The organism is Planococcus notacanthi (genome assembly GCF_030407825.1).
Lineage (GTDB): Bacteria > Bacillota > Bacilli > Bacillales_A > Planococcaceae > Planococcus > Planococcus notacanthi.
Genome location: NZ_JASDCQ010000002.1, coordinates 285,897 through 400,639, shown reverse-complemented (window position 1 = coordinate 400,639; position 114,743 = coordinate 285,897). Strand labels below are relative to the sequence as shown.

117 protein-coding genes and 3 riboswitches (2 of these 120 cut by a window edge) are annotated in these 114,743 nt (G+C 45.3%); of the genes, 40 read left to right on the top strand and 77 right to left on the bottom strand.

Translation table 11 applies throughout. The features are described 5' to 3' along the window. The 3 genes from QMA01_RS09475 to QMA01_RS09465 all read right to left on the bottom strand — a co-directional run. On the bottom strand, positions 1–1,506 hold the 5' portion of the coding sequence (locus QMA01_RS09475) for an acetyl-CoA hydrolase/transferase family protein (RefSeq protein WP_290214855.1). Its footprint begins 9 nt before the window's first position; 1,506 of the gene's 1,515 nt are visible here — the first part of the coding sequence; its start codon is at positions 1,504–1,506; its stop codon lies beyond the left edge, outside the window. Between the two features lie 373 nt (positions 1,507–1,879). After that, entirely contained in the window at positions 1,880–2,524 is a 645-nt protein-coding gene (locus QMA01_RS09470) for a LytTR family DNA-binding domain-containing protein (protein ID WP_191714862.1), read from the bottom strand. 98 nt (positions 2,525–2,622) lie between these two features. Then, complete coding sequence (locus QMA01_RS09465; protein WP_290214854.1) at positions 2,623–4,125, bottom strand: acetyl-CoA hydrolase/transferase family protein; 1,503 nt, start codon at positions 4,123–4,125, stop codon at positions 2,623–2,625. Between the two features lie 341 nt (positions 4,126–4,466). On the opposite strand from QMA01_RS09465, the gene QMA01_RS09460 reads away from it, so the two are divergent. Then, positions 4,467–5,666, top strand: coding sequence for an MFS transporter (locus QMA01_RS09460; protein ID WP_191714860.1), 1,200 nt, complete (start codon positions 4,467–4,469; stop codon positions 5,664–5,666). Positions 5,667–5,806: 140 nt separating this feature from the next. Then, on the top strand, positions 5,807–6,694 hold the full coding sequence (locus QMA01_RS09455) for a MerR family transcriptional regulator (protein ID WP_290183831.1): 888 nt from the start codon (positions 5,807–5,809) through the stop codon (positions 6,692–6,694). A gap of 62 nt (positions 6,695–6,756) precedes the next feature. Here the strand turns inward: QMA01_RS09455 and QMA01_RS09450 are convergent, their stop codons facing one another. Next, complete coding sequence (locus QMA01_RS09450) at positions 6,757–6,942, bottom strand: hypothetical protein (protein WP_142826756.1); 186 nt, start codon at positions 6,940–6,942, stop codon at positions 6,757–6,759. A 95-nt stretch (positions 6,943–7,037) separates the two neighbouring features. Continuing rightward, positions 7,038–8,336: an NCS2 family permease gene (locus QMA01_RS09445; protein WP_203340109.1), complete on the bottom strand. Its 1,299-nt coding sequence runs from the start codon at positions 8,334–8,336 to the stop codon at positions 7,038–7,040. 459 nt (positions 8,337–8,795) lie between these two features. On the opposite strand from QMA01_RS09445, the gene QMA01_RS09440 reads away from it, so the two are divergent. Further along, positions 8,796–9,701: a nuclease-related domain-containing protein gene (locus tag QMA01_RS09440; protein ID WP_290214993.1), complete on the top strand. Its 906-nt coding sequence runs from the start codon at positions 8,796–8,798 to the stop codon at positions 9,699–9,701. A gap of 314 nt (positions 9,702–10,015) precedes the next feature. On the opposite strand, the gene QMA01_RS09435 is transcribed toward QMA01_RS09440, so the two are convergent. From QMA01_RS09435 to QMA01_RS09405, 7 genes are all read right to left on the bottom strand, one after another. Further along, on the bottom strand, positions 10,016–11,227 hold the full coding sequence (locus QMA01_RS09435; protein WP_191714857.1) for a NupC/NupG family nucleoside CNT transporter: 1,212 nt from the start codon (positions 11,225–11,227) through the stop codon (positions 10,016–10,018). Between the two features lie 165 nt (positions 11,228–11,392). After that, entirely contained in the window at positions 11,393–12,820 is a 1,428-nt protein-coding gene (locus tag QMA01_RS09430) for an MDR family MFS transporter (RefSeq protein ID WP_290214853.1), read from the bottom strand. A 98-nt stretch (positions 12,821–12,918) separates the two neighbouring features. Beyond that, entirely contained in the window at positions 12,919–15,966 is a 3,048-nt protein-coding gene (locus QMA01_RS09425) for an efflux RND transporter permease subunit (RefSeq protein WP_290214852.1), read from the bottom strand. Between the two features lie 99 nt (positions 15,967–16,065). Next, positions 16,066–16,314 (bottom strand): hypothetical protein, encoded by a 249-nt coding sequence (locus tag QMA01_RS09420; RefSeq protein WP_290214851.1) that lies wholly within the window; start codon positions 16,312–16,314, stop codon positions 16,066–16,068. A gap of 114 nt (positions 16,315–16,428) precedes the next feature. Beyond that, positions 16,429–17,595, bottom strand: coding sequence for a TraB/GumN family protein (locus QMA01_RS09415; RefSeq protein WP_290214849.1), 1,167 nt, complete (start codon positions 17,593–17,595; stop codon positions 16,429–16,431). 131 nt (positions 17,596–17,726) lie between these two features. Then, positions 17,727–18,572 carry a KPN_02809 family neutral zinc metallopeptidase gene (gene ypfJ / locus QMA01_RS09410; protein WP_191714853.1) on the bottom strand — a complete coding sequence of 282 codons (846 nt, stop codon included), beginning with the start codon at positions 18,570–18,572 and terminating at the stop codon, positions 17,727–17,729. 57 nt (positions 18,573–18,629) lie between these two features. After that, positions 18,630–19,241 (bottom strand): SAM-dependent methyltransferase, encoded by a 612-nt coding sequence (locus tag QMA01_RS09405; RefSeq protein WP_290214848.1) that lies wholly within the window; start codon positions 19,239–19,241, stop codon positions 18,630–18,632. A gap of 106 nt (positions 19,242–19,347) precedes the next feature. After that, positions 19,348–19,526, top strand: a riboswitch (Lysine riboswitch). A gap of 127 nt (positions 19,527–19,653) precedes the next feature. Between QMA01_RS09405 and dapA the strand changes: the two genes are divergently transcribed. Beyond that, positions 19,654–20,544, top strand: coding sequence for a 4-hydroxy-tetrahydrodipicolinate synthase (dapA, locus tag QMA01_RS09400; protein WP_191714851.1), 891 nt, complete (start codon positions 19,654–19,656; stop codon positions 20,542–20,544). Positions 20,545–20,589: 45 nt separating this feature from the next. Here dapA and QMA01_RS09395 read toward each other — a convergent pair whose 3' ends face one another. The 3 genes from QMA01_RS09395 to QMA01_RS09385 all read right to left on the bottom strand — a co-directional run bounded on the left by QMA01_RS09395 (position 20,590) and on the right by QMA01_RS09385 (position 23,301). Beyond that, positions 20,590–21,429, bottom strand: coding sequence for an STAS domain-containing protein (locus QMA01_RS09395; RefSeq protein WP_290214847.1), 840 nt, complete (start codon positions 21,427–21,429; stop codon positions 20,590–20,592). A gap of 120 nt (positions 21,430–21,549) precedes the next feature. Next, entirely contained in the window at positions 21,550–22,488 is a 939-nt protein-coding gene (locus tag QMA01_RS09390; protein WP_290214846.1) for a GGDEF domain-containing protein, read from the bottom strand. Between the two features lie 12 nt (positions 22,489–22,500). Beyond that, complete coding sequence (locus tag QMA01_RS09385; RefSeq protein WP_290183821.1) at positions 22,501–23,301, bottom strand: alpha/beta fold hydrolase; 801 nt, start codon at positions 23,299–23,301, stop codon at positions 22,501–22,503. Between the two features lie 445 nt (positions 23,302–23,746). On the opposite strand from QMA01_RS09385, the gene QMA01_RS09380 reads away from it, so the two are divergent. Together QMA01_RS09380 and QMA01_RS09375 are read left to right on the top strand one after the other, a co-directional pair. Continuing rightward, positions 23,747–24,559, top strand: a complete 813-nt coding sequence (locus QMA01_RS09380; protein WP_191714847.1) for a YsnF/AvaK domain-containing protein — start codon at positions 23,747–23,749, stop codon at positions 24,557–24,559. Positions 24,560–24,704: 145 nt separating this feature from the next. Next, positions 24,705–25,502: a YsnF/AvaK domain-containing protein gene (locus QMA01_RS09375; RefSeq protein WP_290214845.1), complete on the top strand. Its 798-nt coding sequence runs from the start codon at positions 24,705–24,707 to the stop codon at positions 25,500–25,502. Positions 25,503–25,553: 51 nt separating this feature from the next. On the opposite strand, the gene QMA01_RS09370 is transcribed toward QMA01_RS09375, so the two are convergent. From QMA01_RS09370 to QMA01_RS09355, 4 genes are all read right to left on the bottom strand, one after another. Beyond that, on the bottom strand, positions 25,554–26,201 hold the full coding sequence (locus tag QMA01_RS09370; RefSeq protein ID WP_290214844.1) for a Yip1 family protein: 648 nt from the start codon (positions 26,199–26,201) through the stop codon (positions 25,554–25,556). A gap of 168 nt (positions 26,202–26,369) precedes the next feature. Beyond that, positions 26,370–27,269, bottom strand: coding sequence for an SDR family NAD(P)-dependent oxidoreductase (locus QMA01_RS09365; protein WP_290214843.1), 900 nt, complete (start codon positions 27,267–27,269; stop codon positions 26,370–26,372). Between the two features lie 28 nt (positions 27,270–27,297). Continuing rightward, complete coding sequence (locus tag QMA01_RS09360) at positions 27,298–28,200, bottom strand: SDR family NAD(P)-dependent oxidoreductase (RefSeq protein ID WP_290214842.1); 903 nt, start codon at positions 28,198–28,200, stop codon at positions 27,298–27,300. 29 nt (positions 28,201–28,229) lie between these two features. Further along, positions 28,230–29,150, bottom strand: a complete 921-nt coding sequence (locus QMA01_RS09355; protein ID WP_290214841.1) for an SDR family NAD(P)-dependent oxidoreductase — start codon at positions 29,148–29,150, stop codon at positions 28,230–28,232. A gap of 142 nt (positions 29,151–29,292) precedes the next feature. On the opposite strand from QMA01_RS09355, the gene QMA01_RS09350 reads away from it, so the two are divergent. Next, on the top strand, positions 29,293–30,153 hold the full coding sequence (locus QMA01_RS09350) for an alpha/beta fold hydrolase (protein ID WP_290214840.1): 861 nt from the start codon (positions 29,293–29,295) through the stop codon (positions 30,151–30,153). A gap of 149 nt (positions 30,154–30,302) precedes the next feature. Further along, positions 30,303–30,791 (top strand): cyclic pyranopterin monophosphate synthase MoaC, encoded by a 489-nt coding sequence (gene moaC, locus QMA01_RS09345; RefSeq protein ID WP_290214839.1) that lies wholly within the window; start codon positions 30,303–30,305, stop codon positions 30,789–30,791. Positions 30,792–30,942: 151 nt separating this feature from the next. Here moaC and QMA01_RS09340 read toward each other — a convergent pair whose 3' ends face one another. The 5 genes from QMA01_RS09340 to modA form a co-directional block, all read right to left on the bottom strand. After that, a complete protein-coding gene (locus QMA01_RS09340) occupies positions 30,943–31,458 on the bottom strand; it encodes a MogA/MoaB family molybdenum cofactor biosynthesis protein (protein ID WP_290214838.1) in 516 nt (171 codons plus the stop codon). A 17-nt stretch (positions 31,459–31,475) separates the two neighbouring features. Further along, complete coding sequence (locus QMA01_RS09335) at positions 31,476–32,495, bottom strand: ThiF family adenylyltransferase (protein WP_290214837.1); 1,020 nt, start codon at positions 32,493–32,495, stop codon at positions 31,476–31,478. 91 nt (positions 32,496–32,586) lie between these two features. Then, entirely contained in the window at positions 32,587–33,225 is a 639-nt protein-coding gene (locus tag QMA01_RS09330; RefSeq protein WP_290214836.1) for an ATP-binding cassette domain-containing protein, read from the bottom strand. A 4-nt stretch (positions 33,226–33,229) separates the two neighbouring features. Continuing rightward, positions 33,230–33,913, bottom strand: coding sequence for a molybdate ABC transporter permease subunit (gene modB, locus QMA01_RS09325; RefSeq protein WP_290214835.1), 684 nt, complete (start codon positions 33,911–33,913; stop codon positions 33,230–33,232). Further along, positions 33,910–34,683, bottom strand: coding sequence for a molybdate ABC transporter substrate-binding protein (modA, locus tag QMA01_RS09320; RefSeq protein ID WP_290214834.1), 774 nt, complete (start codon positions 34,681–34,683; stop codon positions 33,910–33,912). The genes modB and modA overlap by 4 nt, the downstream gene beginning before the upstream one ends. Before the next feature lie 168 nt (positions 34,684–34,851). Beyond that, positions 34,852–34,962: riboswitch (SAM riboswitch) on the top strand. Between the two features lie 80 nt (positions 34,963–35,042). On the opposite strand from modA, the gene QMA01_RS09315 reads away from it, so the two are divergent. Next, a complete protein-coding gene (locus tag QMA01_RS09315; protein WP_290214992.1) occupies positions 35,043–35,705 on the top strand; it encodes a sulfite oxidase-like oxidoreductase in 663 nt (220 codons plus the stop codon). A gap of 226 nt (positions 35,706–35,931) precedes the next feature. Here the strand turns inward: QMA01_RS09315 and QMA01_RS09310 are convergent, their stop codons facing one another. Next, a complete protein-coding gene (locus tag QMA01_RS09310; protein WP_154749357.1) occupies positions 35,932–36,450 on the bottom strand; it encodes a helix-turn-helix domain-containing protein in 519 nt (172 codons plus the stop codon). Between the two features lie 212 nt (positions 36,451–36,662). Here QMA01_RS09310 and QMA01_RS09305 point away from each other — a divergent pair, with 212 nt between their 5' ends. The 5 genes from QMA01_RS09305 to QMA01_RS09285 are packed head-to-tail and all read left to right on the top strand — an operon-like array spanning position 36,663 to position 40,822. Next, positions 36,663–36,914: a PLDc N-terminal domain-containing protein gene (locus tag QMA01_RS09305; protein WP_154749358.1), complete on the top strand. Its 252-nt coding sequence runs from the start codon at positions 36,663–36,665 to the stop codon at positions 36,912–36,914. Then, the gene (locus tag QMA01_RS09300) at positions 36,889–37,779 is read left to right on the top strand and encodes an ABC transporter ATP-binding protein (RefSeq protein WP_191714814.1); all 891 of its coding nucleotides are present in this window, start codon (positions 36,889–36,891) and stop codon (positions 37,777–37,779) included. The genes QMA01_RS09305 and QMA01_RS09300 overlap by 26 nt, the downstream gene beginning before the upstream one ends. Beyond that, positions 37,776–38,543: an ABC transporter permease gene (locus QMA01_RS09295; RefSeq protein ID WP_290214833.1), complete on the top strand. Its 768-nt coding sequence runs from the start codon at positions 37,776–37,778 to the stop codon at positions 38,541–38,543. Before QMA01_RS09300 ends, QMA01_RS09295 begins: the two co-directional genes overlap by 4 nt. 19 nt (positions 38,544–38,562) lie before the next feature. After that, positions 38,563–39,276, top strand: coding sequence for an ABC transporter ATP-binding protein (locus QMA01_RS09290; protein ID WP_290214832.1), 714 nt, complete (start codon positions 38,563–38,565; stop codon positions 39,274–39,276). After that, positions 39,269–40,822: a hypothetical protein gene (locus QMA01_RS09285; protein WP_290214831.1), complete on the top strand. Its 1,554-nt coding sequence runs from the start codon at positions 39,269–39,271 to the stop codon at positions 40,820–40,822. Before QMA01_RS09290 ends, QMA01_RS09285 begins: the two co-directional genes overlap by 8 nt. A gap of 351 nt (positions 40,823–41,173) precedes the next feature. On the opposite strand, the gene QMA01_RS09280 is transcribed toward QMA01_RS09285, so the two are convergent. From QMA01_RS09280 to QMA01_RS09260, 5 genes are all read right to left on the bottom strand, one after another. Continuing rightward, entirely contained in the window at positions 41,174–41,572 is a 399-nt protein-coding gene (locus tag QMA01_RS09280) for a hypothetical protein (RefSeq protein ID WP_290214830.1), read from the bottom strand. 85 nt (positions 41,573–41,657) lie between these two features. Beyond that, entirely contained in the window at positions 41,658–42,122 is a 465-nt protein-coding gene (locus tag QMA01_RS09275) for a hypothetical protein (RefSeq protein WP_290214829.1), read from the bottom strand. A 76-nt stretch (positions 42,123–42,198) separates the two neighbouring features. Continuing rightward, entirely contained in the window at positions 42,199–42,645 is a 447-nt protein-coding gene (locus tag QMA01_RS09270) for a DUF7878 domain-containing protein (protein ID WP_191714809.1), read from the bottom strand. 517 nt (positions 42,646–43,162) lie between these two features. After that, positions 43,163–43,831, bottom strand: a complete 669-nt coding sequence (locus QMA01_RS09265; protein ID WP_290214991.1) for a DUF3885 domain-containing protein — start codon at positions 43,829–43,831, stop codon at positions 43,163–43,165. 95 nt (positions 43,832–43,926) lie between these two features. Continuing rightward, a complete protein-coding gene (locus QMA01_RS09260; RefSeq protein ID WP_191714808.1) occupies positions 43,927–44,412 on the bottom strand; it encodes a hypothetical protein in 486 nt (161 codons plus the stop codon). A gap of 495 nt (positions 44,413–44,907) precedes the next feature. On the opposite strand from QMA01_RS09260, the gene QMA01_RS09255 reads away from it, so the two are divergent. The 3 genes from QMA01_RS09255 (at position 44,908) to QMA01_RS09245 (ending at position 47,057) form a co-directional block, all read left to right on the top strand. Continuing rightward, positions 44,908–45,768, top strand: a complete 861-nt coding sequence (locus tag QMA01_RS09255) for an Hsp33 family molecular chaperone HslO (RefSeq protein WP_235197648.1) — start codon at positions 44,908–44,910, stop codon at positions 45,766–45,768. Between the two features lie 59 nt (positions 45,769–45,827). Then, on the top strand, positions 45,828–46,556 hold the full coding sequence (locus QMA01_RS09250) for a MerR family transcriptional regulator (RefSeq protein WP_290214828.1): 729 nt from the start codon (positions 45,828–45,830) through the stop codon (positions 46,554–46,556). A gap of 300 nt (positions 46,557–46,856) precedes the next feature. Next, positions 46,857–47,057: a cold-shock protein gene (locus tag QMA01_RS09245; protein WP_290183795.1), complete on the top strand. Its 201-nt coding sequence runs from the start codon at positions 46,857–46,859 to the stop codon at positions 47,055–47,057. 378 nt (positions 47,058–47,435) lie between these two features. Here the strand turns inward: QMA01_RS09245 and QMA01_RS09240 are convergent, their stop codons facing one another. The 13 genes from QMA01_RS09240 to QMA01_RS09180 form a co-directional block, all read right to left on the bottom strand. After that, complete coding sequence (locus tag QMA01_RS09240) at positions 47,436–48,437, bottom strand: alpha/beta hydrolase (RefSeq protein WP_290183793.1); 1,002 nt, start codon at positions 48,435–48,437, stop codon at positions 47,436–47,438. 116 nt (positions 48,438–48,553) lie between these two features. Further along, positions 48,554–49,789, bottom strand: coding sequence for a sensor histidine kinase (locus tag QMA01_RS09235; RefSeq protein WP_290183792.1), 1,236 nt, complete (start codon positions 49,787–49,789; stop codon positions 48,554–48,556). Then, a complete protein-coding gene (locus QMA01_RS09230; RefSeq protein ID WP_290183791.1) occupies positions 49,786–50,475 on the bottom strand; it encodes a response regulator transcription factor in 690 nt (229 codons plus the stop codon). The genes QMA01_RS09235 and QMA01_RS09230 overlap by 4 nt, the downstream gene beginning before the upstream one ends. An 838-nt stretch (positions 50,476–51,313) precedes the next feature. Continuing rightward, positions 51,314–52,744, bottom strand: coding sequence for a MocR-like pyridoxine biosynthesis transcription factor PdxR (pdxR, locus tag QMA01_RS09225; RefSeq protein ID WP_290183790.1), 1,431 nt, complete (start codon positions 52,742–52,744; stop codon positions 51,314–51,316). Positions 52,745–53,439: 695 nt separating this feature from the next. Then, the gene (locus QMA01_RS09220; RefSeq protein ID WP_191714801.1) at positions 53,440–53,706 is read right to left on the bottom strand and encodes a phosphocarrier protein HPr; all 267 of its coding nucleotides are present in this window, start codon (positions 53,704–53,706) and stop codon (positions 53,440–53,442) included. 112 nt (positions 53,707–53,818) lie between these two features. After that, positions 53,819–54,772, bottom strand: a complete 954-nt coding sequence (gene manA, locus QMA01_RS09215; protein ID WP_290214827.1) for a mannose-6-phosphate isomerase, class I — start codon at positions 54,770–54,772, stop codon at positions 53,819–53,821. A 22-nt stretch (positions 54,773–54,794) separates the two neighbouring features. Continuing rightward, on the bottom strand, positions 54,795–55,718 hold the full coding sequence (locus QMA01_RS09210; protein ID WP_290214826.1) for an ROK family protein: 924 nt from the start codon (positions 55,716–55,718) through the stop codon (positions 54,795–54,797). 70 nt (positions 55,719–55,788) lie between these two features. Beyond that, a complete protein-coding gene (locus QMA01_RS09205) occupies positions 55,789–57,720 on the bottom strand; it encodes a BglG family transcription antiterminator (RefSeq protein ID WP_290214825.1) in 1,932 nt (643 codons plus the stop codon). A 176-nt stretch (positions 57,721–57,896) separates the two neighbouring features. Further along, on the bottom strand, positions 57,897–59,219 hold the full coding sequence (locus tag QMA01_RS09200; RefSeq protein WP_290214824.1) for a 6-phospho-beta-glucosidase: 1,323 nt from the start codon (positions 59,217–59,219) through the stop codon (positions 57,897–57,899). Positions 59,220–59,237: 18 nt separating this feature from the next. Further along, positions 59,238–60,635: a glycoside hydrolase family 1 protein gene (locus QMA01_RS09195; protein WP_290214823.1), complete on the bottom strand. Its 1,398-nt coding sequence runs from the start codon at positions 60,633–60,635 to the stop codon at positions 59,238–59,240. Positions 60,636–60,777: 142 nt separating this feature from the next. Continuing rightward, entirely contained in the window at positions 60,778–61,083 is a 306-nt protein-coding gene (locus tag QMA01_RS09190) for a PTS sugar transporter subunit IIA (protein WP_191715083.1), read from the bottom strand. Positions 61,084–61,126: 43 nt separating this feature from the next. Next, on the bottom strand, positions 61,127–62,413 hold the full coding sequence (gene celB, locus QMA01_RS09185; RefSeq protein ID WP_290214822.1) for a PTS cellobiose transporter subunit IIC: 1,287 nt from the start codon (positions 62,411–62,413) through the stop codon (positions 61,127–61,129). Positions 62,414–62,432: 19 nt separating this feature from the next. Further along, positions 62,433–62,744, bottom strand: a complete 312-nt coding sequence (locus QMA01_RS09180) for a PTS sugar transporter subunit IIB (RefSeq protein ID WP_290183783.1) — start codon at positions 62,742–62,744, stop codon at positions 62,433–62,435. Positions 62,745–62,928: 184 nt separating this feature from the next. Between QMA01_RS09180 and QMA01_RS09175 the strand changes: the two genes are divergently transcribed. Then, positions 62,929–63,867, top strand: coding sequence for a Gfo/Idh/MocA family protein (locus tag QMA01_RS09175; protein ID WP_290214821.1), 939 nt, complete (start codon positions 62,929–62,931; stop codon positions 63,865–63,867). 103 nt (positions 63,868–63,970) lie between these two features. After that, complete coding sequence (locus tag QMA01_RS09170) at positions 63,971–64,642, top strand: HAD family hydrolase (protein ID WP_290214820.1); 672 nt, start codon at positions 63,971–63,973, stop codon at positions 64,640–64,642. Between the two features lie 98 nt (positions 64,643–64,740). On the opposite strand, the gene QMA01_RS09165 is transcribed toward QMA01_RS09170, so the two are convergent. Then, complete coding sequence (locus tag QMA01_RS09165) at positions 64,741–65,466, bottom strand: class I SAM-dependent methyltransferase (RefSeq protein WP_290214819.1); 726 nt, start codon at positions 65,464–65,466, stop codon at positions 64,741–64,743. Positions 65,467–65,636: 170 nt separating this feature from the next. Between QMA01_RS09165 and QMA01_RS09160 the strand changes: the two genes are divergently transcribed. From QMA01_RS09160 to QMA01_RS09145, 4 genes are all read left to right on the top strand, one after another. After that, on the top strand, positions 65,637–66,248 hold the full coding sequence (locus QMA01_RS09160) for a hypothetical protein (protein WP_290214818.1): 612 nt from the start codon (positions 65,637–65,639) through the stop codon (positions 66,246–66,248). 5 nt (positions 66,249–66,253) lie between these two features. Further along, positions 66,254–66,739 carry a hypothetical protein gene (locus QMA01_RS09155; protein WP_290214817.1) on the top strand — a complete coding sequence of 162 codons (486 nt, stop codon included), beginning with the start codon at positions 66,254–66,256 and terminating at the stop codon, positions 66,737–66,739. Then, the gene (locus QMA01_RS09150) at positions 66,739–67,302 is read left to right on the top strand and encodes a hypothetical protein (protein WP_290214816.1); all 564 of its coding nucleotides are present in this window, start codon (positions 66,739–66,741) and stop codon (positions 67,300–67,302) included. The genes QMA01_RS09155 and QMA01_RS09150 overlap by 1 nt, the downstream gene beginning before the upstream one ends. Before the next feature lie 79 nt (positions 67,303–67,381). Then, positions 67,382–67,609: a hypothetical protein gene (locus QMA01_RS09145; protein WP_290214815.1), complete on the top strand. Its 228-nt coding sequence runs from the start codon at positions 67,382–67,384 to the stop codon at positions 67,607–67,609. 54 nt (positions 67,610–67,663) lie between these two features. On the opposite strand, the gene QMA01_RS09140 is transcribed toward QMA01_RS09145, so the two are convergent. Then, positions 67,664–68,056 carry an RDD family protein gene (locus QMA01_RS09140; protein ID WP_191714787.1) on the bottom strand — a complete coding sequence of 131 codons (393 nt, stop codon included), beginning with the start codon at positions 68,054–68,056 and terminating at the stop codon, positions 67,664–67,666. A 5-nt stretch (positions 68,057–68,061) separates the two neighbouring features. Further along, the gene (locus QMA01_RS09135) at positions 68,062–68,451 is read right to left on the bottom strand and encodes a DUF4181 domain-containing protein (RefSeq protein WP_290183778.1); all 390 of its coding nucleotides are present in this window, start codon (positions 68,449–68,451) and stop codon (positions 68,062–68,064) included. A 235-nt stretch (positions 68,452–68,686) separates the two neighbouring features. Between QMA01_RS09135 and QMA01_RS09130 the strand changes: the two genes are divergently transcribed. Continuing rightward, a complete protein-coding gene (locus QMA01_RS09130; RefSeq protein WP_290214814.1) occupies positions 68,687–69,295 on the top strand; it encodes a hypothetical protein in 609 nt (202 codons plus the stop codon). A gap of 55 nt (positions 69,296–69,350) precedes the next feature. On the opposite strand, the gene QMA01_RS09125 is transcribed toward QMA01_RS09130, so the two are convergent. Next, positions 69,351–70,085: a glucose 1-dehydrogenase gene (locus QMA01_RS09125; protein WP_290214813.1), complete on the bottom strand. Its 735-nt coding sequence runs from the start codon at positions 70,083–70,085 to the stop codon at positions 69,351–69,353. Between the two features lie 145 nt (positions 70,086–70,230). On the opposite strand from QMA01_RS09125, the gene QMA01_RS09120 reads away from it, so the two are divergent. Further along, the gene (locus QMA01_RS09120; RefSeq protein WP_290214812.1) at positions 70,231–70,815 is read left to right on the top strand and encodes a TetR/AcrR family transcriptional regulator; all 585 of its coding nucleotides are present in this window, start codon (positions 70,231–70,233) and stop codon (positions 70,813–70,815) included. An 86-nt stretch (positions 70,816–70,901) separates the two neighbouring features. On the opposite strand, the gene QMA01_RS09115 is transcribed toward QMA01_RS09120, so the two are convergent. After that, positions 70,902–71,267, bottom strand: a complete 366-nt coding sequence (locus QMA01_RS09115) for a DUF4181 domain-containing protein (RefSeq protein ID WP_290214811.1) — start codon at positions 71,265–71,267, stop codon at positions 70,902–70,904. A 404-nt stretch (positions 71,268–71,671) separates the two neighbouring features. Here QMA01_RS09115 and QMA01_RS09110 point away from each other — a divergent pair, with 404 nt between their 5' ends. After that, a complete protein-coding gene (locus tag QMA01_RS09110; RefSeq protein WP_290214810.1) occupies positions 71,672–72,898 on the top strand; it encodes an AI-2E family transporter in 1,227 nt (408 codons plus the stop codon). A gap of 76 nt (positions 72,899–72,974) precedes the next feature. On the opposite strand, the gene QMA01_RS09105 is transcribed toward QMA01_RS09110, so the two are convergent. Both QMA01_RS09105 and QMA01_RS09100 read right to left on the bottom strand, forming a co-directional pair. Then, the gene (locus QMA01_RS09105; RefSeq protein ID WP_290214809.1) at positions 72,975–73,691 is read right to left on the bottom strand and encodes a dihydropteridine reductase; all 717 of its coding nucleotides are present in this window, start codon (positions 73,689–73,691) and stop codon (positions 72,975–72,977) included. 103 nt (positions 73,692–73,794) lie between these two features. After that, complete coding sequence (locus QMA01_RS09100) at positions 73,795–74,265, bottom strand: peptide-methionine (S)-S-oxide reductase (RefSeq protein ID WP_290214808.1); 471 nt, start codon at positions 74,263–74,265, stop codon at positions 73,795–73,797. Positions 74,266–74,466: 201 nt separating this feature from the next. Here QMA01_RS09100 and QMA01_RS09095 point away from each other — a divergent pair, with 201 nt between their 5' ends. Beyond that, a complete protein-coding gene (locus QMA01_RS09095) occupies positions 74,467–75,453 on the top strand; it encodes a YhdH/YhfP family quinone oxidoreductase (RefSeq protein ID WP_290214989.1) in 987 nt (328 codons plus the stop codon). Positions 75,454–75,537: 84 nt separating this feature from the next. On the opposite strand, the gene QMA01_RS09090 is transcribed toward QMA01_RS09095, so the two are convergent. The 7 genes from QMA01_RS09090 to QMA01_RS09060 form a co-directional block, all read right to left on the bottom strand. After that, a complete protein-coding gene (locus QMA01_RS09090) occupies positions 75,538–75,984 on the bottom strand; it encodes a DUF4357 domain-containing protein (RefSeq protein WP_290214807.1) in 447 nt (148 codons plus the stop codon). Positions 75,985–76,105: 121 nt separating this feature from the next. Continuing rightward, positions 76,106–76,327 (bottom strand): hypothetical protein, encoded by a 222-nt coding sequence (locus tag QMA01_RS09085; RefSeq protein WP_290214806.1) that lies wholly within the window; start codon positions 76,325–76,327, stop codon positions 76,106–76,108. A gap of 148 nt (positions 76,328–76,475) precedes the next feature. Then, a complete protein-coding gene (locus QMA01_RS09080) occupies positions 76,476–77,351 on the bottom strand; it encodes a protein NO VEIN domain-containing protein (RefSeq protein WP_290214805.1) in 876 nt (291 codons plus the stop codon). Next, entirely contained in the window at positions 77,335–79,275 is a 1,941-nt protein-coding gene (locus QMA01_RS09075) for a DEAD/DEAH box helicase (RefSeq protein WP_290214804.1), read from the bottom strand. Before QMA01_RS09075 ends, QMA01_RS09080 begins: the two co-directional genes overlap by 17 nt. Next, positions 79,268–80,593, bottom strand: coding sequence for a hypothetical protein (locus tag QMA01_RS09070; RefSeq protein WP_290214803.1), 1,326 nt, complete (start codon positions 80,591–80,593; stop codon positions 79,268–79,270). The genes QMA01_RS09075 and QMA01_RS09070 overlap by 8 nt, the downstream gene beginning before the upstream one ends. Continuing rightward, the gene (locus QMA01_RS09065; protein ID WP_290214802.1) at positions 80,556–82,223 is read right to left on the bottom strand and encodes a DNA cytosine methyltransferase; all 1,668 of its coding nucleotides are present in this window, start codon (positions 82,221–82,223) and stop codon (positions 80,556–80,558) included. The genes QMA01_RS09070 and QMA01_RS09065 overlap by 38 nt, the downstream gene beginning before the upstream one ends. Before the next feature lie 548 nt (positions 82,224–82,771). Beyond that, complete coding sequence (locus QMA01_RS09060; protein ID WP_290214801.1) at positions 82,772–83,767, bottom strand: 2-hydroxyacid dehydrogenase; 996 nt, start codon at positions 83,765–83,767, stop codon at positions 82,772–82,774. Positions 83,768–83,867: 100 nt separating this feature from the next. Between QMA01_RS09060 and QMA01_RS09055 the strand changes: the two genes are divergently transcribed. Then, positions 83,868–84,821 (top strand): carbon-nitrogen hydrolase family protein, encoded by a 954-nt coding sequence (locus tag QMA01_RS09055; RefSeq protein ID WP_290214800.1) that lies wholly within the window; start codon positions 83,868–83,870, stop codon positions 84,819–84,821. 24 nt (positions 84,822–84,845) lie between these two features. After that, a complete protein-coding gene (locus QMA01_RS09050; RefSeq protein ID WP_290214799.1) occupies positions 84,846–85,244 on the top strand; it encodes a RidA family protein in 399 nt (132 codons plus the stop codon). Between the two features lie 184 nt (positions 85,245–85,428). On the opposite strand, the gene QMA01_RS09045 is transcribed toward QMA01_RS09050, so the two are convergent. The 7 genes from QMA01_RS09045 to QMA01_RS09015 all read right to left on the bottom strand — a co-directional run bounded on the left by QMA01_RS09045 (position 85,429) and on the right by QMA01_RS09015 (position 92,431). After that, positions 85,429–86,031, bottom strand: a complete 603-nt coding sequence (locus QMA01_RS09045; RefSeq protein WP_290183766.1) for a flavin reductase family protein — start codon at positions 86,029–86,031, stop codon at positions 85,429–85,431. Positions 86,032–86,067: 36 nt separating this feature from the next. Beyond that, a complete protein-coding gene (locus QMA01_RS09040; RefSeq protein WP_290214798.1) occupies positions 86,068–87,315 on the bottom strand; it encodes an MFS transporter in 1,248 nt (415 codons plus the stop codon). 46 nt (positions 87,316–87,361) lie between these two features. Next, entirely contained in the window at positions 87,362–88,864 is a 1,503-nt protein-coding gene (locus QMA01_RS09035; RefSeq protein WP_290183764.1) for a sodium:solute symporter family protein, read from the bottom strand. Further along, positions 88,857–89,117 carry a hypothetical protein gene (locus QMA01_RS09030; protein ID WP_290214797.1) on the bottom strand — a complete coding sequence of 87 codons (261 nt, stop codon included), beginning with the start codon at positions 89,115–89,117 and terminating at the stop codon, positions 88,857–88,859. The genes QMA01_RS09035 and QMA01_RS09030 overlap by 8 nt, the downstream gene beginning before the upstream one ends. A 62-nt stretch (positions 89,118–89,179) precedes the next feature. Next, a complete protein-coding gene (gene leuD / locus QMA01_RS09025) occupies positions 89,180–89,782 on the bottom strand; it encodes a 3-isopropylmalate dehydratase small subunit (RefSeq protein WP_290214796.1) in 603 nt (200 codons plus the stop codon). 2 nt (positions 89,783–89,784) lie between these two features. Continuing rightward, positions 89,785–91,203 (bottom strand): 3-isopropylmalate dehydratase large subunit, encoded by a 1,419-nt coding sequence (leuC, locus tag QMA01_RS09020; protein ID WP_290214795.1) that lies wholly within the window; start codon positions 91,201–91,203, stop codon positions 89,785–89,787. Positions 91,204–91,222: 19 nt separating this feature from the next. Continuing rightward, positions 91,223–92,431, bottom strand: coding sequence for a CaiB/BaiF CoA transferase family protein (locus tag QMA01_RS09015; protein WP_290214987.1), 1,209 nt, complete (start codon positions 92,429–92,431; stop codon positions 91,223–91,225). Positions 92,432–92,750: 319 nt separating this feature from the next. On the opposite strand from QMA01_RS09015, the gene QMA01_RS09010 reads away from it, so the two are divergent. The 3 genes from QMA01_RS09010 (at position 92,751) to QMA01_RS09000 (ending at position 95,856) form a co-directional block, all read left to right on the top strand. After that, on the top strand, positions 92,751–93,422 hold the full coding sequence (locus QMA01_RS09010; RefSeq protein ID WP_290214794.1) for a GntR family transcriptional regulator: 672 nt from the start codon (positions 92,751–92,753) through the stop codon (positions 93,420–93,422). Further along, entirely contained in the window at positions 93,419–94,294 is an 876-nt protein-coding gene (locus QMA01_RS09005) for a hydroxymethylglutaryl-CoA lyase (RefSeq protein ID WP_290214793.1), read from the top strand. Before QMA01_RS09010 ends, QMA01_RS09005 begins: the two co-directional genes overlap by 4 nt. Before the next feature lie 206 nt (positions 94,295–94,500). Next, positions 94,501–95,856: a hypothetical protein gene (locus tag QMA01_RS09000; protein WP_290214792.1), complete on the top strand. Its 1,356-nt coding sequence runs from the start codon at positions 94,501–94,503 to the stop codon at positions 95,854–95,856. Positions 95,857–95,944: 88 nt separating this feature from the next. On the opposite strand, the gene QMA01_RS08995 is transcribed toward QMA01_RS09000, so the two are convergent. Further along, positions 95,945–96,481, bottom strand: coding sequence for a glutathione peroxidase (locus tag QMA01_RS08995; RefSeq protein WP_290183753.1), 537 nt, complete (start codon positions 96,479–96,481; stop codon positions 95,945–95,947). A 422-nt stretch (positions 96,482–96,903) separates the two neighbouring features. Between QMA01_RS08995 and QMA01_RS08990 the strand changes: the two genes are divergently transcribed. Then, positions 96,904–99,183 (top strand): putative bifunctional diguanylate cyclase/phosphodiesterase, encoded by a 2,280-nt coding sequence (locus QMA01_RS08990; protein WP_290214791.1) that lies wholly within the window; start codon positions 96,904–96,906, stop codon positions 99,181–99,183. A gap of 110 nt (positions 99,184–99,293) precedes the next feature. Here QMA01_RS08990 and QMA01_RS08985 read toward each other — a convergent pair whose 3' ends face one another. From QMA01_RS08985 to QMA01_RS08950, 8 genes are all read right to left on the bottom strand, one after another. Beyond that, positions 99,294–99,701 (bottom strand): hypothetical protein, encoded by a 408-nt coding sequence (locus tag QMA01_RS08985; RefSeq protein ID WP_290214790.1) that lies wholly within the window; start codon positions 99,699–99,701, stop codon positions 99,294–99,296. A 17-nt stretch (positions 99,702–99,718) separates the two neighbouring features. Continuing rightward, positions 99,719–100,324, bottom strand: a complete 606-nt coding sequence (locus QMA01_RS08980; RefSeq protein ID WP_290214789.1) for a flavin reductase family protein — start codon at positions 100,322–100,324, stop codon at positions 99,719–99,721. A gap of 428 nt (positions 100,325–100,752) precedes the next feature. Next, positions 100,753–101,295: an NADPH-dependent FMN reductase gene (locus QMA01_RS08975; protein WP_290183749.1), complete on the bottom strand. Its 543-nt coding sequence runs from the start codon at positions 101,293–101,295 to the stop codon at positions 100,753–100,755. Positions 101,296–101,373: 78 nt separating this feature from the next. Then, on the bottom strand, positions 101,374–102,357 hold the full coding sequence (locus tag QMA01_RS08970; protein WP_290214788.1) for a ring-cleaving dioxygenase: 984 nt from the start codon (positions 102,355–102,357) through the stop codon (positions 101,374–101,376). A 63-nt stretch (positions 102,358–102,420) separates the two neighbouring features. Then, complete coding sequence (locus QMA01_RS08965) at positions 102,421–102,855, bottom strand: MarR family winged helix-turn-helix transcriptional regulator (protein ID WP_290183747.1); 435 nt, start codon at positions 102,853–102,855, stop codon at positions 102,421–102,423. A gap of 223 nt (positions 102,856–103,078) precedes the next feature. Further along, the gene (locus QMA01_RS08960; protein ID WP_290183746.1) at positions 103,079–103,417 is read right to left on the bottom strand and encodes an ArsR/SmtB family transcription factor; all 339 of its coding nucleotides are present in this window, start codon (positions 103,415–103,417) and stop codon (positions 103,079–103,081) included. A 23-nt stretch (positions 103,418–103,440) separates the two neighbouring features. Further along, positions 103,441–105,207, bottom strand: coding sequence for a SulP family inorganic anion transporter (locus QMA01_RS08955; protein ID WP_290214787.1), 1,767 nt, complete (start codon positions 105,205–105,207; stop codon positions 103,441–103,443). A gap of 253 nt (positions 105,208–105,460) precedes the next feature. After that, on the bottom strand, positions 105,461–106,024 hold the full coding sequence (locus tag QMA01_RS08950) for an NADPH-dependent FMN reductase (protein ID WP_290183744.1): 564 nt from the start codon (positions 106,022–106,024) through the stop codon (positions 105,461–105,463). Between the two features lie 281 nt (positions 106,025–106,305). On the opposite strand from QMA01_RS08950, the gene hxlA reads away from it, so the two are divergent. The 5 genes from hxlA (at position 106,306) to QMA01_RS08925 (ending at position 109,519) form a co-directional block, all read left to right on the top strand. After that, the gene (hxlA, locus tag QMA01_RS08945; RefSeq protein ID WP_290183743.1) at positions 106,306–106,947 is read left to right on the top strand and encodes a 3-hexulose-6-phosphate synthase; all 642 of its coding nucleotides are present in this window, start codon (positions 106,306–106,308) and stop codon (positions 106,945–106,947) included. Between the two features lies 1 nt (position 106,948). Then, positions 106,949–107,503 (top strand): 6-phospho-3-hexuloisomerase, encoded by a 555-nt coding sequence (hxlB, locus tag QMA01_RS08940; protein WP_290183742.1) that lies wholly within the window; start codon positions 106,949–106,951, stop codon positions 107,501–107,503. A 165-nt stretch (positions 107,504–107,668) separates the two neighbouring features. After that, positions 107,669–108,289: a cyclase family protein gene (locus QMA01_RS08935; protein WP_290183741.1), complete on the top strand. Its 621-nt coding sequence runs from the start codon at positions 107,669–107,671 to the stop codon at positions 108,287–108,289. A 35-nt stretch (positions 108,290–108,324) separates the two neighbouring features. After that, positions 108,325–109,185 (top strand): Cof-type HAD-IIB family hydrolase, encoded by an 861-nt coding sequence (locus tag QMA01_RS08930; protein WP_290214786.1) that lies wholly within the window; start codon positions 108,325–108,327, stop codon positions 109,183–109,185. Further along, positions 109,157–109,519: a winged helix-turn-helix transcriptional regulator gene (locus QMA01_RS08925; protein ID WP_290214785.1), complete on the top strand. Its 363-nt coding sequence runs from the start codon at positions 109,157–109,159 to the stop codon at positions 109,517–109,519. Before QMA01_RS08930 ends, QMA01_RS08925 begins: the two co-directional genes overlap by 29 nt. Before the next feature lie 281 nt (positions 109,520–109,800). On the opposite strand, the gene QMA01_RS08920 is transcribed toward QMA01_RS08925, so the two are convergent. Next, on the bottom strand, positions 109,801–110,760 hold the full coding sequence (locus QMA01_RS08920) for a LacI family DNA-binding transcriptional regulator (protein WP_290214784.1): 960 nt from the start codon (positions 110,758–110,760) through the stop codon (positions 109,801–109,803). Positions 110,761–110,786: 26 nt separating this feature from the next. Further along, positions 110,787–111,347 carry a TetR/AcrR family transcriptional regulator gene (locus QMA01_RS08915; RefSeq protein ID WP_290183737.1) on the bottom strand — a complete coding sequence of 187 codons (561 nt, stop codon included), beginning with the start codon at positions 111,345–111,347 and terminating at the stop codon, positions 110,787–110,789. Between the two features lie 167 nt (positions 111,348–111,514). On the opposite strand from QMA01_RS08915, the gene QMA01_RS08910 reads away from it, so the two are divergent. Beyond that, the gene (locus QMA01_RS08910) at positions 111,515–112,444 is read left to right on the top strand and encodes a DsbA family protein (RefSeq protein WP_290214783.1); all 930 of its coding nucleotides are present in this window, start codon (positions 111,515–111,517) and stop codon (positions 112,442–112,444) included. Between the two features lie 13 nt (positions 112,445–112,457). After that, positions 112,458–112,766: a monooxygenase gene (locus tag QMA01_RS08905; protein ID WP_290214782.1), complete on the top strand. Its 309-nt coding sequence runs from the start codon at positions 112,458–112,460 to the stop codon at positions 112,764–112,766. Between the two features lie 68 nt (positions 112,767–112,834). Here QMA01_RS08905 and bluB read toward each other — a convergent pair whose 3' ends face one another. Continuing rightward, positions 112,835–113,485, bottom strand: coding sequence for a 5,6-dimethylbenzimidazole synthase (gene bluB / locus QMA01_RS08900; protein WP_191714753.1), 651 nt, complete (start codon positions 113,483–113,485; stop codon positions 112,835–112,837). A gap of 18 nt (positions 113,486–113,503) precedes the next feature. Beyond that, a complete protein-coding gene (cobT, locus tag QMA01_RS08895; protein ID WP_290183732.1) occupies positions 113,504–114,553 on the bottom strand; it encodes a nicotinate-nucleotide--dimethylbenzimidazole phosphoribosyltransferase in 1,050 nt (349 codons plus the stop codon). An 86-nt stretch (positions 114,554–114,639) separates the two neighbouring features. Beyond that, a riboswitch (cobalamin riboswitch) is annotated at positions 114,640–114,743 on the bottom strand; it runs 71 nt beyond the window's last position.

Sequence of the window (114,743 nt, the reverse complement as noted above, 5' to 3'; positions counted from 1 at the left end):
TTGCTCTTTTTTCTGGAGCATTGTGCCGTTTTTCGCCAAGTCAGCGTGCCATGAGAAAGCTTTTTCCAACACATGCGGTGTTTGTCCGCCACGTGTTAATGCTTCGTCATAGTACTCGCGAAGTTGAGCGCGGTATGATGGATGTACACAATTTGCCAGGATGACTTCCACACGTTCACGTGGTGCCAAGCCGCGAAGATCTGCATAGCCCTGCTCTGTTACGACTACATCTACGTCATGTTCTGTGTGGTCTACGTGAGAAACAAACGGTACTACGCTTGAGATATTTCCGCCTTTAGCAACTGATTTGGTTACAAAAATCGCCAGACGTGCATTCCGTGCGAAATCACCTGAACCGCCGATGCCGTTCATCATTTTCGTACCGGATACATGTGTCGAGTTGACGTTTCCGTACATATCAAACTCCAAAGCCGTGTTGATTGAAATCAAGCCGAGTCGGCGAATCAATTCAGGGTGGTTTGAGATCTCTTGAGGACGCATCACAATTTTGTCACGGTAATTTTCAAAATCAGCAAAAACCTGGTTCATTTTCGGTTCCGACAAAGTCATGGAACAGCAAGAGGCAAATCTGACTTTCCCTGCATCGATCAAATCAAAGACAGCGTCCTGAAGGACTTCCGAGTATACTTCCAAGTCTTCAAATTCAGAATCGATCATACCGTGCAAGACAGCATTCGCTACAGATCCAACTCCGGATTGCAGAGGAGCTAATTTCTCTGTTAAACGGCCTGCACGGATTTCTGAGCGCAGGAATTCAAGCAAATGATCGGCCATGATTTTCGTTTCTTCGTCTGGAGGCAAGATGTTTGATGGTGAATCCAACTGGTCAGTGAAAACAATGCCTCTCACTTTTTCCAAATCAATCGGAATTCCGATAGTGCCGATGCGCTGATCTGCTTCTGTCAATGGAATCGGCGAGCGTTCGCCTTGTTTGCCAGTATCGTAAATGTCATGAAGGCCTTCAAACCGTTCAGGCTGTGCCATGTTGATTTCAACGATGATGTTTTTAGCATGCTTTGCAAAGATTGCGTTGTTTCCTACAGAAGTCGTCGGAATGATCATGCCGTCTGCTGTAATGGACAATGCTTCGATGATTGCAAAATCGATTGCCTCAGTAACGCCCGTACGGATCCATTCCGCTGTATGGGAAAGATGGTGATCCACAAATAGCATTTCGCCTTCGTTTATTTTTTTGCGCATTGCAGGCTCTGCCTGGAATGGCAAACGCTTATTGACAATTCCTGCTTCTGCAAAGATATGGTCAGTGTCTGAACCTAAAGAAGCGCCTGTAAAGACATTTACTTTAAAACTTTCAGTTTCTGAACGCTTAACCAATGCCTGAGGAACCGCTTTCACGTCTCCAGCACGCGTAAATCCGCTAAGTCCAAGCGTCATGCCGTCCTGTATCCATGAAGCTGCCTCATCTGCTGTAACTACTCGATCCTGTAATTGTTCCGCTTTAATGCGTGAAAGTTTCTTTTCCATGCTAATCACTCTCTTTCAATTTTTAGTTTTCAATAATATTTAATTGATAAAGCGTTTTCATGAGCGGTCGCTCAGTTAAAAATCGCGATTCGTGCAAAAAGGGTATAGTTTTTCATTATCTATTAACAACTTAATTATTAGATAATTTTAACTTGTTTTGACAGGTTATTGAGCTTTGAAGATTGGAAAAGAGTTTAATGACGCGAAGCAGAGAAAGGAATGTCTGAAGCAGCATTTTATTAAAAGGGTTCAAATCGAACCTTTAAAAAATGATATTTTCTTAATTATCCGTAATTTAAACATTGGTGTTCTCAAGCCTTTTACTGCACGCATAAAAAAAAGCGCCGCTAAGGGACGCCATTGCTTTTATTCATTAAAATCCAAGAAGCTTCCGGAAATAGCTGGAGTAGGATTGGCTGACGGGAATCCGCTCTCCGTTATTCATCGCAAGTACGAATGTCGAATGGGTATCCGGATAAATTTCTTCTATATGATGGACATTGACGATAAATGACCGGTGGCATCGAATAAATGATTCGCGGGGCAGCAAAAATTCAAATTCCTGAAGAGAATTTTTATTGGTTCCTGAATAACCTTCAGCATGGACATGGGTTTTGCGGTCTTTCACTTCCAGGTATTTGACTTCTGTAAAAGGAATCGGCTTCCAGCCATCTGGACTTTTCACGGTAACCACTGATTTCCCCTCGGTAAATGCTGGGTAAATCGCCATGACGCATCCCTGCAGGACATCTTCATGCTCAAAGGGCACTGCCATGCCGTGGTACGGGACGCCGAAAAGCTCACGGTTGATAAATTCCGAGGTTTTTTGGTTTGCCTGCAATGCTTTATGGGCAATCGTCCCTGGCTTTACAGGATCGCCTGGTTTTATTTTCAAATCGACCCGTTTGCTTGGCCTGTAATAAATGTATTCCTTTGTGTTCGTGACGGCTATTGAAATTTCATCAGAGAACAATTCCCCAATGACATCCAACAGCGCGTCCAACTTAATGCTTTCCATAGTAACCCTCCTGTTTCAACTCAATATTTTGATTATACATCAAAAGTCTATCCAATATTTTAAAAACCAGTCCTGCAGGAGGACTGGTTTCGTATTATTTATTCCGATAAATGCATTGTGCCGTTGGCGGCTAAGTGATTATGCCAGGAAAAAGCTTTTTCCAATACATGAGGCGTCTGCCCACCGCGAAGAAGTGCTTCTTCGTAATATGAACGCATCTGCTCCCGGTACGTTGGATGGACGCAGCGCTCAATAATCAAAGGAACCCGCTCACGCGGAGCTAGCCCACGCAAATCGGCGTACCCTTGTTCAGTCACAACGATATCGACGTCATGCTCCGTGTGGTCCACATGCGATACGAAAGGCACAACACTCGAGATGCTGCCGCCTTTGGCAGTCGACTTAGTGACAAAGATCGATAAGCGGGCATTGCGGGCAAAATCGCCCGAACCGCCGATGCCGTTCATCATTTTCGTACCGGATACGTGTGTTGAGTTAACATTGCCGTAAATATCGAATTCCAGTGCCGTGTTGATGGAAATCAACCCAAGCCTGCGAATGAGGCCTGGGTGATTGGTAATTTCCTGCGGCCTCAAAATAAGCTTGTCACGGTATGTGCCGAAATCCCCAAACACCTTCTTCATCTTTTCTTCGGACAACGTGATGGACGATGCAGAAGCAAACTTCACTTTCCCAGCATCGATCAAATCGAACACTGCATCCTGGAGCACTTCCGAATAGACTTCCAGGTTATCAAATTCGGAATCTATGAGGCCGTGAAGAACCGCGTTCGCTACTGAACCAATTCCCGATTGCAAAGGTGCAAGCCGGTTGCTCAACCGCCCCGAAGCCACTTCCTTCCGGAGAAAATCCAAAAGATGCTCGGCCATCACTTTAGATTCAGCATCCGGCTGCAGAATGGTCGAAGGCGAATCTTCCTGCGCCGTAAAGACGATGCCGCGGACCTTTTCAGGGTCGACTGGAATTCCGATTGTGCCAATTCGGTCATCGACTTTTGTCAACGGAATCGGCGATCGCTGCCCTTGCATGCCCGGCTCATAAATATCATGTATTCCTTCAAATAATTGCGGTTGTGAAAGGTTGATTTCAATTATGACGTTTTTGGCGTGCTCGACAAAAACTGATGAGTTTCCGACCGATGTCGTGGGAATGATCATACCGTCTTCTGTTATAGACAAAGCTTCAATTACTGCAAAATCAATCGGTCCAATGACGCCGGCACGGATCCATTCGGCAGTCTGGGACAAATGGTGATCGACAAACAGCATTTCACCTTCATTGATTTTTTTCCGCATGGCCGGTTCAGCCTGAAACGGTGCCCGCTTATTGACGATGCCTGCTTCCGCCAATAATTTATCGACACCCGAACCAAGTGAAGCTCCGCTGAGGACATCTACTTTAAACTGCTCCGTTTCTGCGCGGCGGACTAATGCATACGGTATGGCCTTGGCGTCGCCTGCTCGTGTAAATCCGCTCAGTCCAAGCGTCATCCCGTCCTTTATCCAAGATGCCGCCTCTTCAGCTGTGACCAAGCGATTCTGTAATTCGATCGCTTTGATGCGTTGAAGTTTTTCATCCATAGCTATCACCTTCAGCAGTCTCAAATTTTGATCAATCTTTTAGTATCCCTTATTCCCTATTATCTGAAAATAAACCAATCCCCTGCTTTCACTTTCTTCAATAACTATTCTTCAGAAGATACAGCCATCATACATCGGGATAGAAAACGCTCTATTTAATGACAATGAATCATGCTGTTGAAGCTGAAGCTCCAGTCTAGAGATTCTGTTTACTTACAAGGTTATAAAGCGGTAAAAAATTCAAGTCTGTTCCTTTGACAAGAAGTGGAAGCTCAAATAATATAAAAAAGCTGAAGAAAAAAACTTCGTAACAATATATAGAAGAAAAGAGGGTACTTGTCATGTCTCCAGACCAAAAAAAGAAAATTTTTATCTTGATGATCAATATGTTCATCGCCATCGCGAGCTTTGGGATTGTCATTCCAATCCTGCCTTCTTATCTGGAATCGATTAATCAAGGCGGCATGGCTGCAGGCTTGATGATCGCCATTTTTGCGGCTGCCCAATTCGTCTTCTCGCCAATTGCCGGAAAATGGGCCGACCAATACGGACGCCGGAAAATGATCATTTATGGGCTTCTTGGTTTAACCATCTCCATGTTCGTTTTTTATGCTTCTGATGCCATTTGGGTATTGTATTTGTCACGCGTCATCGGCGGCGTGGGAGCAGCTATGCTGATTCCTGCAATTTTTGCTTATATCGCTGATATTACGACTTTTGACCAGCGTGCTAAAGGCACAAGCCTCGTTTCTGCTGCAATGTCACTGGGAATTGTGGTAGGTCCCGGAATCGGCGGTTTCCTTGCGGATTATGGCCTGAAATTGCCTTTCCTTGTTTCAGCATTGGTCTCTTTAGGCGCGGTTCTCTTTTCTGTCATCTGGCTGAAAGAACAGGATGCGACAGACGCTAATCCTGTACTGGCCGCTACTTTAACGGATGAAGAATCCATGTTCACAAAAATCGGCCGCTCTACCAAGATGCCGTACTTTATCCCATTGATCATTACGCTCGTCATGAGCTTTGGCTTGCTGGCTTACGAGTCAGTAGTTGGCCTGTACTTGGATAACCAATTCAATTCAACTGCTAAAGACATCGCCTTTATGATTACTGCAACGGGAGTCGTCAGCGTTATTGTGCAATTGTTTATCGTTGACCGCATTGTCCGCCGTTACGGTGAAGTTGCCATTCTGGTTTCTTTTCTCGGTGTCGCAGCCTTCGGTTTCCTGATGTCCTTGTTTGCGGGAAGTTACGTTATGTTCTTCGCCGTTTCATTGATCATCTTTATGGCTACGTCCATCCTGCGCCCTGTCCTCAACACCTTGATTTCGAAAATGGCTGACGGTGAAGTCGGCTTTGCCATGGGCATGAACAATGCGTATATGAGCATCGGGAATGTGATCGGGCCGTTGTTGGCCGGCGTCCTTTATGACATCAACATCATCTATCCTTTCATTCTAGGATTAATTATGCTGATCATCACCATGTTCATCACTGTGGCGTGGCAACGTTCACGTGCCGTTAAAGCTTCTGAAGCTCTTTAATGAATAATGCTGCGGGTTCTCTTAGGAGAGCCCGTTTTTTCTTTTTGTAGGATAACGGCTAGAACTTTACGCATCTGTTTATACGTTGTATAATATTTGTACAACACCAACCACAAAATCTATAGAATGAAGGTAATGCTATGTATAACATTAAAGCAGCTGCCAAAATCTTAGATATGCCGAAAGTGACGATTCGTTCCTGGGAAACGCGCTACGAAGCGATCACTCCTGCACGAACAGAATCCGGTCATCGCTTGTACTCGGATCAAAATCTGGAAGATTTGAAATGGCTCAAAATACAAGTGCAGGAAAACGGCATGAAAATCAGCGAAGCCGTCAAACAGCTTCATGCTTCACGCAAAAAATTCATCGTCCCCAATAAAGAACTTCCGAAACGGGAAGCTTTGGAATACGACGAACAAATAGAACAACTTTTCCAGGCTGCGGCCGAGATGGATACCGAACGCTTCAATTATTTATTGGATTTGCATTTTTCCTTATTCCATCACCAAACAGTCTTTTTTTATATTATTGCCCCGTTGATGGTGCGCATCGGAGAGGCTTGGGAAGATGGTGTCATCAGCGTCGCCCACGAGCACATGATCACCCATATTGTCCAACAGCGTTTTAACCAGTTTTTCCGGATTTTCCCGATTTCACCGAATTTGCCGAAGGTGATGGCACTCAGCCCAAGCGGCGAGCAGCATCAGCTCGGACTGTTGTTATTCACGTTATTCCTGCGGGAAAATGGCTATCCTGTCATCTATATCGGACCGGATACACCGCTTGACGGTTTGGAAGAAATGGTCGCTAAACAAAACTTTAAAATGGTTTGTATGTCCATCGCTTCGCCTAAGTTGTTGAAAACAGCCAATGAATACATTGATGCGTTGGCCATCGCCAAACCTGAACTCCATTTCATTCTTGGAGGGCAAGGGGTCGATTGCGAACAAGTTGAAGGCAACCGCTGGTATTTGGGCAGCGATTTGAAAGTATGGCAGCAATGGCTGGATGAACAAAATTTTTAAGGCAGTCAAAAACGCCCTCAATTATTGAATTGAGGGCGTTTTTGTATAGTTTTTTTATAACTTTATTCCCAGTCCAGGTCCTGATAATCCTTCTGGTAAGGTCCGTTGTCCGTCACTTCTGAATGGTAAAGAGCCTTTAACGCAAAGCCTTTTTCCAATTCCATTTCCTTCATCAACACTTTCAACCGCTTTTTTAATTCCGGATGATCGCTGACCAACTGCTCCATTTTGGATTTGGTGTATTTCATTTTATCCGCTCCTTTTGGATCTTCTTCTCTTTATTGTACACCGCCGCAAGAAAAAACGCACTTGCCTCTGCAAGTGCGTTACTTGTTTAATAGCCTCAGCTTACATAATGAAACACGAAATTCGCCAGGAATAAGCCGGCAATGACAAACAGGGTCGGTGAAACTTCACGCCATCTGCCGGTTGCAATTTTCAAAATCGGATACAAGATGAATCCGAAAGCGATGCCGTCTGCAATGCTGTACGTAAACGGAATCAATGCCACAATCAGCAACGCCGGGAAACTCTCGGTCATATCCGCCAGATCCAGGTTCTTGATGTTTTGCAGCATCAGTCCGCCAATAATGATCAGAATCGGTGCAATGGCGCTGTCCGGGATCAATTTGATGACCGGAATGAAGAACGACGCGACCAGAAACAACAAACCGGCTGTAATCGTCGTCAAGCCTGTCCGGCCACCTGCAGTCATACCGGCTGCACTTTCAACCGTTGCCACGGTCGGGCTTGTGCCAAAAATACCGGAAGTCATTGCAGACACCGAAGTCGCTTGAAACGCACGGCCGAATTTCTCCGGACGCTCGATGAACGCCACTTGCCCGTGGACAAGCCCGATGTTTTCAAACACCAGCACCATCGTCAGCGAGAACACCGCCACCCAAAACGTCATCGACAGGATATTGCCGAAAGACAATGCACCAAACACCTCGAAAGCTTCTGCTGCAGTGATTGAGGACTCGTTCAGGCCGCTGAAGTCGATGAGGCCGAAAAACGATGCAATCGCCGTCCCTGCCACAATTGTAATCAGGAAATTTCCCGGTACATTGCGGATGAACAGCACAATCGCAATGAGGAACGTCAGCACTGTCGCCAGCACCTGTGCTTCTGCAAGCGAACCGAGTGCCAGAATTGAACTCGTCCCGCGCTCCACGATTCCTCCTTTTTCAAGGCCAATCAGCATAAGGAATAAACCCAGTCCGACCGTAATCGCTTCTTTCAGCGAATGAGGCACTGCTGCACTCAACATTTTGGCAAAACGAGTGAATGCCACTGCCACAAAGATTACACCAGAAACAAATACGACAGCCAGCGCTTCCTGCCATGACAAGCCCATCGACTGAACCATCGTATAGGAGAATAACGCGTTGATTCCCATACCAGGCACCAGCAAAATCGGCGCGTTTCCCCAAAAGCCCATGATCAAACAGCCGAAGACTGACGCCGCAATCGTCGCGACAATTGCTGCTTCAATCGGCATGCCCGCTTCAGACAAGATCAGCGAATTGACGGCAATAATGTACACGACCGTAAAAAAGCCGACCAGTCCTGCCGTCATTTCCCGTTTGACCGTAGTCCCACTTTCCTGAAGACCGAAATATCGGTCCATCCAATTAAACATAGTTCTAACCTTCTATTAAATTAGCCCTCTCCCTACCCGCTCTGCCTATCGAAATAGGTAAGCCAAGATAGGAGTGTAATCCAAAAAGATAGCGCTGTCAAGGAGATGTGCTTGATGAGAACTCCCTCTGGCCTGGAGCTGTTGTGCCATGGCTTCGAGCATGAACGTGCGTATTTTAGAGTGAGCGTGCGTAAGATAGCCTGACTGGGCATATTTCTGTTTGGACGTGCGTAAATTTCTTTAAGCGTGCGTATTATTCACTGAACGTGCACAAGATGAAGAACTGCTTGCGTTAATCGCTTTTCGCCTGCGAAAAGCCGGTATTCTGGTTTTTTCACCGGATTTGAGAATAAGATAGCGAGACAATACCCAGGAATGCTATACTTTTTTTAATTCAGAAAAGGAGGAGTTACTATAAGAAAACAAATTGATTTATTGCCACGGGAACAAGCATTGGAAATGTTGCTCGCGAGACTCAAAGACCAACACCCACAGCGACCGTTTCTTGAACGGGAACTCCACTGGACCACTGCCGGAATAAGAGGAGAAAGCCGCCTGCAGAAAAAGTTTTGCGAGTTCTATACGGATGAAGAATTCCAGATTCTTTGGGACGTCAGCCTGAAAATCGGTACCTGGTCCGTTCAGATGGATGGCCTGCTGCTCACTGAGCGCTGCGCAATCATCATCGAGTCCAAAAACATCAATGGCCAGCTCTATTTTGATGAAAAGACGGGCGAATTTTTCCGCATTAATCCGGCTGGAGAAAAAACCGTCATGGAAGACCCTCGAGTTCAGTTGAATAAGCATATCCGTTTTCTGAAACAGTTCTTCCAGATGAAAAAAATCAATCTGCCGGTATCCGGTCTGATTGTCTTTACCGCCAAAGATTGCGAATTCGCGTCCAAGCCGCATCGCGCCTCTATCTGCAAAACCTATCAAATGATCGAATATCTCCTGAAGATACTGCAGGCTTTCCCCCACGAAGCCGAAAATATTAAATTATCTAAGATCAAAAAAATAATTTCAACTAATCAAACCCCTTATAAATCATCTCCTTTATGCGCTTACTATTTTATCGACCCAAAAGATTTGCAGCCTGGCGTTTATTGCCTGCAATGCAAATCCCTATCGATGCAGCGGGATAAGCGCAGCTGGATCTGCAGCATATGCAGTTTGCGCGATCCCTCCGCACACTATTTGGCGATCCAGGAATACTTCACTTTCGTGGAGCTAGAAATCACCAATCGAAAGTTTCGGGATTTTTGTGGATTCGGGTCTCGGGCAGTAGCCACAAGATTGCTGGGCCAGCTCAATCTAGAAAGAATTGGAGAATCAAAAGCCTGCTCGTACCATTTGCGGGAATAATGCGATAGAGCCTCTCACTGATGTGAGAGGCTCTTTTGGCGTTTTTATTTTGATGATTCGATTCGTGCGTATTTTTCATTGAACGTGCATAAGTCCTTCCTGAGCGTGCGTAAATTTCTCCGAATGTGCGTAACCACCACCGAAGCGTGCGTATTTTTGATTAAGCGTGCATAAAGATGGATGCGCCTTGTTTCAAAGCTTCTTCAGCCAGTCCCACCATTAAAACACCCAAAATGCCCGCTTTCCGCAAGCAAAAAGCACGAAAACCACATAAAAAGGACCTGCAATAGCTGCAGGCCCTTATAGTTTGAAGTTTAGACGAACATCCCGGCAATAGCTGCGCTCAATAATGATGCAAGCATACCTGCCGCAACGGCGCGAATGCCGAGGCGGGCGATATCCGGACGGCGGCTTGGCGCCATTGCACCAAGTCCGCCAAGAAGAATTGCGAGTGAACTCAAGTTAGCGAATCCACAAAGCGCAAAGCTGACAACGATAACCGTTTTTGGTGACAAGTCAGCAATTTCAGGAGCAAACGCCGTGTACGCAACGAATTCGTTGAGCACCAATTTTTGTCCGATGAAGCTACCAGCTTGGACAGCTTCTGCCCAAGGTACACCGATGGCCCAGGCAAGCGGCGCGAAGATGACACCCAAAATAGCTTGGATAGTCAAGCCTTCAAAGCCGAAGATCCCACTGATTCCGCCGAGTACTCCATTCAATAAAGCGATTAATGCAATGAATGCAAGAAGCATGGCACCAACATTCAACGCCAATTGAAGTCCGTCAGATGCACCACGTGCTGCAGCATCCACCACGTTGACCGAAGTCTGGTCTTTTTCCATAACGAAGTCTTTTTCTTCGACTTCCTCTGTTTCCGGCATCATCATTTTAGCCATGATCAAACCGGCTGGTGCAGCCATGAAGCTTGCTGCCAATAAATATTCAAGCGGTACGCCGAGTAGCGCATAACCCGCTAAGGTTGAACCGGCAACAGATGCCAGTCCACCGGTCATCACTGCGAACAACTCAGATTTAGTCATTCCCGCGATGAACGGACGTACAACAAGCGGCGCTTCCGTCTGGCCGACGAAAATGTTGGCCGCAGCTGAAATCGATTCCGCTTTACTCGTTCCAAGAAGCTTCGATAACGCGCCTCCCAGAAGTTTGATGATGATTTGCATAATACCAAGGTAATAAAGGACTGAAATTAAAGAAGAGAAGAAAATAATGATCGTCAATACTTGGAAAGCAAAAACGAAACCAAATCCTTCGGTGTCAGCTGCTGGGCCGAACACGAAGGCGATCCCTTCACCTGCATAGTTGATGACGTTCTGGACTAGATTCGAAAGACCCAATAACATTTTTCTTCCGAAATCCCATTCCAGCACCATAAATGCAAATGTGATTTGGATGGCTAATCCGCCGAGAATTGTCCGTGGCTTGATAGACTTCTTGCCGCTTGATAATAGGAAGGCGATTCCGAGAACAATGAATACGCCAAAGATGCCCCACAATAAATTCACAACTTCACCTCATCGGTATATTTTTTATCAGAAAATTAAGCAAATTATTTGTTTAACTCCACTGTCGTCAGACATCTTACCAAATCTAAAGAGAGAAGTAAATGGCTATCGTGTGACAAAATGATAACGCATTCATAGGCGGCTTTATCGCCATGCGCCTCCCCATCATTCCTGCAGTTTTTCTTCTTCTGTTCCAGCCCCAGTTTTCCGTAGAAAAAACGCTAAAAACACACCAATAGCACTTAAAATACCAACAACGATAAACGAAATATTGACACCGCGTATCAATCCTTGCACGCCATATTCTTCAGGATCCAAGGCAGTGCCGGTCATGATGGTCACTAAAAGCGCCGTCCCGATGGATCCGGACACTTGCCTCATGGTATTGCTCATGGCCGTGCCATGCGGAATCAGCCGCTCCGGCAACTGGTTGAGGCCTGCCGTCGTCACCGGCATCATCACCATGGAAACACCGAACATGCGGATGGCGTGCATAACAGTCAAGTACAAGAAAGATGTCGTGGCTGTCAGCACCGTAAACTGGAAAGTCGAAACAGTGACAATCGATAAGCCGACAATCGCCAACCACTTTCCACCGACTTTATCAAAGACTCTGCCGGTGATCGGATTCATCAATCCCATGATAATAGCCCCCGGCAACAGCATCAGCCCCGATTCAAGCGCTGTGAAGCCATGCATGTTCTGCATATAGATCGGCAGGATTGTGGCGCTGCCGATCATCGAAATAAAAACGATGACACTTAAAATGGTGGATAACGTGAAAATGCCATAGGAAAATACCCGGAATTCCAATATTGGCTGATCCAGCCGGAACTGGCGGCGGATAAAGAACAGCAGCGAAACGATACCCACCACAATGGAGACGCCTACTGCCGGACTTCCCCATCCAAGCGAACCCGCACTGGAGAAGCCGTAAAGAATTCCGCCGAATCCCATTGTCGACAGGACAATCGACAGGAGATCCAGCGTCGGATAGGTCTGCTTGGTGACATTTTTCAGGAAAAAATATGCCAGTACTAAATCCAGCAACGCAATCGGGATGACGATGTAAAACAAGGCGCGCCATGGATATTGGCCCACAATCCATCCTGACAGCGTCGGTCCGATTGCCGGGGCAAACGAGATGATCAAACCGAACAAGCCCATCGCCTGCCCTCGCTTTTCCACAGGAAAAACAATGAACAGGACGGTTTGCGTCAACGGCATCATAATGCCTGCGCCTGCAGCCTGGACAATCCGCCCGGCCATCAGAACTGCAAAGCCAGGTGCAAACGCGCAAATAATCGTACCTGCCGCAAATAGGCCCATCGCGACAAAAAACAGATTGCGTGTGGAGAATTTTCCGATTAGAAAAGCGGTAATCGGGATCATGACGCCGTTGACCAGCATAAAAACAGTGGTCAGCCACTGCGCCGTGTTGGCGGAAATGCTCAAATCGTCCATGATATGCGGCAAAGCGGTCGCCAGCAAAGTTTGATTCAGTATGGCCACAAAGACACCAGCCATCAGCACTGCCAGGAAAGGCCCTTTTGCCATACCTGCTCCGGTTTTCTTTTCTTGGATTTCGGCCATCTCCCGCTCCCCCTTTACTCCTTTGCTTACCCGCTCGCTTTTCAATTATTCCCGAATAAAAATAAAACTGCGCAGCCCGAAGGCCACGCAGTCCTTAATTATTCGGTTACACCATTTCTTCTGCGGTTCACGCGATAGAACACCAAGTAAAGCGATGGAATCATCACTAAAGTGAACAAGCTTGAGAATGCCAATCCGGCAATAATCGTGACGGCCAACGGTTCAAATAGAGGATCTCCCGACAACGCGACCGGCACGAGTGCAATAATCGACGTAATCGATGTCAGAAGAATCGGCTTGATGCGGGCATATCCTGATTCGATAATGGCTTCTTTGATGTCGAAGTCGCCCGACAAGCGGCGCGCTTCTACAAAGTCGATCAGAACAACCGCGTTACGCACAACAATCCCCGTCAGGGAAACGATTCCCATAACTCCCAGGAAGCTGAGCGGCGTTTGTGTCAGGAACAAGCCCAGGATCGCACCCGAAATCCCTAGATACACCGCGATCAAAACAAGGAATGGCAAACTGAACGATTTGAACTGGAACGCAATGACCAGGTAAACCAGCAGGAGCACAACCAGGAACAACACGCCGATTTCAGCAAAGAAAGCTTCCTGATCCGAGTTTTCTCCGCCGGTAGACAGTTCATAACCCTCCGGCAAGGATTTACGTTCTGCATCCACGACATCCAGCATTTTGTTTTCAAAGTCGTCGACTTCGCCGAATGCACGAAGCGTAATCGAACGATCCGCCTGTTGATGCGGAATCTGTGCTAATGTTTCGGTTTCTTCAGCCGTCAACAATTGATCCATCGGAATCAATTGCGGCGGTCCCTGTTCACTAAGTGAAGGGACATCGAACTGAGACAAATCGATTGGCTCTCCATCTTCAATGCCTGACTGTTTCAGGAACACTTCGTATGGCACTTGGCCATCATAAATCGTGTAGAGCGGTACACCCTGCGTCAAAAGCTGCAGCTGATTCGTCACTGTGCTGAGAGCTATGTTGTTGGTCTGCAGCGCATCCTGGTTCGGCACGTATTCTATAGCCGGCACCGGTTCCCCAAGGTTATCGGTAACGATGTCCGCGCCGTTTTCAAGCAGCTGTCCTTCCAGCCTGTCACGAAGCGACTCTAATTCTTCAATGTCTTCACCTTTAATATCTACAGTGACAGGAGCGCCGACTGGCGGACCCTGTACAATCGTATCCAGGAAGATTTCAGCTTCCGGGAAACGTTCACGCAGTTCCGGCTGCCATTTGCTGATGAAATCGGCAGCTGTCGTGCTTTCCCGGTCGATGCGGAATGCCACTTGCCCTGTGTTGCCGCCCGTATTGTCCATCGACGCCGAGAACAAGTTCGGCAATCCTTCACCGGTAAAAATGGCCGTTTCAGCAACATGCTCATCTTCGGCAATGACCTGTTCCGTCAAATCCGCAAGGAAGGCATCGGTTTCTTCAATGGTCGTGCCTTCTGCAAGGCGGACATCCATCGTCACTTCTTCACGGTCTGCGGCCGGGAAAAATTCAAACGGCGTAAAGAGCGCAAGCGACAACAGGCCTGTTGCAACCAGCAAGCCGCCGAGGCCTACCAGAAGCGGGCGTTTTAATACGCCACGCAGAACTTTATTCGAATAAAACAACGCAATTTTCTCAAGCTGCTTTCCTAAAAATCCGGGAGTATCCGAAATTTTCTTCGCTTTCCGTTTCGTCTTCAAGTATTGCATCATCGGCACCAATGTGATTGACAGCACCGTCGAAGCGATAATTGTCGTAATCAGAATACTCGGCAACGCTTTGATGAACGCACCATTTCCACCAGATAACAGCAGCAACGGCGAAAATGTCACAACGATCGCCAAACTGGAAGAAATGATCGATGGGTATACTTCCCGCACACCTGTTACGGCTCCATCCAGTGCAGAATCACCCAGTTTATAGCGCCGCTGAATGTTGTCATTGACTACAATGCTGTCATCCACCAGAATACCGATAGCGATAATTAGGCCGATGACCGAGATCTGATTCAAATCGACACCCATGAACGGAATTGGAATCATGCCGATCAGCACGGAAGCAAGCACTGTCAAAGCAACGGCTAATGCGCCGTATAAGGTAAGGCCTGCCGTTGTGACAATCAAAACAGCCAATACAGCAATCCCCAAAGAAACATACAAGCTGTCAAAAATCGTATTGACATTATCCGCTTGGGATTCGTATTTTTCAGCCTGAACTCCAGCTGGCAGATCTTCTGCAAAAGCTTCAATGATTTCAGATACATTTTCATCTACAGAAGGAACATCCTGCTCAGTCTGCAGGAAAACGGTGTAGGAAATGGCCTGTTCCCCTTCAAATGTAACGATATCGGTAGTTTCCTGATCCACTAATTCAATCGCCGCAACATCAGCCAAAGGGACGGCGGCGGCACCCACCTGCAGCTGCTCCAGCTTTTCGATGCCTTCGCTTCGCTGCACAGTCAAGCTGACCTGTTCGTTGCCATTGTCATGTGTACCGAGCGACAGCGGCTGGTTCGCCTGCTGAAGCGATTCGAGTACTTCAAATGGCTGAAGATTGTTGGCAGCCAGTTCTTCGCTGTTCAGTTCAACAAGAACCTGTTGCGTGTCCAGGCCTTTCACTGTGGTTCCAGCAACTCCAGAGACAGCCTCCACTCTTTCCGATAAATCGGATAAAGCATTGTCCATATCAGCCAACTCTTCTTCATCCCCGTAGAACATATACGACACCAACGGGAAAGTCAGGTCCAATTTCTCAACCGATGTCTCCTGAGCGGTATCAGGGAATCCCGCTGTTGCATTGCTCGCCTGCTGCTGAATGCTGTTGATCAGCTCATCGGGATTCTCACCATCCTCCAATTCCAAGGTGATGATAGAAGCGGAATTCGAAGAAACAGACTGCATCGATGTAATGCCATCCACTTTCTGAATTTCACGCTCCAGTGGATTGGTTATCGATGTCTCCACTTCCTCAGGCCCCGCACCCGGCAGAATCGTGGAAACCAGAACCAAGCTAGGCGGTGTTTCCGGAATTTCACGTTGCGGCAAAGTCAGAAACGTATATGCTCCTATAATGGAGAAAATCAAAATCAAAAAAATAAAAAGTTTGCTGCGTTCTAAAATATAGTTCATCAGCCAGGCTCCTCTGCGTTTTGTATAACTATTGTATAACTATGTATTTGAAAAGACCAGTAAAAAGCATAGAAAAACCGGACGAGTTTCCATCCGGTTCTACAAACTTTGTATTTTTTGCTGTTTCATTAAAAAAGCGGCGATCAACAAGACCAGCGGCAGCAAAATACATAAACGGAACCAGATTCCTTCTCCGCCCATAAAAATGAGCAACATGGGTGGAAGCAAGGCAATTCCGCTCCACGCTATGGCTTTCCAAGACTTTTTCCAGAGACCGACAATCACCAGCACAATCGACGCAATGACCAGAGACCACAATACAATCCCAACCAAAAAGAAGCTCACCACAACGCGCCTCCCTATCGTCATCAATCTCTCACTTAATCTATACCCAATTTCTCGAAATAAACATCCATATACAATAAAAAAAGACAGCCATAAAGGCTGTCTGAAAAATTCTACTTATAGATTCTGGAAAAATAACCGGATAACATCAAGTCCACCGATGACATTTCCCGCCGCAGTCCCCAAATTGGTCAGTACAACGACCAGCAGAACCCGCGTGACTTTATTATCCCAAAATCCTTTCAGAGTGAAAACATCTTTGGATAAGGTTTGAAAATCGCCGACATTCGGCCGGCGGACATAAGCTTGAGCTAATCCCGAAAACCAGCCGGCCGCCAGTAGTGGATGGAGTGCGCCAATTGGGCCACCCACAAACGCTGTCAAGATGGCAAATGGGTGTCCAAATGCAGCAGCGGCGCCGATTGCCCCAAGGCATGCCGTCCACAAAATCCAACTGACGGTCTGGTCGATTCCTGCTGCCGGGTTATTCATGAAGGTGATGGCAATCATCGCCACCAGCGCCAACGGAATGGTCCAGCCGATGACTTTTGGCCATTTTGATTTTGGAGGAACTTTCGATAATTCCGCCAAATCGTGTTCATTGTGGACTTCTTTTACAATCCCAGGAATATGGGCAGCACCAAGAACCGCCACAATTTTTTTACCCGGCGCTTCTTTGATCTTCTGCGCCAGATACTGGTCGCGTTCATCGATCAATGGCTCTTTCAGTTTAGGGAAAGACTGGGTGAAATCGTTCATGACTGCATTTAAGGTATCTTGTGACTTCATCTTCTCCAAGTCTTCTTCAGAGATGGTTTCTTTGCTGAAAATGCTGAAGAAAACCGAAGTTAATAGCTGGGCCTTGCCCATGAAGCCGATATTCCCCCAGATGCGTGAAAATGTTACTTGGATATTGCGGTCTGCCAGCACAAGTTCCGCTCCGGCTTCTTTAGCGGAAGCGATCCCCTGGATCATTTCCTGGCCAGGCTTGATGCCGAACTGATCTGCTAGGCGGTTCTGAAACGAGGAAATCGCCAAATTCATCAAGAGCAGACTGGCTTTCTTGTCTTTGATGACTTTGAAGATATCGGTCTCTTTCCACTTGCTGCCTTGCATGACCGATTCATAGCGCTGCGCATCCAATTCGATGCACACCGAATCAGGCTGCTCCGTTTCAATAACTTCTTTCACTTGCTCTGCACTCACTTTCGATACGTGTGCAGTCCCAATCAAAATCAATTCTTTTCCTTCATATTCTATGCGAGTAATATTATCTTGCGTCATGTTGTACTTCCTTTATAGAACTGAATTTCTTTCCATATACAAATGAAAAGACTGTCTATTCTTTATAATGGATTACAATAGCGAAAATATCAATGCCGCACCCTTGGATTTCCACTAAAAGAAGGTCCGGGTCATAAATCAGTGGCATTAAAAGTGTCGCCTTCTTTCAGGTTGCCGGCTTGGAAGCCTTTGTAGAACCAGCGCTTCCGTTGCTCTGAACTCCCATGGGTAAAGCTCTCCGGCACTACATAACCGCGTGAACGCTGCTGAATAGTATCATCCCCCACCGCACTCGCCGCTGTCAGCGCTTCCTCCAAGTCCCCTTCTTCCAAATAGCCCATGCCTTGCGCATGATGCGCCCAGACACCTGACAGATAATCCGCCTGCAACTCCAGGCGAACCTGTAATTTATTGTATTCTTCTTCACTCAATTGATTGCGCAGAGGCTGCACTTCTTCCATAACACCTAGCAAATTCTGGACATGGTGCCCAACTTCATGCGCCACTACATAAGCCATGGCAAAATCACCCGGCGCCTGGAACTGGGTCTGCAATTCATTGTAGAAACTCAAATCAATGTAGAGCTTGTAGTCGCCTGGGCAATAGAACGGTCCGACTGCTGCACCTGCCGTCCCGCAAGCGGATTCAACACTTCCGGTATACAGCACCAATGTCGGTTCCACATATTCCATGCCTTCCTCGGCAAAAACTTCTGTCCAAACTTCTTCGGTATCCGCGAGGACAACTGAAACGAATTCAGCCAATTCCTCTTCTTCCTGTGTTGCTTCATAAGGCTGGTTTGACGTTGTTCCACCTGAGCCTCCCAATTGGTCCAGGATGACACCCGGATCGCCACCTAAAAACGCTACAAGCAGCACAATCAGAATACCGCCGATTCCGCCGCCTGCCACCATTGCACCGCCTTTGCCTCTTCGGTCTTCTACATTTCTACTGGCTTTTCTGCCTTTCCACTCCATAGGACTCCCTCGTTTCAAAATGCTTTTTGTTTACCCATACCCGTTGCAACGCGTGTTCTAATCCACTTCATGCAAACGGTAGATTAAAAAACGTTCCCGGAGATCTTTATCGAAACCAGGCAGCTGAATTTCTTTTGCCAATTCAAAAACGGTACGTGTCTCCAAAAAATCACTGTAATCCTGTGAAGCAAAAAATAAGATCACCTCGATTGTCCTTGGACTTATCTCGGCAGACCGTATGATTTCATTGATAAATGCAATGAATATCTGGACAGAAAATGGATTAAAAAAATAAAATACAGTGTCCCGTGCCGTTATTGGGTAATCCTGTGCAAGGCAGTTATAGAACGTCACCTTCTGCTCAGCGTTTTTATGTTTTTTCACATATTGTCTTTTATTTTCAAGGGCCTTTGCATAAAATACGGGATTCATTTCGATTCCAGCTGTTTCTGATCCGAATACATGATGGGCATAAAAATTCAATCTCCCTTTGCCACAGCCCACATCCACCAGACGGCCACCGGGAGACAGGCTGTAGTTTTCGAACAACCTGTCCAGCAATTTGTAAGGAGTCGGCTCATAACGGTTGTGGTGAAGGGAATCCGTAAAGCCCCGCTGATTTCCACTGGTTGTGATATTCAACCGGCGGTCGTATTCCTGCTCTTTCATCCCAAATCACTCCTTCGGTATAAAATTTTACTCTGATGACCTTGCAATTAATAGTGGAATTTGTTATAGTACAGCTAATTCAATATTTCTTGCTCCAGCTTTTATGGAGTAGGATAGAGGCGCAAAAACCATCAGTACGCAAAACGAGGAGTATGAGCTCCGTTGACGTTTGCCGAAAGGGGGATTTGCCGAAGTGGCGGAAATCTCATGTTTCCGTGCGCTGGGTCTGCATTCAATAAATGCAGGACTGTCATATAGGGAACTATATGGAGGGCTATCTGATGCACAGGAACGATTGGTAAACATTGTTTCTACTGCAGCAACGAGTCCCTCGTTGCTGCTTTTTTGTTTATTCCTGACTAGGCCCCTCACCTCTAAGCTACGACAAAAATTAGAAAAGGGTGTGTTCTTTATGAATTTTGGCCAAGTAATTACAGCAATGGTGACGCCATTCGATCAACATGGAGACATTGATTTTCCGGCAACACAACAATTGATAGAGCATTTGATAGCAAACGGTTCAGACGGCCTGGTCGTCGCAGGGACAACCGGAGAATCTCCGACTTTAACGGCAGAGGAAAAAGTTGAATTGTTCCAGTTTACCGTCCATACAGTAGCCGGACGGATTCCAGTCATTGCAGGAACAGGTTCCAATAATACACGCGCTTCCATCTCCTTGACAAAACAAGCAGAAGAAACGGGCGTTGATGGCATCATGCTGGTCACACCATACTATAACAAACCTTCACAGGAAGGCATGTTCCAGCATTTCCAGGCGATTGCCGCGTCTACAAGCCTGCCGGTCATGCTCTACAATATTCCAGGACGCAGCGTGGTCAATCTATCTCCGGAAACGATCATTCGCCTGTCCAAGATCGACAATATCGTTTCTGTTAAAGAAGCGAGTGGAGACTTGGACGCAGCTGCAGAAATCATCGAAAAAACAGCGGATACATTTTCTGTTTACAGTGGAGACGATAGCTTAACAATTCCAATGCTGTCAATCGGCGGCACCGGCATTGTCTCAGTTTCCGCGCATATCATCGGCAACGATATGCAGGACATGATTACCAGCTTTAAAACAGGAGATGTAAAGACCGCGGCGGCTATCCACCGCAGATTATTGCCGACAATGAAAGCATTGTTCGCTGCGCCAAACCCGTCTCCGGTCAAAGCGGCACTTACGCTGACTGGTGTTCAAGTCGGCGGCGTGCGCTTGCCGATGATTCCATTGACCGAAGAAGAAACCATCACCTTGCGTAAGGCATTGCCTGACGTCCATTCCGAAGCCGTCACTAACTGATACAAGATAAAAAACGCTGAAGCCCAGAGCTTCAGCGTTTTTTCATCAATTGACTTTCATTTGTTCCAAAACCCGCTTCAAGCTGCCGCCGACCTCCAGCACTTTCAAGTCAACTCCGATCTCAGTTAACGTTGTAGCGATTTCGGGACGGATTCCGGTTAAAATCGAGCGGACACCAACCAATTTCAACGACTGGATGATTTTGAAGATTTGTTCAGCTACCATCGCATCCACGCGCACCACTCCTGATAAATCCACAATCAGCACGCTGATTTTCAACTGATTCGCGGCCAACAGTGTTTTCTCCAGAATATAATGGGCGCGGTCAATTTCAATATTCCCCACTAAAGGCAACACTGCGATGTGGTCACTGACCGGCACGACGGGGGCTGAAAGCTCCAGAAATTCCTTCCTGGCTGATTTCAGTTTCCGCTGGTACGATGCTGTATAGGCTTGTGTATATGAGTATGCCGCATGGTCCAACAAGGAATGGAAAAATTCCATGACATCAAAGAGAAGCTGCAGCTCCATCTTTTTGTGGACCGCTTCTGTCTTGATGACGGTTCCGATATGTTTGCGGTAAAGAGACGTTTCCGCCAACGCATCTTCCAGCGATCTTCCGGTTTCAAGAAAGAAGTTTCCCGTCTCTTCTCCCCACTCTTGAATATCTGCATAGACCTTTCGAACGTCGCAGCTATTGCTGATCGACTCTCCGATCAGTTCCACAAAATGGATCCGGGTCTTAGTGACAGTTTCGATAAAGGCTTTGTTCGTTTCAAGCTGTGCTGCCGGAACATTTTTCACCACTTCTTCATAGACCAATTGAGCAATTAATTCCTTATCCTCGCTTACCCGTCCACCCAACAATCGAATATCTTTTTCCATCGGAATCCCCCCAAAGACGAAGACATTTATATATGCCTATTATAGCCTTTGCTCCAAAGAATGTAAGGGTTTTATTTTATTGATTTAGCTGGATGGAAATTGGAGAGCCAAAGCAATTTTTTATTCGTCTCCAACCACACAATTTCTGCCCTTGGCTTTGGCTTTGTAAAGAAATTCGTCCGCCCGTGACAGCAAGCTATCCATTCCTTCTCCAGCCACATAAACCGCAGCACCGATGCTGACAGTGATAGGGACATGCAGCCAGTGGGCTGTTTCCATATGCTTGCATAATGCATTGCCCATGGCCAGGCCGTCCTTCAGTCCAGCGTTTGGCATGACCACCACGAATTCTTCACCGCCGAGCCGAGCCACGATATCAGCGGATCCGGTTTCCGCTTCCAAACGCCAGGCCAGTTCCTGCAAGACCGCGTCGCCCATCTGATGGCCATGTGAATCATTGACCTTCTTGAAATGGTCAATATCTATGACCAACAAGGCCACTTCCCGGCCAGTTTCAGCCTGAAGCAAGAGTTCTTCCAATTGTTCGGTCAGGTAACGGCGATTTTTCAATCCCGTCAACGGATCTGTTGTAGCCAGTTGCTGCAGTTTGAAATTAAGGTCCATCAATTCTTGCTGTTTGCATTCCACTTCATTCATTACTGTTTTCAGCTTTTCGTATGCTTCGGCCGTCTCACGGTTGACCTTTTCAGCATTGCGCTTTGCCAGCAGCAATTCCTTTTCATACTCCCCGCGGACACTCATTTGAATCAATGCACATTCGTAGGAGCCGTCGCGTTCTATCGTATTCATCAAGACAGGCAGGGAACCCGTCTCGCTTTTCAATGTCAAAAACATTTCGTTTACAGTGCCATGCATTTTGATGGAAGGAGTAAAGTAGGTCTGGAAGTAAACCCGTGAAGCGACTGTCAATAAATCATGCATGTGCTTCGGTTGTTGCGCACCTGTCATGAGCTGCAAGGTTTTATTCATTTCCACGATGCGCAATTCATGATCCAATATCAAATATCCACATGGCGCTCGATCAAGCTGCTGTTCCACTGTCTTCTCTCCCTACTCCGCCAAATAGGCCTTGATGTGTTTCACTGTTTCATCAGAATCGCTTAAATGCGGATTATGGCCAACTGCTTCCATCACAATCAGTCGGCTCCCCTGGATGTGGTCGTGGACATACTGCCCGACTTCCGCCGGTGCAATAGCGTCGAACTTGGTCTGAAGAATCAGCGTGGGTACAGCCACTTTATCCAATTGATCGCGAAGATCCGTAGTAAACGTCACTTCAGCAAATTGCCGCGCAATCATCGGATCATTCGAGCATAAAAGATGTTCAAAGTCTTCGGCGAGCTCAGGACGCTGCTCATTCTGCATGACGACCGGCGCCAAGTATTTAGCCCACTCCATATAATTGGTTTCCATCATATCCAATAATTCGTCAATGTCTGCCCGTTCAAACCCGCCATTATAGCCAGGCTCATTCATATAGTAAGGAGAAGGTCCGATCATGACCATTTTCTCCATCAATCCAGGTTGCTCAATTGACGCCAGCATACCGATCATGGCACTGACAGAATGGCCGACAAATAGGAATCCTTCCATCTCAAGTGATGCACAAACCTCCAAAAGATCCTGTTTGTAGCCATCCAAAGTGCTGTAACGCTCTTTGGAATACGCTGTCTTGTCACTGTTTCCAGCTCCTACATAATCAAAAGTGACGACCCGATAATCCTGTTCGAAATTGGTAATCGTATTATTCCACACTTGTTGATCACAGCCAAAGCCGTGTGCGAATACTATTGTTTTTTTCCCTTGTCCAGTCACTCGGACGTTATTGCGTTGCAAAACATCAATCCCCATTGTCATCCCATCCCTTGTGAACTTGCCGCCCTAAGGCTAAATTCGAATATATAAAAGTAAAATACGCCTTAATCATAGCATTAATAGTTCAATCTTACTGTTTATAAAGTAAGGATTCCCTTAATTTTATCGATTCCATTCTTTTGTACCGCCATCTTATACAATTAAAAGAAAGCAGATAAATATCTGCTTTTCAAATGAAACCGAGAGTGCTTTATAGTCTCTTTCTATTCATTTGATAAGATTTTTATTTTATAAAATAGTTGTGTCTCCGGAATTGTTCCGGTGCCTGGCACCATGCAGTTTCCAAGCATAGTCATCCGCACAGAAAAGAAGATGTTTCAATCCCTCTCCTACTCTTCCATGGTTTATTTCAAAAAACTACGGGGTAGACAGACAGTACCTTACTTCACAGGTGATTTATCACTATTAGGAGGAATTGACAATGACAAACAATAAAAACACATTTATCCAAGCATATGACGTACAAGCAGAAGTTCTGCATAAAATAAGCGAATTAAAAGCACAAGGCTATAACGAAGAAGACATGTATGTAATCGCGAAACATGACGATCAACTGTCCATGGTCCAAGGCCAGACGGACGTGCACTTAAACACACAAGAAGACGATAACTTCATGGGCAAATTCAAATCGTTCATTTCAGGTGAAGATTCCACACGGGATGCATTCACTCAAATGGGATTAGGCAGCGGCGAAGCGGATGAATACTACCGCCAAGTCGAAAATGGCAAGCTGGTTCTTTACGTGAACAGCGACTATGGCACTTCTTATAAGCAATACTCGGGCGCGCAGACAGCAACCGGAACGGCAACTGCCGGCAGCCATGAAGAAGAGGAACATTTGCGCCTTCACGAAGAGCGTTTGAATGTCGACAAAGAACGCGTACAGACTGGCGAAGTGAATGTCGGCAAACATGTGGTCGAAGAACAGCAGACCATCGAAGTACCGGTTGAGCGCGAAGAAGTATATGTGGAACGCCGTGCGGTCAACGAGGAAGTTTCACCGGGCACAGGCGGATTGGCGGATAAAGGCGTCTATGACGATGGAGATTCTATTCATGTTCCGGTTTCCGAGGAACGCGTGGAGGTCAGCAAAAAAGACGTCGTCAGCGAAGAAATTGTCGTCGGCAAACGCAAAGTCCAAGATACCGAAGTGGTGAATGAAACCGTCCGCCGTGAAGAAGCGGATATTGACGAAAACGTAAAAGCGAAAAAAGACGGACGCACTTCCCTATAAAAAAACAGCAAAGGCGTCTCCGGATGATTTCTCCGGAGACGCCTTTTTTTGAGCCTGGATTCCTGAAGGTTTATCCAACATGCGACTAAGGGTAAATTAGCATTAACAAGTATTTTGATGCAACTGACATGGGGGGGAATTAACTATGGAGAAAAAGGGAAACAAACTTGTCGGACTTTTCAATGCAGAAGCACAAGTATTGATCCAAATTGGTGAATTGAGAGCAAAAGGACATGAAGAAGAAAATTTATATCTTGTAGCAAAACGCGACGAACAGATTCCTTTGCTCATTGAGCACACCTCTGTCCATGTCGATACAGAAGACCGAGATAATTTCAAAGGCAAATTCATCGCTTTTTTATCCGGCGAAGATATTACGAAAGATGCCTTCAACCGCATGGGTTTGGACGCAGACGAAACTGATTACTATTTCCAGCAGGTGGAAGCTGGAAAGCTGCTTTTATATACGGACAGCCTGCCAGTTATTGAACCGGAAAGAACCATACCAGCTGATTCAAAAGATGGCCATCCTGGCGAGGAGCAAAAACTCGCGCTGCACGAAGAACGCTTGAATGTTGAAAAAGAACGTGTGCAGACTGGCGAAGTGCAAGTCCAAAAGCAATTGGTGGAAGAAGACAAAGAAATCCAAGTACCGGTAGAGCGTGAAGAAATCGTCATTGACCGGCGACCAGTTTCTGAAGGTACAGAAGCCGCAGAAGACGAGCAGGTGCTGTCTCCAAAAGAAGCTTATGAAAAAGGAGACGCCATCTACATCCCCCTTTCTGAAGAGCGTCTGGACATCGGCAAAAAGAAAGTGGTCCGTGAAGAAATCGTCATCGGCAAGCGCAAAGTCAAGGACGTCCAGGTCATCAATGAAACCGTGCGCCGGGAGACGGCGGACATTGAAGAAAACGGCACAGTCCATAAAACCGAAAAACCATAAAAAAAATAAGGCAGCCCTCATGGCTGCCTTATTTTTTTACGGTCAATTTAATTAATTGGCTCCACCCACTGCAGGAAGAAGCATCGTAAAGAATAATGCGATCAGCCCGATAATTACACCGATAACCAGAACTGTCGGAATCATGATGACGAAAAAGCCTTTCCAGGCAGAAAACCTGTGTGCTTCTGCAACCGCCTTGCATTGGACAAAGAAAGTCCAAGCAGAGATGACCCCAAGGATGATCAGGAAGACCAGCGAAAGAAAATCAGGTTCAGCGAGCAGCATGTCATCTGCTTGCAGGAAATAGGTTTCCGGCAACAGCAGCATCCATAAAAGGATTATCGGAATAAGCCAGATCTGTGGAATCAGCCCGGTCAGAATTGCCCGGAACATTTCCGTGTAGGTGCCTTTCCCTTTAAACAGCTTGCCGATCAGCAAATAGATACCGGCGCCGATGACCGTGCTTACCACCACGCCAATTGGTCCGAAGAAAAGAGCAATCAGGATCATTCCCCCGACCGGCAGGAATTGTTCTGAATCCAGGCTGCTGAGCAGGCCGGCAGCAAACCCTGCAAGGACGATCAACAGGAAAATGAATCCGGACGATTTTTCTTCAATTACATGGCGCACTGCAGCACGAGGCCGGGTCCAAATGGCCGTAAACGGGTTTAGCTTTTCATATTTTTCAACATCATTCAATTCTGTCTCCACCTTTGTCTTATTGTTCTTCCTTTATTCAAATATACTGGAAGAATAATGTAAATGATAGAACAAATCTCCATTAATAATTAAAAAACCAGATTTTTACTGATGCAAAAAAAGAAGATCCCTCTGGTGAGTGGATCTTCTTTCATTTAAGCCTATCTCTTATTCCCGTTTCATCCGCTCCCGGATTCCGCCTTCCACTTCCGTTCCTTTTTCCATTGGAATATAAAGGCTGCCGTTGGTCGGGCCGGCCGGCGGTGCATCTTCAATCACTTTTTGGACAAATTTCGCGTTCATTTTTTCAGTAGCACCCGGCAGAATATGGCTGGAAACGGCCGACGCTTTGGATTTCGCACCGACTGCCACAGTTTCCTGCGGCTTATCGATCAAGCTAATGATTGCCTCAATGACGATTTCCGGGTCATCCATCGGCTTCATTTCAGCGGCATGCCCTGTGTAATTTCCCGTATGTTCAAACCAGGGTGTATCAGTCGCCCATGGCAGGACAGTACAGACATGGATATCATCAAAACCTTCCAGTTTCACTTCTTCATTCAACGCGGCACTGAGCCCCAGCACAGCATGCTTGCTGGCACTGTATCCGGTGTAATAAGGAAAAGCGATTTCGCTTGTGATGGAACCGATATTAATGAGGATGCCCCGTTTCATTTCTTTGAAATGGCGTAAGGCAAAGTGGCTGCCATTGATGGTGCCTTTGACATTGACATCGACCACCCGCGCCAAGTCTTTGACTGGGATTTCAGTGAACGGACCAATTGCGCCGACTCCGGCATTGTTGATCCACACATCAATTTTCCCAAAATGTGCCAACGCTGTTTCGAAGAGATGCGCCACTTCCTCTTCCAGGCTGACATCTGTCCTCACCGCAACCGCATTCGGCCCCAGTTCTTCTGCCAGCTTTTCAAGCAGGCCCACCCGGCGTGCGGCAAGCACGACATTGGCGCCTTGTGCAGCCAGTTCCCTTGCGACACCTTTTCCAAATCCACTGGAAGCACCGGTGATGACCACGGTCACCCCTTCATGGGATTTCTTTTTTGCCATTTTCATTCCTCCTCAGTTCTGCATTCAGTCATGTTTTGGTTTTCAGCCGCTCACGCAAATCACCTGATACGCTTGTCCCTTCAGGACTGGATTCGTATAGGCTGCCGGATGTGGGCGGAGCAGGAGGGGCTTCCTGGATCATATTAAATAGAGTGCGTCCGGTCGATCCTTTAGTCGTTTTCGGCATCAGCGAACCGGCAATCGCAATACCTTTGGATTTAGCGCCAATTTCCACTGATTTTTTCGGATTATCAATGAGCCCGATGATGGTATCCACCACTTTTTGCGGATCATCTGCCGGTCCGACAAGAATTTCATGGCCGCTGTAATTGCCCGCATGCTTTGTCCAAGGGGTATCGGTTACCCATGGATCCACTGAACAGATATGAATATCGTCAAAGCCATCCATTCTCATCTCCTGATGCAAGCCATTGCTTAATCCTGAAATGCCGTATTTGCTGCCTGTGTAAGCGGCGCCAAAAGGAAGTGGCGTTTTGCTGGCGAAAGAGGAAACGTTGATCAGCGTTCCATACCCTTGTTTCTTGAATTGTTTCAAGGCATAGTGGCTGCCATAAATAGTGCCAAGAAAATTGATTTCCACCGTCCGATTCAAATCCTTTAGCGGCGTATCCGTGAATGAACCATATGTTCCAATGCCTGCGTTATTGATCCAGACGTCGATTTTGCTGAACGCATCCACCGCTGCTTCGTACAGCTTAGCGATATCTTCTTCCCTGCTGACATCCGCCGTCACGGCAATGGCATTCGGACCGCAGGATTCCGCCAGCGCTTCAATTCCCTTGGTGCGGCGTGCCGCTACTACAACATTGGCTCCTTGTGCTGCCAGTTGCTGCGCCACGCCTTTGCCGATGCCGCTCGAGGTGCCCGTTATGACGACCGTCAGTCCTGCACGTTTTATTTCAGTTGCCATGTCTATTCCTCCTATCCATAAAACTGGCTTCAGTGTTGCTTTCCTTTTCGAAGCTGTTGCTTCAATCGGTTCCGCATATTTCCGGAGACCGCTATCCCTTCCGGCCGAGGTGAATGGATGCTGCCCGAAGTGTTTTTGGCGATCGGCGCCGCCTTCAGCATCTCCAGCAATAAAGCGCCATTCAATTTCTCCGTAATGTGGGGCATCATCTGCTTGGACACAATGGCGGCTTTTGATTTGATGCCGATTTCCACACTTTCCTGCGGCCGGTCAATCAGGTCAATAACAGCGGCAATCACAGTTTCTGGAGCATCGACCGGCCCCAATGTAATTTCGTGGCCGCTGTAGTTTCCGGAATGCTCAGGCCAGGGTGTGTCGGTAACCCACGGATGTACCATACAAACATGGATATCTTTCCACCCTTCCATCTCCATTTCCAGATGCAGGCCTGCAGTCAGTCCTGCAATGCCATATTTTGTTGCACAATAGACAGCGCCGAACGGCAGCGGCACGCTGCTGATAAAAGAAGACATATTAATCAGAGTTCCAGATCTGTTCTCTTTAAAGTGGCGAAGGGCGCAATGGCTGCCATAAACCATGCCTTTCAAGTTAATGTCCACTAGCCGCAGCATGTCATCCAGCGGAACGTCCGTGAACGATCCCATGATGCCAAGCCCCGCATTATTGATCCAGACATCCACCTTGCCGAAACGGGATTCCGCCGCAGCCATCAGCCTGGCCACTTCCTCTTGCTTGCTGACATCCGTCGTTACAGCCAATGCGCGGTCGCCAAGCTCTGCTGCAAGTTCCTCAATCAAGCCGGTCCGCCTGGCCGCCAGCACCACATTGGCGCCATCCGCTGCCAACTGCTCGGCAATGCCCTTGCCAAAACCGCTCGAAGCTCCAGTGACAACTACAGTCAATCCTTGCCGATCCTTTTTTCGGCCCACTTCCTCTCCCCCTGTCTGGAAAATAAATTCGCTTTGTTTGCTTACTAACTACCCCTTTCACCATAACGAAAACGTATTTTCAGAGGGGTTCGGAAAGTCTTTTTGAGGGAAATGGGAGTATTAAAAAGAAAGGAGAGAAGCTATGTTGCTTGAAAATTTTCAGACCGCGACAATTAACACTGGCGAAACGGAGATTTATGTGTGTTATGGAGGAGCTGGCCCTCCACTGCTTCTGCTCCACGGACATCCGCAAACCCATGTAATGTGGCATCTGCTTGCGCCACGGCTGGCAAAGGATTATACCGTGATAATGCCGGATTTGCGGGGATATGGTGACAGTTCCAAGCCTGCCTCTTCTCCTGATCATTCAACTTATTCCAAACGGGCGATGGCCAGAGACCAAGTAGCCGTCATGAAACAGCTCGGCTTTTCCCGTTTCTCAGTCATTGGCCATGACCGGGGAGCCCGATGCGCCTACCGTTTAGCGCTGGACTTTCCTGATGCGGTGGAAAAGCTTGTAGTCATGGACATCATTCCAACCGGAGAAGCCTTTAGAAGAGCGGATAAAGAATTCGCTATAGGCTATTGGCATTGGTTTTTCCTTGCCCAGCCTTTTGACTTTCCAGAACGGATCATCGAGGCAAATCCTCATAACTTTTACTTCCAAGGCACACGCCACCTATTTCGTCCCGAGGCGCTTGCCGAATATTGGCGGGGCATCCAAAATCCTGGAACAATCCACGCCATGTGCGAGGATTACCGCGCCGGTGCCACCGTCGATTATGAACTGGACGAAGCCGACCGGGGAACAAATAAAATCATCTGTCCCGTCCTCGTCCTGTGGGGCGAGAAAGGAGCATTACCGAAGTGGTACGAGGTGCTGGATGTTTGGAGAGACTGGGCGGATGACGTCAAAGGGCGCGGCATCGATTGCGGACATTATCTTGCAGAAGAGGCTCCTGAGGAAACCGGCGAAGAAGTGCTACAGTTTTTGAAGGAGTGAAAAGTCGTCATAATAATCTCTGTAACAGCCACAGAGATTATTCCTTTTATCTTAGAGAAAGATTCTTTTTATTTGTTTTATTAGGCTCATTAGCGGCTTCCACCAGCCGTGCTATACTGAAATCATTCAATAACGAAAGGATGATTTCTTTGTCTGAACTAACTCATTTCAATGCCCAGGGCCGCGCCAAAATGGTCGATGTCTCTGACAAACAGGACAGTGTCCGTACAGCCCGTGCCACCACTTCGGTACTGCTGAATAAAGCAATTTACCAGCAGATCAAAGAAGGCACCAATAAAAAAGGCGATGTCTTTGCCGTGGCACAAGTTGCCGGCATCATGGCTGCCAAAAATACTGCGCAAATCATTCCGATGTGCCATCCTTTGGCGCTGAGCGGTGTCGATATTGAATTTCAATGGAACGTCGATGAAGACGCCAATCATTTTGAAGTGCTGTTAACTGCCGAAGTCAAAACAAAAGGGCCAACCGGCGTCGAAATGGAAGCTCTCACGGCCGCATCAGCTGCTGCTTTAACCATCTACGATATGTGCAAAGCAGCCGGTAAGGACATGGTCATCGGACCGACCATGCTGCTCCAGAAAACCGGCGGAAAATCAGGCGACTACGAGCGTAGTTGACTGGATTTGATTTACTGAAAGCAGCCAACTTGCCACATGGTAAGCAGCTGGGCTATCCCAAACGTAAAAAAAGCCTCCGGACTTGTCATACACTGACAAATCCGGAGGCTTCACATTTTATAGATGAGTGATTTTAACACACGTCAACCACTTAACGGTCCAATTGCTGATGCTTGGTCAATTCGGAGCGGATATGCTGGATTTCCGGCAAGATCAATCGTTCCATCGCCAATTTTACAGCTCCACGGGAACCTGGCAGGACAAAAATGGCTTTGTCGTTGGCAATACCCGCTGCAGCACGGCTTAACAGCGCTTTTGTGCCGATGTCCTCTAAAAAACTGACGTAACGGAAGAGCTCACCGAAGCCGTCAATTTCCTTTTCGAAAAACGGTTTGACCGCCTCGAGCGTGACATCGCGTTTGGCGATTCCTGTCCCTCCCGTTGTAATAATTACATCCACTTCCTCATTCTCCAGCCATTCCGACAGGCTGACGCGAATAGACGCGATGTCATCTTCCACGACATCGTAACCCACAAGTTCCAGCCCTTCATTTCGGGCAAGCCGCTGCACGAGCTGGCCTCCGGTATCCGTTTCTTTTGTCCGTGTATCACTGATCGTCAGTACCGCGACACGAACCTGATGATCCCCTTTGAATGATTCTGACATTTAACTTCCCCCTTTGTTTAGCCGAAGACTTGATGATACAATTTCCGGCCGGCTGCCACATTATGGACTCCGTGTATCAGCAACCGGCCATTCCCGAACAGCACCATTCGGTGATTGAAGACCTTCAATTCGACGAAATAAGGTGTCCGTTTTACTTCAGCTTCCAAACGGGCACCGACTTTTTCAGCATCGTCTAATGTGATGGGACGGTTCGGATCGGGCAGAATCTGCACCGCGTCCCTGCCGCATAGAACGGCATAGGAACTCGCACCTGTTTCATTGAGTGACGGGAAGACGGCATCCGGTCCGCAGGTTTTGCAGGAGGGATCTTTGATGCGCGACACGCCGATATCCAACTGGCTGTTGTCCCAAAGATTGAAATGATGGATCTTTTTCCGCATTGCCACGCGGTTGCCGCTTAGCCATTTCAAGGCTTCCGTACATTGAAGCGCCGCCGTCACTTGGACAGCCGGCGAGATGATGCCGACCGTATCACAGGTTTCATTGATTGCAGGAAGCACCGGCAACAGGCAACGGAAACAAGAGCTTTCTCCCGGTATGAATGGAAAAACCACTCCTGAACTTCCGACACAGGCGCCGTAGATCCACGGCACGCCGAACTTCACAGAAGCATCGTTGATCAACAAGCGGGTTTCAAAATTATCGGTGGCATCCAGGATCAAGTCGCTGACAGCCGCCAGCTTCTCCATCCCTGCTGCATCCAGATGTTCCAAATACGTGAACAACTGAAGATCGCTGCGAATCGCTTTCAGCCTTTGCTCGGCGGCTGCGACTTTTGGCAGCATCTGCCGGGCATCTGTTTCGGTGAAAAGCTGTTGGCGCTGCAGATTCGACAACTCAACATAATCCCGGTCGACCAAGTGGATGGTCCCGATGCCCGCGCGTGTCAGTGTTTCAGCAATGGCGGAACCTAAAGCGCCACAGCCGACGATCGTGACCGTCGAGAACTCCAGCTTGTGCTGGCCGGTTTGGCCGAGCGGTTTGAATAAGACCTGTCTTGAATAGCGTTCATCCACATTGGTTCCCCCTTTTCCATCCGCTTGGCGACCCAAACGGTTTACTCGTTACTATCACTGTACCATGGCTTTTCTCAAACTGAAGCAGACATCAAACCACAGCTTCTTCAGCCATTTGCCCTTTCTCGACCCGGATGATGCGGTCTGCCAATTTTTCAGCATCCGCAATCCGATGTGTCACAAAAATGATGGGGATTTGCCATTGTTCATGAATCCGCAGTAACTCCTCTTGGCAACGGTCTCGATTGGCATCATCCAAAGCCGAAAACGGCTCGTCCAGCAACAGGATATCCGGCTGTGCAGCCAATGCCCGCGTCAACGCAACACGCTGTTTTTCGCCTCCTGAAATCTGGTGCGGATATTTTCCAAGAAGCCCAGTAATGCCAAGAATTTTGGTCAGTTCGGTGATATGCGGTACATCCGTTCTTCCGGGCTGTGCATAGAGAATATTTTGTTCGGCAGTGAGATGCGGAAACAGCGCATAATCCTGAAATAAATAACCGATTTTCCTCTTTTGGATTTTCAACGGCTTTTGCCCGTCCTTGTAAAAATGCCGGCCGTTTAACAGAATCGTTCCGTTATCCGGATGGACAATGCCTGCCAGACAGTTCAATAAAGTTGTTTTGCCCGAACCGGAAGAGCCGACCAATGCCAGAATTTCTTTATCCAATTCGAATTGCATCTCCAAATTGAAATGATCCAATTGTTTTTGAAAATCCACTTTCAGCATCCGCTTACTCCCTTCCAATACGTACAGCATTCTTTTTTCGCCAATAATTGACCCATGTGATGGCAGCTACTCCAAGCGACGAAATGATCAGCACCCAAAACAGGGCTTTTTCCATATCCCCTGCTTCATAAGCGAAGTAAATCGCTAGCGGCACGGTCTCTGTAACGCCCGGAATGTAACCCGCAATCATCAATGTGGCTCCGAATTCACCGATGCCACGGGCAAATGCCAAAATCAAACCTGCCAAAATACCTGACCAGGCAAGCGGAAAGGTGATGGTCCGGAAAATCCGCCATTCGGATACGCCCATCGTCCGCGCCACATTCTCCCAGCGCGGATCCACTTTATCAAAAGCAGCCATAACGCTTTGATACATCAGCGGCAGTGACACGACGAATGAAGCGATCGCTGCCCCGATCCAGGTAAAGACCACGCGAAACCCAAACCATTGTTCAAGCAGAATCCCAAGCGGCCCATTGACGCCGAACAAGACGATCAAGCCGAAGCCGATGACAGTCGGCGGCAAGACCAAAGGCAGCAAAATCAACGCTTCCACAAGGCTTTTGCCGAAAAATTCACGTCTGCTCATCAACCGTGCAAGCGCCAAGCTAGCCAAAAACACAAATAGAGTGGAAATAACCGCAACTTTCAGCGACAGCCAAAGCGGCGACAAATCATACGGCATCATGGCGTTGCCTCATTTGCCGGCAAGAAGCCGTATTGTTCGAGGATGGCCTGTCCTTTGGGACCCGCTACAAAATCCAGAAAAGCCAAAGCGGCCTGCTGCTTTTGTGAATCTGCTACAACGGCTCCCGGATAGACGACAGGATTTTCTTGCCCCGGCACTTCGAGCGCCCCTTTTATTTCCTGGGAAATAACCGCATCCGAGGAATAGACGATGCCAAGTCCGGCATTTCCGCTTTCGATATACGTCACCACTTGCCGTGCATCTTTTGCATAGATAAGGCGCCCTTCAAGCGGCTGCCATAACCCTTGGCTGTCCAGCGCCTGCTTTGTGAAATTTCCAACCGGTACGCTGTCCGGCTCCCCGATCGCAATGGTTTCTTCTGCAGTCATCACTGTTTCTGTAAAATCTGCAGTTTTCGGAAATTCCTCTAAGGAAGCAAGCACCAGGCGATTTTCAGCAAAAGGCACCACAGTTTCGGCTTTCACCAGTTGCTCGGATTCCAGCTGCTCCATATCCTTTTCACTGGCCGATAAAAATAAATCTGCCGGTGCGCCTTGTTCAATTTGGCTTCGCAGCTTGCTCGATGATCCATAATTGAATGACAGCTCGATATCCGGCTCCAATTGATGAAATTCCTCTTCCATTTTTTTCATCACTTCTGTCAGGCTTGAAGCTGTTGAAACAAGCAGCTCATCGCCGTTTTCTGCTGTTGTGTTGGTGCAGCCGCTCAACAGTACGGCCATTCCTATAATGCCGATCATTTTTTTCATTTTGCAGGACTCCTTATAAACAAAAAGTGACGCTTGCTATGCACGTGATTCTCCACGTACTATCAGTATAACGCCAGCCGGAGAGAAGCTGAATTATTTTCCGAATAATCTTGCAGGAAATAAGCGGTTTCGGTAAAATAAGTCATACCAGAAATTAAATACGCTTTATCCTTATCAAGAGAGGCAGAGGGAATGGCCCGATGACGCCCGGCAACCGCCAGTTCACAAACTGGAATGGTGCCAAATCCAACAGAACCACGATGTTCTGAAAGATGAGGAAGAGAATTTCACCAGCAGACCCAACTCTTCCCTTTTTCAGTGGAAGAGTTTTATTTATTTTAAGGAGTGATCACATGAAGCTGAGCAAAGCCGAACGAATCAAACGTACGCGGGTCCCTGTAGTGGATCCTTCTCTGGTTGAACGCCTGCCGCCTGGACAGGTGTTGACCGAGCGCTTTCCTGTCCTGCACGAAGGCGAGGTGCCGGTTTACGATATGGCCACTTGGACATTGAAAATCTTCGGCCAGGTTGATAAGGAAATCACGCTGCATTATGAAGATCTGCTGAAATTGCCGCAAACGACAATAACACGCGACATCCATTGTGTGACACGCTGGTCCCGCTTCGACAATACCTTTACCGGCGTCCGTTTTATTGACCTGATAAAAGAATTGGGCGTAACGCCGAAAAGCGGCTATGTGATGCTTCACGGTGACTACGATTACATCACCAATGTCGCATTATCCGATTTGGACCGGGAAGACGTGCTGCTTGCCCATTCACTTGACGGCGAACCGTTGACCGCCAAGCATGGTTACCCGCTGCGTTTTATCGTACCCCATCTGTATTTTTGGAAAAGTGTCAAATGGGTCCGAGGCATCGAATTCATCGATGAAAACCAGCCGGGCTTTTGGGAGCAGAACGGTTTCCACATGAACGGCGACCCGTTTCAGGAAGAGCGCTTTTCCGGCGAAGACTTGGAAATCCCTGAAGACGAATGGGAGAAAAAAGATTTTGACTGACTCTGGCCAGTCTTATGATTCCAGGATAATTGAACTGTCACTTTAAGAGATAACTTGCATCAATTTAGAACTTTATATTTCGTATTATTTCAAAGAACCCATCAATCCTTCATGTGAAGGTTGATGGGTTCTTTAAATCATATATAGAATGAATGGCAGCTTCCGATAAACCTCTCATATGTAAACAAAATTAATTAAAGCACATTTTCTTCTCAAAGAAGAGAAATTACGGAATAATCACCATCGAAATCGTACGATCTGTTCCATCTTTATCTTCTTTTCTATTATAGTATTTTTCCATTAACGTACTTAACTCCGACTGAAAATCTTCGAATGAGTTATCTGTTAAGTTCAATTTCACTAAGGAAAATGTCGCTTGATCTTGAGTACCTTCGCCAACTCTGTTCTCATGATAGTCTTTGTAGTTCTGAAGAATATACATAAAAAAGTAAGTTACAAATTTTATTTTATCGCTGTATGTTGCAGACTGCCAATCTTCTTCACTGATCTTATAGGCTTGGGTATTCAGCGCATACAGCTTTTCTTCAACTTTTCCAATTCGATTTATACCAACGACTTTCAATAAATCGTCATCAACCATTGAGTTCACATGTCTGTATAATGTTGCTTGCGATACTTCTTTCAATAGTTTATTCAGTTGCATAATCGAGTATCCTTCATCGACATCTATTAATTCCAAAGCGATTTTAAACCTGACCTGGTTTTTAAATAAATCAAATTCCATCTATTTCAATCCCCTTTTTATTCATGATAGTGAGCTGTTATATAGACTTTCTTCGGGATTACCAACTTCTTGTCACCATTTATATCAGGATTTTCTTACAATAAAAAATGATATTACTCTTTAATGTATTTTGAGTCTGTATCTAAAATACAATAATATGGTTGACTTTTCAATTATCATTATTGATAATGATAATTGAAGGAGTGATTCAGATGAATACAGATATGTCTGCTCTACTGGAAATTGACTGGCCACAGATTTTGCCTTTTGCCTTGCCAATTATTTTCTTCAACTTATTACTGATTGGAGTTGCACTCTATGATTGGTACAAAAGAAAAGTGCTGATTGTCTCCCCCTATATTTGGCTGGTCATCATTCTATTGCTCCAATTGCTCGGACCGATACTGTATTTAGTGATTGGAAGGAGAATGATCCGAAATGATTACAGTCGAGAAGCTTCATAAGACCATCAAAAAAAGAAAAATTTTAAGCGATGTCACCTTCTCAATTGCCGAAGGCGAGTGTGTGGGCTTGTTGGGACCGAACGGAGCCGGAAAAACGACGCTCATTAAATGCATGACCGGCATTCTGCAACATGAACAAGGAGCCATCACGTTCAATTCCACACCCATCGTGCAGCACAAGAAAAGCATTGGCTATTTGTCCCAGCAGACGGACTTCAAGCCGTGGATGACCTGTGAAGAATCGCTCTTTTTCTTCGGAAAATTGTCGGGCTTGGATAAGGAGTTTTTACAGGGGAATATTTCAGCGGTTTTAAAAGAAGTCGGGCTTGAGGAAAAGGGACATTACAAAGTGGAACAATTATCCGGCGGCATGAAGCAGCGGCTAGGGATCGCCCAGGCCATTTTGCACCAGCCGCTGCTGCTGATTTTGGATGAACCGGTTTCTGCGTTGGATCCGATCGGCCGGAATGAAGTAAAAAAATTGATTGCTCGCTTAAAGAAGCGGACGACCGTCATCATTTCGACCCATATATTGGATGACGCCAGCGAATTTTGCGACCGGTTTATCATCATTAAAAATGGAAGGATTGTCGGAAACATAAATGACGATTTTCAGAAAACAGAGCGTAAACAAATCCTTGTGAAGATGGGGAATGTCCCAAAAACAAGTGAAGCTTTGAAAAGCTCTGAGGTTGAAGGCGTTGAATGCCTATCACCGAACACCTTTCTTTTAACAGGAGCTAAAGAATTGCATTTAAATAAAGTCGTAAACGACTTCGCTGCAAAAGAAATGGATATTACGTCCATTGAGTTTTATGAAAGAGGGATAGAAGAAATTTTCCTGGAGATGGTGTCGGACACATGACAAACTTTTATACATTAACGCACACTGAACTAGTAGAAGCCGCAAAAGAATTTAAGTTCATCTGGTTAACGCTGTTTTTCGTGATTTTGGGCCTTACTCAACCGCTGATCACTAAATACATGGACGTTATACTTGAAAATGTTGGCGGCGCAGATGGCATCACCATCGATCCGAACCGGCCGGTACCAAGTTCTGCTGAAGTTCTACTGTCCACCATTTCCGGCCAATTCAATCAAATCGGACTCATCATCCTGATTATTAGCTTAATGGGGCTGATTGCAGCCGACCGCAATAGCGGTATGCAAAATTTCATATTGACCCGCCCTGTTTCACTGCGCTCCTACCTAGTGTCAAAGCTGGCTGGCCATTGGATAATCAGCATGTTCAGCATCTCCATAGGGGCAGTCGTTTCCTATGTTTACACCATCTTCTTATTCGGTTCTTTCTCTTTTTCAAACTTTGTGCTGTTTCTGCTGTTGTACAGTTTGTGGATCCTTTTCGTCGTGAGTCTTGCCATCTTGATCAGTACCTTTGTGAAGAGCCCCATCCTGATCGCCGTCACAACAATCGCTGCTTCTATTTTCTTTATTCTGATCAAGGGGTTCAACCACCTCTTGTTCCAGCTATCCCCAGGCGGCATCTTAAATCTGGCGGAGAACCAGTTGCTGTCGGTCCACGACTTGAATTACTTCAGTATTGCAACTTGTTTGGCATTCATTTCACTGAATCTCTCATGGGCCAGTAGGAATCTGAAAAAGGCATAATTGAAGGAGGCTGGTTCAAATGTTATCGATTAACAACTTGACCAAGTTATACAAAGGATCTGAAAAAGGCATTAAGAACTTAACCTTAGATTTGGTTAAAGGCGATATTTGCGCTTTCATCGGCATGAACGGGGCAGGAAAAACGACTTCCATAAAATCCATCGTGGGCATTCATGGCTTCGATCAAGGAGATATTGAATTAGATGGCGTGAGTATAAAGAAAAACCCACAAGAATTTAAACAGATCGTCGGATATTCGCCCGACACTCCTGTACTCTACGGAAACATGACGGGGTATTCGTACTTGGAACTCATTGGAAGCATTTATCAAATTGATAACGCGACGATAAACGAGCAATTGAACACTTTGCTGAAAAAGCTCAATTTCGGCAGTGCTATCCATGAGTTGATTTCTACCTATTCGCATGGCATGAAACAAAGACTGGTGCTCATTTCCATCCTTATGCACAATCCAAAACTGATCATATTGGATGAACCCTTTGTCGGATTGGATCCGAACGCCACTTATTTTTTACAGGAAGAAATGAAGAAACGGGCAGCTGAAGGATCCATTGTGTTGTATTCGACTCATGTTTTAGAAGTAGCGGAAAAGCTCTGCAACAAAGTGGTCATGATCCACAACGGCGAAGTGGTCGTCAATGATACGATGATCAATCTATTGTCCGAAAGTAGCTTAAGTGAAAAATTCAGGGGCATCACAGCACATGAGTAAGCTCATCCAATTGCAAAAGTATAGCTTAGCAAATGATTTTCAGTTTTACAGATTGGGATCATCCACTAATCAGGACGACCGAAAGCATGCTGTTCTTACGTTGGCGGGCTATTGTGCCGCTGTTGTCATGGCCATTGGCTATATTGTCTATATCGCCTTTGATTTGTACATCCGCGAAGAATCCATGTTGTTTTTTCCGATTCTTTCGTCCATTTTGTTTTGGGCCTTGGGGTTCTGGACCATCTTAAGCGGCCTTAAAAAATTGATTTTTTCTTCAGATACTGAACTTATTTTCAGCCTGCCCATGCCATTGTGGCAAGCCAAGCTATTTAATGTAATCAAACTCCTGATCCTTTATTTACTCGTTGCTGCAATAGCCGTTTTTGCTGGCATCTTGTTGCATATGTTCATTCTTCCCGACTTCTGGTTCGTACTATTATCCAGTCTTCTTCTTGTTGTGATCCTCCCTTTACTAGTTATCGCAACAACATTCATCATTTCATTAGCAGTAAAAGTTCTCCTTAATTTTTTAAGAATCCATAGTAATGTGATCGAAGCTTTGCTTACATTCTTTTTATTCCTTTCACCTCTTTTATACAACACGTACAACTCTGCTTCATTAAATTACAAAGACATTTTTTCCAATAGTTCTCCACTCTACTTATTCGGCATCATTAGCAATTCTACATCAGAAGTTGGCTTCTTCAATTTAGTGTGCATACTAGGAATAACTCTCGCTCTTGTTCTCATAACCGGCTACGTATTTACTAAAAGATATGCTTTCTTAGTTGCAAGCTACTCTACTTCGTCAAAAAGGAAAACTCGTGATTCTAGCACACTTTCTTCCAATAGTTTATTTAAAAATCTATTCTCAAAAGAGCTGAAACTTTATCTATCATCTATCACCTATGTCAGCAATACGGTACTAACACCTGCGCTATTACTAATTGGCAGCCTGGCTTACTTGTTCAATATTTCCCCTCTGTTGTATGACTATACCTTGGAACTGTCAATTATCACGTTATCAAGCAAGTATATCTTCATACTATTTACTACTGTATGCATTCTTTTGACCACAACAACTTCATCAAGCCTATCTTTTGAAGGCCAAAGCATCTGGATTTTGTTGACGTCTCCGCTCTCTTTGATGGACCTTGCAAAAGCCAAGATCGCATTAAACGTGCTGCTATTTGTGCCCGGATTAGCTTGTGCTATTTTGGTCTATACTCAAAATTTCAGTTCATCGTTATTGGATTCACTGCTCTTCATTTCTTTTACCATCACTAGTTTACTTCTTGTCAGCATTGTGGGCTTCTTTGTCAATTTGAAATTCCCTAATTATAACTGGTCCAGTGAGATGGAAGTAATCAAGCAGGGTAAATCCACTATAATCACCGCTATTCTCAGTACATGTCTCCTCTCTATTACCGGGATTTTAATCATACTGGATTTCAGTTTCACATTTCATCTTCTTTTATTGGTCAATGTCTCCATAATTACATTCCTAATTTATAAACTAAGGGAAAGCTCGTTAATTATGGATTAAAGCAATGAGCTCCGCCAAGTATGAATTAAACAACATCTCTTGAACAGTTGGCACCAGAAGCTTTGGCGTCGTTTTCCTGTTAATGCAGCTCTTGGAAGATGGATTTTGAATTTGTTGTTTCTTCTTTCTTCCCATTAATCGAATGGTTACAGGCATTGGTTACACTCATTGTTGGTGTGTACTAAATAGAAGGGAGACATTCAGAAATCACCAAATGTCTCCCTTCTATTTTGCAGCTTCCGATAACTCATTGATATGTAAACTATGTCCTTCACAATTCCAACTTTAATGTCGGACAGAATAGCCTTTTGAATGTAACTTAATTAGTATTATGTTACATTCAACAAAAAATTATTTAGCGTCGTATTCTGGAATTTCACTTTTTACAACCATCTTTATAAAAGCATTATAGGGGTATTCCAAAACTCTCTTTTTTACTTCGGTTTTTAAGATTTTAAAGTTTTCTCTATCTGAAATTTCTTCGGATAGACTCATCTGTTGAATAAATCGCTTTGTATATCTGACTATGTTGTCATATTCTCTATTCGTCTTATCAATTAAAAAGATAAAGTTTTTTTGTTTCTCTGTTTTATAGTCCAGATAAATCACAGCGTATCCTACAACTTCCGTTAATCTCCCATCCCAATATTCATCAAAATCATCCGAATCATTTACTCCTACAATAAAAAAGAATTCAATATTTTCGTCTCTATATAATCGAGAAAAAGAATAATTTTCAAATTCAGCCACTTAATTATTCCCCCTTTTAAATTCATAAAAGTGTTTGGTAAACAAACTGAATGTAACTTAATTGCTAATAAGTTACATTCGTTTTTCATATTCCCAAATGGTAAAGATAGAGGCTCTCTTCTTCCAATCTCTCAATCATTGACAGCAGCCTTTTCAATAATTCAAGCACCTCATTTCTAAAAAATACTAGACGTTCACGCCCGCCCAACACTTTTTTATTGGAAGAATACACGAATTCCCCAGTCAGCTCCAGCCTTTCAGGGAAATTCATAAATAAAGAGTGCCATGCCGTGATGATACTTTTCAAAGTTGCTGCTGACGTTTGATCAAAAAGAGTCACCCCATAATAATTTATTCCTGTGTCTTCTTTCGTCATCGATATCGCTGGATTTTTACATGGAATCCAGTTCAAAGAATCGGCTATGTATTGAATCAAATCGTCTGGTATATCTATAGAGTCAATAATGTCTACATTTTGTTCATTGCGTTTCATCAACTCTGGATAGGCCACTGTATTGGGCACTAAGAAAAATTCATGTTCTAGACTCATCTATCATCCCTCCTTAAGCTTTCAGTTTCTGGGGTTTTGAATGTAACTTAATTCACAATAAGTTACATTCAATTTATCAGAATCGAGTGAAGTATGAATACTTGATATTGAACTTCCTCAACAAAGTATCTTCTAGTTTAGTTAAATATCGGTCTACTGCTTTTAACAACACATCAGAAGCTATTGTGCTTTTGTGTTCAAATTCTTGCCAAATTGAAAACAGCTGCCATTCATTTTCGCTTTTTCTAACAAAAGCTAAGATGGGTCCTTCTCTTTCATCATGTTCCATCGTAAAGTAATAAAAATCATTTTCTCCTTCGGAATCTTTCACTCTCCACTTTTTTAAAGCAATTCCCAGTTCAAGCAACGCTAAGGACTGTTCATGAAAGAAACACGAATGACCGATATGAATGGTTAATTCCCCTTGCACATCAATCAATAATTTTCCGTTTTTCTGTCGAATTAGCTTTTTATCTAATTTCAATAACGGATCCAATTCAAAATCAATAGCCAGATTCTCCATGCCATCACTCCTTCAGTGCGTTTCTACTGGAATTTTTCAGTGTGAATGTAACTTAACTGTACTTAGGTTACATTCAGAATCAATAAAACGATTACCAATAGTCTAATAAAATTTATGTTTATTTAGCTACTGGTAGTTAAGTTGTATTCAGGAGAATCACTTTTAGAACCACAAGTGGTTTTTGTATTAGGCGTAATTATTATAAAATCGCGGTAAAAATATAGACGATTCAGCATATGCAGGATTTAAAGTAGATGTTCCTTATCCCAGCCAACATTTTTCGGAAATCCTTATATATCAGTACTTCTAATGATTTAATGCTATAAAATAACCGTTAACTACTACATGAATTCGACAGATAAAGTAAGAAAAATCGCTTTGGGATTGCTGTTGAGACTACTCATATTTTTAAACTACCGGTAGTTGATCATTTCATTATCGGTCTTGTGAGTATCAGAATAATAATAAAGACCAGGTAGGGATTTTTCATTTGTCTGGTCTTATGGAATGTAACTGGTTACGAAAATAACTGTTTCATATCGTCACGGTTATATTCATAGAGCCACTCAGCGTATTTTTCATACAACGGACGCAATGTCTCTTTATCCGCGGCAATTACTTCACAGCCTCGATCATCGTAAATAAAGAAGATCGTATTCTTGGTGAGGTTGATGAAAAAAGTATCAGGATAATACATTCCCTTTTCTCTTCTGAATTTGGGCTTCAAGGGAAAATCTTCGTTACAGGCAGCCTGGATCAGCTGATGGTAACGTAAATCATGTTTCTTGCATTTCAATTGATACTGCGCCGTATAATAGTCGTCCGCTTCTTCTTCCTCATCGAAAACATAGGGAAGTGTGTTCAGCTTTAATTGTAAGGTCAACTTTTTATTTTTGACGCCATTTTTGTATACCTTGAACGGCTTTGTTCTTCCATTGGCGTTTTTTTGGTGATAAACATTCGTTACTAAAACCAATTCATCCTCTTCAGAAAAAAGGTCATTAAAGATTGCCAAAGTTTGCTTGTATGCATTTTCAAACCGATGCATATTCAGTTTGTCCCCTTCTTCAAACTGATAAATCCCTAATCCCAGTTCGAAATGAATGCCTGTTTTCCATTGAAGATAAAGGCTTGGTCTTAAAACCAGTCCTGGAAAAGTAGTATGCAAATAATCTTGTAGATTCATCAATTTATATGCTCCTTTTTTGAAAAGAAATTTCTTAAAATTGATAGTAACTTAATTCACATTTAGTTACTATCACTTTCTCTTCCTAGCTGATCCTATTTAAACTCTTCAGGACTCCATATGGCGATTTCATTACCTGGAACAGCCACAATCAACCAGTCACCATCCCCATATCCATGATTATCTCCAACTTGCCAACACTCATAGTTTTCATCATGTCCATTTACATACAATACTTTTCCGGACTCAAGCGATATATATAAATGTGGTGAATCTTCTCCGAGCCAAATATCTTTCACTTTATCTCTCCGATTTCTCAACAGCAGCTGAAACGACTCTTCATCGTCGAGTTCTTCTAAGGTTTCTTTAGTAACTGTGGTTAATTGCTCATCACTAGCAATAATCGCAATTTTCTTTACTTCGATGTTCAACCATAATTGGTCTGGACCTTGTTTAGAATAATGGGAAAAACAGACACGCACTCCCCCTGGACCAATACCAAATTGGAAACCATCAAGTTGACTTCCAATAAGCAGTTTTTTTAAAACTCTCTCTGCGAAGTTTCTGTCTTCTCTTTTCATTTCTACCCCGCCCCTATTCATCACTTAGTGAATATAACTTAACTGCACATAAGTTATGTTAGAATAATGGTCTTTCTCTACTCACTTGCTTCATGTATTGTTGAAATTTTGTCTCATGTAATTAAAATTGAAATTCATATACTAAATATACTCAGAACTAAAAATAATAGCTAGATAATTTTGGAAGTAATAGCGTTCGTAAAAGTACACTCAAAATGAATAAAATATAAACAAATAATAATAACGTTGTCACTTTTAGAGATAAATTGCACCAATTCAAGTTTTATTTTGCATAAAATTTTAAAAGACCAGTAACCTTAAATAAAGAGGTCACTGGTCTTTCGAATTCTTTACTTCGTATATAAAAACTTCTGATAAGCCCTCATATGTTAACTAAAAAAAAATATCGTGAAAATTTTATTTTCCCCTTGAACCTTACGTAGGGTAATGTTTTATAGTGAAACTAGCTTACTTTTGCAAAAGGGGGGAATCGTTGTGCAAAATGCCATTGTTAAGGCATTAATTAAAGAAGAACAGATTCGTCTATATTTTATTGATAATTCCCAGTTGCTTCGCGATATCTATGCCTTAAACCAGGAACTTCCTAAACCGCTTAAACTACTGTTAGGCAAAACGATATCAGCAATGAGCATACTCTCTGGTACGCTCAAAGGGAACCAGCGAATGAGCCTCCAGGTAACGTTGAGCAACACTCGCCATAAGATTTTTGCGGAAGCCGAAGCCAATGGAAATGTCAGAGGATACCTGAACGAGGAACTTTTGAGATCTTCTAATATAGAAGAAAAGTCGATGCAAGATTTGATTGGACCTTCTGGGATGATCCGTGTCATAAAGGGTTCTGAGATGAATCAATTCACCAGCATTACCGATATGCCAAATCAACATATCACGGATGATATCGCCAACTATTTTGTGCAGAGTGATCAGACGCCGACCTATCTTTATTCCGACATTCAGTTGGATAAGGGAGGTTCCCTTCTTTCCAGCCATGCACTATATGCACAACTGCTTCCCGGTGCACCACCACAACTGCTTTCAGAAGTGAAAATGATTGTGAAAGCCAATCCGGATATTTTCAGTAAACTAAACGCTGAAGAAGCGAGTGACAGCGAAGAAGCGTTAACCCAGTTGTTTGGGGATGCAAAAATTATTGGCCATAGCTCCAGTCAATTTTTCTGCGGATGCAGTAAAGAAATGTTCTATGGCATGCTTTATTCATTGAGTGAAGAGGAAATCAAACGGAGCATTGAACGAAAGGAAGACATTGAAGCTTTTTGCCATATTTGCGGGAAAACCTACACGTTTGAGCAAAAGGAGATGCAGCAACTCTTCTAACTTCGAATTTCTCGGTTTTAGTTGGTGAATAGAAATGTTGTTAAATGGAGGCTAAGCGAATGAAGGAACATTGGAAAGTCGGAGAAGTTGCCGAATTGGCGGGTTTAACGATTCGAACTTTACGCTATTACGATCAAATCTGTTTATTTTCACCTTCTCAGTATACGGAGTCAGGGCATCGGCTTTACACGAAAGCAGATTTGGTCCGTCTTCAGCCAATTTTGTCCTTAAAGCAGATGGGCATGTCGTTAGAAGAAATACAACTTCTGTTGTCTAATCCGGAGGAACAAACCGTTGCAGAGATTTTGCAAACCCAAATTTCCCGCGTCAAAAAAGAGATAGAGGTTCAGCAAAAACTAGTAGCAGAGCTGGAAAATGCGTTATCGGCTGCGCGCAGCAATCGGACCATGTCGATTCCAGAACTTACTAAATTAATGGAGGCGCTGAAAATGAATAAGGAAAAATACTTTTCGAAGCAGCAATTGGATACCATGGAAAGCAGATATGAGAATGCTGATAAACAACTCTTAAAGCAGGCCGAGCAAGAGTTTAACGGTCTTATCAAGGAAATTCGTTTGGAAAAAGAAAAAGGTGCTTCTCCTTCCGATGAAAAAGTACAAGATTTAGCGAAAAAATGGAATGACATCGTGAATGCCTTTTCCGAAGACGATAGGACTTTCCGCAAGCAAGCCGAACATTTCCACGCCGAAAACCCAGGTAACGAACTGCAATATGAAATAGATGGCGAGCTATACCAATTTATCAACCAAGCATTAAACCATAAGTGATTTTATATGAAAGGAAGAGGAAAAGCTGATAAGTTGGCTTCCCTTTTCCTTTCTTGTATTTGTTTTTAAAGAACTTCCGATAACGTCATGACATGTTAACCTGGTGTATATACGTGATACAAACTATTTGAGTAATTGAATCGATGTCCTTTGCTATCAATTTTGTGAATTATCTGCTATTATAAAAAAGAATTATTTTTGTTCATTCTCAGATTGAGAATAAAGTTTGTTTTTCGTCTAAGGTATTTGAGCAAGGGTAGTAACACATTGTGTGGATAGCCGCACTAGGAGGCAACAATTATGGAACAAGGTAAAGTTAAGTGGTTTAATGCAGAAAAAGGTTTTGGATTTATCGAGCGTGAAGCAGGAGATGACGTATTCGTACATTTCTCAGCAATCCAAAGCGAAGGTTTCAAATCTTTAGACGAAGGTCAAAATGTAACGTTTGGAATTGAACAAGGACAACGTGGCCTACAAGCTACTAATGTTCAAAAAGCTTAATAATAGCTAAAAAAAGACCCTACAGGTGTAGGGTCTTTTTTTATGTGCTTAAATTTGGGGTTAACGACTTCCGGGAACTGATTTTATCATAGGGAATGAGAGATACTTTATAACTAATACTTAATTAACCGTTCGTAAAAGTACACGTTCACAGACAAAAAGGGAGAAAAGAGGCTGATCCCAGCATATCTTTTCTCCCATGATATTTAAATGCCTTCTGATAAGCCCTCATATGTTAACTAAAGAGAAAATATTAGCATTTAGTTTCTATCATTTACTAGTCGGTAGCTGGTGTACTTTCCAGTGTATGGCCTGTTAAGAACGACAACATCTACTAAGCCAAATAAAAACGGGCGGCAACTTCGCCACCCACTTCATTTACTTTAATTCTTGGTTTAGGAAATCGAATACTTTTTCCAAGTTTTCCTCAGAATTAAATGGCTCCCCACCGTGGACAGCGCCATCGATAAGTGTAAGTTCCACTTTTTGCTCTCCCAATACAGCGGTCAGTTTTTCGGCGAAATCAATGGATTGCTGCGTCGGCACGTTCGGATCCGCGGTTCCATGCTGGATGAAAAAGGCCGGATCATTTTCGGTAATGTACGTTGCCGGATTCGCTTTTTTCACTTCTTCCACTTTCTCGGTGATATTGCCGCCGATGTACTTGCTTTCCGGGGATTCATCTCTGTTTCGTTTACCCATTTTTGGCGTAATTCCCGATTCCTCAAACTGCTCATCCAATTTCAAAAAGTCGATCTGGCCGTACCAATCAACGACCGCTTGTACTTCAGAAGAATACTCCAGGTTTTCGGTGTGTCTGCCATTCAATGAATCCTCATCGCCACTCGTCCCAGCTAGTGCCGCCAAGTTTCCGCCTGCACTGCCTCCCCATGCCGCCACTTTCTCGGGATCCAAATTGTATTCTTCCGCATTTGCTTTCACATAACGGATTGCGGCTTTGACATCACTGATGGCTGAAGGGAAGAGCGCTTCGCCTGACAGTCGGTAATTAACCGACACGACCGCGTATCCGCGATTGACCCCTTCCAACATCGGCGCGATGTCTGGTCCCGTTTTATCCCCTCGCATGAAGCCGCCGCCATGGATGGCGACAATGACCGGGAATGGCCCTTCGCCTTCATTCGGCAAATAGATATCGAGCTTTTGCGCGCTAAACGGGCCGGCGTATTCGACATCCAAGTGCTTGTTATCAATAGATGATGCATCAATTGCTTCTGCCTCAGGGGACTGTTGCTTTGTTTCTGCGGCTTGCGTTGTTTCAGTTGTTTCTGCTTTATTTTCAGAATCACTTGTTGAACATCCGGCTAACAATGTTGCTGCAAGGGTTATGGATAAAAGAGTCGATGTTGCTTTTTTCACTTCGAATCACTCCTAATTGTTTTGTTTGTTCTTTCGACAAATTGATCATAACAAAACAATGTGGCACAAAAATGGCAGAAAAACGAGGTAAAACGCACGTTTTTCTGCCGAGTATTTCAGGCTTTTTTTAGTGTGATTGTGAAAGTGGTTCCTGAATCGCTTTGGCTGTCAACACTGATCTTTTCCCCAAGCTGTTCCATGATTTCAAGCGCAATGGAAAGCCCAAGGCCGCTTCCGGCACTCGTATGCGAAAGATCCTCCTTGTTAAACCGTCCGAAAATATGAGGAAGGACTTCCTTTGAAATTCCTGGTCCGTTGTCGGTAACCATGATTTCCGCTTTCCGTGCTGTCGTTTTGGCGTCAATTGTCACGGTCCCCTGTTCCGGCGTGAACTTAAACGCATTATCCAGCAAAATAGTCAGCACTTGTGTAATGCGGTCTTCATTTGAAAAGGTCATAGGCAAGTTTTTCGCCCGCTCCGTGATATGGAATTGGAGATCCATGTCGTCTGCTAAGATGGCAAACGGTTCTGCCACCTTCTTAATCACCTCTCGGGTGTTCATCGGTGATTTCGCGAATGCCATTTTTTTGTGCTGCAGCCTCGACAATTCCAGCAAATCGGATATCAGCTTTTCCAATCTGGCGCTTTCCCGCAAGATGATGCTGTAGTATTGGTCGATTTTTTCCGGGTCGGTCACGACATGGTCCGAAAGGGTCTCGGTCAACGCTTTGATGGAGGCTAGCGGCGTTTTCAGTTCGTGGCTGATATTGGCTACGTAGTCTTTGCGCATTTGTTCCAGCTGATTCTTCTCTTTGATGAACAATGCCAGAAAAACCAAGATGATGATCGTCCCGATAGCCAACGTTACAAAGAAGACGAGGTAGAAACCATTCAATGCCGCTTGATAAGCGCGTGCCTCTTTTAATATATAAATGCCGCCCATCACCTTGTTATCCTGGACGAGCGGTTGCCCAATCAGGATGGCTTGTGCCGAATATCCCGGCACTTCCTTAAATTCCACGACGGTTTTGCCGCTAATGACTTTTGGCAAATAGGAAGTTAATTTCTTATTTACTTTGGCATCCGCACCAGATGCGACAGAGGCATCGTGATAGACAGCGATCTCCTGGCCATAGACATCATAGGCTTTGATTAAATAATCCTCGGTTCTGCTTATTTTTTCTCCATTCGCTACTTCTTCCTCGATCAGTGAAAGGGACGGCTGTAGTTCCTCGATTTTGGATTGGGTAAAGTAATGCTTGATGGCGAAAGCCCCCAGCAGTTGTCCAGCTATAAAAATAGCTAAGATGACAATGGCAATCCAAAGCTTGCTCGAAAATAACCGCTTCATACGCCTACCTCAAACTTATAGCCGACACCGTAGACGGACCTGATGGAAAAATCGGGAGAGGCTTTAGCCACTTTTTGACGGATGCGCTTGATCAACGTATCCACTGTACGTGTATCGCCTGCATAATCATATCCCCAGACCTTGTGCAGCAGTTCTTCCCGGTTGATTACTTTCCCAGAATTTTTGACTAGGAACGCCAGTACCTCCACTTCTTTTGGGGTCAACTCGATTTCCTGGTTATTGACGAGGACTTCATATCCGTCAAGATCAATCGACAAATTTCCAGCCTTCAAGTAGTGAGCGTTTTCTTTTTTCGGTTGCACCCGTTTTAGCATCTTTTTAATTCTCACGACGACTTCCCGCGGAGAAAAAGGTTTAGTCAGATAATCATCCGCCCCAATTTCAAGGCCGATGATGCGGTCCATTTCTTCACTTCTTGCACTAAGCATAATAATGGGAATATCGCTCGTTTTGCGAATTTCCCTGCAGACGTCGGTCCCAAAGATGCCAGGCATCATGATATCAAGCACCACCAGATTGTAATGGTTTTCTTGAAGGAGTCGGAGTGCCTCTTCACCGTCGTAAGCCGATACACTCTTCATGCCCTCTGCCTCTAGATAAGCGTTGATGCTCTCATGGACAGCGATATTATCGTCACAGATTAAAACAGTTATATTTTGGTCCATAGCGGTAGTTCCCTTCATTCTCTAAAGTATATTTATTGGTTTACATACAAGAAGTATTTTTCGCCTCAATAATTTCATACATTGGATGATAAAGCAAATCGGATAGCTTCTGAGTCCAATAAAGATACCTAAGATGGAATTTATTAAAGAGGAAGTTACTTTGAATTATATATATTATTACAACTGCATTCGTCCTCTAAAAATTAAACTGCCACTCTCCGATTGAATATCGGACAATGGCAGTTTAGGTGTTTTTACTGGGCCTCATATTAACGGGGCAGTTCATTTACGGCGATCAGTTTTTAATATGATATATTTTCTTCTTATATCAATTTAAATGATTAAAGGTTTGATATCTCGTTAGTTTCTTTTAAAAAATCCTCATTTTAGATTCTTTAGTAATTGGTAATACAAGGTTTATCCAATGAGTAGAAATTAGTTTGAAGTATTTATTAGAGGAATCAATTATAACTATCTCTTACTTCTAACCCGGATACTTAAGAATACTTGAGATTTAATTATTGTTATTTTTTCTTCGTAGTATAGTTTGTCTCCATACTCAAAACTACCCATAGAGTCGAAATCAACAAAACGATTCCAAAAAATATAATTAATGTTAATGAAGTAGCCATTTTTACCTCCAAATTAAGTCTAACATGTGGTTAAGAATCTATTAAAGTATGTTCCTCAGAACTCTACTTACTATAGTTAATTTACTACATTACCTGATTAACACACCATCCACTTGTTTTAATTTTTCACCATCCAGTTAGCATTAAAAAGAAAAAGAATCAGGAATTATTCCTGATTCTAAAAAAGTCTTGAATTATCATGGATGTTAAAATAGTTGAAGGGCTTCTGCAAAACGTTTAATTCCTTCATCAATGGATTTCTCATCTTCCTTGGCAAAAGTAAAACGTACATACCCCTTTTTAGAACCCATAGTTGATCCTGGAACATAAATTATGCCTCTCTGAATGGATTCCTCTAATAATTTCATCTCATTATAGTCTTTTTTGATTTTAACCCATATGTGGATGCCACCTTGTGGAACTAGAAACTCTACCTGATCCTTTAAATAAAAGTTAAGGCTTGTAACAATTTGATTTCTCCGTTTCACTAATTCTTTTACTAAATTTTCAATGTGAGAATGGAATTTTTCTGATTCTATAAAATCATTGGCAATCCATTGTGTGAAGCTCGAATGGCCGAAGTCTATTTGTTGTTTTGCATCCGCTAATCTTTCAATAACTGATTTCGGTCCTATAATCCAGCCTATCCTTAACCCAGAAGCAGCAATTTTTGATAAGGAGCTAATATACAAAACATTTCCATGAACATCCATGGATTTTAGAGTAGGAATTTTTTCTCCTGTAAAAGAAGTCAAACTATACGGATCATCTTCCACTACAGGAATGCCATTCTCAGATGATAACTTTAAAATAGCTTTCCTTTTTTTTTCACTCATTAGAGAACCTGTCGGATTTTGATAAGTCGGATTTAAAAAAATCATTCGTATTCGATGCTTTTTATATAACAAAAGTAAATCTTCTGGATTTATACCATCTTGATTAACAGGCAAATAATATACCTTTAACCCTGCTGATTCGAAAATCGGAAGATTATAAGCATAGGAAGGATCTTCTATCGCAATTGCATCGCCGGGTTTTAATAAGCATTGAACAGTTAAATGTAAGGCTTGTTGCGCCCCTGATGTAATGAGTATTGAAGAAGAATCCGTTTCAATTCCTCTATATTCTTTTACATGTTTTGCTAGAGTATCTCGTAGTATAGTGTTCCCTTGGGGATGACCATAGCCTAAACTTCCGATAAAGGAACGTGAAGAAGTTATCTCTCGAAAGAAATTTGTTGGGAAAAGGTCTTCCGACAATTCTCCGCTTGCTAAATTAACTACTTCATGGTCAATCGATTCTTTTCTTATTCTTTGTAAAACAGGCAAATTAGGTAAGAAAGATCCCGCTTCAATATACCTGTTCCAACTTGGAATTCTTTTCTTAGTAATTCCCCAAATATCTTTACTGATGGTAGTGCCGCTCCCTCTATTTCTTTGGATGAGTCCATTTGATTCCAATTCATCATAGGCAGAAACTACCGTACTCCTATTTAAGTTCAGTTCCTTAGCCAACTGCCTTTCAGACGGCAAAAATTTATCTGGAGGAAAGGTACCATCTGCTATTCCATTTTCTATATACTCAGCAATTTGTTTATATATAGCTTTCTTTGCTTTTTTATCAGGTCTCCAATCCATATATACCAGTCCTTTTTTGATAAATTAGCAACGATGCCAAATCATTAAGTCTTAACTCTTTTAACAGCTCTTTTCATACTCAAACTTACTTGGTACAGCACTGGAAAGCAAGATTTTCGCTAACGAAGTTCCAAGTGTCGATGTTTCCAAACCAGTAATCCTCAATATATGGATTTTACAATTCAACAATTCTCTTCCATTCTAAGCAATTGAATTCGACTGGTTAGCTTCCTTTAGAATATCTCATTTGAGTCGAACAGCTTTATTATTAACTCAATCCTAATTTCTTATATTTAAAGTGTATACAAGATAAAAGCGTTCGTAAAAGTACACTTTTACGAACGCTTGAAAAAAGGCTGAAAAACGGCAAAGTGAACGTTCGTAAACGTGTTAGAACACATTACGAACGTTCGCGAAATTACATACATATTTACGAACGCTTTTCGGGTAAATGAGAGGAAACAATCGTTTTACGAAGAGAAGTTTGTAACAGTGCAAACCTGAATACATAAGCGTTAGTAACAAAGATTAAAATAAAAGCCGACAATTAGAAGCCATGAAAACATCAGCTTCCCTCTCCCGCCAATTTTTTTCAGAAAAATATTCCCATTCAAAAAAAAGGAAGGAGAAAAAGGAATGCTTTTTCTCCTTCCGTTTTTTGTGGGACTTGTTGGACTGCCCTTTTTAGAAATGCGTTATTTAGCCAATCCTTCTTTTTGCATCATGCTCTCAAGTTCTCTCAGGGCGTCTTCTTCATCTGTTCCTTCGATATTTACTTTAAACTCGGTGCCATAGGCAATCCCTAATGACATGACCCCTAAAATGGATTTCAAATTCACTTTCTTCTCTTGATGGACAATGTTTACTTCTGAATCGAATTTACTTGCCAGGTTTACTAAAATTGCTGCCGGGCGGGCATGGATTCCTGCTGTATCTGTAATCGTAAATTGTTTTTCAACCATTCTGACCAGCTCCTCTATCAATTAACTAATTAACTTAGACTGAATAATCAGTCTTATAAAAGCGGATTTATTCCGTTCTTTGCTGCTGTACTTGTAACTTATACAGGCCAGCTTATTCGTGGGTGACCATAAGTTCAAGATCGCCTTCGATTCCATATGACTCCACCATGGCGGGCAAAATGAAATGGCTTCCTTTCACCAACGGAAAAGCTTTCCCATTTACTGAGATTTCTCCTGATCCGTCAATCACACTGACCAGCAGATAATCCATTTTCAATGGCGTTTCCACCTTTCCTTTGATGTCCCAGTGATAGACAGTAAAATAAGGTTCTTTGATTAATTGTGTACTGGCTAAATCCCCTCTGTTCATCGCATTTTGGGAAAGACGGACAGAATGATGAGGAAAATTGATGACATCGATCGCTGATTGAATATGGAGTTGGCGCGTCTTTCCTTCCCCGGTCTTCCGGCCATAATCATAAACACGATAGGTGATATCGGAACTTTGCTGGATTTCCAAGACCATAATCCCGTTTCCAATAGCATGGACTGTCCCGCTCGGAATGTAAAAGAAATCTCCTTTTTTAACCGGCACCGGCAACAACAGTTCATCCCATTGCTCTGCATCCACGCGTTTTCGGAAGTCTTCGCGGCTCTCTGCCCGGTGCCCCAAAATGATTCGGCTGTTCGGTTCACAATCCAATACATACCAGCATTCCGCTTTTCCATACGGAACGTTTTCCATCTCCTGAGCGTAATCAACATCCGGATGGACTTGGACCGATAAGCTTTCATTGGCATCCAATATTTTCACCAACAGCGGAAAATTTCCAGATTTCTGCTTTTTGCCGAATAGTGTCGGATTGTCATTCCAGGCTTCCAACAGATTCCTTCCTTTCAATAGACCGTTAGCGATGATGGACGGACCTTTTTCATGGGCTGATATCACCCATGCTTCCCCCGTTTTATCAGAAGGGATATCGTAGCCAAACAGGGTATGGAGTTTCTTTCCTCCCCAGATTCGGTCCTGGAAGACCGGTTCCAAAAATATAGGTTCTTCGTACATCTGAAGTTCCTCCGATTCCTGTTTATTGAAATGATCCATTGTGAAAACAGAGGGCTGCTGCTCCGATGACACCTGCATTTTGGCCAAGTTTGGCCGCAGCAATTTCTGTTTTTCTCCCAGTCGGATTCAAGGCATAGCGGCGGACGTACTGCTGAATCGATTCAAACATCGGCTCTCCGAATTCAGAAACGCCACCGACAAAAACGATCTTTTCGGGATCGAAGGTATTGATCATACTGACAGAAGCCACCCCAAGCACGTTGAACACATCTTTCATGTAAGCTGTTATGTCGGGATGTCCTTCTTTATAAAGGTGAAAAACATCTTTCGCCGTTACCTCTCTGCCGACGATTGCTGAAGCTCTCTTCGCAATGGCCGTTCCGGAGGCGATCGATTCCAGGCAGCCCGATTGTCCGCAGACACATTCTCCAAAAGAAGGATCGATGACTGCATGGCCAATATCTCCAGCGTTCCCCTTCATCCCTTTGAGAAGCTGTCCTTCTGAAATAATTCCAGCACCGATTCCTGTACTGACCGTAATATAGATGAAGTTGTCGGTTTCGGTTGCGGCACCGATCCATTTCTCGGCAAGAGCCGCAGCATTCGCATCGTTTTCCAACAGAACCGGAACGGGGAAAACGCGCCCGATCAAGTCCCGAATCGGAATATCCACCCATGCCGGCAAATTGGGCGGGCAGGAGATGAGGCCGTTCTTGCTGTCCAGCGGACCCGGTGCGCCTATGCCGATTCCCACCACCTGGTCCATGTGAACACCTGACCTTTCGATGATTCTTCTGATTTCCTGTTGAATTTCAGCAATCATCGCTTCGGGTGCAATGTCCAGGTTTGTCGGAATGACTGACCGGCTGATGATGGTCCCTTGCTCATTCACGGCCGCAACGGCCACCTTTGTTCCGCCAATATCAACACCAATGGCATAGTTCATCTTTTCACTTCCTGACTTGAAGAGTCGGCACCTTCGTCAGATACCGGATAAATAGAGAAGTCGAACCATTCTACAAAGCAATCACTTTCATAAATTCCTCATAGGTTTTGGCTTTGGTCAGCCGTTCCACAATTGCGCTGTCGTGGATGATTCTGCCGAGCAGGTCGTACATGACCTGCAGATCTTCCTGGCTGTCTTTCATGACATTCAGCAGGCAGACAAACTGAACCGGCTTTTCTTTCCACATAATCGGCTTTTTCAGTGTGCAGACCGTTAAAAAAGTCGTTGTGGAATGCGGTGTAATGGGATGTGGAATTGCCACCAGGTTGCCAAAGGATGTCGGTGCCACTCTTTCCCGTTCGTATACAGCCTGAAGGCAGCCTTCATCCACCAGCCCGCGTTCGATCAATTTTTCATGAAGAAATTCCAGCACCTGCTCTTTTGTGCGCAGCTCCTGCCCCAGAAAGATCAGCTCTTCTTGGAAATAGGCGGAAATATGCTGCTGTTCCTTCAAGATGTATTTTTCGATTTTCCGGATATCGGGCTCTCCCAGAATGGCATTGACCACAATCACCGGCACCGCCAGTTCTTCCTGGATGGGAATGGAGCTGATGATGAAATCAATACCGGCCAGCTCACAATTCTTCAGCTTATAATATTCGGTCGTGCCGGCCACTTCCAGGCCATCGCCGAATTGGGATTTTAATTTGTAGTAAATCAATTGGGCCGTTCCCAATCCGGATGCACAAACGATCAGGCATCTTTTCGGAACGGATGTTGATTTTTTCCGTTCAATGGCAGCGGCTATATGAAGCGCCAAGTACCCAATTTCGTTTTCATCGATCACTGCGCCAATCGCTTCATTGATCGTCATCCCTGCCAGGATTCCGGCTTCAAACGCGACGGGGTAATTCACTTTGATGTCCTCAAGCATGGGATTTCTGATGTTCATTCCGTACCGGTAGCGGTTGACGGCGGGCTTTAAATGCAGGCTCAAGGCAATGATCAATTCCTGGTCATTCTGAATGCCCAGATTCAGCTTAGACTCAATCCTCTCCAATGCTTTGATCACCAATCCGGAGATCTCTTTTTGGATCACTTGCTGGACCGCTTTTTCGCCGGCTTCGGGATGCGCAGCTATTTTGGTGCCCAGCAAATGCATGGCGATGTATGCCACTTCTTCCAAAGGAAAATGAACGGCAAATTTCTCCTGTACTTTCCGGACGATATTTTGGGCTACTTTGTATTCCTTCTGCTCCAAGATTTCATCAATATCGGATGAGTGTAACGTAACGTTATAGCCTTCCTTGATTCGTTTATAGGCAATTGCCAGGTGAATCACCAAATTATTGATGGCGATGTCAGATACCAAGACCTTATTTTCCTGAATCTGCTCCATGACGACCGCCAGAATGGAATCCAGTTCCTCCTGTGACAGTGAGGAGAAATGGGGCTTGAACAATTCATTTACCGGCTCTTCGCGGACAAATATATATTCCGCCATACAAAAGCGGCGCTTTAGTTCATCGGCATTGACGCGCAATCCGTAATTCGGACGCGATTCCAGTCGGATATCATAGACCGCCAGCATTTTTTTCACCTGGTTCAAATCATTTTGGAGAGTCGATTTGCTTATATACATTTCGTCGGCCAATTCCTCAAGCTTGATATAACCGTCGCTCAATAAAAACCGTTTGACCAAATAAGCGATGCGTTCCTCGGGCATTTTCGGGATGATGGTTTCCAGTTCCGCATCTTCTGTCGACAGCTTTTTCAAATAGCTGCGGAAAAGCGGCTCTTCCATGATTCCCAGTTTGTAGCCTTGCCTCATGACCGAATCGATATAAGCCCCGTGATCAATCAGCAGCGAATCCAGGGCTTTTATATCTTCACGGATGGTCCGTGAAGATACCTGATTGAGCACGGCCAGGTATTTCCCTGTAATCGGCGTTTCCGCAGCCATCAATTCACGGAAAATATTCTTCATTCGCGAGGTCAACATATCACCACTTCTCCTTACAATCGCTTTTCAATCCATTTCCCTCTGTTACTTTAAGTCTAATATACCTTAATTAATCAATTATTAATGATTCTTTTTACTTACATTTAATTCATATCTACATAAATTTCTGCTTTCACAAGAAATGCGCTAGGTTAAAATCATTTCCCTAAATCGCTTCAACCTGCATAAGACTTTTCAAACTGAGGCAAGTATTCTTTATGCGCTTCCAGCATTTCGTCCAGAATTTGTTTGGCGGTGCTGTCCGATGAAACAAGAGGGTTGATGGCCATTGCCAGCAAAGCGGTATGGTAGCTTCCCGTCACAGCCGCTTCAGCAGCCAGGCGCTCAAATGATTTGATTTGCTGGACCAGGCCGCTGACTGCAACCGGCATGCCGCCCATAGCGATCGGTTTTGGCCCCTCATTTGTGATGATGCAGCTGACTTCTACCGCTGAATCCGCCGGAAGACTGGAAATCGCTCCATTATTCCGGACATTGACCACCTGGATATCCTGTTTGTTGTTATAGATGGAGTTGATGAGGTTGCAGGCCGCATCGCTGTAAAATGCACCGCCCCGTTCTTCCAATTGTTTCGGTTTGACCGCCAGATTTTCATCGCTGTATAAAGTGAATAATTCTTTTTCCAGTTCCTGCACCACTTCAGCACGCGTTCCTTTGTCCTGCAGCGCCTGCTGTTCCTGCTCAAGCATTTTCTCCGTCTGGTAGTAATAACGGTGATACGGGCATGGCAGCAGGTTCAAAGCTTTGATGAAGTCCTTTTCCCAGCCGACATCGACAATGTTTTTCATCGTCATCGACGGCCCGCTTGCCAGCTTATCCAGCACTTCGCCCATGACCGCTTTGCCGTCCAAATAGACTTCCAGGCCGAAGACCATGTGATTCAATCCAGCAAAATCGATGTGGATGCGGCTTTGTTCAACTTCCAGCATTTCCGCCACAGCCATGTGCATCCCAATCGGCACATTGCACAAGCCGATTGTTTTCGTAATTCCGCTGTAGCGCAGGACAGCTTCTGTCACCATTCCGGCAGGATTCGAGAAGTTGATGAACCAGGCTTCCGGGCAAAGCTCTTCGATGTCCCTGCAGATTTCCAAAATGACCGGTATGGTACGCAACCCTTTGAATAAGCCGCCCGGACCATTGGTTTCCTGGCCAATCACTCCGTATTTCAATGGAATCCGTTCATCTTTGGCACGGGCCTCCAAATGGCCGACGCGAATTTGTGTGGTGACAAAATCCGCTCCCGGCAATGCTTCCCGGCGGTCAAGCGTTGTATGGATTTCAATCGGCACTCCTGCTTTCTCCACCATCCGTTTGGCAAGCGCTGAGACGATCTCGAGCTTTTCCCGTCCTTCCGGAATATCGACAAGCCATAATTCCCGGACCGGCAATTCAGGGTAGCGTTTAATGAAGCCTTCGATCAGCTCGGGCGTGTAGCTGGAGCCACCGCCGATTGTCACTATTTTAATGCCTTTCATCTATTCACTCCTCCCATTTCAGGCTCCGTTGAAGCCATTTTGTTCAGCTACCTGCTTGATCCAATGGGCGCTTTTCTTCGGTGTCCGTTTTTTCGTTTCAATATCGACTGAAAAGAAGCCGTAGCGATTTTTATAGGCATTCATCCACGACCAATTGTCCATGAATGACCATAAGTGATAGCCTTTGACATTGCAGCCTTCTTCAATCGCTTGATGCAGCCAGGTTAAATGCCCGATGATAAATTCGATGCGGTAATCGTCCTGGATTACACCATTTCCAATAAAACGCGACTCATCTTCGACGCCCATGCCGTTTTCAGCAATATACGACTGGATGTTTCCGTAGTTGTCCCGCAGGTTGACCATGATGTCATAGATGCCTTTTTCATAGATCTCCCAGCCCCGGTACGGGTTCATTTTCCTGCCGGGCATTTCGTAATTATCGAAATACCAGTCGGGCATGAACGGCCCGTATGGATTCGGCAGATGTTCTTTGGCTTTGACACGTCGCGGCTGATAGTAATTGACGCCCAAAATATCGACAATTCCTGATTTCACCAGCTTCTGATCGCCTTTTTCGGCATGCGGCAACTGGCCATGCTCCCTCAGCATTTCCACCAGCTCTTCCGGATACTCTCCTAAAACCGCCGGGTCCAGAAAACTTCTATTGAAAAACAGATCTGCGGCGTCGGAAGCCTTCAGATCGGCCGGATGCTGGCTCCTCGGATAGGAAGGCGTCAAGTTCAGGATGATGCCAATCTGGCCTTCTTCAATTCCGGCTGCCCGAAACACACCAACCGCTTTGGCATGGGCAATCATGGTGTGATAGGCCACTTGCACAGCGCGTCTCGCGTCGACGACATTCGGATAGTGGAAATCGTACAGGTAGCCGCCTTCGACCGGTACAATCGGTTCGTTGAACGTAAACCATTTCTTCACCCGGTCACCGAACAAGCGGAAGCATTCTCCGGCATACTTCGCATAAGCTTCTACTACTTCCCGGTTTTCCCATCCGCCTTCCTCCTGCAGTTCAAACGGCATGTCAAAATGGTACAGCGTGACGAAGGGCTCGATTTCCTGCGCAATCAATTCATTGATGACATTGTTATAGAAAGCCACCGCTTCGGGATTGATCTCCCCTCGCCCTCCTGGAATGAGGCGGGACCAGGAAATGGACAGCCGGAATGTATTGTGGCCGATTTCCTTCATTAACCCAATATCTTCTTTATATAGATGATAAAAATCAGAAGTGGATGCCGGGCCTACGCCATCAAAAAAACGATTGGGTTCATTTTCATGCCATTGATCCCATATGTTGCGGTCTTTTCCGCCTTCATCTGCAGCACCTTCTATCTGGGTGGCAGAAGTCGCGCTCCCCCACCAAAATCCTTTTGGAAACTTATACTGTAAAGCCATTCCATGACCTCCATTTGGTTCTATTCCGCTCTAACAGTCCGTATGATTTCCATCTCTCAGGGAAAATCAACTGCCGTAAAAATCCGATGGGTTGGACTGGCACTCCGTAGATACCAATAGGCCACGGAATGTTGGTTTCCCTTTATTTATTGCGGTAGATTTCAACGATTTCGACAGCCAGGTCCCGGACAGTCATCGATGTCATCAGATGATCCTGAGAATGGATCAGCATGACCGTAATGGTGTTTTCTTCTCCGCTGGCTTCTTTTTGCAGCAATTGGGTCTGGTACGCATGGGCTTTACCCAGTTCTTCGCCCGCTTCAGCCAACAGCCTGTCAGCTTCTTCAAAATCATTGGCTTTTGCAGCCTGTATCGCTTCCATTGCGGTTGATTTGCCATTGCCGGCATTCAAGATTATCTGAAAAGCAATTTCTGTGATTGTGTCCATTTGCATTTGCTGTCACCTCTAATAGTAGTTTTCTGGAAAATGTTCAAGCTTCTTCTTGTTCAGTGTCGTAATAATTTTTGTCCAGAATTCGCAGGAATGGCCACCAAATCACCATAACGACAAGCATGTTAACTGCCTGAAGCACCCCGCCCTGCCACGCATTCCCTGTCGCCAAAAAGCCGTTGAGAATGGGAGGTGTCGTCCAAGGAACGATAATACCCGCTGGTCTTGGAACAAGGCCTGCCGCCATCGAGTAATAAGTGATGAGTGTTACTACAACCGGTGCCAGCATCCAAGGGATGATGATTAACGGATTCATGATGATCGGCAATCCGAAGATAATCGGTTCATTGACATTGAAAACGCCTGCCGGTGCTCCGAGTTTCCCTAACTCTTTGAGCTGACGGCTTTTTCCGATGGCAAAAATCAATACAATGACGGCAAGCGTCATTCCCGTTCCACCCATTCCGACAAGGAATGAATCGATGAATTGTTTGGTCACAATGTTCGGAAGTACTTCTCCGGCTTGGAAAGCCACCAGGTTCTGGTCATTCAATGTAAACCAGATAGGATCGAATACCGAGTTGATGATAATTTGCCCATGGAGACCGAAAAACCAGAAAACCTGTGTCAGCAAGACAATGATAATCGTCGCCGGCAGCCCGCTTCCGAGAATCGTCAACGGCTGTTGGATAATCGTGAAAATAAAGGCTTGCATCGTTTCAAATGAAGTAAAGCTGAACAGTACCCGGATGAGCAGAAAAATCGATAGCGTCAACGTAATCGGAATCAAGGCACTGAATGATTTTGATACCGCTGCAGGCACACCGGCCGGCATTTTGATGGTCCAGCCACGCTCAATGAAAAAGCGGTTAAGCTCTGCAGAAAGAAATGCAGTGAAAATCCCAAGGAACATGCCTTGTGCTCCGAGGGCTGAAGTTGGAATCACACCCGGTACATCTTCCAAAACCTGCGGCGTCAAAATCAGGAATGCCGCCAAAGCGACAACTCCACCATAGATGGCTTCCTGTCCATAATGGGCGGTCAGCTTGTAGCCGATGCCAATGATGACGAACATCCCCATGATACTGAGCGTCGCAGCAGAAGCCGGACCCAACGCATTTTGATAGGCTGTATAAGCTTCCGGACTTATGACACGATCCAGGAATGGCAGGTTGGCGATAACCACAAAGATGGAACCAAAAATAATTAAAGGCAAAGCAACCATGAAGCCATCACGCAAAGCCGTCAGGTAACGATTGTTGTTCAGTGCATCCGCCAATGGCAGCAAAAAACTTTCCAGAAACTGCATAAACTTATTGTTCTCCATTTTCTTTCCTCCGCTCCTGTTAATAGGTTTCGATTAATTCCATTGCTCTATTCAATACGGATTCGCCGTCCAGTCTGCCATAAGCCATTGAGTCAATAACTTCCAACGGGATACCGACTTCTTCCGCCACTTTTGCGAATTTCTTTTTCAGAAATCTCATTTGCGGACCGATCAGCAGAACGTCCGCCTTTTCCATGTCTTTCGTTGCTTTGTCCTGTGAAACCGCCCAGATGGTCACATCAAGCCCTTTTGTTTTCGCCGCTTCCTCCATTTTGGTGACCAATAGACTGGTGGACATTCCTGCTGAACACGCCAATAAAATATTCTTCATTTGTATAACCCCTCTCCCTTTAGTTTTCTGAAATATTCGACTATAAACTAAGTTTAGTTTGAAACCGCTTACAACTCTACCCATTAATTTTCCGCTTCATGGAGGAAAAGAGTAACCACTCATTTTTGGGAAATCTGCGTTAGAATAGAAGACAAGCATACAACAGTCAATAGGAGGAATCATAATGAGATTTGGCATCATCGGAACGAATTGGATTACCGACCGCTTTATCAAAGCGGCCAAGCAACATCCTGAATTTACAATCGGCGCAGTTTATTCCCGTTCGACAGAGACCGGCAGCGCATTTGCGGAAAAATACGGCGTGGAGAAAGTTTACACGGATTTAACAGCGCTGTTCAGCAGCGGTGACATCGATGCTGTTTATATCGCATCCCCCAACGCCTTCCATGCCGAGCAAAGCATTTTGGCTATGGAACATGGCATCCATGTCCTATGTGAAAAGCCGGCGGTCACGTCCGTTGAGGAAATGGACCGCGTCATCAAAGCTTCCCGCCTGCACAACACAACCTTTATGGAAGCGATGAAATCAACGGTGACCCCTTCTTTCCTGAATTTGAAAAAGAACCTGGATAAAATCGGGCCGGTCCGCCGTTTCGTCTTCCATTACAATCAATATTCCTCACGCTACGACAATTACAAGAACGGCATCATTGAAAATGCGTTTAAGCCGGAACTCGGCAACGGCGCCAAAATGGATCTTGGTGTCTATGGCATCGCACCGGTCGTTCATTTAGTGGGAGCACCAGAGTCGGCATGGAAGAATGATTACCTTCTCTCGACAGGTGCAGACGGGCAAGGCAGCATGATTTTGAACTACAATGGCATGGAAGCTATCATTATGTATTCGAAGATTTCGGATTCGTTTTTGCCGAGTGAAATACAGGGCGAGAACGGAACGATCCAAATCGACCGGATCAGCGACCCCAAAAACATCACCATCAGCTACAGAGACGGCCGGACAGAGGATTTGTCTGTAGCGCATGAATTCGATACGATGTATTACGAATTGGCCGAGTTCATCGACTGTGTGAAAAACGGACAGTTGGAATCATCCATTAACACCCATGCCATTTCACGAGAAGTAATGGAACTGCTGGTGTGAACGATCGTTTTAAAGAAACGTTCCTGGCCTGATAAAATAGGTATGTAAGATCAGCTCGATTACTCAACTTATCCGATTGAACAGCAAAGGAAGTGCCTCCCTTATGATAAAAGGAATCATATTCGATTTTGACGGTTTGATTTTTGATACAGAAACGCATCAATACCATATTCTCCAGGAAATGTTCAGTGAACACGGCAGTGAGTTGCCGCTGGCATTGTGGCAGAACGAAGTCGGCACCGACAGCGGCTTTTCACCTTTCCATTACATGGAGGAACAAATTGGGAAACAGGTCGAGCACGCCCTGCTTGAGAAACAGTACGAAGAAAAATTCCTTTCGACATTGGCGCAGGAGAAAGCCCGCGACGGCGTGGAGGATTACCTGCGGATGGCACAAGAGATGGAATTGAAAATCGGTTTGGCTTCCAGTTCGAGCTACCGCTGGGTTTCGGGACATTTGAAGAAGCTCGGACTGTTTGATTACTTTCAGTGCATCCGGACTTCGGACCATGTGGAAAAAGTGAAGCCTGATCCCGCATTGTATATCCAAGCGGCACAGTGTTTGGATCTGGCTCCGGAAAACTGCCTGGTTTTCGAGGACTCAGCTCACGGCGCGACGGCCGCCAAACGGGCTGGCATGGGATGCGTCATCGTACCGAACAAAATCACCAGCACGATGGATTTCTGTGAAGTCGAGCACCGGCTGGATTCGATGGCGGATATGCCTTTGACGGAGCTTCTTGAGTATGTGGCTTCAGTGAAAATAAATCGTTAAAGCGAAAAGAGGGTTCTGGCTGGATGCCAGAACCTTCTTTTTTCTTTCATCGAACTTTCTTGGCTGCATCCGAACGGTCCGATAAGTTCTTCACTCTTTTAGTGGGGTTGTGTCGCGGCAATTCCGAAAAAGGAACGGGGATCGTCCGAAAACACAACCCGTTCGAAATGAGCCTGGAACCCCGCTTCCCTAAGCAGCTCTTCCCATTCCGGCATGGAAAACAAGCCGCCTTTCATGCTGTCATGCTCATGGGTCACTTTCCCGTCCCTGTCCCGCATAACATACGCATATTCCGTTTCCAGCATGTGATCTTCGGGGTCGCTGTCATAAGTCCATTCCAAATACCGTATGCCCCGTCCATCTTTGTCGACTCCTCCGTGGTCTGTCCGTGGTTCAAACGTTTCCGTGTACTCGTCCGGCATGATGAACAGCAGGCCATCCGGTTTCAGGTGTTTCTTGGCGTTTTTCATGATGGCCAGCAAATCATCCTTGTCCGTGAAGTACGTAATCGCATCGTGAATGAACACCAGATCAAACCGGCGGCCCACTTCAATCGTCCGCATATCCCCTTGCATGTGCGGACACTCCGGGTTCAGCTCGCGGCTGACTTCCAGCATGTCCGGCGACAGATCGGTCAAGGTCATTGAAAAATGCTTTTTCAGGTAAAAAGCGTTGCTGCCTCCTCCCGAACCGAATTCCAGTGCCTCTTTGACTGCCGGATGATACTGTTGGATAATCTTCAAGAAAAGATGGGCTTCTTCCTCGTACTCCGTATGCGGAGACAATAACGGCCACCACGTTGCCAGTTCCTGGTACAGCTTCATGTGGACTCACCCTTCCGATTTTTCTTTTATTATATAGCGGATGGGCGGAAGTTTGATAGAAAGTGATTCATAGATTTAACAGAAAATATCGACTAGTAAACTTAGGACTTTTAAACTACAATAAAGGTAATTGGAAATTGATTGGGTGATTTGAAAAAAGGAGCTGGATAATGAAAAAGATTCTTCTATGGATCACCGGTATTGCCCTAACTTTAGTCGTTATCTGGCTCGCAACCGGATACCATACCACTCCGGAAGGCGCATTCGAGGAACTCCAGCAATCAACAGATGCGACGCTTATACCGATGGTGGATGAGAGTCATGTTGTCCTGATTGATGAAAACGGCGAACTTTCCCTTGCGCTCATGATTCCCGAACGCGGCTTCTTGATCACCACCCTTTACACAGACTTTGAAATTTCGCCTACTAATCTGAATGTCTTTGATGTGGACCTTGACCAAAATATCGCTTTTCTAAACGCACCTGGGAAGTGGGAGCATGCTTACGGTCTCCTGAAAAGTGAAGAGGTAGAACATTTAACAAATTCATGGCCGTTGGAATATGAAGCTCCCTATCCAGTCCACTCTTTGGCAGATTATTTTTCCGAATCTACTTTTGAAGATCTTATTCTCTGGGACTTCCCTCAAGAGCTGGAAAAGGACACCCTTCAGTCTTCCTTCTACTTTCTGGATGAAAATGAAGCGGTAATTGAGGAAATTCAAAATGAGTATACGATAGAAGAATTTCATGCAAATGAAGACGTTACTACAGACAAGGAGTGAATAAAATGACTTGTATAGAGAAAGCAAAACCCATTTGGCTTTTGATGCTTGTTGGTATTTTCACCGGTAATTTCTTGTTGTACCAGACTTCCTTCGGGCTTACGATCATGCCTGAAGAAACCCAATATGTTGTGCTGGGTTCCCTGTTGGACCTCGTTATCCTGGCGCCTCTTTTCACAATGCTTTACCTCAATAAATTCACCTTAAAAACAACGATTGCGCTTTCTGCACTCGGTTGTGTGCTGCTCCGATTCCTTATCCCTTCTTCATTGCTGGAACCATTTGAAACCATCACCTGGATTGGGATTCTGGCAGAAGGCAGTATTGTTCTCCTGGAACTGTTGCTGATTGTCGCTTTTGTCCGTTACATGCCCAAAATTACAGCTGGCGTAAAGCAAAGTCCGCTTCCTGTTGTATTTTCATTTTCACAGGCCGTCGATCGGTACGTGCGCACCATCCCATTATCCAAGTGGTCTGTTCCGAATCGCTGATGTTTTATTACGCATTCGCGAGCTGGAAAAAGGCGCCGCGCCCCGGAATCACCCTGTACAAGAAGTCGAGCTATATCGCCTTTCAGATTATGATGATCCACGCCATTGTCATAGAAACGATCGGCATTCATTATTGGCTCCATGACAAAGCACCGATCCTCTCGATTATTTTATTGCTGCTGAATATTTACTCGGTCATTTTCTTCTTAGCCGATATCCAGGCTCTGCGATTGAACCCGATTCATTCCGATAAAGACGCAGTCTATTTGTCACTTGGTTTAATGAAACGGGCACAAATCGATTGTTCGAACGTGGAATCCATCATTGAGGACGCATCGTTCCTTGAACAAAAGCTTTCCAAAGACACCATCGACTTTGCCGTACGGGATTTCGAAAAAGTCTATCCGGATTTTATTTTGAAAATGAAGACGCCGCAAAAAGTCGTTTTGTTTATGGGAATTGAAAAAGAATATAATTTCGTTGCAATCAAATCTGATTCGCCAAGCGAACTTAAAGAATTGTTTAAAGAGAACGGCGCGGCAGCAATCGATGCTCCTCAATAAGCAAGATCCAAGCAAGTACTCTACCGCTGAAAACGAAAAAATTTAGTCTAATCAATAAAAGGAGGGGGATAAAATCGGATTGGGGATACTCAAAGTGTTTCTGCAAATCATCTCACTGACCTTTTTCACAGTTATTCTTGTCTCTGAGAACTTTAATTTAATGATCTATGCCCTTGGAACAATGGCCCTGTTGTTTACTGTTCTGGGTTACGAAGAACTCAACGTGAAAAAGAATGTGGGAAACGGAATCGCGATACTCAGCGCGGTCGTTATCATGGGGCTCTTTTTGGCTTTTAGCCTTGTCTAGATTTCCCACTGCCTTACATAAGAACAGCCCTCCTTATCTCAAGGAGGGCTGTTTTCATTCGACTTCTTTAACGACTGTGTACGAATACAGATCGTGTGGGAATCTGTCGCCTTCGTACGCATCGTACTGGGCGCGGTCTTTCAAATAGATGAACGGGCTGACTGTGTCGCGGTGTACCATGCGCTCCAAAATTTGTTCAGGCGTCGGTTCGCCGCCCGCTTCGTTTTGAACTTCGATGCCCATCATTCTATGTCCGATGGTCTGGCCTTTCAGCCGCATTTGCGCATATTCCAAGCCCCAGAAAATCACGGTTGGGGACACTACCGTGTACACAAAGCTGCTTTTCGTTTTTCTTTTTAATAAAGGTTCAACAGCAAACGATACGGCTGTGGAAATGGCTGTGTCGATCAGGAGTGCCTTCGTGCGTTTTTTCATCAATTCATTCATCTGATTCATCCTTCCAAAATGAGTAATAAAGTAAACGCTGACAGGACGGTCAAAGATGCTGACCATTCATACCAATAGCGCTGTTCTTCCCGGTGCGCACGCCATTCCCCGATTCCCCGAAATAAGGTCTGCAGGAAAAACAACGCCGCAAAAGGGCTGAGACGGGCAGTTAAAGAAATCCCGGCACCGTCATCTTTCATGTTGATAGCGATCAAGGCACAAACAAAGCCGACAAAAAGCGCTGCCTCAAGTACAATCCCCAAAAGGTTTCTGTCCTTCAGGAAAATGCTTCCTCCCAAGCTTTTGATGCCGCGACGTTTTCTGAGGTAGATTCCGATAAAAAGGAAATAAGCCACAAAAATTACGATGAATCCGATGATTGTGACTGAGTGCATGGAACAACCTCCAGAATAGTTTACCTCTCCATTTTGGACTTATTCCCCTTCTTTAGTCAACATTGGAAATTAAGCAGAATCTTTCAACGGCCTCTATATGGAAGACCAGTAAAATCAAAAGCTTGATTACGTTCGCGTTAATAAGTTTTATGGTTTTTCAAGCAGTCAGCTGACGGTTTGCCGGTGGATCCTTCAGGGAACCCATGAGGTAATGGAATAAGTTGAAAGAGGGGGAATGACTGTGATCTTTTTTATCGTGTGGCTGCTGTTGGTTGGCTACGCCGTTTTTCTGGCACCGGGCGGCGAGACCGACCCCATCCTGTCGAACATATTCAGCGGCAATCTTGGAGCAATCGATCCGTTGGTGCTCGCCGTCTTCAATTCGCTCGGTCTGTTTCCGATGGTGTTTCTGACGTTGCTGCTGTTGAATGATCGGCAGAAATGGCCGGCCTGGCCGTTCGCGCTTCTGTCTTTCGTTGTCGGAGCTTTCTCACTGCTGCTCTATTTTGCTTTCGGCGACCGGAAAGCTGACAGAAAACTGCGGACGCCTCACTGGCTCGTGCGTTTTCTCGGTTCGCGCTTTTGGCTGATCCTTCTGATGCTGTCGTGGGCCGTCAATGGGCTGACGCTGCTGCAGGGTTTTTCATTCGCCGCCTACCGCGAAGCTTTTTTCGCATCTGGCCTCGTATCCGTCATGACCGTCGACTGGTTTGTGCTATGGGGATTATCCGTTTATACGACCTATCGCTTTTATCCACAAGCCAAATTCAAAGCGCTCGCCTGGATTCCGATTATCGGACCGGTGCTGGTGTTGTTTGTTAACAAGAAACACCAGACTCTTTAAAAGCACTAAAAAAGGCCATTACGCTGGAAATTGCGTAATGGCCTTTTTGCAATGCTTATTGAGCTGTCATTCCGCCGTCTACCACGAACTCTGAACCCGTAGAATAGCTGGCTTCATCAGACGCCAGGAACAAGACCATATTGGAAACTTCCTCCGATTGTGCAACACGCTTCATAGGGATATGTTTGGAGAATTCCTCGACTGCCGCTTTAGTATCTTCCTGAACAACCATCGGTGTGGCGATGACGCCTGGATGGACGGAATTTACCCGGATGCCGTAGTTGGCGCACTCCATTGCTGCTGCTTTTGTCATGCCGCGGACCGCAAATTTCGTATCCGTATAGCCGATTGCCCCAGCCACCAAGCCATTCATGGAAGAAATGTTGACGATCGATCCGCCACCTGCTTTTTGCATGGATGGGATGACTGTCTTCATGCCCAAAAATACCGAAACTTGATTGATGTCAACGATGCGGCGGTATTCTTCTTCCGTCGTCTGCAAGATCGATTTTGCCATCGTAATGCCCGCATTGTTGACCAGTACGTTGACCGGACCGAACTTCTCTTCAGCCTGCGCTACTGCATTTGCCCAATCTTCTGCATTGGTTACATTGTGTTTGACGAATGCAGCATGTTCTCCAAGTTCTGAAGCCAGCGCCTGCCCTTTTTCTTCATTCAAATCCGTCAAAACGACCTTCGCGCCTTCATCGATGAATTTTTTCGCGTGTGATGCTCCCATGCCTTGAGCTGCCCCTGTAATGATTGCCACTTTACCTGCTAAACGTGCCATTTTCTGTTCCTCCTAAAATTCTGCCCATAAATAAACTACATATGTAAATTAACAGAAAACCATTCTATTTGTCCATTGAAAAGGATTCATGTCATACTTAATTCACAAGCTTGTCCATATTTCGGACATACAGGAGGATATCGCGATGAAAGGCACAGAAGATCGCCGCATCTTGCGGACACAAAAAAAACTGAAAACCGCATTAGTTGATCTCTTGAAAGAAAAGTCCCTGCCACAGTTGACCATCACGGAAGTCACCAAACAGGCAGATTGCAACCGCGTTACCTTTTACTCTCATTACAAAGATTTAAATGAACTATTGGCGGCTGTCGTTGAAGAACACCTGGATAGACTGGTCAGCTATTTCCGCAAAAGTTTTCAAGGCATGGAACGCTTTTCCTCAACGGACGTACAGCGTCACCTGCCCATCTTTGAATACATCCATCAGCATCAGTTCATCTTCCGATTGATTATTACAGGTGAAGTGCTGCCGGGATCGCAGAATCAATTTTGCGAAAGCCTCGCTCAAGTGGCCGCAACCGAGCTGCGATTGGAGGAAGACAGCGATATCGAAATTCCCTCGCTCAATTATTTCATGACATATGGAAGCCTCGGCTTCTTCCTTTACTGGACCAAAGAAGGTTTCAAGGATTCTCCTGAAGCCATGGCCGGAAAACTGGCGTTGCTTCATGGCAAAATGTATGATGGCGCTGTGGTTTTAGAAGAATAGAGGCAAAAAAGCATTCCACTTAAGGAATGCTTTTTTCGACGAATTTACCCGATACCCTAACGTAGTGTATAAGAATGCAGTTGTTGCTATCCCAGCTGCCAACTTGCAATGCTGACGAATAAAACGACAGCCACTGCAGTGATGGCAAAATAGATAAGCGATACCTGATATTTCCGGGATCCTTTCAAGTATTTCCATTCCAGAAAGACCTGTACCCCATTCACTATCAAGAAAACAATCAATAGCCAAGAGAAAAACACTTCCAGCGAGTCCGGGAAAATCGAAAACAACACAATAATTCCCGCCAGCATCACCCAGCCGTTCCAGCGTTCAAATCTTCTTACATTTATACCCGCCCGTTCTTCTTCAGCGATGCCAAAACGCTTTCTCAAGAATATCCTTAAAAATCCAAAACCAAAAATAATGGCCAGCCAAATGATTAAAACTTCCATTTCGCACCTCCAAAGCCTTTATCTATTCTACGGGGATGTCAGGCAGAAGTTCCAAAAGATTATTGAAAAGGCGCTAAATCGATCGGATGTATTCAACAGGTTATCCCCTAATGATCGAAAAAAATCGACAACAACTGAAAAAACCATCGATCTATCCCACATGATCTTGGATATGTGGATGGTTCGGCTCCGAAACGGGGATAACTTTGCCGTTTCGTCACTCTTATTATCTTATCCACATGTGGATAAGATTTTTTTAAATTTAAATGAAAAAACATTTTCACAATGCCATAGTTTTGGAAGTGCTGGTGTGAGAAATGAACGATGAGGGTATTTTAATGGTAGAAGAAATTATGGTCTGACCGGCATTGAAGCAATTTGATATGGGGAAAGAGGTGCACGTGATGGAGCAGAACAAAAATGCACTGAGCCATGCCGCTTCCTGGTTTGTAAGATGGGTGCTGAACAATAAGGCGGTATCCGTACTGTTCATTATTTTGCTGATTCTGCTGAATTTATTGCTGCTTCCAAAAGTCAGTTTCATCTTTCAGCCATTTGTTGCTTTTTTTAACGTCATGGGGCTGCCGCTGATTATGGCTGGCGTCTTGTATTACCTGCTGAATCCGCTCATCGACTGGATGGAAACGAAGAACATCTCACGCGCCGGCGGCATTTCCATCGTTTTTGTGGTGATTCTCGGATTGCTTGCCTGGGGCATTGCGACCTTGATCCCAATCATCCGCGAACAGTCCCTGAGCCTGCTCGACAACTGGCAAAATTATTTGACCAGCTTCATCTCGCAAATCGACGACTTTTTCCAGAGCGATATCCTGTCGCAACTGCAGATGCAGTTGACCGGAGAAGATGACAGCTTGTCCACTTCCATCACGGATCAGGCAGATGATGTTGTTGATACAACCGTTACCGGGATCGGCAGTGTCTTCGGCATCCTGTCGACCACTGTGCTGGCAATCATTACGACACCATTCATTCTTTTTTACCTGTTGAAAGACGGCCATCACCTGCCTTATCACATCATGAAACTGGTGCCTTCCAAGATGCGGGAACATACTTACCTGCTGCTGCGCGAAATGAACCTGCAGATCAGCCAGTATATCCGCGGCCAGCTGCTCGTTGCCTTTTTCGTCGGCCTGCTGTTCTGGATCGGCTTCAGCATCATCGGCCTCGAATATGCCTTGATCCTCGCCATTACAGCCGGCGCCTTGAACCTGATTCCTTTTCTGGGGACCTTTATCGCATTCTTCCCGATTGTCATTATCGCGATAGTGCTGCATCCGCCGATTATGCTCGTCAAAGTGCTGGTTGTCTTTTTTATCGAGCAGACACTTGAAGGCCGTGTTATCCAGCCGCTCATTCTCGGCAGCAACCTGAACATCCATCCCGTCACCATCATCGCTGTCCTGTTGACGGCTGGAAATCTCTTCGGCATACCGGGTGTCATTCTCGGAATTCCCGCTTACGCTGTCGCCAAGGTTATCCTGGTGCATTTGTTCAACTGGTACCAGACCTACACCGGCCTGTACGATGACGACTTCAATCCGGCTCCGAAGCCGCTCATTTCCGAAAAGAAAAAGAAGAAGCAGCTGAGCCTGAAGAAGAAATTAAGATGAAAACCAAAAAGCTTAATCCCCTTTCAAAATGGGATTAGGCTTTTGATGTTAAAGTTGAAAATTACTTCAGCCGTACTTAATTTGCCAATTCAACCGGCAGAAATTCTGCCATCGACTGTTCACGCTTGTCGAGCATGATCTGTTCCGGCTGGATGCTCTGCTCACGCAATGCTTTAATGTTGTGCACAAGGAATTCATCACTGCCGACAATATAGAACAATCCGTCTTTGTCTTCGGCAAGATTTTTCACTTCTTCGTAATAGTCTTTGCGGTTATCGACAAACTGCGAAGTGAATTTCTTGTCAGGTGCGGATTCAAAGACATTCGTGAACAAGAACTGTTTTGATGAGTCGATATTCAGGGAATGGATTTGATTGACATTGTCAGCGCGCTCCAAATAATCAAGCACTAATGGTCTGAACGTTGCCAGGCCGACACCCGATGACAGCAAGTAAACGTTTTTGTCTTCCCGTTTCAGCGGCACATTCGAATGTGTTTTAAAGATCGCCACTTCCTGGCCGACTTCGAGATTTCTCAACGTCGCTTTAAACTCCGAGCATTGCTCTTTGATGCGTGTGGTGATGCCGATTGAATTTTCATGCGGCAGCGTGGAGATCGACATGTGGCGGATCAATCCGCGGTTCGGTTTTTCTCCCGCATTAAAGCCTTCCAGCGCAAAATGGGTATGGGAACCTTCCTGCCAAGTAAAATCTTCCGGTCGGTCAAGCAGGTACGTTCTGACCTCAGGTGTTTCTTCAATGATTTTATTGATTTTTGTCCAATAAATTTGCATGATTTATTTTCCCCCTCAATTATCGTTCTCTGTATTCATCTACTATACTACAAATGATAATTGTTCTCAATTAAATATTCCTTTTAGAGTGAGGGAGAATTTTTTATTTATAACGGTTCATTATTTCTTCCGGGATGTGGCAATAATCATCCGGACATCTGGCCAGCCGATCCTGATGCTCCACTGCACTCTTCACGTAATTGGTTAGAGGCAAGACTTCCACAGCAATCCGCTCGGAATCAGTTCTTTTATCAATAAAAGCCTGCGCTTCTTTTAAGTGGACGGGATTTTCGCTGTACAGGCCTGTCCGGTATTTCTCGCCAACATCTTCCCCTTGCTTGTTCACACTGTAAGGATAGATGATTTCAAATAAGTGCCCCATCAGTTCCTGAATGCTGACAACCGACGGATCAAATTCCGTTTTGACGCATTCCGCGTATCCGTCATAATCCTCTTCCAGCGTCTGACTCGTTCCATTCGCTCTTCCCGCTTCTGTGGATTTGACTCCGGGCAAAGTCTTCACAAACGCCTGGACACCCCATAAACATCCGCCCGCCAAATAAACTGTTTCCATAATCGGCTCTCCTTTTTGTATAAATTGAATTTATGTAAATATACCATTTCCTTGTGTACAGCTTATCATTTTCATGCCGTGCTAGTCAGAAAAGGCAATGTCGTCCGGTCCCTCTGAATTGACGGTGTCCACTTTACAATGGTAGATTTTGTATTACAGCAGTTTCACTGCAAAACCAAGATACGGGAAGGGGCAATTATGGTGAATTCATTCAAAGCCGTCAGAGTAAAGGAACAGGAAGACCAGGTCGTCTATGGCTTGGAGGAGATCAACACCGATCAGCTTTCTGAAGGGGATGTGCTGATCAAAGTCGCCTATTCGTCGATCAACTACAAAGATATGCTGGCAGTCCAGAAAAATTCAGGCGTTATCCGGAATTACCCGATGATTCCGGGAATCGATTTGAGCGGCACCGTCGCCGAATCAAAAGACGCGCGCTTCACAGAAGGACAGGAAGTGATTGTGACCGGCTTCACCATGGGCATGAGCCACACAGGCGGCTTTTCGGAATATGCACGCGTCCCTGCCGAGTGGATCGTGCCGATACCCGAGAATTTGAGTTTGAAGGATGCCATGGTGTTCGGCACGGCCGGATTCACGGCGGCCCTTTCCGTTCTTGCACTTGAAAAGAGCGGGATGGACGTTGCAGACAACCCGGAAGTTCTGGTGACGGGCTCAACCGGCGGCGTCGGCAGCATCGCTGTGCAGATCCTCTCAAAAATCGGCTATAAAAACGTATCCGCATTGGTGCGGAAAGAGAATCAGGTGGACGTCGCCAAAACACTCGGCGCAAACACGGTCATTTTTGCGAACGAGCTGGGAGACGCTAAGAAACCACTCGCCAAGACCCGCTTCGACTTTGTCTTGGACACAGTCGGCGGAGACGTCGCTTCTGCATTGATTCCGCAAATTTCCTACGGCGGCAGCATGAGCATGTGCGGCAACGCAGGCGGCCTTCCGGTAAACACTACGGTACTGCCGTTTATCCTGAGAGCGGTCAACCTGCTCGGCATCGATTCGGTCAACGTACCAATCGAGAAACGCGGCAGCATCTGGGAGAAGATGGCCAACGACTGGAACATCACCCAAACGACGCTGGTGAAAGAAATTCCCCTTGAAGAATTGGCTGAGACGATTGACGCCATCAAGAATGGGCAGCATTTAGGGCGGACTATTGTTAAGTTGTAGGTTCGGGCAATACGAATAATGTTTGAAAAACACAAAAAGCGGAAAGGCTGATTTTAGCCCTTCCGCTTTTTTGTGTATCCATGCCTATTTCCCTTTTGCTTCTTTCCAATCGTGCGACCCGCGTACCCAACCGCCAATCACCGCACCCATCGCCATCATCGGCGAAGTGAATTCAGTGTCCTCCATCAGCAGGAATTGATGCTCAAATGGTATGAGCAGCTTATCCAGCACCAGGTTCTCCCGCAGTTTCACGTACTTTTTCGGGCATTTCGGCGAAGTCGACGCTGCAAACTTGGAGCCCCGCTGCACAACGAATTTCTCTCCCCGGTAAAACCCGGTCGCATCCGCTCCGCGCTTCGACGTGATGGAAAAGATTTCAACTTCCGGCTCGGTTTCTGCATGAAGCTGCAGCATTCCTGATTCGAATGGATCGATAGCCTGTTCTTCACCGGTTTCAGTGTCCAGCTCCAGGAATTGATAGAGTTCGCCTTCTTGCGGATGTTGGATTTTCTTCAGGTAGTATTCCTTCATTTTTCGCCCTCCTCTAAAGTTATTCTGGACTCTCGCTGGGATAATAAGTGTCTGGTTACTTTAGAGATAGGAGATTGTATGGGAAAAGGATACTGTGAAAAATGTTATTCAAATTTAAACTCTATTCTTCTTCTTTTTTTAAGTGGGAAGCTATAGAGTTGCTCATTCCAGGATATATATACATAGATTTATAATAGTTTACTGAATCAAACTTTTTTATATAGAATGGAGCATAGCTTGCCGATATATAAGTAGCTCCTCTTCTTTCTTCATAATCACCAAGATAATCATAATCTAAGACTGCTATATTATCTGCCCCATAATCTTTTAACTCTTTTATCAAAAAAAATGTATCAATTGTATCTCCTAATATAATATCAACAATTATTTTATTCCATCTCCTTTACGCCATAAATATATTCGCCCTACAATTTCTCTACCACTTAGTTTTCTAATAGAATAAGGCTTCAAAAGAATCCCAAAAACGTAGGTTATAATTCTAATTGAGAAACCACACTGAATGTATAGCTTCTAGTTTCTTCTGTAAATGGAACCGATTTATTTAAATACAGTTTCTCGTATGGATTAATCACTTCCACTGGCTCTTCATCGAATGAACTATTAACAAAATACAGTGAATAATTATTCCCTAGAAGACGTGCTGTTTCTATTTCATTACGCGACCAATAAAATACGTCTCTCTCACTAATACACTTTACTTCAATAAATTTATCAAACTCCATTGATTGTATGTCAATGTAAGATTTAATATCAAATCCTGCAGAAACATCATCTATTGCAATATGCTCAATTATTTTTTCAGGAAACTTCTTCTGTTCATATTCAATAACATATAATTCCGCTTTTTTTCCTAATTCAGCTTTATTAATTAATGTTTTTTCAAGTTGGAGTTGACTCACCTTTCTATCGAGAATATCTTCTAACATATTTTCGAAACCCGGTTTAACTTGATAATTATTTCGATTTTTTGATTCGATGACTTTAGATGTGATTAAAAAATTTCTAATTGCGTAATAAGGATAACTGATAAATAAATCATATTCCTCTTTATTTTTATTTATGATAGCTATTTTATTTCGACTTAAGTGCCACAGAATTTTTTTTATTATATTGCTTTCTTCGTAATTTTTCTTCCCTATAAGTTTCCCATCTGATTGTATATGAATTAAATCAGCAAATACTAGTAAAGATAAAGTATCGTCTATTTCTAGAGAAATTTTTTTATTTTCTCGAAAAAAATTCTTTAATTGAGCTATATTACAGGAGTTATTTTCTAAAAAAATAAAAATCATCTTTATATATTTTAATTCTAAATAACTTTTATGATTTTTAAGATTTATTGGCATAATCTGTTATCAACGCCTTTATATCGTTATCATCCATATCTTCGTCATTATTTCTAAAAAGGGGTATGTCTTGACTCTCTGTTACTCTAATCATTAAATCCTCTTTTTCTTGAAGTCTTCTGTCTATAGTGGCATCAATCGTATTTGCTGACATTAAATAATAATAGTTAGTTATTGTTGCATAATCTAAGCCATACCTGTGAATTCTGTCTTTTGACTGAACATAACGTGCAGCATCAAAGTTTCTTTCTAAATAAATAGCATTATGACAGGCTTTGTGAAGAGAAATCGATTCAGCCACAGCAAATGGATTTGCAATAATTACTTTAAAAGACGATTCTTGCACATGAAAATCTCTGATAATGCTTTCTCTTGTATCTTCATCTAAATTTGTATTTTCACTTTCCACTTTTGTTTTGCCATATAATATTTTGGTTTCAATATTCTTCGACTCTAAGAAATCTTGAAAAGAATGAATTGTATCTACGTATAAAGCCCATACAATGACCTTCTCTTTGTTATCAATTAATTGTTTTATTATTTTATACGCTTCATAAAACTTATTTGGAAACTTCTCAGCATCCGCGTAACTATAAATAGCCTCTATCAGTTCCTTATCATCATCATCATCGATAAACGAATCATTAATTGAAGTTCCGTACTCATCAATTAAGGGCTTCAATAACAACTTTGGATTTGACGCGGCTTGCATCAATCTTATTAACTTTGCTTTTTGTAATTTACTCAAAAAACTGTCTTCAAAATCTTCATCTTTCAAAGAACTCAAAACTTTTTTTTCAATTTTTCTGTAAATATACTCTTGTGATTTATCCATTTCAACTAGTATAGGATCGTTTTCCTTTTTTTCAGGTAGTCCTAAATCTGATTTTTTTATACGTACAAAATAAGGACTTAACTTGTCTATTAATACGTCTACCCTTGGGTCACTTTGACCTTTTGTCATGTCATCAAGCTGAAGAACACTAAATGGTATTAAATCCTTATTCGGCCAAATAAACTTAAAGAGATTAAATAAATCTTGATATCCGTTTGGAGCAGGTGTCCCTGTTAAAACAACTCTCCCACGACAAAATGGAGCCAGTTTTAAAACACTATCAGCGATTTGTCCACCACTCGTATTTTTTATTTTATGGGCTTCGTCTATAATGACCATAACTTTATTGTTCTTCAGAAAGTACTGAAGGTTTTCCATTTGATTAAGAATTCCTGGATAAGAGATTAAAGTTAACTCGGCAGGATTTCTAGAATGAAAATATTGTTTTTTTTCTATTGCCGATAGTACTCCTCCTGATATTCTTTTAACATTTGGTATTCTATTAAAACATTCTTGATATTCATTTTCCCATGGACCAAAAGAACTTAATGGACCAATCACTAAAATTTTGTCTACTGATTTGGGATGAGAGTTTGTAAACGATTTCAAATAAGTATAAGCACCATAAACTATACTTGTTTTCCCTGCTCCAGGTACTGAGAAATTACAAGCATTTTGTGAAAAAGCTAAATGATAGGCACTTAAAAGTTGTAATTTGTACAACTTCCTTTGCATACCATTTTCAATTACTGAGCAAAAATGCTTGAATTCATCCATTTCAATATTATTTTCCCAAATATCTTTGGCTTTGAGAGAAAATTGGCGGAAATTCTCTTCTTCTTCATATAATTCACTTAAATCAGAACTACTTTCTTCATCAAGAATTAAACGGATTCCTTTTTTCTTAAAAAAATCTGATAGCAATGAAATCACCTTATCACCATTAATGGGGATTTCTATTAGGTCAGACTTTATGTTGGCTTTAAAACTTCGTTTTAAATGTAATGACATTTTTTTATCTATTACTTTTGAAATATCGCCGTATATTAGATATTGAGTATCATTAGATATAATTTTTAACTCAGCCATTCTTCTTTAATTCCTTTTCAATGGCTTTTTTGAAGTTCCAACACATACTGTTAATTTCATTTACCAAGTTTTTAATTTCTTCTGTGTAAAAGCTTGATCGAGAATCATCGATTAACTCTAAAGCCTTCTTAGCTCTTTGTAATAGTTCCTGCGGCTTGTCTGCTTCTTGAGTGTTTTCGAGGTCACGCTTTGAAACACCAAGATTTTTCTCTAATAGTGGTTTAGCCTTTTTAACCCATTCTTTATCTCTATCAGCTAAGACTGCGCTTATATCTTGCTTAACTCCTTTTTTATCAAGATACTCTGATACTGAAAGCTCATCAATTTTTTCTATAGCACTATGATTTTCACTAAAATCATTCCATATTTTTTCATTAGCGAAAAAACTTTTTGGTAAATTTCCTTTTCCATTTTGACTGATATAACGGAATTCTTTACCTTCATATTGAGCTCTTATATAATCAAAACTTATTCCAATCATATCGTTAATATCATTTTGATCTGGTGCCCAGTTTGTTTTTGCATTGCCTGATTTATTTTCATATGCTTTTACGTAACTATTCAAATCAACGAACTGTCCTTCACGCTTTTCTAACATCGAATACATCTCTTCATAGTCATTATGTTCCAAATATAAATCCATTAAGCTTAAAATTTCTAAATTCTTTTTAATGGTACTTTCACTTTCGCTCATCATTCCCGCTATATCCGATATAGAAAAGCCTACTGCTTGAAGTTCTTTGCATTTAAGGTATTTTTCAGTTGCATTATAATCTAATTTTTCATCCATTCCCATCTGATAGGTTGTCTCTAGACGTAAAATTTCTTTCTTGTCAGCGTCTTCTTCCAAAATAATCGCGTTAAAATATTCACAATGGCTCACGTCATGTTTCTTTGAGTATTTTTCTCTTTCACTAAAAATCCGATTCAATAGAGAAGCTCTTCTATTACCGTCTATAATAAAGCCATTACGTGAAACTATCCCATACTCTTGCTGTTTAAGTTTAATTAAACTTTCCATTGTTTTTTTATTTCTATCAGGTTTGGACTCCCATAAATATGCCTCTATAATCTCCACGTCTTTAGGATTTTCAGGATCTAATTTATGTGACTTTACTTCAAAAGTTTTTACTTTTGTACCTATACGCCCATTATATGGATTATAGACAAGAAAATTCAAAGGAATTCTGTAGACAGAGAACTCTTTTTCTTCTCCTTTATAAGGTATTCTGACCCCAGTCATGATAGGAGTTTGGCTATCTTTTATTTCTTGCAGTTTTTTAATTCGCAGTTTTTCTTCTAGTATTATTCTCTGCATTATTAAGCCCCCTAGTAATATTATTTAATATATAATAAGCTACCAATATTTTATATGGTACAGGTTTATTAACATCAGCAATTTTTACTGGTTCTTCATTAAAGAAGCCGACATAATCTTTAACTTTTTGAAGCATTTCATCTGGGCCCATATCCGTATTGCGATTTATTTTTGTTTTGCAAAAGTTATACTGCAAATTTTCGGAACTCCTAATTTCCGAAATTATCTCGTCTATAAACTCGCTAAAATTATTTAGATTATTTCTTTCAAAAATCTCATTTGGTATAGATACATCCTTAAAAACTTCTGCATTTTTGCCTTGACTCCTATGAATCGAAACTTCCCACTTTATAGCTCCATGATTATCCTTAAAATTGTTTAGCTCTACACGAAAAGCTTTTTCAATTAAATAAGGTACATGGTACTTATATTTTGCATCTGGCTTTTTAGTTTTTTCTTCTTTTATAGAAAGAATATTTCCATTAAGGTTTACAAATGGAATTTTTTCATCAAAAACTCTTAAAGAACTAAAACCATCTGTTAAATCTATATTTTCAGGAAGCATTCTTTCTTTAGAATTTTCACGAATGGCTTTCGCCAACTCATAAGAAAACTTTGGGGTAACAGCATTCCCAACCATTCTATACTTCACTGATTCATTGTCTCCATAGAAGCGAAAATCTATAGGAAAGGACATTAAGGTTGCAACTTCTCTGATTGTAGGGACTCTATATCTATTAACTTCATTTTCTAACGGAAAAATCATTGACTCTCTAGATGCTCTGGAAAGTGTAGCCATAATTGTCCGAGCGGGTTTTTCAATTCTTTCCGGAAAAGCCATTCTTCCCATATAACCCTTATCAGTTTTCTGTCTCTCAGCTTTTTTCCATTCAAATTCTGGTATCTCACTGATATAGTGGTGATCGGAAAGTTCATTTCTAGATAATTCAATCCCATAAACCAAGTCGGTGACTTTCTCATCTAACTTTTTATAATTATGTGGCGAAGGTTGGCCAAGATTACTTAGAATACTACCTAAAGAAATTACTTCACTTTCTTTAATAGTTTCTTTTACTTCAGGAAATTCTCCACAAATATAACGAATACGATTTGTCGGTACTCCAAAATATTTCATATTATAAAGTTTTGAAGTATCTCCTTTTACATGAAGCACAGCATCCGTTAGTCCTTCGAGACCTAAATCTTCCATAGTATAATAATCTTTAACGTACTTTTCTGAATTACCTACGTTTTCCATTACCCAATACTTTAATTTGCTATTTTCTTTGAATTTTTTTCTAGCTATAATTCTTAGAAAAGCTTTAATCAAAGTTACTCCTTTTTCTTTATCAGCTTTTCCGGATTTATTAGAATTAGAAAAAGCAATACAAGGGGGAGAGCCAATTATTATTTCTGAATCTGGAATAGCATTTTCAAATTCCTCATCATCGGCCCAAGCAATTTGATGTATATCTCCTCTTAAAGCAACTGGTTTTCCATTTGAATGATTCATATTATGAGTTAAAATAGCTGGGCCCCATATATCATAAGCTCTAACAATTTCAAATCCTGCTCTATAAAATCCTTCTGAGAACCCTCCGGCTCCACAAAATAAATCTACAACTTTCAATTTCATTTCTCCTTAAAATAATATTTAAGATTCCTATTAATTAATTTAATTTTCTAAAAACCATTTATAACGCAGAACTAATTCTTTTTTACTAAATATAACATATTTACAATAATAACATAATACATAAGTATGGTATTTTTATTGCCTAATAAAATTTGTATACTTTCCCTTAAAATAATTATACATTTAATTAAAAGGAACATTAGTTCTTATTTTATGTCTTATATAACTATATTACAATTAATTTAATTTATTATACTTTTTTCTATTCTTCTATCAATGCTTTAGTCCCCTTATTATAATCCAGCATAAAAAGTGATTCACCTTTCACTAGAACCTCTGTACTAAACTCCCCTTGAATTACTTTATATTGTAGATTTCACTCAATAAGCTCTGATGATTAAAAATATGATTAATCCGGCGAGCTCTTCCACAACTATTTTTCTGAGAGTTTCTTTCTGAGAGAGTAAAAAATATATTCTGAAAATAAAAAATAGAAAAAGCCAAAGAAATTTATCTAGCTTCTTTGGCCATTTCGGTTTAAATTAGATTGCTTCATCCTCCAACAGCCCCTGCAATTCCTTCACCACATTCTCAGGAACCCCAGTAGTCACGCCCGCAACCAAATTCTCCGCCGCTTTCATCAGCATGGCAGCGCGGGTCTTTTCTGTGGCCGATCCGATATGCGGGAGGACGGCGACTTGATCCATCTGCAGGAGCGGATTGTCCGGTGAGACCGGTTCCTGTTCAAAGACATCGAGTCCCGCTCCGTAGATCTCCCCTTTTTCCAAAGCTTCGATCAAGGCTTTTTCATCCACCACTGCCCCTCTGGCACAGTTGATCAAAATCGCACTGTCTTTCATTGTTTTAAATTGCTCCTCGCCCATCAAGTGATGGGTCTCAGGCGTCAATGGCACAATCAATACGACGAAATCGGATTTTTCCAAGAGAGAGTCGAGCTCACTGTAGACGATGCCATATTTTTCTTCAAGTTCAGGCTTCGAGGTCCGGCTGTTGTAGAGGACCTCCATTTCAAAACCGAGTCTCGCCCGTCTGACAATCTTCTCCCCGATGCGGCCCATGCCGACAATGCCCATGGTCGCGTGATGCACGTCCGTGCCGAAGAATTGCCGGGAATCTTTTTGCTTTCCCCATTTTCCTTGTTTGACGATATTGTTCAGCTCCGGCACCCGCCTTGCCGTGGCAAGCACTAAGCTGAATGCCAAATCCGCCACCGTTTCATCGAGCACGAATGGCGTATGCGTGCCGAGTACCCCGTGCTGTTTCATCGCTTTCAGGTCAAATGAATCGTAGCCGACTGCCGAGTTGCTGATGACTTTTAACTTCGGCGCCTGCTCCAGCAATTCATTCGTCACGGATGCGTTTTGCACGAGCACCCCTTCCACATCTTTTAGTTCTTCCATCAGGACTTCCTGCGGGATTTTTCCTTTTCCTTCCCACTTCCGGTAATCGCAATGCTCTCCTATATATTCTTCCACTTCTTTTGAGATAGGCCGTGCAATATAAACTTTGGGTTTCATCCTGGTACCTCCTAGTGATATTAAAATCCAGTTTCCTTGTTTCATTTTACGAATATTATAACAATGATAGAATAGAATAAGTTACGAAAGGATGAAATCGATGGAAAAAACCAAGAAATTCAAAGTAGCCGTCATTCAAGCCGGCTCTGAAATCATGGACAAGGAAAAAGGTGTATTGAAGACGGTTCGTTTAATCGAAGAAGCGGGAGCGCAAGACGCCAAAATCATTGTCTTTCCTGAAGCGTTCATTCCCGCCTATCCGCGCGGCATGTCGTTTGGTGCAGTCGTCGGCAGCCGTTCCCCGGAAGGCCGCAAAGATTTCCGGCGCTATTGGGACAACTCCATCACTGCTCCAGGCCCTGAAACAAGAGCGATTGGGAAAGCAGCGAAGCAGGCAGATGCCTATGTCGTCATCGGCGTCATCGAAAAAGACACAGCCGGCAGCCAAGGCACCCTGTACTGCACCGCTCTGTTTTTCGGACCTGCCGGCGAACTGCTCGGCAAGCACCGCAAGCTGAAACCGACGGGATCCGAGCGCTTGATCTGGGGACAAGGAGATGGCAGTACTTTGCCGGTTTTCGATACACCGTACGGACGTCTCGGCGCCTTGATCTGCTGGGAGAATTACATGCCTTTGGCGCGTGCCGCCATGTACGAAAAAGGCATCCAGATCTATGTCATGCCCACTGCCGATGCGCGTGACACCTGGACAGCTACCGTTCGCCATGTGGCTGCTGAAGGCCGCTGCTTCGTGCTGTCCTGCAACCAGTACTCGACCAAATCCATGTATCCGGAAGAGATCGCTTCCCGCACGGAATTCAAAGAATTGCCCGAAGAAATGTCCCGCGGCGGCAGTTGCATCGCCGGTCCTCTGGGCGAACTGATCGTTGAACCGGTATACGGAGAAGAAGCGATCCTATACGCGGAACTCGACCTGGATCAAATCGTTGAAAGCCAGTTCGACTTTGACGTATCCGGCCATTATTCACGTCCGGATGTTTTTCAGCTGACGGTGAATGAGAAGGAACAGACGAATACAATCTGGAATAAATAAGATGAAGAAGGTGAGCTAGTGAATATGGAAAACAACAAGATCACCCGAAGAAATCCCGAAGGCATGCCCGATCCCGTCGGCAATTACACGCATATCACTAAAATCCCCAGAAACGCAGAGCTGTATGTGACCTCCGGACAAATCGGCACCGGATCAACCGGAGAACTGCCAGAGAGCTTCAATCTGCAGCTCACCAATACGTTCGATAACATCAAAAAAGTTTTGCAGGCAGAACAGCTCAGCGCGGAAAACATCATCAAAGTTAACATATGGGCGACAGAAAAGATTGATTGGGACTTTATGTATACCGAATGGTCGCAGCTGTTCGGCGAAGACTACCCTGCAATGACGATTGGTTATCTTACGGAATTAGGCTTGCCGGAAATCAAAGTTGAAATAGAGATTTGGGCGGCAAAAGTTTAGAGATTTTCGTCTCTCATGCTACAATCTCCTGAAAAAGCCCAGCAGGGACGGTGATAAACCGCTCCAACTGGGCTTTCTTGTTTTACACAAATGAAATTTTTCTGAACTAATTTGTTTAAATTAGCACTTTCATTTCTTTCGCTCTAATGAGTGATTCCAATTTTCCCACAGTTACCGCCTCTCTTCATTCCTCCCTCGGTAAACTAAACAGCCCCTGCATTTCACTATAGCGGTTGGCCAGACGGCCGAGCGGCTTCAGCTTTTCCAGATCGACTTTGTAGTTGCCGAGGTAGTAATCGTCTTTGATGTGGTAATGGACAATCCTGCCAAGAATGAGGTGGTCGCTGCCGAGTTCGATAATGCGATCAAGTTCCAGTTCGAAGGAAATGGGCGCTTCCCCGACACGCGGTGGAACGACCGATACGCTGTCAGCTGCAGTCACACCGGCGGCTTCGAATTCATCCACGTCACTGGGGAAATTTTTGGCGCTTTCGTGCATTTCGTTGCCCAGTTCGGTATTGACGATGTTGATGACATACTGCTTTTGCGAGCGGATATTTTCCAGTGTGTCCTTGATGGTGCCTTCCCGTTCCCCGACACCCGGCCCGACCGAGATGCACAGCATGGGCGGATTACGGGAAGCGACGGTGAAAAAGCTGAACGGCGCAAGGTTGCGCTGCCCTTCCGCATCGATGCTCGAAACCCAGGCAATGGCACGGGGCACGACGGAACCGGACATCAATTTATAAGCTTGCTGTGTATCGATTTCCCTCAGGTCTATATTCATGCGAATTCCTCCATTTGAAGTTCGTGGGCGTTACTTTCAAGTTTCCCGCTTCTGTTTTTCTTTTTTCACGATGGCCATTGCCATAAGCAGCAGCACAATGACAGCTGCGAGCATAAGCGCCAGGAACAGCCAGCCGAATGTGAAGGTGCCGGTGACATCGACGATATAGCCGAACAAAGGCGGGCCGATGACGACGCCCCATGAACCGAGCATCAGGCTGAAACCGCTGGCGATGCCTGCCTGCTGAATCGGCACCAGCTCCGTTGCGGCATTCATCCAGATGCCGTTGAAGCCGGAGATGCAGAAACCGAACACCACCGTAATCGGCACCATGACCCAAAACGAAGTTCCATGCGGCAGCTGGCTGATGACCAGTGAAGTCAGAATCGACAAGGATGCAATAATGACCAATACGATGATCCGCTTGCCGGCAAATAAATTATCGCTGATGATCCCCCAAGCAACGCGCCCGAACGATCCGCTGACTTCGGAAATGACCAGCAGCATGCCCGCAAGCACCAGACTGATGCCCAGGTGTTCATAGGCAAACAGCACAATGTAGGTGTTCAGGATCAGCTGGCTGCCGCTCAGCCCCATCGCGGCCAGACTGACCAGCACCAACGGCTTCTCCTTGAACATTTGAACGATCGAGGCAAGCAGACGGGCCGGTTTTTCCGTGCCGACATTCTCTGCGGCGGGAGGGTCCTGATAGAACCTCCAGGCAAGAATACCGGTGATGATCAACAGCGCACAGGCGCCGAACAGCACAGGACGCCACCCCCAGGCTACTGCAGCCGGCAGCATCAAGAGAGCAGCCAATGCGGAACCAAGCGTGACACCCATTTGCTTGATGCCCATAGCGGTTCCACGTTTTTCAGCGAACCAGTAGATGATGCCTTTATTGGACGTCGGGTGCATGGTCCCATAGCCAACTCCGCCGAGCACCACCAGGAACAGCACCACCGCATAAATCGAAGTGACGGTCATGAGGATGAAAGACAGTCCCAGACACAAAGACAAAAGAAAGAGCAGTTTTTTTGAGCCGATCCGGTCGGCCATAAAGCCGGCCGGAATCGCCACCAAAGACTGCCCCAGAAATAATGCTGCCGGAAGCATGCCGATCTGCGCTTTGGTCAGCGTCAAATCTTCTCCAATCAGCACTCCCAATGGCGCAAGGCTTCGGCCGACAAATGCCACCATAATCTGGGCAATCAGCAGCCAAGTGAGCATGCGCCACGGGTTGATATTCACGATTGCGTTATCTTGAACAAGGGTTTTATTCATGCGCAGTCATCTCTTTTTACTGGTCTCCAACAGAAAAACCTTTCCGTCAGGCCAAGTCGATTTTCTTCAAGTCTTCCGCTTCTTCCTCTGTTACAGTCACCGGCACCAGGTAAGAGCCGACCACCGCGATCAGGAAGTTGGCAGCCAGGCCAATGACGCCGCCGTGGACGCCGAATACTGTTTTATGGCCGGTCCACGTAAGGACGCCGGCAATGACTGCCCCGACAAGCATGCCCCAGAATACCGGAGACGCAGACATTCGTTTCCAGTACAACCCGAGCACAAATGCAGGGAACACCTGAACCAGCAGCTCGAATTTCAGGACGAAAATTTCATACAGCGTCGCCGGCGGATACCAGGCGATCCACAGCAGAATCCCAACAGCCAGGACACCGGTGACTTTACCGACCAGCACTTTTTTGCGTTCCGGTGCATTCGGGTTGATGAAGCGGCTGTAAATGTCGTTTGATACAATCGATGAGAAACTGAGCAGCACGGAATCGGCGGTAGAGACGATCGCTGCGACAATCGCACCGAAGAAAATGATCATGATCCAATAAAAGAACCCATTGATGCCGGCAATTTCATTGGCCATCATACCGACGAGTTGCTCCGATCCTGCAACATCCAAATTCGGAATCAGCGCGATCCCTAAAATTCCGATGACGAAAACCAGTCCGGTCGTAATCGGCGGCATCCATGCCATACGGGAGAACGAACGCTTCAACGTCCGTTCGCTTTCAGCAGCGAAAATCCGCTGGACGGCATGCGGATAGATGGCGGCGCCAAAACCGACGAGCAGGATCATGCTCAGCCAGTTGACCGAGGTCATCATATCCGGAACACCAAGCTTGGCAGGTTCCGTTTCAGCGATGAACTGTGTGGCCCCGGCAAAGTTTCCGCCGACCAGGTAAACGGCTCCGATGAGGAAGATTACGATCCCTACCATCAACACCAGTCCCTGCATGACGTCTGTGAAAGCAACTGCCTTCATGCCGCCGAGCCATTCGTAAATCAGCATAACCAGAACAAAAGCAATCACGGCAACCTGATACGGAATGGTTCCGCCGGTCAGGCTTGAAGCCGCCTGTCCGATTGCCACCAGCTGTTCAAGCAGGTAATTGCCCAGTCCCCAGAGCATCAACAGGACAGCGAGAATGGTCACCGCTTTTGATTTAAAGCGGTAAGTGATCCAGTCAGCCGGTGTGATGAAGTTCAGCCGTTTCGACACCACATACAGCCTCGGTGCAAACAGTAAATACACCCCGATGATAATGGTCATGAACGTGATGGACTGCAGCCAGGCAAAACCGGTCCGGTAAGCGGTTGGCGCATAGCCGATGATGGTGTTGCCGCTGTATTGCGTCGCGTACAGTGTGAAGAACAAAGCGATAAAGCCGAGATTTTTGCCGGCCAGGTAGTAGTTGCTCATGCTGTCATGAAGCGTCTTATCGCCGCGCCCGGAGAAATACCCGATCAGCAGCATGATGACAGCATAGGCAGACAAGATCAGGACACCGTCCAGACCCGAAAAGACCAGTTCATTCATTTAGCTTCCCCCTCTTCTCCTCTTCTTCCTCGTCCTCCACGATGTTCCATTGTTTCAATGTCGCCCAGCTCAAGTAAGCGCAGAGTAAGAGAGAAAAACCGACAATAATCCACGCCCAGTATGGAATCCCTAAAATCAGCGGCTCATAGGATCCGACCGGCATATACCATGGAACGTTGCCGAGCACGATTAAGACGAGAACAACCCAGATCCATTTTTTGCGGATCGGTTCTTTGATTGATTTATGGTCCATATGATAGCCCCTTTTCTGCGTACTTAGATTTAATGAGTGCTGTTTTTATTCGCGATTTCCTGTCACAGCGAGTAATGGATTTTATGGTTTTGTTCAAAATCAGTGATTTCCGCTTCATGTTGAATCGTTGACGAGATTTCATCCAAACCTTTCAGCAGCATCTCGCGCCGGTACTCATCCACTTCAAATTCGCGTTCAAAGCCCTGTCCGTCAGTTAGGACGTTTTCTTCCAGATTGACCGTCAGTTGATAGCCCGGAATGGATGCCGCTTTTTCAAACAGCTGCTGCACATCTTCCGCCGGCAGCCGCAGCGGCAAAATCCCGTTTTTAAAACAGTTATTATAGAAGATGTCGGCAAATGACGGAGCGATGACGGCGCGGAAGCCAAAATCCTCAATGGCCCACGGGGCGTGCTCGCGTGACGAGCCACAGCCGAAATTTTCCCTCGTCAACAGAACTGACGCGCTGCGGTAGGGCTCCCGGTTCAGCAGGAAATCCGGGTTTTCCTCTTCATGATCGTTATAGCGCCAGTCATAGAACAGGTACTGGCCATATCCGCTTTTTTCAATGCGTTTCAGGAATTGTTTCGGGATAATGGCATCCGTATCGATATTCGCACGGTCCAGCGGCGCCACAATCCCGGTATGTGTTTTGAATGCTTCCATGATTACACCCCTTCCCCGATTTTGACCGGCCAGTTGCGGACATCGACAAAATGGCCTTCAACTGCAGACGCAGCTGCCATGGATGGACTGACCAGATGCGACCGGGAATCTCTTCCCTGCCGCCCTTCAAAATTGCGGTTCGATGTAGAAGCAATCCGGTCGCCCGGCTTCGCGATGTCCGGATTCATGCCGAGGCACATGCTGCACCCGGCTTGCCGCCATTCAAAGCCGGCATCCGTAAAGATTTTATCCAACCCTTCGTCTTCTGCCTGCTGCTTGACCGACTGTGAACCCGGCACGACCAAAGCACGGATTCCCGGAGCCACATGATGGCCATTGAGCACTTTTGCTGCTTCCCGCAGATCCTGAATGCGCCCGTTTGTACAGGATCCGATAAAGACCGTATTGACGGCGATATCTGTTATGGCCGTTCCCGGCTTCAAATCCATGTAGGCCAGCGCGCTTTCAACCATTTGCCGTTTTTCTTCCGGCACGTCCGAAGGCCCCGGCACTGTGCCGTTGACACTGGCGACCAGCCCCGGATTCGTTCCCCATGTCACCTGCGGCTCGATTTCGGAACAATCAAAGTCAACAACCCGGTCAAAACGGGCATCTTCGTCGCTTTGGAGCTGGCGCCAGTCTTCGAGTGCCGCTTCCCATTCTGCTCCCTGCGGCACGTATTCCTTTCCTTTTAAGTAGTCGAAAGTGGTGTCATCCGGCGCAATCAGCCCGGCGCGTGCCCCGATTTCAATGGACATATTGCAGACTGTCATCCGTTCTTCCATCGTCAGTCTGCGGATGGCTTCGCCGCGGTACTCAAGCACGTAGCCAGTCGCAAAATCATGGCCGTATTTTCCGATCAGCGCAAGGATCAAATCTTTGGCTGTGACACCGATCGGCAGCTCTCCGTTGAAATTCACTGCCATCGTCTTGGATTTGTACTGCTTCAGCGTCTGGGTGGCCAGGACATGCTCCACTTCGCTTGTGCCGATTCCAAACGCCAATGTCCCGAAAGCCCCATGCGTCGCTGTATGGCTGTCCCCGCAGACAATCGTCTGGCCGGGCTGCGTCAGGCCCAGTTCCGGCGCGATGATGTGGACGATTCCTTGTCTGGCACTGAACAGATCGAATAATTTGATGCCGAAATCCTTGCAGTTTTGACGCAATGCCTCCACCTGCTTTTCTGCTATTTTGTCTTCGAACGGCAGGTGGCGGTCCGTCGTCGGGATGGCATGGTCCATCGTCGCCAATGTCCGGTCGGGTCTGCGGACTTTGCGATTTGCCAGCCTGAGCCCATCGAAAGCTTGAGGTGACGTGACTTCGTGGATCAAATGAAGATCAATGTAAATGATGTCCGGCTGCGCTTCCTGCTCCACCACCACATGACGGTCCCAGATCTTTTCATAAAGCGTTTTTCCCATAGGTGCTCCCTTCTTTCGCTTAGATGATTTTTTTATCTTTTAACTCCTTCAATTTTTCCTCGTCATAGTTCAATAATTTCCCGTAGACGGCTGCGTTGTCCTTGCCGATGGACTCCGCTCCCACATGCTTCACTTTCCCAGGTGTCCGGCTGAGTTTCGGCACCACACCAGGCATCGGGAATTCGCCAAGTACCGGATGTTCGGTTTTGATGATCATGTCACGTGCGGCGTAATGCGGGTCTTCCACAATGTCCTTAGCCGAATAGATCAACCCGGATGGCACGCCTTTTTCAGCAAGCAGCTCCAGTACTTCTGTTGTTTTCTGTGTTTTCGTCCATTCTTCGATCAATTGGTCCAGTTCCGTCATATGGTCGCTTCTGGCGTGATGTGTCTGATATCGTGGATCTTCCACAAGTTCCGGACGGCCCATCGCTTCGCACAGCCGTTTGAACACACCGTCTGCATTGGCGCCGATCACAATATAGGTGCCTTCCTGCGTCAAATAGATATTGGACGGTGCGACTCCTGGCAGAATATTGCCCATCCGCTCGCGGATATACCCCGTCAACAGGTAATCCGGCACCGTGCTTTCCATGACGGAAAATACCGATTCGTAAATTGCCGTGTCGACCATCTGGCCTTTGCCGGAATGATGGCGTTCATTCAATGCCGTCAGTGTTCCGATGGTCGCAAACAAAGCCGCCAACGTATCGCCCAGGGACACACCGATTCTTGAAGGTGCCCGGTCCGGGAATCCGGTGACGTGGCGGATGCCGCCCATCGCTTCGCCGACACTGCCGAACCCTGCACGTTTGCTGTAAGGTCCCGTCTGGCCGAAGCCGGACGTTCTTGTCATGATGATTTTCGGGTTGATCTCCGAAAGCTGTTCATAAGAAAGGTTCCATTTCTCCATGGTGCCCGGACGGAAGTTCTCGATGATGATGTCCGCTTCTTTGACCAGTTCCTTGAAGATTTCCTGCCCTTCCGGTGTTCTCAAATTCAAGGTCACCGATTTCTTGTTGCGGGACTGGATCGGCCACCACAACCCTTCGCCGTCTTTCTGCTTGCCCCATTGCCTCATCGGGTCCGCTTTGTCGGGTGCTTCGATTTTGATGATCTCCGCTCCAAAGTCCCCCAGCATGCGGCCGGTGAATGGCCCCGCCAGCAATGTACCCAATTCCAGCACGCGGACGCCTTCAAGCGGCAGTCTCTCCCTTTCTTCGGTCATCGTCGATGTTTCTCCAACTATTGTTCTTTCATTTTCTTTCATCATCTATAGCACCCCCAAAATATTTTCAATCACAATTCCTACCTGATTGTCTTGCTTAGATCATCGGCAGCATTAAAAGACTTCTGTCCGAAAAAGAACATTAAATTTTCAAACAATTAGTAATTGTTAAAAAAATATCACAATGTATACAATCCGTCAACAAAAAATGTGAAATTCATTTTATTTTTATAATAAAACCTTTAAATACGAAGTTTTCAAATTATTTAATTGATTCTATTTTATTTATTGTATACAATAATCGCGAGGTGATTAGTTTATGAACCCCTATACTGCCATCAAAAACGCCATTATTATAGGAGAATATGAACCTGGTAAACGTTTGACCGAAGAGGCGCTTGCAGAAGCGTTGCAGGTGAGCCGGACGCCTATACGTGATGCAATCAAGCAATTAGAAACGGACGGATTGATCGTGCCTTATAAACGAAGAGGCTATATCGTCAGGGAATTTTCTACAGACGACATCCGGCAAATATACAATGTACGCGCTCTGCTTGAAAGCCACGGCACCAGTGAAGCCGCTTTGAACCGGACCGAAGAAGAAGTCGAAGCCATACGTGCCAAAAATGCGGAATACGAAAAAGCGATTTCGCAGTGGAAGCGATCGGACATCGCTACCATTAAACATATTCAGCAGACCAACCAGGAATTTCACGAAGAGATTTTCAAAGCAGCAAACAATGAACATCTGCGATTGCTGATTTCGAAAGTGGTCGTGGTTCCACTCGTCTTCCGTTCATTCTATTGGTATAACGAACGGCAGCTGCTCCGTTCTCTCGAAGTGCACAAAACCATCTTGAACGCGATTGAGAACAAGGAACCGGAACGCGCAAAGATTGCGATGCAAGAACACATATACCAGGGTCGCGATGATGTACTGATTCAATTGAACAACCCGCAAATCGAATTATGGAAAGGGGAAGCGCAATGATTGAAATCTGTGAAGTCGGCCCCCGTGATGGGCTGCAAAATGAAAAAAAACAAGTAAGCACCGACCAGAAAGTTGAAATGATCACTCGACTCATCGACGCCGGCATCCGAAAAATTGAAGCCGTTTCTTTCGTCAATCCCAAAGTGGTGCCGCAGATGGCCGATGCTGAAGAAGTGATGAAGCAAGTCCCGAAAATCGACGGTGTTTCATATGCCGGACTGATTCTCAGCTATTCGGGTTTGAAACGGGCACTCGAAACCACAGTCGATACCTATCACGTCGTTACAGCAACCAGCGATGCCTTCAACCTCAAGAACGCCAGAAAAACAGTGGACCAAAACGTAACGGAATTGCTCAAGGTAATTGAAGAAGCAACCGGTGCACAGAAAAATGTGGCCGCGGTACTTGGCACCAGCTTCGGCTGTCCATTTTCAGGAGATGTACCGGCCAGCCGCGTATTGGAAATTGCCGAACGCTTCGCCCGCGCCGGCGCCACTGAAATCACCTTGGCCGATACGACCGGATTGGCCAATCCACTGCAAGTCAAGGATCTGGTCCAGCAGTTCCAAGGCCAGTTCGGCAGCGACATCAAGTTGGGCCTTCATTTCCATAACACCAGAGGCCTCGGCCTTGCCAATGTGCTGGCGGGTTACCAGGCCGGTGTCCGCCGTTTCGATTCGTCGATCGCCGGCCTCGGCGGCTGCCCGTTCGCGCCAAAAGCTGTCGGCAATGTCTGCACGGAAGACATGGTCAATATGTTTGAAGGTATGGGCGCAGAAACCGGCACCGACCTTCAGAAGCTCGTCGAAACCGCCGAGTGGATGCAGGTTCAAATGGAACGCCCATTGGACGGCATGCTGATGAAGCTGTAAATTCCGTCTCTTCCAGAACATAAGAAAGCCGAAATCTGTTATTCTCAGATTTCGGCTTTTTCTTATGTCATGCGATGGAAACAATGGATATTCAGAAAAACACTTAGCTCGGCTGCTGAAATCGATGCATTTCCCAAGACGCCCTGGAATTTTTCTGTCAAACTGAGAAAAAACACACTACAGTATCTCGCAAAGGAGTCCTCTCTATGAAACCGGCCATCCGCCCTCTCAGCACCTTGCTTATGGGAGGCATCTACTTGCTGTCATTCTTCATCCCCATCCCTTATGCACCTTTTTTGATCAGCCTGTTTGCGCTGGCCGTGCTCGTTTCCTATTTCCCGACGCTTCCGCGGATGCCTAAAATCCTGATTTCGGTGCTGTTTGCTGTCGGATTATTGTTGGAACCAACCTCAGCAGGCATCCGGGAATTTTTCATGGCGCTTCAGACCAACATCAACTTGCTGGCGATTTTCATTTTCGTCCCTTTGCTGTCCGTTCCCATCCAGCAGGGTCAGTACCTGAAATACATAGAAGTCATTTTTGCTCATTACATCAAAAAAACGCATCATCTGTACCTGTTCTCGACCGTGGCTGCCGGCAGCATCGGCGCCGTCATGAACGTCGGGACTTTGCCGATTCTCTACGACCTGACTGATACACCGTCCTTCAAACCATTTGACGAAGTCCGTCTAAAGGCGATGAGCAGAGGATTCGTCATGGCGTTCATGTGGTCGCCGTATTTTATTTCCATGGCATTGGTGCTTTCCTATTTTGAAGTCAGCTGGCTTCAGCTTTTCCCGATTGGCCTTGCCATCACCGTAATCATGATGGTTCTCGGCTTTTGGAATGAACGGCGAAAAAGCCGTCCTATTCCAGAAGCCTCTTCCATAAAGAGCACGGTCCCATTGAAGCTTGCTAAAAGAAAAGTATTTGAACTCGCTTTGATCCTGCTGGCCGTCACTGCGATGATTCTCGTCATCGAAAATCTGACCGAGTTGTCGGTATTGACGATTGTTCCTTTAGCGGCGATCGCGGTCTCTTTCGTATGGTCATTGTTGCTGGGCACGCCGCGCGAGCTGGTTGAAAACCTGCAAGGCTATGCGACCGGAAAAGTCGCTTCTATGGGCAATGAATTATCGATTTTCATCATGGCTGGCGCATTCGGCACTGCTCTTCTAAACAACGGAGCTGATGATTGGATCCGTTACCTTCTCGAGAGCTTGAACATCACCCATGTCCTGCTGCTGCTTCCGGTCCTGGCAGTGCTGATGACCATTCCGTCGTGGATTGGCATTCATCCCATCATTACCGCTACCATCCTGGCCATCACCTTGAGCAACTCCCCGCTATTTGCGGAAGACCATCTGTATTTGGGTGTCGGCTTGTTCGCCAGCTGGATGCTGGCCATTATGACCTCACCGTTTTCGGGGTTGAACCTGCTGCTCGCCGCCATCAGCAGAAAGTCATCTGTCTATATCGCCTATAAAATGAATTTCACATTCGCCTTGCTGATCTGGCTGGTTTCGTATGCAGTGATTTCCTTGTTGTATACCACTCTTTAAATGAAGCTTAAACAAATCAAAAAGCACAGCCAAGACAGGAGTAAAACCTGTTTCGGCTGTGCTTTTTCTGTTCATCTTGCTCTGCCTTTTAGCGAGACTCTTCCAATAATCGCTCAATAATCTGTTCCATCGCTTTCGGCTTTACGGTCGGCGCAAAACGGTGGACGACATTTCCTTTGCGGTCGACCAGGAATTTAGTGAAGTTCCACTGGATATCGGAACTTTCCAGCATGTCGCGGTCTTCTTTCTGCAAAGCACCTGCTTCATCGAATTCTGCATCCGCTGGCGCTTTGCTGCGCAAGTGCTCATAAATCGGATGAGCATTTTCGCCGTTCACTTCGATTTTTTGGGAAAGAGGGAAACTGACGCCATAGTTGACGGAACAGAATTCCGAGATTTCTTCATCTGTACCGGGCTCCTGTCCGCCGAACTGGTCACATGGGAAACCGACAATCTGCAAACCTTTTTCCTTATGGTTTTTGTACAGCTCTTCTAATTCTTCATACTGAGGAGTCAATCCGCATTTGCTTGCAGTATTGACGATCAGCAGGACATCACCTTTTAAAGTCTCGAGAGGCATTTCTTCCCCGTTCGATAATGTTGTCTGGAATGAATAAATCGACATTGAATATCCTCCTTTTGCAAGCTTCGGGAATTTCGCGCTTTTTCCGGCTGCTGAAAACCCAGGCCCGCTGCATTTTCTGCATATAGACCTAGTATCCCGTTTTTCGGGTACAGTTACAAACTTACTGTTTCATTGCCAAGTCGGTTTTTCTTTCAAGATTTCCTTTCCACTCTCCAGAAATTGTTATTATCTGTAAACACACTGTTCCTTTATAGGAGGAACTTGTCTATAATAGAGGAAATATTAATAAATTCAGAATTCGGCATTCTATTCTTTTCAGACCTAATGAGGTGAAAACTATCGCTCTTTCCAAAATCCAGAAGCTGTTCATCTATTGCAGCTTCAATTATATCTTATTTTACTATGCTTGGACTTTACTTGGTTTGGACAGCAGCATTATGCCTCTGTCGGGAATCAGCCTTATGTCCTGGCTGATCCCCTTGGTTCCTGTAATTGCCGGAACGGTCCTATTCATGGTCTTTTTGAAATCTTTCAGCAAGGACCGCTATTTTTGGTTATTGACGTCACTCGGATGTTACAGCTTTTCAGTCGCCGAAGGCATTTGGTTCTATAGCCGTAATATTGCACATGTGGAAGTCAGCTATCCCGGATGGGCTGACCTGTTTTTCTTCCTTCAAATCTTTTTTTACATAGCAGCTTTCGCTTACCAGCTTGGACAAAAGAAGGAAAACTCCTATCAGATTAAATTTCTTTTCGATATGGCCATTATTATCGCCGTATCCACAGCCTTAAGCTGGCATTTTCTGATCCAACCTTTAATAGAAGAAGTTTCTGTATCTCCCATTCTTTTCGCTGTATCCATCAGTTATCCGATTGGAGATCTACTCTTATTGTTTGGTGCCGTCAGTTTCTACATCGGTTCTGCTTACTTTTTTCCGCGCCGGGTACTGTGCTTGATTGCAGCGAGCTTAATCGTTCAAGTTCTGGCAGATACCGCTTATCTCTTTTCAACTGCTAACGGCGGGTATAGTTCCGGCAGTATTTACGATCCATTATGGTCTCTCGGCCTGCTGTTGATGGCTCTCGCCGGTTTGTATGCACTGGAACATACAGAAGCACCGCCCCAAAAAGTTGCCGAACGGATCGACGAAGGACAAATTTCCCTGCGCTTGCTGCTCCCTTATTTCAGCCTTGTTCTGCTGTTTGTCGTCATGATTTTTGAACAAAAAGGAGACATGAACGGCTTAATCGCAGGAGCTGGCGTTTCAGTCATTCTCATTATCACCAGACAAGTCTTCACGTTGCGGGATAACCGAAAATTACTGGCCAGCTACCATCAACTGACCTCTGTTCTCGAGCACAAAGTGGAGCAACGCACAGAGGAAGTCACTTCCAAAAATGATCTGTTGGAAAAAGCCGTCGATCAAATGAAACACATGGCTTACCATGACGCATTGAGCGGCCTGCCGAACAGAAGGCTCTATCTCGAGAAGCTGGAAAGCGCCTTGACGGCTGCCAGTCAGACTTCCCAGAAACTCGCTGTAGTGTTCATTGATTTGGACCGCTTTAAGAACGTCAATGATACATTCGGCCATGAATTCGGTGATTTATTGCTGCAGGAATTCGCCCAAAAACTGCAGGAAAACCTGCGTTCCAACGATACCATTTCCCGGCAGGGCGGCGACGAATTCACATTGATTTTGAATAATTTCCATTCGCAGCAAGATATGGTGCCTTTGATCCGAAGGCTGCAGTCAGCTCTTGAAAAACCCCTGACCATCCAGGGACAGGAATTGCATGTCTCCATGAGCATCGGCATTGCCGTTTATCCGGAAGACGGCGAAACACCGGATGAACTGCTGAAACATGCAGACAGTGCCATGTACAACGCCAAGGAAAAAGGCAAAAACAATTTTCAGTTCTTTTCGGATGACATGGCCTTTATCGCTTCCCGAAAAATTGCACTCGAAAATGAGCTGCGCCGGGCTATCGCGAAAGAAGAGTTCATCCTGCATTACCAGCCGCAGATCCAAGCCGCAACAGGTGATATCATCGGCATGGAAGCCTTGATCCGCTGGCAGACTCCAGCGGGCAAAACCATTTCTCCTGGAGAATTCATTCCACTCGCAGAAGAAACCCGCCTGATTCTTCCCATGGGCGAATGGGTGCTTTCTACAGCCTGTAAGCAAGCCAAACTATGGCATGACTCAGGTTACTCCCAACTGAAACTGGCCGTGAATTTATCGCCCCTGCAATTTCTTGACGATGAGTTGATGAGCATGATCCGCCAGACACTTGAAAAAACCGGCTTTCCGGCGTCTTCACTGGAATTGGAGATTACGGAAGGCGTCGCTGTCGACGATGCGGAAAAAGCCATTTCCCGAATGCAGAAATTGAGAAGATTGGGTGTCCGCATTGCCATCGATGATTTCGGCACTGGCTACTCATCGCTCAATTACTTGAAGCGGTTCCCGCTGAATCACTTGAAAATTGCCCAGCCGTTCGTCCAGGATATGGCTTCCAACCCTTACGATAGGGCACTTGTCGAAGCCATGATTTTCATTGCCCACAGCTTGGACATGTCAGTCGTAGCCGAAGGGGTGGAAACCGAAGAACAACTGGCGTTGCTGAAGAAACTGGGCTGTGACGAAATCCAGGGGTATTACTACAGCCGGCCGCTGACAGCGGACAAGTTCACTCACCTGCTGGCGAATGGCCTGCATTCTGTCAGATCAATTTAAACGAAAAAAGCAGTTGAGAAATCAACTGCTTTTATTATTCAACTCTTCTTTAATCAACACCTGTTTTTCGAACCCAAACCGATTTTCTTGTCGTTGCTGTGAAATGGGAATTATTTTACGAACCGCACTAGTGTCTTTTCGGGCATTTCAAGTTGTTCCACATCAAAACCACCCAGCTGCAAGGTAATTTCCCCAGCGCGGTCGTCGTCCTCTTCCCCAATCCAGCAGCTGTAAAGTTCAAAGAAATCCCCTTCACTGAGATGGTTCTCCATAATTTCACACAACCGCATCAGTTTCACTTTAGACTCCATACACGTTTCCCGGGAAATACCTGCAGAAATCTCGATTCCCCAATCGGTGGAAACCTCGTATATAAATGGAGTCGAAAATTGATGTTTTTTTACAGCCTCCCGATTGTATTTTTCCGAAAAGCAATTGTCGATGTGGATGAGATCCTCCGAATCTTCATCTGTTTCGGGTATTTCGATGTTGCAGCCGATGTAACTTGCCAGACTCATCTGTTTCACCCCGTTTTCTATTTCGGCCGATCCAATGAAAAAATTTCACCCATCGCTGCATAACTGGATCCGGCTAAACGGCTGACGGCATCCAGTCCTCTTGGATCGATGCGGCCATTTTCATAAATGGCTTCGTCCACATGGAACTGGACGATTTCACCGATGAACAAATCACTGCCCGGACCGTCGCCGCCAAACGGGACAGACTGCACCAAACGGCATTCCATACGGATTTTTGATTCCTTGACGCCCGGCACCGATACTCTAGTGCTCGGCACTTTTGTCAGCCCCGCCATGTCCACTTCACTTTCCGATGGCGGCAAGGAAGCCGCAGTTTCATTAACCTTTCCGACATTGTCCCGGTCCACAATATGCACCACAAATTCACCGTTCCCGTAAATATTGCGTGCCGTGTCTTTCCGCTCGCCTGTGGGCCGTTGAATCGATAGCGAAACCATCGGTGGATTGGAAGAGACGATGTTGAAATAACTGAACGGTGCGCCATTGACGACGCCCTCTTCGGACTGTGTGGTGACGAAGGCGATAGGGCGCGGAATGATCGAACCGACCAACAGCTTGTAATTGTCGCGTTCCTCGTTTTGTTCCGGATCAATTGAAATCATGTTTACCTGCTCCTTTGCTGATGGGATGTGTTAATAAACGCACGAAGAAATACGATAAGCCATTTTCTATTCCATTCCCTCTATTTCTCCATTGTAGCGAAAAAAACAGAATGTGCGGGTGTTTCTGCACACTCTGTGATTATATAAGTTGAATTAGACAAATAATATATAAAATGCTTTGGTACTATGAACAAAGCGCCCGCCCAGTGATGAGCCGCGCCGGCGTTGAGAGAAATCTCTAAAGATATGGAGCAAAATAGCGGAGACCATACCCGTCTCCATAGCGTAGCTTTTAAAACCGTGCTCCTTCGTGCTGCGCACTACGTCGCAAAGACATTCTCCTCGCAAGCTACGGCTAATGTCTTCGCAGCTGTTTTGCGGAATATCGACTATGTTGCATTATTACTTCAACTTATATCGTAAAAAAACTAGCGGATGGTTTTCAATGCTGTTGACCAAGGGATGACCTGGTCCAGCATTTGGTTCACTGAATCTGCTTGTACAGGCGCCGCTTTCAGTTCAGCTCCGTTTTCGAAATCCGTGAACAAGGACAATGCCGGATGGACGCGTACGTCTGCCACTGACAATTCACCCAAGATGCCGCGCAAATGTTCTGCAGCACGTGCCCCGCCGACTGAACCGTAGGATACGATCCCGGCAGCTTTGTTGTTCCATTCCACACGCAGGTAATCGAGTGCGTTTTTCAACGATCCTGTAATGGAGTGGTTGTATTCCTGTGCGATGAAGACAAAGCCATCTTGTTTTGCGACTGCTTCAGACCATGCCGCTGCACCTGATGCGTCACCGCCATTTTCGCCTAACAGCGGCAATTTATAATCTGCGATATCGATGATTGTGTAGTTCGCGTCTCCGCGTTTGTCTGCCAATTCTTTTACCCAGTTTCCTACTTGCGGGCTTAAGCGCCCTTCACGTGTTGATCCTAAGATGATGCCGATGTTCAATTTTGTCATGGTTGTTTCCTCCTGTTGGTGTTCTGTTTGTGGTTTGCCGAATAATTTACTGAAAATGCTCAAGTTGTTTTCCCCTTTTTACAGATATTCTTTTTCGATGGTGCGCGTGCTTCGTACAGTATCGATCGGACGGACCAATTTCTCGATCTGGTCGCGTTTCGGTTCCAAAAATGGCGGCAAGGACAATTTTTCTCCTAAGGTTTCGTAAGGTTCGTCGCCCATGAAGCCCGGACCGTCAGTTGCCCATTCAAATAAGATGCCTTGTGCTACGCGTGCATACAATGATTCAAAGAAGAAACGGTCGACATAGCCGGATGTGCTGAAGCCCATTTGCTGCATGCGGTCGATCCATTCCTGCAAGACGCCGGTATCAGCTACACGGAATGCGGCATGATGGACAGTACCGAAACCTTGTTGCCCTTGAGGAAGCAGCTTATTGTGCTCAACAATCACCTGCGCACCGTTTCCGCCTTCCCCCACTTCAAACAAGTAGAAGGATCCTTCTTTTGCGACTTGGCGCATCAGCATGGCTTTTTCCAATACTTCCTTGAAATAATCGAATTCCGCAATTCGGATATGGATCGGGCCGAGTCCCGTGATGGCGAACTCCAGTGGAACCGGACCGTTCTGCCACGGTGTTCCGGATGCTACGCCTTCATTGTGTTCATCTGAAATCAGCATGTACTGCTGATCATCGAAGTCGACGAATGAAATGGTTTTCTTGCCGAAGACCTCTTGAATGCCTTTATGCTTCACATCGTATTTATCAAAGCGTTTAATCCAGTAAGCCAATGCTTCGTCGGTCGGTACGCGGAAAGCCGTTTTGTAGATTTCATTCGTGCCGTGAGTGCCTTTCGGGATGTTCGGGAAATCAAAGAAGGTCATATCCGTTCCGGCCGAACCTTTGTCATCGGCAAAGAATAAATGATAGGTCTGGATATCGTCCTGGTTCACAGTTTTCTTGACCAGACGCATGCCCAGGACGTAGGTGAAAAATTCGTAGTTCTTTTCTGCACTGCTGGTGATGGCGGTTACGTGGTGAATCCCTTTTAATTCGTTCATCGTAAATCTCTCCTTTTGTATAAGTATTATTATCTCGATTTCGAGATATAAGATTAAAAAAATTTAAACACGCTGTGACTGGTAGCCGATCTTTTTGACCGTCTCAATCATCTCTTCCATTTCCTGCTGTTCCATTCCCTCGAATGCCTGATTGATCACTTGTTCATGCTTCGGGAAAATTTCATCCATCAATTGCCGGCCTTGATCGGTCAGTTCCGCAAAAGTCACGCGCCGGTCTTCTGGGCATGCTTGCCGGACGACGTATTGTTTCGTTTCCAGTTTATCGATGACATACGTGATGCTGCTGCTGGCAATCAACACTTTTTTGCCGATCAGCTGAATCGGCTGTCTGCCCCGGTGGTAAAGCAATTCCAATACCGAGAATTCAGTCGGGTTCAATCCGTATTGCGCAACGTCCTTTTTGATCAATTCATGAAGAGCGTCAGCGGCTCGAACCAATACAGTCAATGCTTTCAAGTTGAGATTTGGCATATTCATGCGTTTCACCTCATTTACTCTTAATTAATATATCTTTAATTCGAGATAATCATAACATGTGTATTTTGGGACGTCAACCATTTCAGCTGAATTAACTTTTTTGTTCTTCGAACAAGCTTCCTATCTACATTTACGTTTCTCAATCCATATAAAAAGGAAGTGAGCACATTTTTCTCACTTCCTTCTATCGGCGGCTTACTAAAAGCCTTCCAATTGTCTTTGGTCATTCTGCTTTGTCCGTGTAATTGAGCCGGTCCAATATCGTGATGGTTTCCGATAGCTGATTGTTGAAAATCCTTTTGGCCACATCCAGCAATTCGATGATCATCGGATCCCGTAATGAATAAATGACCCGGTTTCCTTCCTTGCTGCCTGTGACGATGTTCTTCGACCTTAAGACTGTCAGCTGTTGGGAGACGGTCGATCCTTCGCTTTCCGCCAGCTGTTGGATTTCATTGACACTTTTAGCCCCTTCCGCCAAAATCTCCAGAATTCGAATACGAAGCGGGTGTGCCAGTGCTTTAAAAAACTCAGATTTGAACTGCTGCATTTCCATATCCAAACTCTATCCCTTCCTTTCTATAGCTATTTCAGGTTTTCTTCAACTCCGGCTGTTTCTATTTTGCGGAACTCCAATCCAGCCGAAAGAGCCGTACATTCCTTAAAGGCAAAATGTTGGCAGCCCAGACATTTGTTTCTGTCGAGCTTGTTTAATGAAAAATCGATGGCTTCGCCGGTATGTCCAAAGAAATGCTCTTCTCCAGTATAGTCATACAATCCTGTTTTTTTCATTACACTAATGGGATGCGGTTTTATGCCGGTGATTACAACCGTTCCATGTTTTGAAAAATCCTTAATGATGCTCGATAAATAGGATTCCCCGGTTGTATCCATATAAGGCACTTTTCCCATTCTGAGCATCAGCACATTGGGTCTGTAATTGATTGTATTCATAATGGATTGTTCGAAAGCTTGGGCAGAACCGAAAAAGAGAGGCCCTTCCACATTATAAATGCTAATCTGCGGACAATCATGGATATCCGTCACCATATGGGTCGCCATTTTTTCATCTTTATGGTCGGGGTCCGGCAACGCTTTGGCCGTGACCAACAGCTCGCTCATTTGTTTGGTGAATAAGACGACAGCGAATAATAAACCGACTTGGACAGCGACGGTCAGGCTGACAAAGACGGTCAATAAAAAAGTGGCAGCCAAAACCAGGGAATCCGCGGTTTTCATTTTCAGAAGATCGATGAATGTATGCCTTTCACTCATATTCCAGGCGACGATCATCAGTACCGGCGCCATACTGGCCAGTGGAATCACTGAAGCATAAGGCGCAAAAAGCAACAGAACCAACAGAACAACCACGCCATGGATAACACCCGAAAAAGGAGAAACAGCGCCATTTTTAATATTGGTGGCTGTCCGGGCGATGGCACCGGTAGCTGGGATCCCCCCGAATAAAGGAGTGATCATGTTCGCGATTCCTTGTCCGACCAGTTCCCGGTTGCTGTTGTGTTTGCTGCCGGTCATGCCATCCGCCACGACAGCGGACAGCAAGGACTCGATTCCTCCCAGCATGGCAATGACGAAGGCTGGGCCGATCAGAAGCTGAATCCGTTCAAAAGTGATCTCTGGAAACTGGAATTTCGGTAGGGAGTTTGAGATTTCTCCGAAAGTTGAACCGATTGTAGCCACTTCACCTGCGAAAAAAACACTCGCTGCTACCGTGGAAACCAATAAACCGATTAAAGGGCCTGGAACTTTCGGGATAAATTTGGGCGTCAGCAACATAGTGGCAAGGCAGACAGCGGCAATTATAACGCTGTAGACGTTAATCGTGCCGATATGCATGAAGATTTCTCTTGTGTTTGCCAAAAAGGATTCATGCTTTTCCACACCGGTCAATCCCAGGAAGTTCGCAATCTGCCCGACGAAAATAATGACGGCAATCCCCGAGGTGAAACCGATTGTGACCGGCCGGGGAATGTATTGGATCAACGAACCCAGTTTAAAGATCCCCATGAAGAGCAGGATGATGCCGGCCATAAATCCCGCCAGCAGCAGGCTTTCATAACCGTAGGCAATAACGATGGCAAACAGCACCGGGATAAAGGCTCCGGTAGGTCCGCCGATTTGAAATTTCGATCCGCCGAGCAGCGATATCAAAATTCCAGCAATGATGGTGGTGTAGATCCCGTATTCCGGATTCACTCCGGAAGCGATGGCAAAAGCCATGCCTAACGGAATCGCGATTACCCCTACCACAACGCCCGACAAAAAGTCTTTTTTAAAGCTTTGGAATGAATAGCCCGCGTATCTTCCAGTAAACATCGACTTTTTCTCCATATGAAAGACCTTCTTTTCTCCTTTATAGTATATCTGATTATTTGAATATTTATTAATCCGAATATACTCCTTGAAAAACTGCTTGTCAACCTGCCACAAGTTCGACTAACCGGAACCGGCTACTGATTCATCAAAAAAAGAGCGATCCGCATGTTTCGGATCGCTCTTTCATCTATAAAGGTACGTTATCGATTTATCCCGCTTTAACGATCAGTGGGGGATGAAGAAAACCCCCACTGATTGAAGTTTCTCTTTATTTGTTCCGAAGAGGTTCAAACGCATTCGTCCAGGCGTTGACCTGATCGAGCAGTGTCGTGACCGAACCTTCGTGGACGTCCGCCGGTTTGAATTCGTTCATATTGACGAAATCCGTGAACAGGGACATCGCCGGATGGGCTCTGACTGTAGCCACTTGCAGTTCCGCCATGATAATGCGGAGAGCTTCGGCTGCCCGTACTCCCCCTGAAGAACCGTAGCTGACAATGCCTGCCGCTTTATTGTTCCATTCCACATACAGGTAATCGATGGCATTTTTCAAAGCTGATGTTACGCCATGATTGTATTCAGGGCAAATGAAGACATAACCATCGAGTTCCGCGATTTTTTGAGACCACGGAATCGCTTCAGGTGTTTGATAATCCTGGCTATAAGCTGCTGAAATCGGCTCTGCATACATCGGCAAGTTAAAGTCCTTCAAATCCACGATTTCGTATTCAGCATCTCCGCGTTTGTCCGCAATGCTTTTGACCCATTCTGCAACCTGGATGCTATTGCGTCCAGGGCGTGTGCTTCCTGTAATAATACCAATCTTCGTCATGGATAAATTCCTCCTCAATTTGTGATGCTGCCTTAGCTCTGTGAACTTTCACTCATTGATGCCCCTTCATCATAAGATAAATTTCTCTCGGCTTCAAACAAAATGTCCGAATATTCCTTTAAAACATCCAAGCCTTAAACCTTGTCTTAAAATGGAGCAGTTGAACAGTGACAGTATACTTTTTGTCAGTATGTGCGATTAAAGTGCGTACTTCACAGTATTGACAGCAAGGATTACACTGAGCAGGCACCGAAAATCAAAAATCGAGGAGATTCATATATATGAAATTACAATTGGCATTAGACTTGGTAGACATTCCACAGGCACTTGAATTAGTAAAAGAAGTAGAGGCTTTTATCGACATCGTTGAAATCGGAACACCGGTCATCAACAAAGAAGGCCTGAAAGCCGTTTCGGAAATGAAAACAGCCTTCCCGAACCTGGAAGTTCTTGCAGATGTGAAAATCATGGACGCTGCAGCTTATGAAGTGTCGAATGCGGTTGCTGCAGGAGCGGACATCGTGACGATCCTTGCACAAGCAGAAGATTCATCCATTAAAGGCGCAGTTGAAGAAGCGAAAAAACAAGGCAAGAAAATCCTGATCGATATGATCGCTGTTAAAGACATCCAAACACGTGCTGCTGAGCTTGATTTGCTTGGAGCTGATTATATCTGTGTCCACACTGGCTACGATTTGCAGGCAGAAGGCAAAGATTCATTTGCAGATTTGCGCACCATCAAGAGCGTCGTGAAAAATACCCAAACAGCCATTGCAGGCGGCATCAAACTGGAAACATTGCCAGAAGTGATCAAAGCACAACCCGACTTGATCATCGTCGGCGGCGGCATCACTGGCAAAGAAGACAAAGGCGCAGCAGCTGAGAAAATCCAACAGTTGATCAAAGAAAGCGTGACAGCATAACATGAACACCAAAGGCTTTACAGAAGAAATTCTGGCTGAACTGCAACAGACTCTCGCGCATATTGATGATGAGCAGGCTGAAAAACTGGTGGCCGGCATCCTGCAGGCAAAGAAAGTATTTGTGGCAGGCGGCGGCCGTTCCGGCTTCATGGCGAAAGCTTTCGTCATGCGCATGATGCATGTCGGTCTGGATGCATATGTCGTAGGAGAGACAGTGACCCCGAACTTGGAACCGGATGATCTATTCATCGTCGGTTCCGGTTCCGGTGAAACCCAGAGCCTTGCAGCGATGACGAAAAAAGCAAAAGACATCGGCGCGACAGTAGTGGCCATCACCACCAATCCCGATTCGACCATCGGCCTTCTTGGAGACATTCACATTGAAATTCCTGCGCAAGCCAAAGCAGACGGTGACAGCGGAAAATCCATCCAGCCGATGGGTTCCCTGTTCGAGCAGTCGCTCCTTCTGTTCTACGATGCCGTGATTCTGCGGTTTATGGACAAAAAAGGGTTGAAGTCCGGCACCATGTACGGCAGGCACGCGAATTTAGAATAACAACGAACACGCCTGAGCTGGGAATTTAGATGCTCGGGCGTGTTTTTATTGTCCTTTGATGCGGAACCGGAATTCATTCAAGCATTGTCACTGGACAGACGACTGAAAAGCATGCCAAGCTGAACAGACCACTGAAAAAATACCAGTAACGAAAGGGTTGATCAGATGAAAATGCATGATGTGACAGGCACAATCTTTGAAGGCATGGCTGTCTATAAAGACAAGCCGGAAAAACAGCCGAAAATGAATCCGCAGACGACCGGCGAAGTCACTGAAACGCAATTGGAGATGAATGTCCATACCGGGACCCATATCGACGCTCCTCGCCATATGATGATGGACGGAGAGACCTTCGAGTCGATCTCATTGGACAAGCTTGTGGGACCATGCAAAGTGCTGGATTTGACAGCTGCCGAGAATGGCATTTCAAAAGCGGACCTGAAAAGATTTGATATTCAGCAGGACGATTTTATTTTATTGAAAACGAAAAACTCTTTTGAGGAAAACTTCAATTTCGATTTTGTCTACCTTGCCGAAGACGGGGCAGCCTACTTGTCGGAGCTTGGCATCCGCGGAGTCGGGACCGATGCGCTCGGCATTGAACGCAGCCAGGAAGGCCACCCGACACATAAAGCGCTGTTTGCCGGCGGAATCATCATTATCGAGGGGTTGCGTTTGAAAGAAGTGGAACAAGGTGACTATTTTATGGTGGCGGCGCCCTTGAAGCTGACCGGCACGGATGCCTCGCCTGCCAGGGTACTGCTGTTTGATGAACTGCATTTTTAATTGTTTTACAAAAAGAATCGGCAAGGAGAGAACTTATGTATAAAATGATTGCGATTGATTTGGATGGGACGCTTTTAACAGACCAGCTGACCATTTCACCAAACACCATTACAGCCATCCGGAAGGCGATCAGCCTTGGAACCGTGGTGACGATCGCGACGGGGAGAATGTATTCCTCCGCCAAACAGATTGCCGAACAGCTCGGCATCGATGTTCCACTGATCACTTACCAGGGCGCCATGATCCGAACGGCGGGCGAAGAAGAAGCACTGTATGAACGCGCCGTCTCCTCTGACATTGCACAAAAATTGGTCGGCATCGCCCGCGACCAAAACATCCATCTTCAAGTGTACCAGGACGATATTCTATACGGCGCTGCAGAAACGGATAAGCTGATTGCCTATGCGAAAGCCGTCCAGGTTCCATATAAGGTGGAACCCGACTTGATGGGGCTGGCCCAAAAAGGATTTACGAAATTGCTCTTTATCGATGAACCGGATGTACTGGCTCTGCTGCAAAAGCAGTTGCAGGTATTGTTCGGCGCATCCGCCTATATCGAGAAATCAAAGAAAAACTACCTGGAAGTGACCCATCCGGAAGCCAATAAAGGAAGTGCACTGTTATTCCTGGCAAACAAGCTGGGCATCGACCGCTCAGAAATCATCGGAATCGGCGACAACCATAACGATGCTGAACTGTTGAAGGCAGCGGGCCTCGGCATCGCTATGGGAAATGCTGTCCAGGAAGTAAAAGACATAGCGGATTTCATTTCCCGTTCGAACAATGACGATGGGGTAATGTACGCCATCGACAAATTCATTTTAGAGCCGGCAAATGCAGGCATCATGCAGGAAGGAAGCGAAGAACATGCCCAACTTGGGAGAAAAAAGCTTTAATTGTGAAAAAGAACTGACCCTTTCCATTATCGGCGGCAAGTGGAAGATGCTGATTTTGTGGCATTTGGGCAAAGAAGGAACAAAGCGGTTCGGCGAACTGAAGAACCTCATGCCCGGCATTACACAGCGCATGCTTGTCACCCAATTGCGCGAACTGGAAGAGCACCTGATTGTGCACCGCGAAATCTATCCGGTCGTTCCACCGAAAGTGGAATACTCCCTCACCGATCAAGGAAGAACCCTCATCCCTATTCTTGACTCGATGTATGAATGGGGCAAGGATTACATGGAACATAATCTAGGTACGACAGTGGAAGACAAACAGAACGCGTAAATGAAAAAAGCTGTCCTTTTGTCATTCACAAATGACAAAAGGACAGCTTCTTGTTTTGTTGGTTTCAATGAGTCCCCACAATTGATAAAAGAATTGCAGGAATCTCCTTGACCTGAGAACGATATCATACCGTATGCTGAAAACAAGAAGCAGCTTTCGTTAATTTCCAGCAGGTAGAAAGGTCTTTTGTGAGTGTAACCCATTCCGGGGCATGATCGCACCAGACTCTTTACCTTTACTGATTAACGATCACGCTGCTTTTTGTCGTATACAAAAGCTCTTCAAACAGTCCGCCTTTCAATCAAGCGGACGGCAACTTCTTCGTGTGACACCTCTTTTGACAAGGTCTGGCTGAACAGAAGCTGACCGATGGCATTCAAAGGGATGCCGATCGTGGTGATGTCCATCGCTTTGGCGATCGGGTGATTATCGAATCCGATGATCGCCAAATCTTCCGGAATGGAGATGCCGTATTTGGAACTGGCAATCACAATGCCAGCCGCCACTTGATCACTCGTTGCCAGCAGAGCTGTCGGACGGCGCTGAAGCTGTGAAAACCGTTCTAATATGCGTTCACCGTCTTCCAGGTACAGGCAATCCTTCACTGTGTATTCTTCATGATAAGGCAGACCCTTCATTTCCAGAAAATCCTGGTATGCCTGTTCACGGTATCTGCTGTTTGTGCCATCGGATCGATTGATGGAAAATCCAATTTCCCGATGTCCCTTATCATACAGATAAACCAACGCATTCATAAAACAGGCGTAATGATCAACGAAGGTATAACTCAACGGCGTAGTTCCGCCATTTTCGAATAACACGATCGTGCCGTATTGGCGATAGCGCTCGATGGTCTCCAGCGAAACTTTTCTCGAACAAATGATCAGGCTGTCGATTTGCTTAAGCTTCAACATCTCCAATGCTTCCATTTCCTGGCCTTCATGATAACCGGTCTGGTAAAGAACCAGCTTATAGTGCTGATCTGCCGCTGATTGGGAAATCCCTTGGATCAATTGCGAAAAATACGGATGATCCACGATGGGCAGCACCACACCCACCAGGTTTGTTTTGCCTTTTTTCAAATTGATGGCATTGATATTTTGGATATATCCTGTTTCTGCAATGGCCTTTTCCACTGCTTCCACTTTTTCCTTTTTTACATATGGATGGTTATTCAACACACGCGAAACAGTAGCAACAGAAACGCCTGCTATTCTGGCAACATCCTGGATGCTTGCCATCCCATCGCCTCCCCACTTTTCATTCCTTACTTATTAAAATGAATGCCATGCTCGATATAAGGGACAGCCGCTTTGATGAATTCTTCCGGAGAGGCTTGGCTGTTCCTTTTCCATTCCACCGATGCCCCGTAGATTCCCCAACTGAGCATGACCGCCGTAGTTTTAAGGGCTCCTTCTTGCCCGATTCCCTTTTGCTTCACCAATAGTTTGTGGAACAGGACTTCGAGCTGCTCCCGTATAATCCGGGCGATGGTATCTTCGTATCCCCGGTGGCACCGGTTCGAGAGGGAGGTTTGAAAATTGGTGACCGCTTCGAAGATTTTGACGAACGTTTCTTCGTTCAGTTCATCGTGCCGGTAAGTGTCTGAATCCAGATTCACCAATAAAACTTCCGATAAGGCCTTCTCCAATAAATCGTATATATCCTCGAAATGGTAATAGAACGTCGCCCGGTTAATCATGGCTTCGGCTGTGATGTCTTTTACCGTAATATCCTTAAACTCTTTTCCTTCTGAAAGCGTGATGAAGGAATCCATAATCAATTTACGGGTTCGGATCACGCGTGGGTCCGTCTTGGTTTGCGTCATTCGCCTTTCACTCCTTTTCCGACAATTTCCGGAATGTGTTGCATAAGCGACAAATCACCGGAACTATTGGTGTTGATTGCTTTCATTATGGCTTAAGATCGAATTGTAAAGCAAATAAGCTAACCGAAAACACTCAGTCATAGCCAATTCAAGAGGAGGAAATAAAAATGAAAAATAACAATCTGATGTGCGATATCGAAACAGGCATTTGCGGCGTTGCAGAAGAAGAGGAAACCGGACTCATTGATTTCAGCAAGCCTCAAAAATCAGTTACCCTTTATTATGTAACAGATCCAATCTGTTCCCATTGCTGGGCCATCGAACCGGTGTTGCGCCGATTCACAGAACAGTACGGTGAACATTTCAACTCCCAGACGGTGATGGGCGGCTTGCTGGAGAAGTGGCATGACGGGCCCATTGATCCTGCAAATGGCATCTATAAGCCAGCCGACGTCGCAGGCCATTGGAGAGAAGTCGGCGACCATTCAAGAATGCCGATTGACGGATCATTGATGATCGACAATCCTGTCCAGTCGTCTTATCCTCCTTCCCGCGTCTTTAAAGTGATTCAGGATGTCCATAGCGAAGCCAAGGCGAATGAATACTTGCGGCGCGCAAGAGAAGCCCTTTTCGCATTCAACCAAAACATTTCAGAGGCTTCCGTTATGATCGACATCGTCAATCAGATGGGCCTTGATGGTCAAACCATTGTGCAGCAGGCGGAACAAGCAGCCGGACAGCAGGCATTGAATGAAGATTTTGCACTGGCCAGAAGTTTGGGTGCCCGGGGCTTTCCTTCCATCATTATGGTCAATGAAGACAACAAAGGCGTCAAACTTGTCGGCGGCCGGCCGTTCGAATCCTATGTGGAGGGCTTGAAGCAAGTGCTGAATCAGGAAGACCTGCAAGCCAAACCGCAACCTGCACTTTCTCAGCTACTGGAAAAAGAACAATTGCTGTTTTCCAAGGAAATTGAAGTGATGTACGATGTGGAACCAACAGAGATAAATGCATTTATTGAAAAAGAACTCGCCCCTGGCCATTATCGGGTCCATGAAATTTTAGGGGAATCCTATTTCACACCAGCCACAAAATAAGGAGGAAAACGACATGGCATATATCCTGCAAGTAGATTTTAAGATGGATGGCCCTTTCGGAGATGAAATGGCAGAATCATTCACAGAACTGGCGAAAAGCATCAACCAGGAAAAGGGCTTCCTGTGGAAGATTTGGACTGAAAACCCGGAAACAAAAGAAGCTGGCGGCATTTATCTTTTCCAAACAAAAGAAACCGCTGAAAAATACGTAGATATGCACACCAACCGCTTAGCAGGGTTTGGCATTTCACCGGTCCATGCCAAGATTTTCGAAGTCAATTCTGCACTGACGGAAATCAATAAAGGCTTGGTCAACCAGTAAAAAATACAGGTATAAATTAAAAAAGAACAGGAGACGCGATTGGATACGCGTTGCCTGTTCTTTTTCATTTATGCGTTTAGTTTCCCACTCCATTTATCCTCAAAGACCAGGTTTTCTAACGAACGCCTTTTTTCCCATCCCGCTGCTTCCAAAATCGGTTTGTCGGGATAATCTTGCGTATAGCCAAGCGACAGAAGGGCGATCGGATCGACATGCGGCGGAATGTCCAGGATGTCCCGGACGTCGTTTTTCTTATAGAAGCTTACCCAGCCCATCGCTAAGCCTTCTGCACAGGCAGCCAACCACATATTTTGGATGGCACAGGCCGTGGATAAGGCGTCTGTTTCAGGAATGGAATTGCGCCCCAGGACATGAGAGCCGCCTCTTGTCGGATCACAAGTTACACAAATCGTTACGGGCGCCTGCTTTATGCCTTCTACTTTCAATCCGAGAAACTTGTTTTCTTTCTCCCCTTCGTAATGAATGGCCAGTGCCCGCCGCTCCTTATCTGCGGCCCAGGCCAGCTTTTCTTTTGTTTCAGATGAAGATACGATAATGAAATTCCAGGGTTGCATGAATCCTACGGACGGCGCATGGTGTGCAGCCTCCAGAATAGTGGTGATCAGTTCTTCCGGGACAGGCGTCGGCAAAAAGCTGCGAATATCTCTTCTAGTGTAAATTGCTTTATATACACCTCTTTTTTCTTCTTCAGTAAACATCTTTTTCTCCTCTCTTCATCAAATCTTAAGGCCAACTTCCGAAAACGTGGCCATTTCTTTCATTATCCGGCAGGCCGCATCTACAAGTGGGAATGCTAAAGCGGCGCCCGACCCTTCACCTAAACACATCTCCATATGCAGCACCGGCTGGATGCCCAGCAATTCACTTGCTTTTTTCCCGCCCGGTTCAGCGCTTGCATGCGAAGCAATCAGGTAATGTTTCACTTTCGGTTCGATCGACACCGCTATCAGCGCCGCAATGGTGGAGATGTACCCATCCAGTACAACCGGCACGCGGTTTGCTGCCGCTCCGATCATGACACCTGCCATGCCGCCGATTTCCAGTCCACCGACTTTGGCCAAAACGTCGATGGCATTGTCTTTATCCGGCCGGTTCGTTTCAATCGCTTTCTTAATGACTTGGGCTTTATGCGAGATTCCTCCACTGCCGACTCCTGCACCTTTGCCGGTAATCTCTTCAGATGGAATGTTTCCAAGCACCGATAAAATGGCGGTGCTTGGCGTGGTGTTGCCGATGCCCATTTCGCCGGTCCCCAGCAGATTGGCGCCTTTTTGGATTTCCGCTTCTGCAATGGCAATCCCCGTTTCCAGCGAGCGGATCGCTTCTTCTATCGTCATCGCCGGCCCTGTCGCAATATTGCCTGCGCCTTGCCTGATTTTCCGGCCGATCACCCCTGCATCATTCGGAAAGTCTCCTTTAACGCCGATGTCGACGGTGACCACTTCCGCTCCCGCTGTTTTCGCCAAAACTCCGACTCCGGTGATGCCTTTTGCGATGAACATCGTTTGCGCATATGTCACTTCCTGCGGGTTGGAAGAAATCCCTTCCTCATAAACGCCGTGGTCGGCAGCCATCACGATAATCGCTTTTCGATCAAACTCTGGATACAATTCTCCCGAAATTCCAGCCAATTGCACAGCGAGCTCTTCCAGCTTGCCGAGACTGTGCGGCGGCTTGATCAGGCTGTCCACACGCTCCCGCGCTTTTCCCACCATTTCCTGGTCCAACCCTTGAATACGCTCCATTGTTTGCTGCAATAAATTCATCTTTCTCTTCCCCTTTCTGAATTAAAAAGAAAAAGCCTCCAGTTTATTTGCGTGAACAAATAAACTAAAGACTTTTCCATGATCTATCAGCAGAACGTAAGCAGGCAGGTCTCCTGGCTCCGGATCACCGTTTTACAGGCCTTCCCGGACCAATCTCCAGTGGCAAATCTGTAAAACTCCCCGTTACAGT

What these genes read in the sequence shown, in the direction of transcription:
- QMA01_RS09470 (WP_191714862.1), bottom strand. Translation starts at nt 2,524, where the DNA reads ATGGAAAGCATTAAGTTGGACGCGCTGTTGGATGTCATTGGGGAATTG.
- QMA01_RS09465 (WP_290214854.1), bottom strand. Translation starts at nt 4,125, where the DNA reads ATGGATGAAAAACTTCAACGCATCAAAGCGATCGAATTACAGAATCGC.
- QMA01_RS09460 (WP_191714860.1), top strand. Translation starts at nt 4,467, where the DNA reads ATGTCTCCAGACCAAAAAAAGAAAATTTTTATCTTGATGATCAATATG.
- QMA01_RS09455 (WP_290183831.1), top strand. Translation starts at nt 5,807, where the DNA reads ATGTATAACATTAAAGCAGCTGCCAAAATCTTAGATATGCCGAAAGTG.
- QMA01_RS09450 (WP_142826756.1), bottom strand. Translation starts at nt 6,942, where the DNA reads ATGAAATACACCAAATCCAAAATGGAGCAGTTGGTCAGCGATCATCCG.
- QMA01_RS09445 (WP_203340109.1), bottom strand. Translation starts at nt 8,336, where the DNA reads ATGTTTAATTGGATGGACCGATATTTCGGTCTTCAGGAAAGTGGGACT.
- QMA01_RS09440 (WP_290214993.1), top strand. Translation starts at nt 8,796, where the DNA reads ATGTTGCTCGCGAGACTCAAAGACCAACACCCACAGCGACCGTTTCTT.
- QMA01_RS09430 (WP_290214853.1), bottom strand. Translation starts at nt 12,820, where the DNA reads ATGGCCGAAATCCAAGAAAAGAAAACCGGAGCAGGTATGGCAAAAGGG.
- QMA01_RS09425 (WP_290214852.1), bottom strand. Translation starts at nt 15,966, where the DNA reads ATGAACTATATTTTAGAACGCAGCAAACTTTTTATTTTTTTGATTTTG.
- QMA01_RS09415 (WP_290214849.1), bottom strand. Translation starts at nt 17,595, where the DNA reads ATGACGCAAGATAATATTACTCGCATAGAATATGAAGGAAAAGAATTG.
- ypfJ (WP_191714853.1), bottom strand. Translation starts at nt 18,572, where the DNA reads ATGGAGTGGAAAGGCAGAAAAGCCAGTAGAAATGTAGAAGACCGAAGA.
- QMA01_RS09405 (WP_290214848.1), bottom strand. Translation starts at nt 19,241, where the DNA reads ATGAAAGAGCAGGAATACGACCGCCGGTTGAATATCACAACCAGTGGA.
- dapA (WP_191714851.1), top strand. Translation starts at nt 19,654, where the DNA reads ATGAATTTTGGCCAAGTAATTACAGCAATGGTGACGCCATTCGATCAA.
- QMA01_RS09395 (WP_290214847.1), bottom strand. Translation starts at nt 21,429, where the DNA reads ATGGAAAAAGATATTCGATTGTTGGGTGGACGGGTAAGCGAGGATAAG.
- QMA01_RS09385 (WP_290183821.1), bottom strand. Translation starts at nt 23,301, where the DNA reads ATGGGGATTGATGTTTTGCAACGCAATAACGTCCGAGTGACTGGACAA.
- QMA01_RS09380 (WP_191714847.1), top strand. Translation starts at nt 23,747, where the DNA reads ATGACAAACAATAAAAACACATTTATCCAAGCATATGACGTACAAGCA.
- QMA01_RS09375 (WP_290214845.1), top strand. Translation starts at nt 24,705, where the DNA reads ATGGAGAAAAAGGGAAACAAACTTGTCGGACTTTTCAATGCAGAAGCA.
- QMA01_RS09365 (WP_290214843.1), bottom strand. Translation starts at nt 27,269, where the DNA reads ATGGCAAAAAAGAAATCCCATGAAGGGGTGACCGTGGTCATCACCGGT.
- QMA01_RS09360 (WP_290214842.1), bottom strand. Translation starts at nt 28,200, where the DNA reads ATGGCAACTGAAATAAAACGTGCAGGACTGACGGTCGTCATAACGGGC.
- QMA01_RS09350 (WP_290214840.1), top strand. Translation starts at nt 29,293, where the DNA reads ATGTTGCTTGAAAATTTTCAGACCGCGACAATTAACACTGGCGAAACG.
- QMA01_RS09340 (WP_290214838.1), bottom strand. Translation starts at nt 31,458, where the DNA reads ATGTCAGAATCATTCAAAGGGGATCATCAGGTTCGTGTCGCGGTACTG.
- QMA01_RS09330 (WP_290214836.1), bottom strand. Translation starts at nt 33,225, where the DNA reads ATGCTGAAAGTGGATTTTCAAAAACAATTGGATCATTTCAATTTGGAG.
- modB (WP_290214835.1), bottom strand. Translation starts at nt 33,913, where the DNA reads ATGATGCCGTATGATTTGTCGCCGCTTTGGCTGTCGCTGAAAGTTGCG.
- modA (WP_290214834.1), bottom strand. Translation starts at nt 34,683, where the DNA reads ATGAAAAAAATGATCGGCATTATAGGAATGGCCGTACTGTTGAGCGGC.
- QMA01_RS09310 (WP_154749357.1), bottom strand. Translation starts at nt 36,450, where the DNA reads ATGGAATTTGATTTATTTAAAAACCAGGTCAGGTTTAAAATCGCTTTG.
- QMA01_RS09305 (WP_154749358.1), top strand. Translation starts at nt 36,663, where the DNA reads ATGAATACAGATATGTCTGCTCTACTGGAAATTGACTGGCCACAGATT.
- QMA01_RS09300 (WP_191714814.1), top strand. Translation starts at nt 36,889, where the DNA reads ATGATTACAGTCGAGAAGCTTCATAAGACCATCAAAAAAAGAAAAATT.
- QMA01_RS09295 (WP_290214833.1), top strand. Translation starts at nt 37,776, where the DNA reads ATGACAAACTTTTATACATTAACGCACACTGAACTAGTAGAAGCCGCA.
- QMA01_RS09290 (WP_290214832.1), top strand. Translation starts at nt 38,563, where the DNA reads ATGTTATCGATTAACAACTTGACCAAGTTATACAAAGGATCTGAAAAA.
- QMA01_RS09285 (WP_290214831.1), top strand. Translation starts at nt 39,269, where the DNA reads ATGAGTAAGCTCATCCAATTGCAAAAGTATAGCTTAGCAAATGATTTT.
- QMA01_RS09275 (WP_290214829.1), bottom strand. Translation starts at nt 42,122, where the DNA reads ATGAGTCTAGAACATGAATTTTTCTTAGTGCCCAATACAGTGGCCTAT.
- QMA01_RS09270 (WP_191714809.1), bottom strand. Translation starts at nt 42,645, where the DNA reads ATGGAGAATCTGGCTATTGATTTTGAATTGGATCCGTTATTGAAATTA.
- QMA01_RS09265 (WP_290214991.1), bottom strand. Translation starts at nt 43,831, where the DNA reads ATGAATCTACAAGATTATTTGCATACTACTTTTCCAGGACTGGTTTTA.
- QMA01_RS09260 (WP_191714808.1), bottom strand. Translation starts at nt 44,412, where the DNA reads ATGAAAAGAGAAGACAGAAACTTCGCAGAGAGAGTTTTAAAAAAACTG.
- QMA01_RS09250 (WP_290214828.1), top strand. Translation starts at nt 45,828, where the DNA reads ATGAAGGAACATTGGAAAGTCGGAGAAGTTGCCGAATTGGCGGGTTTA.
- QMA01_RS09245 (WP_290183795.1), top strand. Translation starts at nt 46,857, where the DNA reads ATGGAACAAGGTAAAGTTAAGTGGTTTAATGCAGAAAAAGGTTTTGGA.
- QMA01_RS09235 (WP_290183792.1), bottom strand. Translation starts at nt 49,789, where the DNA reads ATGAAGCGGTTATTTTCGAGCAAGCTTTGGATTGCCATTGTCATCTTA.
- QMA01_RS09230 (WP_290183791.1), bottom strand. Translation starts at nt 50,475, where the DNA reads ATGGACCAAAATATAACTGTTTTAATCTGTGACGATAATATCGCTGTC.
- pdxR (WP_290183790.1), bottom strand. Translation starts at nt 52,744, where the DNA reads ATGGATTGGAGACCTGATAAAAAAGCAAAGAAAGCTATATATAAACAA.
- QMA01_RS09220 (WP_191714801.1), bottom strand. Translation starts at nt 53,706, where the DNA reads ATGGTTGAAAAACAATTTACGATTACAGATACAGCAGGAATCCATGCC.
- manA (WP_290214827.1), bottom strand. Translation starts at nt 54,772, where the DNA reads ATGTACGAAGAACCTATATTTTTGGAACCGGTCTTCCAGGACCGAATC.
- QMA01_RS09210 (WP_290214826.1), bottom strand. Translation starts at nt 55,718, where the DNA reads ATGAACTATGCCATTGGTGTTGATATTGGCGGAACAAAGGTGGCCGTT.
- QMA01_RS09205 (WP_290214825.1), bottom strand. Translation starts at nt 57,720, where the DNA reads ATGTTGACCTCGCGAATGAAGAATATTTTCCGTGAATTGATGGCTGCG.
- QMA01_RS09200 (WP_290214824.1), bottom strand. Translation starts at nt 59,219, where the DNA reads ATGAAAGGCATTAAAATAGTGACAATCGGCGGTGGCTCCAGCTACACG.
- QMA01_RS09195 (WP_290214823.1), bottom strand. Translation starts at nt 60,635, where the DNA reads ATGGCTTTACAGTATAAGTTTCCAAAAGGATTTTGGTGGGGGAGCGCG.
- QMA01_RS09190 (WP_191715083.1), bottom strand. Translation starts at nt 61,083, where the DNA reads ATGGACACAATCACAGAAATTGCTTTTCAGATAATCTTGAATGCCGGC.
- celB (WP_290214822.1), bottom strand. Translation starts at nt 62,413, where the DNA reads ATGGAGAACAATAAGTTTATGCAGTTTCTGGAAAGTTTTTTGCTGCCA.
- QMA01_RS09180 (WP_290183783.1), bottom strand. Translation starts at nt 62,744, where the DNA reads ATGAAGAATATTTTATTGGCGTGTTCAGCAGGAATGTCCACCAGTCTA.
- QMA01_RS09175 (WP_290214821.1), top strand. Translation starts at nt 62,929, where the DNA reads ATGAGATTTGGCATCATCGGAACGAATTGGATTACCGACCGCTTTATC.
- QMA01_RS09170 (WP_290214820.1), top strand. Translation starts at nt 63,971, where the DNA reads ATGATAAAAGGAATCATATTCGATTTTGACGGTTTGATTTTTGATACA.
- QMA01_RS09165 (WP_290214819.1), bottom strand. Translation starts at nt 65,466, where the DNA reads ATGAAGCTGTACCAGGAACTGGCAACGTGGTGGCCGTTATTGTCTCCG.
- QMA01_RS09160 (WP_290214818.1), top strand. Translation starts at nt 65,637, where the DNA reads ATGAAAAAGATTCTTCTATGGATCACCGGTATTGCCCTAACTTTAGTC.
- QMA01_RS09155 (WP_290214817.1), top strand. Translation starts at nt 66,254, where the DNA reads ATGACTTGTATAGAGAAAGCAAAACCCATTTGGCTTTTGATGCTTGTT.
- QMA01_RS09150 (WP_290214816.1), top strand. Translation starts at nt 66,739, where the DNA reads ATGTTTTATTACGCATTCGCGAGCTGGAAAAAGGCGCCGCGCCCCGGA.
- QMA01_RS09140 (WP_191714787.1), bottom strand. Translation starts at nt 68,056, where the DNA reads ATGAATGAATTGATGAAAAAACGCACGAAGGCACTCCTGATCGACACA.
- QMA01_RS09135 (WP_290183778.1), bottom strand. Translation starts at nt 68,451, where the DNA reads ATGCACTCAGTCACAATCATCGGATTCATCGTAATTTTTGTGGCTTAT.
- QMA01_RS09130 (WP_290214814.1), top strand. Translation starts at nt 68,687, where the DNA reads ATGACTGTGATCTTTTTTATCGTGTGGCTGCTGTTGGTTGGCTACGCC.
- QMA01_RS09125 (WP_290214813.1), bottom strand. Translation starts at nt 70,085, where the DNA reads ATGGCACGTTTAGCAGGTAAAGTGGCAATCATTACAGGGGCAGCTCAA.
- QMA01_RS09120 (WP_290214812.1), top strand. Translation starts at nt 70,231, where the DNA reads ATGAAAGGCACAGAAGATCGCCGCATCTTGCGGACACAAAAAAAACTG.
- QMA01_RS09115 (WP_290214811.1), bottom strand. Translation starts at nt 71,267, where the DNA reads ATGGAAGTTTTAATCATTTGGCTGGCCATTATTTTTGGTTTTGGATTT.
- QMA01_RS09110 (WP_290214810.1), top strand. Translation starts at nt 71,672, where the DNA reads ATGGAGCAGAACAAAAATGCACTGAGCCATGCCGCTTCCTGGTTTGTA.
- QMA01_RS09105 (WP_290214809.1), bottom strand. Translation starts at nt 73,691, where the DNA reads ATGCAAATTTATTGGACAAAAATCAATAAAATCATTGAAGAAACACCT.
- QMA01_RS09100 (WP_290214808.1), bottom strand. Translation starts at nt 74,265, where the DNA reads ATGGAAACAGTTTATTTGGCGGGCGGATGTTTATGGGGTGTCCAGGCG.
- QMA01_RS09090 (WP_290214807.1), bottom strand. Translation starts at nt 75,984, where the DNA reads ATGAAGGAATACTACCTGAAGAAAATCCAACATCCGCAAGAAGGCGAA.
- QMA01_RS09080 (WP_290214805.1), bottom strand. Translation starts at nt 77,351, where the DNA reads ATGCCAATAAATCTTAAAAATCATAAAAGTTATTTAGAATTAAAATAT.
- QMA01_RS09075 (WP_290214804.1), bottom strand. Translation starts at nt 79,275, where the DNA reads ATGGCTGAGTTAAAAATTATATCTAATGATACTCAATATCTAATATAC.
- QMA01_RS09070 (WP_290214803.1), bottom strand. Translation starts at nt 80,593, where the DNA reads ATGCAGAGAATAATACTAGAAGAAAAACTGCGAATTAAAAAACTGCAA.
- QMA01_RS09060 (WP_290214801.1), bottom strand. Translation starts at nt 83,767, where the DNA reads ATGAAACCCAAAGTTTATATTGCACGGCCTATCTCAAAAGAAGTGGAA.
- QMA01_RS09055 (WP_290214800.1), top strand. Translation starts at nt 83,868, where the DNA reads ATGGAAAAAACCAAGAAATTCAAAGTAGCCGTCATTCAAGCCGGCTCT.
- QMA01_RS09050 (WP_290214799.1), top strand. Translation starts at nt 84,846, where the DNA reads ATGGAAAACAACAAGATCACCCGAAGAAATCCCGAAGGCATGCCCGAT.
- QMA01_RS09045 (WP_290183766.1), bottom strand. Translation starts at nt 86,031, where the DNA reads ATGAATATAGACCTGAGGGAAATCGATACACAGCAAGCTTATAAATTG.
- QMA01_RS09040 (WP_290214798.1), bottom strand. Translation starts at nt 87,315, where the DNA reads ATGAATAAAACCCTTGTTCAAGATAACGCAATCGTGAATATCAACCCG.
- QMA01_RS09035 (WP_290183764.1), bottom strand. Translation starts at nt 88,864, where the DNA reads ATGAATGAACTGGTCTTTTCGGGTCTGGACGGTGTCCTGATCTTGTCT.
- QMA01_RS09030 (WP_290214797.1), bottom strand. Translation starts at nt 89,117, where the DNA reads ATGGACCATAAATCAATCAAAGAACCGATCCGCAAAAAATGGATCTGG.
- leuD (WP_290214796.1), bottom strand. Translation starts at nt 89,782, where the DNA reads ATGGAAGCATTCAAAACACATACCGGGATTGTGGCGCCGCTGGACCGT.
- leuC (WP_290214795.1), bottom strand. Translation starts at nt 91,203, where the DNA reads ATGGGAAAAACGCTTTATGAAAAGATCTGGGACCGTCATGTGGTGGTG.
- QMA01_RS09015 (WP_290214987.1), bottom strand. Translation starts at nt 92,431, where the DNA reads ATGACCGAAGAAAGGGAGAGACTGCCGCTTGAAGGCGTCCGCGTGCTG.
- QMA01_RS09010 (WP_290214794.1), top strand. Translation starts at nt 92,751, where the DNA reads ATGAACCCCTATACTGCCATCAAAAACGCCATTATTATAGGAGAATAT.
- QMA01_RS09005 (WP_290214793.1), top strand. Translation starts at nt 93,419, where the DNA reads ATGATTGAAATCTGTGAAGTCGGCCCCCGTGATGGGCTGCAAAATGAA.
- QMA01_RS09000 (WP_290214792.1), top strand. Translation starts at nt 94,501, where the DNA reads ATGAAACCGGCCATCCGCCCTCTCAGCACCTTGCTTATGGGAGGCATC.
- QMA01_RS08995 (WP_290183753.1), bottom strand. Translation starts at nt 96,481, where the DNA reads ATGTCGATTTATTCATTCCAGACAACATTATCGAACGGGGAAGAAATG.
- QMA01_RS08990 (WP_290214791.1), top strand. Translation starts at nt 96,904, where the DNA reads ATGTCCTGGCTGATCCCCTTGGTTCCTGTAATTGCCGGAACGGTCCTA.
- QMA01_RS08985 (WP_290214790.1), bottom strand. Translation starts at nt 99,701, where the DNA reads ATGAGTCTGGCAAGTTACATCGGCTGCAACATCGAAATACCCGAAACA.
- QMA01_RS08980 (WP_290214789.1), bottom strand. Translation starts at nt 100,324, where the DNA reads ATGATTTCAATTGATCCGGAACAAAACGAGGAACGCGACAATTACAAG.
- QMA01_RS08975 (WP_290183749.1), bottom strand. Translation starts at nt 101,295, where the DNA reads ATGACAAAATTGAACATCGGCATCATCTTAGGATCAACACGTGAAGGG.
- QMA01_RS08970 (WP_290214788.1), bottom strand. Translation starts at nt 102,357, where the DNA reads ATGAACGAATTAAAAGGGATTCACCACGTAACCGCCATCACCAGCAGT.
- QMA01_RS08965 (WP_290183747.1), bottom strand. Translation starts at nt 102,855, where the DNA reads ATGAATATGCCAAATCTCAACTTGAAAGCATTGACTGTATTGGTTCGA.
- QMA01_RS08955 (WP_290214787.1), bottom strand. Translation starts at nt 105,207, where the DNA reads ATGGAGAAAAAGTCGATGTTTACTGGAAGATACGCGGGCTATTCATTC.
- QMA01_RS08950 (WP_290183744.1), bottom strand. Translation starts at nt 106,024, where the DNA reads ATGACGAAGATTGGTATTATTACAGGAAGCACACGCCCTGGACGCAAT.
- hxlA (WP_290183743.1), top strand. Translation starts at nt 106,306, where the DNA reads ATGAAATTACAATTGGCATTAGACTTGGTAGACATTCCACAGGCACTT.
- hxlB (WP_290183742.1), top strand. Translation starts at nt 106,949, where the DNA reads ATGAACACCAAAGGCTTTACAGAAGAAATTCTGGCTGAACTGCAACAG.
- QMA01_RS08935 (WP_290183741.1), top strand. Translation starts at nt 107,669, where the DNA reads ATGAAAATGCATGATGTGACAGGCACAATCTTTGAAGGCATGGCTGTC.
- QMA01_RS08930 (WP_290214786.1), top strand. Translation starts at nt 108,325, where the DNA reads ATGTATAAAATGATTGCGATTGATTTGGATGGGACGCTTTTAACAGAC.
- QMA01_RS08925 (WP_290214785.1), top strand. Translation starts at nt 109,157, where the DNA reads ATGCCCAACTTGGGAGAAAAAAGCTTTAATTGTGAAAAAGAACTGACC.
- QMA01_RS08920 (WP_290214784.1), bottom strand. Translation starts at nt 110,760, where the DNA reads ATGGCAAGCATCCAGGATGTTGCCAGAATAGCAGGCGTTTCTGTTGCT.
- QMA01_RS08915 (WP_290183737.1), bottom strand. Translation starts at nt 111,347, where the DNA reads ATGACGCAAACCAAGACGGACCCACGCGTGATCCGAACCCGTAAATTG.
- QMA01_RS08910 (WP_290214783.1), top strand. Translation starts at nt 111,515, where the DNA reads ATGAAAAATAACAATCTGATGTGCGATATCGAAACAGGCATTTGCGGC.
- QMA01_RS08905 (WP_290214782.1), top strand. Translation starts at nt 112,458, where the DNA reads ATGGCATATATCCTGCAAGTAGATTTTAAGATGGATGGCCCTTTCGGA.
- bluB (WP_191714753.1), bottom strand. Translation starts at nt 113,485, where the DNA reads ATGTTTACTGAAGAAGAAAAAAGAGGTGTATATAAAGCAATTTACACT.
- cobT (WP_290183732.1), bottom strand. Translation starts at nt 114,553, where the DNA reads ATGAATTTATTGCAGCAAACAATGGAGCGTATTCAAGGGTTGGACCAG.